Origin of the sequence: Paramagnetospirillum caucaseum (genome assembly GCF_000342045.1) — a bacterium.
GTDB lineage: Bacteria > Pseudomonadota > Alphaproteobacteria > Rhodospirillales > Magnetospirillaceae > Phaeospirillum > Phaeospirillum caucaseum.
Genome location: NZ_AONQ01000012.1, coordinates 1 through 86,420 on the forward strand (window position 1 = coordinate 1; position 86,420 = coordinate 86,420).

Consider the following 86,420-nt stretch of genomic DNA (forward strand, 5'->3'; position numbering starts at 1 on the left):
TTATCTACAGGACAAGGTCGCTTCGGCGGAAAAACTGTATCACTTTGCTATGATTGCGTATTGACCCCGGCCCGCGAAGGGACCACCCTTACCTCATAAATGAATGACCGTTCGTATAGGACGGCATGAGGGACGGCTTCCAAGGAGGGGCGCATGGCAAACGGTGATGATGCCGTGTCGAAAAACCGCGACCGGCTCAGGTTCCTGCGCCTGGACGATAAGGCCGTGTCGGCCATCAAGGGAGTCCGCCCCCTGGTCGAGGGCAGCCTGCCGGCCATCGCCGAAGGTTTCTACGCCCACCTGATGGCCTGGCCGCACCTGCAGGCGCTGCTGGGCGGCGGGGCCAAGGTCGGCCAGCTGAAGCAGGCCCAGCAGGCCCATTGGGCCGCCCTGTTCTCGGGACGGTTCGACGACGACTACTTCACCCGCGCCGTGGCCATCGGCGCCACCCACGAACGCATCGGCCTGGACGTCAACTGGTACCTGGGCGGCTATTGCTTCGTGCTGGAGAAACTGATCGCCGAACTGCACGGCAAGTGCGACAATGCGCGCTTTCCCGAGGTGGCCGGCGCGGTGCTGCGTGCCGCCTTCCTGGACATGGACCTGGCCATCTCGACCTATATCGAGCATGGCGAGGCGGGCAAGATGAAGCGCGAGATGCTGGCGCTGTCCGACACCGTCGACCGCGAGGTGGCGCTGACCGTCGGCGATATCGAGAAACAGGTCCAGCGCCTGATCGAAGGTGCCCGCGAGCTGACCGGGGTGGCCACCGAACTGAAATCCATGGCCGAGGCTGTGGCCGGGGCGGTATCGGTGACCAGCGACAACGTCCAGTCGGTGGCCGGCGCCACCGAGGCGCTGGAGGAGACCTCGCGGCAGATTTCCGCCAAGGTGCACGGCACGTCGCGCCTGACCGACGCCGCCCAGCAGAAGATGGAGACCGCCGCCGCCACCGTGGACGGCCTGAAGGAAGCCACCGGCCGCATCCGCGACGTGGTGCGCCTGATCCAGTCCATCGCCGGCCAGACCCGCATGCTGGCGCTGAACGCCACCATCGAGGCGGCGCGGGCCGGCGAGATGGGCAAGGGCTTCGCCGTGGTCGCCGACGAGGTCAAGCGCCTGGCCAAGCTGACCGAGGACGGCATCAGGGGCGTCAACGCCCAGGCCCAGGCCATCGGCCAGGCTACCGACGAGACGGTGGCCATGGTCGAGGAGGTGACGTTGTCCATCCAGGACATCAACACCATCGCCCAGGAAGTGAACCACGCCAGCGAGATGCAGCTGTCGGCCACCGCCGACATCAAGGGCAATGCCGGACAGGCGGCCAGCCATACCGGCACCGTGCACGGCCATGCCCAATCGGTGCTGAGCCAGGCGGAGCGTACCGGCATCACCGCCCAGCGGGTCAACGAATTATCCATGGTGGTCAACCGCGACGTCAGCGACCTGCAGCGCCGGCTCGGCATCATCCTGCGCTCGTCGGCGGCGGGCGACCGCCGCGCCGTGCCGCGCGTCGCGGTGGGACTGGCCTTCTCGGGGCGGATCGGCGCCAGGGACATCAAGGGCCATACCGGCGATCTGGCCAGCAAGGGCGTGGTGCTGGCCGGGCTCAACGATCCGTCGCTGGTGGGTCAAAGCGGCAGCCTGGAGCTGGACGGCATCGGCTCGCTGCCCTGCGAGGCGGTGGGGGCCAGCGTGCTGGGGCTGCATGTGCGGTTCCGCGAGGTGCCGCCCGCCGCCCTTTCGGCCATCGCCGGCGCCCAGGACAAGGCCCGGGCCGAGGAACGCCTGTACATCGATCTGGTGCAAGGCGTGGCGCGGGGGGTGATCGGGGCCTTCGAACAGGCGCTGAAGGCGGGGGAAATCACCGAAACCGACCTGTTCGACACCCATTACGAACCGATTCCCGACACCGATCCCCAGCAGTTCATGGCCCGGCACACCGGCCTGACCGACCGGGTGGTGCACCAGTTCACCGAGAGCGTGCTGGACAAGGACCCGCGCATCGTCATCTGCTGCGTCGCCGACCGCAACGGCTACATCGCCACCCACAACAAGAAGTATTCCCAGCCGCAAAGGCCGGGCGAGAAGATGTGGAACATGGGCAATTCCCGTAACCGCCGCATCTTCGACGACCGCGCCGGGCTGGTGGCGGCGCGCAATGTCCAGCCCTATTTCGTCCAGACCTATCCCCGCGACATGGGGGGCGGCAATTTCGTGGTGCTGAAGGAGTTCGACAGCCCCATCACCCTCAAGGACAAGCATTGGGGCGCGGTGCGGCTGGCCATCAAGCCGTAATCCGTTTCTGCCGTCATGCCCGGCCTTGTGCCGGGCATCCACGCTGTTCCGCCGCATCGCGCAGATACGCGGGTCAAGCCCCGCGCATGACGGGCAAAAGAGTCCCTACAGGCTCTTCCCCAGCCGTCCGGCCAGGTCCTGGATGAACTGCCAGGCGACGCGGCCCGAGCGCGAGCCGCGGGTCACCGACCATTCGTTGGCCTCGCGTTGCAATTCCTCGGTGGAGATGGGCAGGCCGTAATGGGCGACATAGCCCTCGACGATGGCGAAGAAGGTATCCTGCGCCACATGATGGAAGCCCAGCCACAGGCCGAAGCGGTCGGACAGCGACACCTTTTCCTCCACCGCCTCGCCGGGATTGATGGCCGTCGAGCGTTCGTTGTCGATCATGTCCCGCGCCATCAGGTGGCGGCGGTTGGAGGTGGCGTAGAACACCACGTTCTCCGGCCGTCCCTCGATGCCGCCCTCCAGCACCGCCTTCAGCGACTTGTAGGCGTCGTCCTGCTGGTCGAAGGACAGGTCGTCGCAGAACAGCACGGCGCGCCGCCCGCTTTCCTTCAGCAGGCGCAGGCAGCGGGGCAGGGAGGGGATGTCCTCGCGGTGAATCTCCACCAGCAGCAGGGTGCCGGGCTTCTCGACGTTGATGGTGGCGTGCACCGCCTTGACCAGCGAGCTCTTGCCGGTGCCGCGCGCTCCCCACAGCAGGGCGTTGTTGGCGGGAAATCCGGCGGCGAAGCGCCGCGTGTTGTCCAGCAACTGCTCGCGCTGGCGCTCGATCCCCTGCAGCAGGCCGATGTCCACCCGGTTGACGCTGGTCACCGGCTCCAGGCGGTCGGGGTCGGCGTGCCAGACATAGGCGTCGGCGGCCGACAGATCCTGGGCGAGGGAAGGCGGCGGCGACAGGCGCTCCAGGGCCTCGGCGATGCGCTTCAGGGTCTCGATGGATTCGGCGTTGAACATGGCGGCCTTCCGTGGGATTGCGGGGGGCGGATGGTAGCATGGCGGGGCCGGAATCGCAGCGTCTACCACTTGGCGTTTGCATCCAGGCGATTGGCCGCTATATTCCCGCTGCATTCTGTGAAGCGCGACTTTCCAAGGAGACAGTGATGTTCGTGTCGCCCGCTTACGCCCAGGCCGCCGCCGGTGGTGGTTCCATGGGAGCCCTGGAACAGTTCCTGCCTCTGATCCTGATCTTCGTGGTGTTCTACTTCCTGCTGATCCGTCCGCAGCAGAAGAAGATGAAGCAGCACAAGGAGATGCTGGGCCAGCTTCGCCGTGGCGACCGCGTGGTCACCGCCGGCGGCATCATCGGCACCGTGAACAAGATGCTCAACGACGCCGAAGTGTCGGTGGAGATCGCCGAGGGCGTGCGCGTGCGCGTCCTGCGCACCACCATCACCGAGGTGCTGTCCAAGACCGAGCCGGTGGCCGGCGCCAAGGACGAGACTGCCGAGCCCGAGAAGGCCGACAAGTAATCCTTCGGAACCCCTCCCTTTCCCCCCCCAACCAGCACAGGCCGGGACATGCTCTATTATCCCCGCTGGAAGATCGCGATGGTGGCGGTGATCGCCACTCTGGGCGTGATCTTCGTCTTTCCCAACCTGCTGACGCGCGAGCAGGCTGACCGGCTGCCCCATTGGCTGCAGCCGATCAGCCTCGGCCTCGACCTGCAGGGTGGTTCCTACCTGCTGCTGGAAGTGGACACCGGCTACGTGGTCCGTGAACAGCTGACCTCCCTGGTCGAGACGGTGCGCACCACGCTGCGCAAGGAAAAGGTCAAGTATTCCGACCTGGGGGTCAGGGGGGATATGGTCAACGTGCGGGTCATCGAGGCCGATGACCGCGCCAAGGCCCGCGACCTGCTGCGCAAGCTGGATCCCGACGCGGCGCTCGACGCCAGGGACGACGGCTTCATGACGCTGAAATACTCGGAGCAGGCGGTCAAGACGCGCAAGACGGCGGCGGTGGACCAGTCGCTGGAGATCGTGCGCCGCCGCATCGACGAGGTCGGCACCCGCGAACCTTCCATCCAGCGCCAGGGCGAGGACCGCATCGTCGTCCAGCTGCCCGGCGTCAAGGATCCCGACCGCATCAAGTCCCTGCTGGGCAAGACCGCCAAGCTGACCTTCCACCTGCTCGACGACACCACCACCGCCGAGGAGGCGGGCCGGGGCCGGGTGCCGCCGGGCTCCATGCTGCTGCCGTCCGCCGAGAAGGAGCGGGGCATGCCCGAATCCTACGTGGTCCGGAAGCGCGTCGAGGTGGGCGGCGACATGCTGACCGATTCCAAGGCCACCTATTCCGAAGGCCGTCCGGTGGTCAGCTTCCGCTTCAATGCCGGCGGCGGCAAGAAGTTCGGCGACGCGACGCGCGAGAATGCCGGCAAGTTCCTGGCTATCGTGCTGGACGACAAGGTGATCAGCGCGCCGCGCATCAACGAGCCCATCCTGGGCGGTTCGGGCATCATCTCGGGCAGCTTCTCCGTGCAGCAGGCCCAGGATCTGGCGCTGCTGTTGCGGGCCGGCGCCCTGCCGGCGCCGCTGCAGGTGCTGGAAGAGCGCACCGTCGGTCCCGACTTGGGCGCCGATTCCATCCAGGCCGGCACCATCGCCAGTGCCGTGGGCCTGCTGGCGGTGGTGGTGTTCATGGTGGTCATCTACGGCGTCCTGGGCATCCTGGCCAACGTGGCGCTGGTGTTCAACCTGATCCTGCTGATGGCGCTGCTGTCGGCCCTGGGGGCCACGCTGACCCTGCCCGGCATCGCCGGCATCGTGCTGACCATGGGCATGGCGGTGGACGCCAACGTGCTGATCTACGAGCGCGTGCGCGAAGAGCAGCGCCGTGGCCGCTCCATCCTGTCGGCGGTGCAGCACGGCTTCGACCGCGCCCACGCCACCATCTTCGACGCCAACTTCACCCACATGATCGCGGCCCTGCTGCTCTATGTCTTCGGTACCGGTCCCATTCGCGGCTTCGCCGTGACGCTTGGCATCGGCATCATGACGTCGCAGTTCACCGCCGTGAACATCACCCGGCTGATGGTCGCCATCTGGATCGCCGTCCGGCGGCCCAAGACCCTGCCGCTGTGAGGAATTGAGGATATCGAGCGATGAACTTCTATTCCCGCTGGGTTGCCACCAAGAAGCCGAACTACGACTTCATCCGCCTGCGCTATTTTGCGTTCGGAATCACCGCGCTGCTGATCCTGGGGTCGTTCGCCTCCATCGCCATCAAGGGCTTCAATTACGGCATCGACTTCGCCGGCGGCATCCTGATCGAGGCCCACACCACCGGGGGCGAGGCCGATCTGCATCACATGCGCGTGACGCTGGAGGCGCTGAAGCTGGGTGAGGTGTCGCTGCAGGGCTTCGGCAATACCGGCCGCGACGTGATGATCCGCGTGCAGAAGCAGGCGGGTGACGAGAAAGCCCAGATGGCGGCGCTCGGCAAGGTCAAGGAGGCGCTCGGCGCCGGCTACGAGTACAAGCGGGTCGAGATCGTCGGCCCCAAGGTCGGCGAGGAACTGAAGCGTGACGGCGTGCTGGCCGTGGCCCTGGCGGTGCTGGCCATCGCCGCCTATGTCTGGTTCCGCTTCGAGTGGCAGTTCGGCATCGGCGCGCTGATCGCCATCTTCCACGACGTCATCACCACCTTCGGCCTGTTCTCCATCACCGGGCTGGAGTTCAACCTGACCTCGGTGGCGGCGATCCTGACCATCGCGGGCTATTCCATCAACGAGACGGTGGTGGAATACGACCGCGTACGCGAAAATCTGCGCAAGTACAAGACCATGCGGCTCTACGACCTGCTGAACCTGTCGGTCAATGAGACGCTGGCCCGGACCATCCTGACGGTCTCGACCGTCTCCATCAGCGTGCTGGCGCTGCTGGTTCTGGGCGGCGAGGTGCTGCGCGGCTTCTCCATCGCCATGATCTGGGGTCTGATCATCGGCACCTTCTCCTCCATCTACGTGTCGATGCCGGTGCTGGTCTACTTCAATCTGCGTACCGGCAAGATGGCCGACGACGAGGAGCAGGCCGCCGCCTCCGAGGGCGGGCCGGCCGCTCCCTGACGCCATGGACATCTCCCCGCTGATCCCGGCCGGAAGGCAGATCGTCAAGGGATACGGCGATGGTGGCTTCACCATCGCCGGCATCCGCTGGGAGGGATCGGTGCTGGTCCTGCCCGATCGCACCCAGCCTTGGGCGCCCACCGAACTGGCCCAGGTCACCGAGGAAAGCTTCGCCCCGTTGCTGACCCTGGCGGAAAGGCCCCGGATTCTGCTGCTGGGCTGCGGCCTTCGCATGGCCCCGGTCCCGGCCGCCCTGCGCGCCGCCCTGCGGGCCGCCGGCATCACCGTGGAGCCGATGGATACCGGCGGGGCCTGCCGCACCTTCAACGTCCTGGTCTCCGAGGACCGTTCCGTGGCGGCGGCGCTGATCGCCGTCTGAGCAAAAAGAAAAGCCCCCGCCCCGTGAGGGAAGGGGGCTTTCCTTTGGTTTCGCGGTGTCAGCCCAGATTGGCTTCCACGAACTCCCAGTTGACCAGATTGTCCAGGAAGCACTGGACGAAATCGGGGCGGCGGTTCTGCCAGTCCAGGTAATAGGCGTGCTCCCACACGTCGACGGTGAGCAGCGCCGTCTGGCCGTGGGCCATGGGCAGGTCGGCGTTGGCGGTCTTGGTGATCTTCAGCTTGCCGTTCTCCAGCACCAGCCAGGCCCAGCCCGAGCCGAACTGGGTCACGGCGGCGTTCTTGAAGTCCTCCTTGAACTTGTCGAAGCCGCCCAGATCGGATTCGATCCTGGCCAGCAGTTTGGCGCCCGGCTTGCCGCCGCCACCCTTCTTCAGACAGTTCCAGAAGAAGGTGTGGTTCCACACCTGGGCGGCGTTGTTGAAGATGCCCTGCTTGGCCGGCAGATCGGCGGCGGCCGTCTTGATCACCTCTTCCAGGGACTTGGACGCCAGATCGGTATCCTTGGTCAGGTTGTTGAGGTTGGTCACATAGGCGGCGTGGTGCTTGCCGTGATGGAATTCGAAGGTGCGGGCGGAAATATGCGGCTCCAGCGCGTCGAGGGCGAAGGGGAGCGGCGGAAGCTCAAAAGCCATAATTCACCTCTATGTCGTCAAAGGGTTCCGAACCGGATTGGAAATCGTCTAAACGATGAGCCAAAGATAGGAACTCCGGGTGCGCTTGTGAAGCTCCTTTGTCGGCTATTCGCCGAACTAGAAGGTCAGGCCCGGCCGGGCCAGCGCCAGCCGCGCCGCGGCCAGCCCGCTGGAGATGGCCGCTTCGATGGTACAGGGCCAGGGCGACGCAATCCAGTCGCCTGCGAGATAGACCCGGTCGCGGCCGCTGGAAGCCCCGGGACGCCTGACCACCGTGTGGTTGTCGTGGGCCAGGGTGGCCCGCTTTTCCTTCATGATGCGATAGGGCGGCGGCGGGATGGGAGGCATTCCCAGGGTCCGGCGGATTTCGTCCCACAGGCGGTCGGCGATGGATTCATTGTCCAGATCGACCAGCGCCCCGGCGGCCGATACCGTCACCGACAGCACGTCGCCCCGGACGAACAGCCAGTGGCCCGAGGCGTTGACCATGCCGAGGAAATGGCTGCCATGGGGCAGTTCCACCGGCTGGGCGCAGCGGAAATGGGCGTTGACGATGGGCCGGGTCGCCAGGTCGGGCACCAGACCGGGCAGCAGCGCGGCCGCCACCCAGGGCGGCAGGGCCAGGATCACCCGGTCGTCGGGGCCCAGGGGGATTTCGGCCTCGTCGAACACCAGGGCGCGCGGCGTCACCGTCTTGAGGCGTCGGCGGAAGCGGATTTCTCCGCCGAACAGCGACAGGGTCGCCTCGGCCGGCGCCACCAGGGCGGCGGACAATCCGCCGGGAAAGATCCACGGCGTCAGCGCGTCCGCCCCGCCCAGCAGGGCCTTGCGCATGGTCCAGGCGAACATGCGGGCCGACGCCTCGTCGGGCGCGGTGTTCATGATCGCCTCGCACATGGGCTGCCACAGGCGGGCGAAGGACGGCGTGCCGCCCAGCCGGCCGGCCACCGTCTCGGCCTTGCCGGTCCAGGGCAGGCCCAGGGCCTTGAGGATTTCCCCGATGCCGGCGGGCAGGCGCTTCGGCGTCACCGTCCACGACTTGCCGGTCACCAGATCCTTGAAGGGGAAGGCGGCGGGGGCCGCCACCATGGCCTCGATGCCGCCGGTAGCCCGCGCATAGGCCAAGGTGGTGCGGTTGGCGCCCAGCACCAGATGGCTGCCGTTGTCGATGACCCGGCCCAGGCGCTCGTCGAGGAACGAGCGGCAGCGCCCGCCGGCATGGCCGGCCGCCTCGTGGACCACGACGCGGGCACCGGCCTTGGCGGCGGCGATGCCGGCGGCGAGGCCGGCAAGGCCGGCGCCCACCACATGCAGGGTTCCCGGGAGCGTCACGCCATCAATCCGCGCCACACGCCGACGGCGAACACCCCGGCATAGTCGAGCTTGCCGAGCTTGACCCGCTCGGCCAGGGGATCGCCGGCGCGCAGGCGCGCCGACAGCCGTTCCGCCACCCGCAAGGTGACGGCGCATTGCAGCCGCATGCGGACATCCCTGACCAGGCCGGGCAGGGGGCGGGCCAGTTCGATCAGCCCGTCGGTGGCGTCGAGCATCTGGTCGATGACCCGGCGCAGGGTGGCCGGACTGTGGCCGCCCTCCAGAATCCGGGCGGTCAGCCTCTGGGCCAGCAGCCAGTCGCGGGGAACGTAGACCCGCTTCAGCTCGTGGTAGTCCTTGCCGCAATCCTGCAGGTGGTTCAGCACCTGCAGCGCGGCGCACAGGGCGTCCGACGGCGCGAAGGTGTCGTGGGACTCGCCGTGCAGGTCCAGCAGAAAGCGCCCCACCGGCGCGGCGGAATAGCGGCAATAGGCCATGAGGTCGGCCCAGTCCTCGCAATAATCGCGCACGGCGTCGCGGCGGAAGGCGTGCAGCAGTTGCGAGGCGTGCTCGACCATCGTCGCGTCGCCGTTCACCGCCCGGCGGTATTCCGCGGCCAGCACCAGGGCCGGGCCGCTTTCCTCGCCGCGCAGGCCGCGGTCCAGGGCGTCGAGCCCGGCGACCTTCTCCTCGGGCGACAGGCTGGGCGAGTCCGCGACGTCGTCGGCGTGCCGGGCGAAGTGGTAATAGGCCATGATGGTGGCGCGCTTGGACTTCGGCAGCAGCAGGGAGGCCACCGGGAAGTTCTCCTGGGAGGCGGTCTTGCTGGCGGCGGGGAGGGAGGCGGCGGCGGCGCGGGACAAGGAGTTCGGCCTTCCAATTGGAGCGGGGGGCGGGAAGGGCTATATATGCCACGCCCCTCCGCCGGGCTCCAGTCGAAACGAGGTTCCATGTCCGCCCCGACCGTACCGTCCACCGCCCTGTCCCATGCCGCCGCCCTGGTGTCGCGGTTCGATCGCGACCGCTTCGTCACCGCCCTGTTCGCGCCGCCGGAAAAGCGCGAGGCGCTGATGCTGCTCTACGCCTTCAACGTGGAGATCGCCAAGGTGCAGGAAAGCGTGCGCGAGCCCATGGCCGGCCAGATCCGCCTGCAATGGTGGCGCGACGCCCTGATCGCCGGGGCCGGGGGCGGAGTCTGCGACAACCATCCGGTGGCCCGGCCGCTGGGCGAGCTGATCCGTGACCGCGCCCTGCCGCTGGAGCCCTTCGACGATCTGATTTCGGCGCGCCAGGACGACCTGGACGGCGTATCCCCCGCCGATCTGGCCGAGGCCGAGCGCTATGCCGAGCGCAGTTCCGCCGCGCTCACCCATCTGGCCCTGGCGGCGCTGGGGGCGGAAGACGGGGAATCCCGCCGGGCCGGCCGCCATGTGGGTACCGCCTGGGGGCTGGTCGGCAGCCTCCGCGCCCTCGGCCATCATCTGTCAATTGGCAAGTTGACATTACCGGAAGCCCTGCTGCGGGCCGCCGGGACGTCCGGCGACGCGGTCCGGGCGGGACGGGCGTCAACCGATGCATTGACGCAGGTGGCGCGGATCATGGCTGAGCAGGCCCGCCATCATCTGGCCGAGGCCCGCCGCGCGCGGCCCGGACGCGGCGGACTGGCGGCGCTGCTGCCGGCCGTCCTGGCCGACGGCGACCTGCAAGTACTTGAAAAGTCAGGGTGGAATCCGCTGGACAGCCGGGTGTTGCGGCCACGTTCCCGGCCGGTCCGTCTGGTGATCGCCCACCTGACGGGGCGATTCTGACGGATGTTGCTGAATCGCAATGAAAATATTTCGAAGATGCAACTTTAAAATTGCCTTAACGCAATGAAATTACCGGTTGGCCGAGGCTTGGCTTGATCAAGGCAAATATAGTGCGGGTTGGTTATCGCATCTACTCTATTTTGTCTTGTCCCGTTGCGGCCCGGCCATCAGCGCCGCATCGCCCCCGGCGGCGGCGGTATTGACCGACAGGCAGCGTTCCACCCCGTAGCGGATCAGGGTATTGGGGCCGCCGGCCTTGGCGCCGGTGCCCGACAGGCCGAGGCCGCCAAAGGGCTGCGAGCCCACCACCGCGCCGATCATGGTGCGGTTGACGTAGATGTTGCCGATGCGGGCGCGGGCCACCACCTGGGCGATGGTGGCGTCGATGCGCGAATGGATGCCGAGCGTCAGGCCGTAGGCGGTGGCCGCCACCGCGTCGAGGACCTTGTCCAGGTGCCCGGCCTCCCACGGGACCACGTGCAGGATGGGGCCGAACACCTCGGAGCGCAGCAGGTCGAGGTTCTCCAACTGGTAGGCCATGGGGGCGAAGAAGGTTCCGACCCGGCATGCGGCCGGCATGGGCGCCTGGGCGATGGCCCGTCCGGCGTGGCGCAGCCTGCCGCCATGGGCCAGCAGCCGCTGGCGGGCGCCCTCGTCGATGACCGGCCCGACATCGGTGGACAGCAGGGCGGGATCGCCCAGGGACAGCTCGGCCATGGCGCCCTTCAGCAGCGGCTCGATGCGGCTCCAGGCCTCGCGCTGGATGAAGGCGATGCGCAGCGCCGAACAGCGCTGTCCGGCGGAGCGGAAGGCGCTTTCCAGGCAATCGCCCACCACCTGCTCGGGCAGGGCCGAGGAATCGACGATCATGGCGTTGAGGCCGCCGGTCTCGGCGATCAGCGGGCCCAAGGGGCCGTCCATGGCGGCCCGCAGGCGGTTGATGTGCCGGGCCGTGGCGGTGGAGCCGGTGAAGGCGATGCCGTCCACCAGGGGGCTGGAGGCCAGCGCCTCGCCGACGAACGGCCCGCCGGGCAGCAGGTGCAGCGCCTGGGGCGGCACCCCGGCGGCATGCAGCAGCCGGACCGCTGCCGCCGCCATCAACGGGGTCTGGGGCGCCGGCTTGGCCACCACGGTATTGCCGGCCGCCAGGGCGGCGGCCACCTGGCCCATGAAGATGGCCAGGGGGAAATTCCATGGCGAGATACAGGCGAAGACGCCGCGCCCGCCCAGCATCAGTTCGTTGCTTTCCCCCACCGGGCCGGGCAGGCGCACCGGTCCGGCGAAGCGCGAGCGGGCCTCGGCGGCGTAGAAGCGCAGGAAATCGATGGCCTCGCGCACTTCGGCCAGGGCGTCGGGGATGGTCTTGCCCGCCTCGCGGATGGCCAGGGCCATGAAGCGGGCCCGCTCGGCCTCCAGCCGGCCGGCGGCCTCGTCCAGGATTTCCGCCCGCTTCTCGCCGCCCAGATCGTCCCAGGGGGGAAAGGCGGCGCCGGCGGCGGTCAGGGCCGCCTCGACCTCGGCGGGGCTGGCCTCAACCACTTCGCCCACCACCCGCCGGTGATCGGCGGGGTCGAGTACCGGCGACGCCGTCCCGTCGCCCTTCTCCTCGCCGCCGATGACCGGCACCGCCCGCTCGAATGTCGAGGCGGCGGCCAGGGCAAGGTCGAGATCGGCGAGAACCAAGGCCGACGTCAGGTCGAGGCCGCCGGAATTGCGCCGCCCGGGCCCGAACAGGGCGGCGGGCTCCACCACGCCCTGCGGCGCGATGCGCCCCAGGGCGGCCAGGGGGTCGGCGGCGACCACGTGGGCGGGAATCTCCTCGTCGGCCAGCCGGCTGACGAAGGATGAATTGGCGCCGTTCTCCAGCAGGCGGCGGACCAGATAGGGCAGCAATTCCTGGTACGAACCCACCGGCGCGTAGGTGCGGCAGGCGAATTCCGGCACCACCTGGGCATAGAGGGCCTCGCCCATGCCGTGCAGCCGCTGGAACTCCCAATCCCCCGGCCCGCCGGTCATCTCGGCGATGGCGGCGGCGGTATGGGCGTTGTGGGTGGCGAACTGGGGATGGAACAGCTCGGGCCGGGCCAGCAGGTCGGCGGCGCAGGCCAGATAGGAGACGTCGGTGGCCTCCTTGGCGGTGAACACCGGAAAGCCATCCAGGCCGCGCTCCTGGGCGCGCTTGACCTCGCCGTCCCAATAGGCGCCCTTGACCAGCCGGATCATCAGCCGTTGCCGCCGCCGCGCCGCCAGGGCGCCGGCCCAGGCGATCACCGGCCGCGCCCGCTTCTGATAGGCCTGGACCGCCATGCCGAAGCCGTTCCAGCCGTCCAGGGCGGGGTCGGCCAGCACCGCCTCGATGACGTCCAGCGAGATTTCCAGGCGGTCGGCCTCTTCCGCGTCGACGGTCAGGCCGATGCCGGCATCGCGCGCCCGGCGGCAGAGGTCGCCCAGGCGGGGGACCAGTTCGGCCATGACCCGGCGGCGCTGCGCCATCTCGAAGCGGGGGTGGAGCGCCGACAGCTTGACCGAGATTCCCGGCCCGGCGATGGGGCCGACGCCCTTGGCGGCGCGGCCCAGGGCCTCGATGGCCCCGGCATAGGCGCGGACGTAGTCCTGCGCGGTTTCCTCGCAGCGCGCCGCCTCGCCCAGCATGTCGAAGGAATGGCGATAGCCCTTGGCCTCCCACGGGCGGGCGTGGTCCAGAGCCTCGGCGATGGTGCGGCCCATGACGAACTGGCGGCCCATCAGCCCCATGGCGCGGCGGAGCGCCTGACGCACCACCGCCTCGCCCAGGCGTCCCGCCAGCCGGCTCAGGGTGGCGAAGCCGTCCTCGTCCAGGTGCAGCAGCCGGTCGCCCAGCATCAGCGCCCAGGTCGAGGCGTTGACGAACATGGAGGGAGAATGGCCGAGATGGCCGTCCCAGTCGGCCGAGCCGATCTTGTCCTTGATCAGCAGGTCGGCGGTGCGGTCGTCGGGAATGCGCAGCAGCGCTTCGGCCAGACACATCAGCACCACGCCTTCCCGGGTGGAGAGCCGATACTCGTTGAGCAGGCCGTCGAGCCCCAGGGAATGGCGGTTGCGCCGCGCCCCGTCAACCAGTCTGACAGCATGGTTGACGACGCGGCGACGGGCTTCCTCCTCCAGGGGAATGGCGGCGGCCAGCCCGGCGACCAACTCGGCCTCGCCCCGTCCGGCGGCCAGGTGGATGGCCTGGCGCTCGGCATCGGGGGCGGGAAGGGGCTGGTCGAGGATCATGGTCAGTGTTCCCGGGTGGACAGGCCGGCCGCCATGTATATGGGGCACCAGCCCAGCGCCGCCGAGACCAGCGGCACGATGCCGATCCAGCCCCACGGGCCGATGATGTCGGCCATGGCCAGCCCGATCATGGCGACGCCGACCAGGGCGCGGATCAGCCGGTCCCTGCCGCCCATGTTGACGTCCATCACACCGCCTCGACGGCGCAGGCCAGGTTCATTTCCCCGGCGATGTTGGCGACGGTGGTCAGGCAGGCCTCGGCGCGGGCCGGAATGGAGACCGAGAAGCGGGTGACGTAGATTCCCTGCTCGGGCAGCCGCTGGGCATCCATGCGCACGATGTTGGCCTGGAACTCGCCGAACACCTCGGACAGGCGGGCCACCAGACCGGGGCGGTCGCCGCCCGACACCACCACCCGGTGGGTGATGGTCCCGGCCGGGCCGTGAGCGGCGTCCATCTCGAAGGGGCGGACGGCGATGCGCGCCCCGGCCAGGACGGGCAGGCCGCCCAGGTCGGCCTCGACCTCCCCGGCCGAGACGGAAGCCGGCAATTCGCAGACCGAGGTGAACTCGGCGCCGCTGCCCAGCATGGCGAAGCTGGTGTCGCCGAGATCGGCGCCCAGGTCGAACAGCCGCCCGGTGATGGCCGCCACCAATCCGGTGCGGTCGGGGCAGAATACGGAAACGAGCACGGTGGACATGGGGCACTCCCGCATGGGTCGCAAACACTTGAATTCCCCATCATGCGTCAGGTTCAGGTGTTTGTTAACCCCGAGACATGGAGATATAATCGCCTGGCAATTTGCGAGGAACTCATGCGCGCTTGGGTCCTGGTCTTGGTGGTGGGGGCGGTGACCGGCGTGGCCGCCTGGGTCTGGTGGCCGCGCGGCTACGGCATCAATCCGCAGGACGCCCGGCAGGTGGCCCAGGGCTACGACCTCTACAACCAGCATTGCGCCGCCTGCCACGGCCACGACCTCAAGGGCGAGCCCGACTGGCAGACCCGCAAGGCCGGCGGCGAACTGCCGGCTCCGCCCCACGATTCCACGGGCCATACCTGGCACCATCCCGAAGAGCAGTTGTTCGCCATCATCAAGCACGGGATAGCCCGCTTCGCGCCGCCGGGATATAAGACGGCCATGCCCGCCTTCGTCGGCACATTGACCGATGCCGAGATCAAGGCGGTGCTGTCCTATATCGAATCCACATGGCCCGCCGACGTCCAGGAACGCCGCGCCGCCATGCTGAGGCGCTGACGGGGAAGGGATGCGAGGTTGACCGCCAGGATCAAGATCGGCAATTACGGCTACACCTGCCAGCCGCGCTGGGGCTTCGGCCAGCCGACCCATCCCCGTCTCACCGAGATCATCGGGCGCCAGCGGGTTGAATATGGCCGCCGCATCGAGTCCCTGCTGGGGCTGGCCGACCACTTCGCCGCCATTCCGCTGGAAGCGCCCGACGAGGCCCCCGGCCCCCGCTGGATCAACCCGTGGTTCAGCGCCCTGGACGCCATCATGCTGACCGGCATGCTGGTGCGGCACGATCCCCGCCTGCTGATCGAGATCGGCTCGGGCAATTCCACTAAATTCGCCCGCCACGCCATCACCGCGCGCAAACTGCGGACCAGGATCGTCTCCATCGATCCGCAGCCGCGCGCCGAGGTCGATGCCCTATGCGACGAGGTGATCCGGGCGCCGGCCGAATTCGTCGATCCTTCCGTGTTCTCGCGCCTGAAGTCCGGCGACATCCTGTTCATCGATTCGTCGCACCGTTCGTTCGAGAATTCCGATGTCACCGCCCTGTTCCTCGAGGTGCTGCCGGAACTGCCGCCCGGCGTCATCGTCCACGTCCACGACGTCTACCTGCCCTACGACTACCCCCCGGCCGCCGAGGGGCTGATGTACAACGAGCAATACCTGCTGGCCGCCCTGCTGCTGGGCGAGGCCAAGTGGCTGGAACCGGCCTTTCCCAATTACGCCGTGACGCAGGACCCGCAATTGTCGCCAAGGCTGGCGCCGCTGTGGCAGGCCATCGGCACCAATACCTTTCCGGCACCCAGCACGTCGTTCTGGCTGAACATCAAGAAGCGACGTTAAACACTTATATCGGCAGGTTTTTTTCCAGCAGTATGGCGTGCCCAGGCGGCCTCGTAGGCGGCTTCCAGTCCACGGGCGAAGCGGGACGGATCGAAGGCTGGTGAGGAGGGCAGCAACTCCGCCAGCCGCGCCCGGAGCGCCGCCAGCCGGTCGCGGTCACGCCCCAGGCCCACCGCCAGCTCCTTCAAGGCGGCGGCGTCGGTCACCGCCAGTTCGGGCAAGCCCACCGCGTGCAGCAGCGAGGCGGCGACCCGAGAGCCCAGGCGCGGGCCGGCCGCCGTGACCAGCGGCACCCCCATGCGCAAGGAATCGGCGGCGGTGGTATGGGCGCCGCAGACCAGGGCGTCGACGAACAGGTCGGCGGCGGGCAGGCGGGCCAGATGCTCGGGCCTGGGCAGGGCCGGCGCCCAGATCAGGCGGGCGGGATCGATGCCGGCGTTTCGCGCGGCCTCCTCCAGCCGTTTGCGGGCGGTGTCCGGCGGGGCCAGCTGCCACAGCACCGCATCGGGCAACTCCGCCAGAATCTCCAGCCACAGGGTAAAACTGGCGCGGTCCAGCTTGCGGTGGCCGTTGAACGAGCACAGCACCAGCCGGTCCTCCGGCAGGCCCAGGGCGGCGCGGGAGGGCAATGGCCCGGGCGGCGTCCAGGCGAGGTTGGCCTGGTAGGTGTCGGGCAGCCGGATCAGCTTCTCGGTGAAATGGCCGGCATGGGCGGGCGGCACCAGCACGGGATCGACGATGGCGTAGTCTGCCCAAGGGGCGGCAGAACTGGCGGCGAGACCCAGCCACACCGCCTGGAGCGGGGCGGGGCGTAACGCGGCGATGCCGGGACGGGCATGGCGGGTGAACACCGAGAGATCCACCAGGATGTGTACCCCGTCGGCAGCGATGCGCTCGGCGGCGGCGCGATCGCCCAGGGCGGACAGGTCGACAAAGCCCTCGCAGCCGCCGGCCACCCGCCTGCGCCAACCCGAGCCATCGTCGGGGCCGACGGAATAGGCCATGGGGCGCACCCGGCCGCGGTCATGGGCGGCGAAGACGTCGCCGGCCAGATGCATGGTGGCGTGCTCGCGGTAATCGGGGGACAGGTAGCCCACCACCAAGGGCGGCGGGGCCTTGGGCGTCGGGCGGACCACTGGCCGGGGCTGGCCCGGTACCCGGAAGGCGGCCTCCAGCCCGGCGATGCGGCGCATCTCCTCGCCGCTGAACGGGTAGAACAGGGCATCCTGGGTGGACAGGGGCAGCTGTCCCTTGACCTCGCCGCGGGCGATGGCGGCGCGGATCTCGGCGAACAGCCGTTCCTCCCCGTCCCAGTCGGCGGTCTCGCGGCAGGCGCGCAGCAGGTGGCCCTTGGCCGGGGCAAGGGCGGGATTGATCGCCAGGGCCTTGCCAAGCGCGGCGATAGCGTCTTGGTGCCGGCCGAGGCGCAGCAGCGCCTGTCCCCGCATGGCCTGCAGTTCGGCGATGCCGGGATGCAGGCGCACCGCCTCGTCCAGGGCGTCCAGCGCCGCCGCGTTGTCGGCCGAGGACACCAGCAGGATGGCGAGGTTGATATGGCCGCCGGCGAAGGCGGGGGCCACCCGGGTCAGGCGGCGGAAGGCCTGGGCCGCCTCGCCCATGCGGTTCAGCGAACGGAGCGCGTTGCCGAGCGCCAGCAGGCTTTCCGGGTCGTTGCCGGCGGCGAGGCGTTCCAGGATGGGCAGGGCCTCGGCGGCGCGGTCCAGCGCCAGCAGCCCCTTGGCCTTGCTGAACAGCGAGGGCGGATGGCCCGGCTGGGCCGCCAGGATGCGGTCGAGATGGGGCAGCGCCTCGGCGTGGCGGCCGGCCATCAGCAGGAACAGGGCCAGATTGTAGCGCACCGGAACCGATGACGGCGCCGCCTTGACCAGACCGTCCAGGATGGCGATTGCCGGCTTCAGCTTGCCCGCCTGGGCCAGCTTGACCGCCTTCGCCATTTCTTGATCGATGCTCATGGTCTTTCCATGCTCTCAAATGCCGGGCGCATCAAGCCGGAAAGACGTGATGGGGATGGGGGATCGTGCGCCATGTCCCCGCCCGCTTCTCGAACCAGTGGTGGCGGACGGTGTGAAAGGCCTCGCCGCTCCACCCCCGGATGGCCACCTCCATGTGGCCGGCATCGAAGCGCAGCAGGCAATAGCCGTTGGCATCCTCGCGCAGCCGGGTGGAACAGGCGGTGCTGGCCTGGACCAGCACCAGGGAATGGCCGTGCACGCCGTTGATCAGTTCGACGCGGGCGTGATGGACGTGTCCGGTCAGCACGGCATCGACGCCGTGCTCGACCAGCGCCTCGTAGGGATGGCCGCCCGAGGCGGTGGAGGGCGGATGGTGGAGGAACACCAGCCGCGTGGCCTCGGCGGGCGCGCCGTCCAGGGTGGCTTCCAGATGGTCGAGATGAGCCCCCTTCAGGGCGCCCGACTTCCAGCGCAGGGACCGGGTGCTGTCCAGCCCGATGGCCACCAGGGTTTCGTCGCGCCAAGCCGGGAAGGAATCGTGGCCGGGCAGGTGCTTGTGGAACTTGGCGCGCGGCCGGAACATGCGCTTCCACGGGCGATAGAGCGGCTCCAGGTCGTGATTGCCCGGCACCACCAGGGCGGGGGCGGGGCAGTGGGAGAGGAAGGCCCTGGCCTCGGCGAACTGGTGCGAGCGGGCCCGCTGGGTCAGATCGCCCGAGACGATGACCAGATCGGGGCGCTGGTGCTGCAGGTCGTGGAGCAGGGCCGTCACCACCCGGGCGTCGGTGCGGCCGAAATGCAGGTCGGAGAGGTGGGCGACGGTCCTCACCGTTCCTCCTCCCCCGCCGGCATCAGCACCCGCAGCGCCTTGGGACGGGCGCGGAACACCAGGGGGGCGCTCATCACCGTCACTTCGCCGTCCAGGGACACCATCATGCGGCGCTTGCGGCTGGTGACCCGCACCTGCTCGGTGGTGTAGGTGCGAAGGCGCGGGCTGGCCCGCCAATGGCCGATCACCGCCTCGAAGAACAGCCACAGCAGCGACAGCCGGCCGGAACAGGCCGCCACATGGATCACCAGCTTGCCGGTGTCCAGCGCCTCGCGCGACAGGGGCAGCGGCTCCTCGCGCCACGGATTGTTGGCGATGAACAGCATGGGGGTGGAGACGGTGACGTTGCCCTCGGGCAGGCTGAGCGTTACGTCGATCAGGGGAAAGCGGCGGAAGGCCTTCAGCGCCGCCAGCAGCATGGCGCGGCCCTTGGCCATGCCGCCGCGCTGCATGTGGTCGCGGCGCCGCACCACCCAGGGATGCATGCCCATGGAAGCCCAGATGGCGAAGGGCAGGCCGTTGACCTCGGCCAGGTCGATGTCGCGGACGCTGGCGGTGGCCAGGATGCCGGCGGCCTCCACCGGGTCCTGGGGCAGGCCCAGGTCGCGGGCGAACAGGTTGAGCGTGCCCAGCGGCAGGATGCCCAGCGGCTTGTCCCGCCCCAGCCCGGCCAGGATGGCGGTGAGGATGGTGCCGTCGCCGCCGCCCACCACCACGGCGTCGACATCCCGGCTCTCGGCCATGAGCGACAGGGTGCGGGCCAGTTCGCGCCGGCCGACGGTCTCGGTGCGTACCACGTGCCCGGCCCCGGCCAGGGCGACGACGATGGCCGCCACCGTGGAATCCAGCGGCAGGCGCCGGAAGGTTCCGGCGGAACGGTTGATGACGAGGGCCAGTTTCATCCTGTGACTGCACGCCACTCGGCCAAGGCTGTCAAGGCTCGATGAGTCGGGCCTTGACTAGGCCCAAAGGGCCGCGCGGGCGCCGGCTTCGCCGGCAAAGCTTATGGCAGCACGCTTTCGCGTGCGGTGCCGCGGAAAGCCAAGCGAAGCGCCCGGCGATTGAGGGCTTGCGAGGGCTCAATTCATTGAGCCCTCAGAAGATCGGCTTGTCGCCGAACACCAGGGTCTGGCCCTCGGGCAGCACGGCACGGTCGCGTCCAGCCCGCTTGGCCTCGTACATGCGCTGGTCGGCCAGCTCGATCAGGCGCGGCCAATCGGCGGCGCCGTCGGCCAGACGCTCGGCCACGCCGATGGAGGCGGTCATGGGGGCGCCGTCGGGGCGTGGGCCGAAGCCGGTGGCGCGCAGGCGCTCCATCAGGATGCGGGCGCCGTCGGTATTGGTGTCGGTCAGGATGGCGACGAATTCCTCGCCGCCCCAGCGCACCAGGACGTCGCCGCGCCGCAGGCCCTGGCGCAGGTTGTCGGCCAGGGCTCTCAGCGCCTTGTCGCCTTCCTCGTGGCCATAGGTGTCGTTGATGGACTTGAACTTGTCGAGATCGAAGAAGGCGATGGCCAGCGGGGTGTTGCGCATGGCCGACAGACGGAACTGCAGGTCCAGCGCCTCGCCGCCCGACCGCCGGGTATAGGCGCCGGTCAGGGGGTCGATCATGGCGCGGTTGACCAGGGCAGTGATGTAGTGCAGCTGGCTCATGCCCGAGAACATGGCCACGCCCATCACCAGCACCATCAGCCAGAACATGGGGCCGTGAATATCCATGGACAGGGTCTGGCCGCCCATCAGCAGGCCGAGCACCGCGAAGACGAAGGCCGGCGCCGAGAACAGCGCCACCTCGAAGGCGGTCAGCGGAAAGATCGCCAGACCGGCCAGCACGATATTGGGCATCAGGGCATAGAGCTTGGTGACCAGCAGGGCCACCCCGGTGACCTGCAGATCCTCGGTCACCCTGATGGAGATCAGGTAGAACACCGGCGGCACCAGCAGCAGGGCCATCAGCATGGAATCGGCCTGCAGCCGGGTCTTGGTGATGTCCCACGGCCAGGCCAGCAGCAGGAAGACGATTCCCGAGCCCAGGCGCAGCGCGGTCATCATCGCCCATTGCGGCCAGGGGAAGACGAACCAGTCGATGACCGACCACAGCGGCACCATCACCGCGAAGATGGCGGCCACCAGCTGGATGCGCGAAATGATCACCGACGCCGCGTGGCGGCGGATGTGGGCGGAGTGGCGCATGGGGACCAGCAGATCGAAGAACTGGCCCCAGGTGATCTTGATGGGGGCGAACAGGTGGGCGGCGAAGGAACGCCAGCCCTTGGGGCCCGAATTGTTGGCGTCGATCAGATCGGATTGCATGTGCCCAGAACCATCCACAGCCACAACTCCCGCCCAGTGAGCCCCGTATGCGCACCGGGCCGGAGGGTATTGGAAAAACCACATTTTGACAATGGTCAAGCATGGCAAATCCCGGTTGAAAAGCATCCGCTCCAGCCGCATGCTCCAGGGACAACAACGGGCCGGAAAGGCCGTATCCGGGCAATTACGGGAGACGCAGATGTCCGCCTACAACACCCATCTCGACAAGAATCCGGCCAATTACGTGCCGCTGACGCCGCTGGGTTTTCTCGAGCGCTCGGCTTCCGTGTATCCCGACCGCGTTTCGGTGATCCACGGCGAACTGCGCTTCACCTGGAAGCAGACCTACGAGCGTTGCCGGCGGCTGGGTTCGGCCCTGGCGGCCCGGGGGGTGGGGGTGGGCGACACCGTGGCGGTGATGGCCGCCAACACCCCGGCCGCCTACGAGGCCGCCTTCGGCGTGCCCATGACCGGCGGCGTGCTGTGCGCGCTGAACATCCGCCTCGACGCCGAGGCCATCGCCTTCATGCTGGACCATGGCGAGGCCAAGGTGCTGCTCACCGACCGGGAATTCGCGCCGACCATCAGGAAGGCCCTGTCCCTGGTGGCGAAAAAGCCCATTGTCATCGACATCGACGACGCGGCGGTGACCAGCGGCGAGATGCTGGGCGAGATGGAATACGAGGCGTTCATCGCCGGCGGCGATCCCGACTATGCCTGGGTCTGGCCGGCCGACGAGTGGGACGCCATCGCGCTCAACTACACCTCGGGCACCACCGGCAATCCCAAGGGCGTGGTCTATCACCATCGCGGCGCCTACATCAACGCCCTGGGCAACGTCGTCAACTGGGGGATGACGGGGCACCCGGTCTATCTGTGGACCCTGCCCATGTTTCACTGCAACGGCTGGTGCTTCCCCTGGACCCTGGCGGCGCTGGCCGGCACCAATGTCTGCCTGCGCCGGGTGGATGGCGGCCACATGTTCGCCGCCATCGAGACGCACAAGGTCACCCATATGTGCGGCGCGCCCATCGTCATGGGCATGCTGATCAACGCCCCGGAAAAGGACCGCCGGCCGCTGCCCCATCCGGTGGAGTTCATGACCGCCGCCGCGCCGCCGCCGGCGGCGGTGATCGGCCGGCTGGAATCCCAGGGCTTCAAGATCACCCACGTCTACGGCCTGACCGAGGTCTACGGCCCGGCCACCGTCTGCGCCTGGCACGAGGAATGGGACGAGTTGCCGCTGGACGAACGGGCCAGGATGAAGTCGCGCCAGGGCGTACGCTACGTCAACGAGGAGGCGATGATGGTCGCCGACCCGGTGACCCTGGTGCCGGTGCCCCAGGACGGCGTGACCATGGGCGAGGTGTTCTATCGCGGCAACGTGGTGATGAAGGGCTACCTGAAGAATCCCGCCGCCACCCAGGAGGCGTTCTCCGGCGGCTGGTTCCACACCGGCGATCTGGGCGTCTGGCACGCCGACGGTTATATCGAGCTGAAGGACCGCTCCAAGGACATCATCATCTCGGGCGGTGAGAACATCTCGACCATCGAGGTGGAAGGGGTGCTCTACCAGCATCCGGCGGTGGGCGAGGCCGCCGTGGTGGCCCGTCCCGACGAGAAATGGGGCGAGACGCCCTGCGCCTTCATCGGCCTGAAGGAGGGCGCCACCGCCACCGCCGACGAGATCATCGCCTTCTGCCGCCAGCGTCTGGCCCACTACAAATGTCCGCGCACCGTGGTCTTCACCTCGCTGCCCAAGACCTCCACCGGCAAGGTGCAGAAGTTCGTGTTGCGGGAAATGGCCAAGAAGATCAACGATTGATCTGCCGGGCGTGCGGCCGGGGATTCCGTTCCGGGCCGCATACCTTCCGGTGCAAGCAAATGGCGAGAACATCTTTCGGTGTATGGCCTCCGATGATTTGACTGGTCCGACCACTCGCGGCTATAGTTCCGCCGTGATGAACATCAAGGTCAGCGACGATCAGGCAAAGACAGTGAAGCACAATGTCGGGGTGCCCATGCCCACGACGGCGGCCCATCGTGGATTGGCCGAACGGCTGATCTGTCTTCATGACGAGATCAAGGGCGACGATTCTCTCGGCGGCCTGAACCGTATCGCCATCGCCCTTTACGACGAGTCGTCGGATATCCTCAAGACTTTCATTCATTCAAGCGACGGCGATAATCCGCTCGAGCACTCGACCGCCAAGCTGTCCGAGATGCCGGGTCTCAAGTTGCTGGCCCGCATGGGTGGGCGGCGGACGCTCAACGATCTGGAGAAGGTGGCGTTGGCCGGACGGGATCATGCCATACGGCTGGTGGCATCGGGATACCGCTCCAGCTACACGGTGCCCATCCAGTCCAAGGGCATGTTCTACGGCTTCCTGTTCCTCAACTCGTTCGAGACCGGGTTCTTCACGGCCCCGGTCCTCCACCGCCTGCGCCCTTATGCCGAGCTGATCGCGCAGATCGTCATGCGCGAACTGGACACCGTGCGGATGATGCAGGCGGCGGTGAAGGTGATCCGCCAGGTCTCGACCGTGCGGGACGAGGAAACCGGCGCCCATCTGGCCCGCATGGCCCGCTATACCCGGGCCATCGCCCTGAAGCTGGCGCCGCGTTACGGCCTCAACGACGAGTTCGTGGAATACCTGTTCCAGTTCGCGCCGCTGCACGATCTCGGCAAGATCTCGGTGCCCGACCACATCCTGCTCAAGCCGGCTCGCCTCACGCCCCAGGAATTCAACATCATGAAGGGGCATGTGGCCCGGGGCGTCGAGATCGTCGACCTGATGGTCGGCGACATGGGGCTGCAATCCCTGCCGCATTTCCCCATGCTGCGCAACGTCATCGCCTATCATCACGAGGCCATGGACGGCAGCGGCTATCCCTATGGCCTGAGCGGCGAGGCGATCCCGCTGGAGGCGCGCATCGCCGCCGTGGCCGACGTGTTCGACGCCCTGACCTCGGCGCGGCCCTACAAGGAGCCGTGGACCAACGACAAGGCCTTCGATCTGTTGCGCAGCCAGTCCGGGACGAAGTTCGATCCCGATTGCGTCGCCGCCCTTGTCGACAGCGTCGCCACGATCGGCGATATTCAGGCTCGGTTCGACGAGACGGTCTACGATTGATGCATCCCTTGCCCCGCCTGCTGATACTGTCCGCCCTGCTGCTGGGGACGGGGGCGATGGCCGCCGAGCCCGGTTCTCCGGAATGGTCCAGGGTGGGCGATCCCGCCCACGGTCCGGCCTCGGTGATCGGCTCGCCCGCCGCCGGCTGCCTCAAGGGGGCGGTGGCGCTGGCCGAGGACGAGCATGCGTTCCAGGTGCTGCGCCCGTCGCGCAACCGCAACTGGGGCCACCCGGCCACCATCCGCTTCGTCGGCGACCTGGCCCGGGCGGCGAAAGGCGAGGGGATCGCCGGCCCGCTGCTGATCGGCGATCTGGCCCAGCCCCGGGGCGGCCCCATGTCGTTCGGCCACGGCAGCCACCAGAACGGCCTGGACGTGGACATCTGGTTCCGGCTGCCCGCCAGGCCGCTGAGCCGCGCCGAGATCGAGACGCCCCGGCCGGTTTCCATGGTCCACGGTACCGAGATCGACGGAAGCACCTGGACCCCGGCTCAGGCCCGCCTGCTGGAACTGGCCGCCCGCGCTCCCCAGGTCGACCGCATCTTCGTCAATCCGGCCATCAAGAAGGCCATGTGCCGCGCCGCTCCCGCCGATGGCGATCGCGACTGGCTGCGCAAGCTGCGCCCCTGGTGGGGCCATGACGAACATTTCCACGTGCGGCTGACCTGCCCCGCGGACAGCCCCGGCTGCGAGCGGCAAAAGCCCATGCCCGAGGGCGACGGCTGCGGCGCCGAACTGGAATCATGGTCGGTCAAGCCCACTTGGCCGGCACCGCCCTCCCGGCCGCACCGCCAGTCCCGCCCGCTGCCCGAAGCCTGCGCCGGGTTGTTCCCCAAGGGCTGATACACAGCCCCTCAAACGCCGGGCGCTTCGCTTGGCTTACGCGGTATAAGCCGCGGCGCGCCTCGCGCTGGCCGGGAACCGGACGAAATATAAGCCATTTCATCTGGTTCTCGGGACCATTCATCAACATCTCTTGCAAATCGGTGGGGAAGGGCGTAGAACCCCGCCACCAATCCGCACGCGGGATCGCGGCGGCGGTGCGTCTGTACCGTCCGTTCGCTCCGGTGCCGGGAGTTTTCCTGGCCACACCCGCGGAGGTTCAACCGGAGAAGCAAAGGACTTATCCAATGGCTCTGCCCTCGTTCACCATGCGCCAGCTCGTCGAAGCCGGCGTGCATTTCGGCCACAATACCCGCCGCTGGAACCCGAAGATGGCGTCGTACCTCTTCGGCATCCGCAACGGCATCCACATCATCGACCTGCAGCAGAGCGTGCCCATGCTGCACCGTGCCATGCAGGCGGTGCGCGACGTGACCGCCGGCGGCGGCCGCGTCCTGTTCGTGGGCACCAAGCACCAGGCCTCCGAGATCGTCGCCGAATCGGCCAAGCGTTGTGGCCAGTACTTCGTCAACCATCGTTGGCTCGGCGGCATGCTGACCAACTGGAAGACCATCTCCAACTCGATCCGCCGCCTGCGCGAGCTGGACGAGCAGCTGGCGTCCGGCGCCCTGTCCGCCCTGACCAAGAAGGAGCAGCTGGTCCTGTCGCGCGAGAAGGAGAAGCTGGACCGCGCCCTGGGTGGCATCAAGGACATGGGCGGTCTGCCCGACATCCTGTTCATCATCGACACCAACAAGGAGGCCCTGGCCGTCCAGGAAGCCAACAAGCTGGGCATCCCGGTGGTGGCGATCATCGACTCCAATTGCGATCCGGCCGGCATCACCTATCCGATCCCCGGCAATGACGACGCCATCCGCGCCATCCAGACCTATTGCGATCTGATGTCGGGCGCCGTGCTGGACGGCATCCAGGCCGAGATCACCCGTGGCGGCGGCGACGTCGGCGCCGCGGCCGAGGCCCCGGTCGAGCAGATTCCGGAAGTGGTCGCCGAGGCGGCCGCCGAGGAAGCCGCCGCTCCGCAGGCCTAGGCTCCGTAAGACTGTTGCGATGGCGGCGACCGGATGTCGCCGCCATTCGCTTGAGAACCAACCAATTCATTCGTCGAGAGGGGAATACCCATGGCCGAGATTACCGCTTCGCTGGTCAAGGAACTGCGCGAGAAGACCGGCGCCGGCATGATGGACTGCAAGAAGGCGCTGGGCGAGACCGCCGGCGACGTCGAGGCCGCCATCGACTGGCTGCGCAAGAAGGGCCTGGCCGCCGCCGCCAAGAAGGCCGGCCGCGTCGCCGCCGAGGGCCTGGTCGGCATCAATGCTGCCGGCAACAAGGGCGTCGCCGTCGAGGTCAATGCCGAGACCGACTTTGTCGCCCGCAACGACCAGTTCCAGGGCTTCGTGGCCTCCGTCGCCGCGGTGGCGCTGGATAAGGGCGCCGACGTGGAGGCCATCAAGGCCGCCGCCTGCCCCGGCACCGACAAGAACGTCGCCGAGCAGCTGACCCACCTGATCGCCACCATCGGCGAGAACATGTCGCTGCGCCGCGCCGTGCGCCTGGAAGTGTCGGCCGGCGTGGTCGCCTCCTACGTCCACACCGCCATCGCTCCCGGCCTGGGCAAGATCGGCTGCCTGGTGGCGCTGGAGTCCACCGGCAATGCCGACCGCCTGAACGAAGTGGGCAAGCAGATCGCCATGCATGTGGCGGCCGCCAACCCGCTGTTCCTGGACCCGTCGGTGGTCGACACCAGTGCCCTGGACCGCGAGCGCAACGTGCTGACCGAGCAGGCCCAGGCTTCGGGCAAGCCCGCCGCCGTCATCGAGAAGATGGTGGAAGGTCGCATCCGCAAGTACTACGAGGAAGTCTGCCTGTCCGAGCAGATTTTCGTCATCGACCAGGAGAACAAGATCTCCAAGGTTCTCGAAAACCTGGGCAAGGAGATCGGCGCGCCGGTCAAGCTGGCCGGTTTCGCCCGCTTCGCCCTGGGCGAGGGCATCGAGAAGGAAGAGAAGGACTTCGCCGCCGAAGTGGCCGCCCAGCTGGGCGGCTGATCGAAGGCCAAGCGTTCGGGCCGCCCGCTTCCATCCAGGGGCGGGCGGCCTTTTTTCTCCCCATAAGGGGGGGAGACAGGCAGGTGGAATGGTGTATGATCGCCGCCGCCCGCGCCAAGCAGATTGGCAAGACTTTCCAGCCCGAGGATTCCATGGCCAGCGACGCCAAATTCCGCCGCGTTCTCCTCAAGATTTCGGGCGAAGGCCTGATGGGAACCCGGGAGTACGGCCTTGATCCCGAGACCGTCGACCGTATCGCCCGTGAAGTGAAATCCGTCCGCGACCTTGGCGTCGAGGTCTGCGTGGTGATCGGCGGCGGCAACATCTTCCGCGGCGTGTCCGGCGCCTCGTCCGGCATGGAGCGGGCGGCGGCCGACAACATGGGCATGCTGGCCACCGTCATCAACGCGCTGTCGGTGCAGAACGCCCTGGAGAAGGTCGGCGTCGAGACCCGCGTCCAGTCGGCCATCGTCATGCCCACCGTGTGCGAGGCCTTCATCCGCCGCCGCGCCATCCGCCATCTGGAAAAGGGCCGGGTGGTGATTTTCGCCGCCGGTACCGGCAACCCGTTCTTCACCACCGACACCGCCGCCGCGCTGCGTGCCGTCGAGATGGGCTGCGACGCCCTGCTGAAGGCCACCCAGGTGGACGGGGTCTATTCCGCCGATCCCAAGAAGGTCAAGGACGCGGTCCGCTACGACCGCCTGACCTTCAACGACGTGTTGGCCCGCGACTTGGCCGTGATGGATACCTCCGCCATCGCGCTGTGCCGTGAAAACAAGGTTCCCATCGTGGTGTTCGACCTGCACCGGCCCGGCGCCTTCGCCGAAACGGTCTCGGGACGCGGTCTGTTCACCATCATCGCCAACGATTAACAAGCCTCAGGGGAGTCGATCGTGTCCGCTCCGACCAACTGGAACGACCTCAAGAAGGATATCACCCGGCGCATGGACAGTGCCGTCGAGGTGCTGAAGAAGGAATTCTCCGGCCTGCGTTCGGGCCGCGCCTCCGTCAACCTGCTGGACCCGGTGGTGGTCGAGGCCTATGGCCAGACCATGCCGCTGTCGCAGTGCGGCACGGTGGGGGTGCCCGAGCCCCGCATGCTGACCGTTCAGGTGTGGGACAAGTCCCAGGTGAAGGCCGTCGAGAAGGCCATCGCCAATGCCGGCCTCGGCCTCAATCCCCAGGCCGACGGCCAGACGATCCGCGTGCCGATTCCCGCCCTGAACGAGGAGCGCCGCAAGGAGTTGCAGAAGGTCGCCGGCAAGTATTCCGAGCAGGCCCGCATCTCGGTGCGCAACGTGCGCCGCGACGGCATGGACACGCTGAAGAAGATGGAAAAGGACGGCCACATCTCCGAGGACGAGATCAAGAAGCACGAGAAAGAGATCCAGAGCATCACCGACGAGACGATCAAGAAGATCGATGAGGCCCTGGGCCATAAGGAAAAGGAAATCATGCAGGTTTGAGGAGGCGAGGACCCGGTATGGAGCCCATGCTTTCCCCCGCCGACCAGTCACCGCCGCCGGTGCACGTCGCCATCATCATGGATGGCAACGGGCGCTGGGCCAAGGCGCGCGGTCTGCCGCGCACCGCCGGCCATAAGCGCGGCGCCGAGGCGGTCCGCCGCACGGTGGAGGCAGCGCGGGAACTGGGCGTCTCCTACCTGACCCTTTACGCCTTCTCGTCCGAGAACTGGAAGCGCCCGGCCGGCGAGATCACCGATCTCATGGGCTTGCTGCGTCTCTACCTGCGCAACGAGGTCAACAACCTCCACAAGAACGGCATCCGCCTCAAGGTGATCGGCGATCGCGCCCGCCTGGGAGCGGACATCGTCCGCCTGATCGAGGATTCCGAGGCCAAGACCGCCGGCAACACGGCGCTGACCCTGCTGTTGGCGCTGTCCTACGGCGGCCGGCAGGAGATCGTCGAGGCGGCCAGGACCCTGGCCCGCGACGTGGCCGAGGGGCGGATCGCCGCCGACGCGGTGGACGAGGATGCCATCACCGCCCGGCTGTCCACGTCCGGCATTCCCGATCCCGACCTGATCATCCGCACCAGCGGCGAGCAGCGCATCAGCAACTTCCTGCTGTGGCAGGGCGCCTATGCCGAACTGGTGTTCATGGATACCCTGTGGCCCGATTTCGGGCGGGACGAGCTGGAGGCCGCCATCCGCGTCTTCCATGGCCGTGACCGTCGTTTCGGAACGGCCAGGTAATGCCTCGGTGCTGAAAACCCGCGCCCTATCCGCCCTGGTGATGGCTCCGCCCGCGTTGCTGGCCGCCTGGGCCGGTGGCTATGCCTTCGCCGCCCTGATCGCCCTGGCCGCCGCCCTGATGTGTTGGGAATGGCACCGCATGCTGAACGGCGGTTTCCCCCTGTCGGGACGGGTGGCCTCGGTGGGGTGCGCCGTCGCCTCGCTGCTGGCGGTGGCCCGGCCCGATATCGGCCTGGGCTTCGTGGCGCTGGCCGCCCTGGCTTCCGCCGGGCTGGCGGGCGACGACCGCTCGGGGCGGAGTTGGGCGGGATTCGGCGCGGTCTATGCCGGCCTGCCGTCGGTGATCCTGGTCTGGCTGCGCGCCGACCCGGTCGCCGGCAACGCGGTGATCTGGTGGCTGCTGCTGGTGGTGTGGTCCACCGATATCGGTGCCTATGCCTTCGGCCGGTTGATCGGCGGGCCCAAGCTGCTGCCCATGGTCAGCCCCAAGAAGACCTGGGCCGGCCTGATCGGCGGCATGATCTCGGCGGGACTGGCGGCATTCCTGGTCGCTCTGGCGGTGGGCGCCGTCGCCGGGGCGGGCGTGTTCGGAGTCGGCGCGGCGGTGGCCGTGGTCGCCCAGGCGGGCGACCTGTTCGAGTCGTGGATCAAGCGGCGTTGCAACGTCAAGGATTCAAGCAATATCATCCCAGGCCATGGCGGCGTGCTCGATCGCGTCGATGGCCTGCTGACCGCGGCCCTGGCGGTGGCGGCACTCTCCCTGGCGACCGGTCGGACGGTCCTGGACTGGCAATGAAGGAAATGCGATGAGCGGGCGCAAGGGTGTCACCATTCTGGGCTCGACGGGGTCCATCGGCTGCAACACGGTGGATCTGGTCGAGCGGCGTCCCGACCTCTACCGGGTCGAGGCCCTGGTCGCCAACTCGCGGGTCGATATCCTGGCCGAGCAGGCCAGGAAACTGAAGGCCCGGCTGGCCGTGGTGGCCGATGAAGGCGCCTATGGCGCGCTGAAGGCCGCCCTGACCGGAACCGGTATCGAGGTGGCCGCCGGCCCCGGGGCGGTGGTTGCCGCCGCCGAACGGCCCGCCGAGTGGGTGATGGCCGCCATCGTCGGCGCCGCCGGCCTGGCGCCCACCCTGGCGGCGGTGCGCCGCGGCGCGGTGGTCGGTCTCGCCAACAAGGAATGCCTGGTCTGCGCCGGCCAGCTGATGATGGCCGAGGTGGAAAAGCACGGCGCCACCCTGCTGCCGGTGGATTCCGAGCATTCGGCCATCTTCCAGGTGTTCGAGGCCGACCAGCACGACAAGATCGAGAAGATCATCCTGACCGCCTCGGGCGGGCCGTTCCGCACCAAGAGCCGCGAGTTCATGGCCGACGTCACGCCGGAACAGGCTGTGGCCCATCCCAACTGGTCCATGGGCGCCAAGATTTCGGTGGATTCCGCCTCCATGTTCAACAAGGGTCTGGAGCTGATCGAGGCCCACCACCTGTTCAACATGCCCGAGGACAGGATCGACATCGTGGTGCATCCCCAGTCGGTGATCCATTCGCTGGTGGCCTATGTGGACGGTTCGGTGCTGGCCCAACTGGGCTCGCCCGACATGCGCACCCCCATCGCCTACGCCCTGGGCTGGCCCAACCGCATCGAGGCGCCGGCGCCCAAGCTCGATCTGGCCGCTATCGCCACCCTGACCTTTGAGGCCCCCGATCCGGTCCGCTTCCCGTCGCTGCGGCTGGCGCGCGAGGCGCTCCGGGCCGGCGGATCGGCGGCGGCGGTGCTCAACGCCGCCAACGAGGTGGCGGTGGCCGCCTTCCTGGGGCGGCGCATCGGCTTCCTCGACATCGCCAGCATCGTCGAACGCACCGTGGCCGGCGTGGCCCACTGCGCGCTGACCTGCATCGACGACGTCATGGCGCAGGATGCCGAGGCGCGGCGCTTCGCCTCCACGATCATCGACGGCGGCCGCTAGGCCATGGACCTCACCAGCCTGCTCAACAGCGTCCTGCACGGCGTCTGGTATTATCTGGTCATCTTCCTGGTCATCCTGACCGTCGTGGTGTTCGTCCACGAATTGGGGCATTTCCTGGTGGCCCGCTGGAACGGGGTCAAGGTGGAGGTGTTCTCCATCGGCTTCGGGCCGGAGGTCTGGGCCCGCGTCGCCGCCGACGGTACCCGCTGGCGCATCGGCCTGCTGCCGCTGGGCGGCTACGTCAAGATGTTCGGCGACGCCGACGCGGCGTCCGCCACCGCCAGCGGCGAACCCATGACCGAGGCGGAGAAGGCCCAGGCCTTCAGCCACAAGCGGGTGGGCCAGCGCGCCGCCATCGTGGTGGCGGGGCCGGCCGCCAACTTCCTGTTCGCCATCCTCGGCCTGATGGGCATGTTCATGGTGCTGGGCCAGCCGGTGACCCAGCCGGTGATCGGCACCGTCCATCCCGGCACCGCCGCCGAGGCGGCCGGGCTGAAGGCCGGCGACCGCGTCACCGCCATCAACGGCCGCGCCGTCGAGCGTTTCCAGGACATCCAGCGCATGGTCCGCCTGGAGATCGAGCAGGACCTGTCCCTGTCGGTCCGGCGTGCCGATGCGCAATTCGAGGTAACCGCCCGGCCGCGCATCATCCAGCGCAAGGGCGTGTTCGGCGACATGGAGAAGGTGCCGGTCCTGGGCATCTCCGCCGACCCCTCCAGCACCATGGTGGTCAAGCATGGTCCCATCTCGGCCCTGGGCGAGGCCCTGGCCGAGACCGAGAGCATGGTGCGCTCCACCTTCATCGGCATCGGCCAGATGATCAATGGCACCCGCGACACCGATGAACTGGGCGGGCCGATCCGGATCGCCAAGGGGGCAGGGGAGGCGGCACAGATCGGGCTGGCCAGCGTAGTCTTCTACACGATTTTGCTGTCGCTCAATCTTGGCCTGATCAATCTCTTTCCTATCCCGATTCTCGACGGCGGCCATCTAATGTTTTACGCCTTCGAGGCCATTCTTGGCCGTCCCCTGGGGGAGAAGGCCCAAGAATATGGTTTCCGAATCGGGTTGTTTCTGGTATTGGCCTTGATGGTCTTTGCCACCCGCAACGACCTTGTGTCGCTGCCGATTTGGGATATGGTGAAGCGGCTGTTTTCGTGAGCCGGGTCCAAGGGAACGGTATTGCGGACGTAAGGGGGGCCTGGATGCGTTTCGTGCTGTGGACCGCTGTGATGCTGGGAGTTCTTGCCGGTGCAATGCCGGCATCGGCCCAGAACGGCGGACGGATTCGCTCCATCTCCATCCTGGGAACCCAGCGTATCGAACTCGAGACGGTCAAGTCCTACATGACCATCGCCGAGGGCGACCTCTACGATGCCGATCGCGTCAACCGCTCGCTGAAGGCGCTGTTCAACACCGGGCTGTTCCAGGACGTGGCCATCCGCCGCGAAGGCGACCAGCTGGTGGTGCGCGTGGTGGAAAACCCCATCATCAACCGCATCGCCTTCGAGGGTAACAACCGTATCAAGGAGGAGCAGCTGAACAGCGAGGTGCAGCTGCGCCCGCGTACCGTCTATACCCGCTCCAAGGTCCAGTCCGACGTCAAGCGCATGCTGGAGCTCTACCGCCGCAGCGGCCGCTTCGCCGCCACGGTCGAACCCAAGATCATCCAGCTGGAGCAGAACCGCGTCGACCTGGTCTATGAGATCACCGAGGGTCAGCCCACCTATGTGCGGCGCATCGCCTTCGTCGGCAACAAGCGCTACGACCAGGACAGGCTGCGCGAGGTGCTGCAGACCAAGGAAGAGCGCTGGTACCGCTTCCTCTCCAGCGACGACACCTATGATCCCGACCGGGTCACCTATGACCGCGAATTGCTGCGCCGCTTCTACCTGAAGCACGGCTTCGCCGATTTCCGGGTCGGTTCGGCCATCGCCGAACTGACGCCGTCGCGCGAAGGGTTCTTCATCACCTATACCATTGATGAGGGCGAGCGCTACAAGTTCGGCAGCTCGACCATCAACGCCAATCTGCGCGACCTGAAACCCGAGGATCTGCAGCCGCTGTTGGTCAGCGAGCCGGGCGAGTGGTACAACGCCGATCAGGTCGAAGACATCGTCCAGAAGCTGGTCGACGCGGTCGGCACCAAGGGCTACGCCTTCGTGGACGTGAAGCCCCAGGTGCAGCGCAACCGCGAAACCCAGACCATCGACATCACCTACGAGATTCAGGAAGGTCCGCGCGTCTTCGTCGAGCGCATCGATATTTCCGGCAATGTCCGCACCCTGGACAAGGTAATCCGCCGCGAGTTCCAACTGGTTGAGGGCGATGCCTTCAACTCGGCCAAGATGCGCCGTTCACGCCAGCGTCTGCGGGATCTCAACTTCTTCGAGAAGGCGGAGATCACCAACGTTCCCTCGGATTCCGCCCCGGACCGCACCATCGTCAAGGTGGATGTGCAGGAAAAATCCACCGGCGAACTGATGTTCGGCGTCGGCTGGGCGTCCTCGGCCGGGCCGATCGTCGAGGCCAGCTTGCGCGAACGCAACCTGCTGGGCCGCGGCCAGGACCTGCGCCTGGGGGCCGGCCTCGGCACCAAGCGGAGCAGCCTCGACCTGTCGTTCACCGAGCCCTATTTCATGGACCGTGAGGTGTCGGCCGGCTTTGACGCCTTCGTCATCGACCGCAAGATGCAGCGTGAAAGCTCGTACGACGCCTCGTCCCTGGGCGGTGACGTCCGGATGGGCTACCGCATGTCCGAGAACCTGCGCCAGGACTGGATGTACACCCTGAAGCAGGACACGGTGAAGGGGGTCAACAGTTCCTCCATTTACGTGCAGGAACAGATCGGTTCGAAGGTCAGCTCGATCGTCGGGCAGACCCTGCTGTATGACCGGCGCGATTCCCGCATCGATCCGACCGAGGGCTATTTCATCCGGCTGGGAACCGATGCGGCGGGCTTCGGCGGCGACGTCCGCTACGTGCGCGGCATCCTCAGCGGCGGGCAGTACTTCACCCTGACCGACAAGGTCATTCTCGGCCTCAGCAGCACGGTCGGCTATGTCTACGGCCTGGACCAGAGAGTCCGCATCACCGACCGCTTCTATGTCGGCGGCGACAACCTGCGCGGCTTCGCCAATGGCGGCATCAGCCCCCGCGACAGCGGGACCGGCGACGCCCTGGGCAGCCTGTGGCAGGCGGTGGGCTCGGCACAGGTCAAGTTCCCGCTGGGCCTGCCGGAGGAGTTCGGCATTGCCGGCGTGGCTTTCACCGACGTGGGTACCGCCGGCGAGACCGACACCCGGGATACCACCGCGGTGCAGCAGTCCAGTTCGATCCGTGTCGCCCCCGGTGTCGGCCTTGCCTGGAAGTCGCCCATGGGACCGGTTTCCGTTGATCTCGGATATCCGGTCGTGCGGGAGAAGTTCGACAAGAAGGAATACTTCCGGTTCAACTTCGGAACCAAGTTCTGACCGTGCTCGCGGGCGAGTTGCGGCTGCAAGTGGAAGAGATGTCGTGAAGAACAGCGTGTCACGCCGCCTTGCCCTGGCCGCCCGTCTGGTGTCGCTGTTGCCGCTGGTGGTGTCGGCGTTGCTCCTGGCCGGCGGCTCCGCCGCGGCCCAGCGAGCTTCGGGCGGGCCCATGAGCCTGATCATCGTCGATATCCAGCAGGCCCAGCGGGAATCCCTGCCGGGCAAGGCCCTGGCGGCCCAGCGCGACAAGTACCAGCAGAACTTCCAGGCCGAGTTCAATTCCGCCCGCCAGGCCCTGCAGCGCAGCGACCAGGATCTGGCCAAGCAGAAGGGGACCATGCCGCAGGAAGCCTACGACCAGAAGGTCAAGGCCCTGGAACTGCAGGTGGTGGCCTTCCAGAACCGGACCCAGATGGCGGTGCGGGCACTGGAGAAATCGACGGATTCCGCCATGGCGGAACTGATGAACGCCATCCTGACCATTACCGGGGAAATTGCCGCGGAGATGGGCGCCAATCTGGTTCTGCCCAAGCAGCAGGTGGTCCTGCACGAGCCGCGCATGGACGTCACCGTCCAGGTGATCGAGCGGCTGAACCGCAAGCTGCCGACCGTCAACTTCCCCACCCCTCAGGTTGACGAGCCTTCGTCATCCGAAGCCCTACCCTCCAAGTCCGGCAAGAAGTGACATCATGGCCGATTCCCGTTTCTTTACCAAAGCCGGTCCTTTCACCCTCGCCCAACTGGCGGAGCTGTCCGGCGCCGCCTTGGCCGAGGGCTGCGACCCGTCGGCCATCTTCGTGGATGTGGCGCCGCTCGAGCAGGCCGGGGGGGATGCCGTCTCCTTCCTTGACAACCGCAAATACGTCGCCGCCTTCCAGGCCAGCAAGGCCGGGCTGTGCGTGGTGGCGCCCGAGATGGCCGACAAGGCCCCTTCCGGCATGGCCCTGCTGCTGTCGCCCGATCCCTATCGCGCCTATGCCCGCATCGCCCAGGCGTTCTATCCCGTTCCGGTCCCCGAGCCGTGGGTGGCGCCCACCGCCTGGGTCGATCCCAGCGCCTCGGTGGGCGAGGGCTGCCGGATCGAACCCGGCGCGGTGATCGGCGCCAACGCCCGTATCGGCGCCCGCTGCCGCATCGGCGCCAACGTGGTGATCGGGCAAGGCGTGGAACTGGGCGACGACTGTATCGTCGGCGCCAACGCGACCCTTTCCCACGCCCTGGCCGGCAACCGGGTCAACATCTATCCCGGCGCCCGCATCGGCCAGGACGGCTTCGGCTTCGCCATGGGGCCGCAGGGCCACCTGAAGGTGCCGCAGCTGGGCCGCGTGGTGATCGGCAACAATGTCGAGATCGGCGCCAACACCACCATCGACCGGGGTGCCGGGCCGGATACGGTGATCGGCGACGGCTGCATGATAGACAACCTCGTCCAGATTGGGCACAACGTGCAGCTGGGATGCGGCTGCGTCATCGTGGCGCAGGTGGGTATCTCGGGCTCGACCCGCATGGGCGACTTCGTCGCGGCGGGCGGCCAGGCCGGCATCACCGGCCATCTGAAGATCGGATCGGGCGCGCGCATCGCCGCCCAGGCCGGCGTCATGCGCGACATCGCGCCGGGAGAGACCGTCGGCGGCGCGCCCGCCGTGCCCATGGCGGACTGGCTGCGCCAGTCCGCCATCCTGGGCAAGATGGCGCGGAAAAAAGGTTAAGGTCAAAGCAGGACGCGAGTCATGGATACCGTCAACACCGACCAGGGCAAGGTCATCGACATCAGCCGGATCATCCAGATGATCCCGCACCGCTATCCCTTTCTGATGGTGGACAGGGTGGTGCAGGTGGTGGCCAACGAAAGTGCCGTAGGCATCAAGAACGTCACCATCAACGAGCCGTTCTTCCAGGGCCACTTTCCGTCGCGCCCGGTTTTCCCCGGCGTGCTGATCATCGAATCCATGGCCCAGACGGCGGCCGTGCTGGTGGTTGAGACCCTGGGCGAATCGGCCGAGGGCAAGTTGGTCTACTTCATGAGCGTCGAGAACTGCCGGTTCAGGAAGCCGGTCGGTCCCGGCGACCAGCTGATGATCCACGTCTTCAAGGAACGCTCGCGCGGCACCGTGTGGAAGTTCCGGGGTGAAGCCAAGGTCGATGGCGTTCTTGTCGCCGAAGCCACCTATGCCGCCATGATCCTGGACGAGAAATGACAAACATCCATCCTTCTTCCGTCGTCGATCCCAAGGCGGAGGTCGCCGACTCGGCGGTCATCGGCCCGTTCTGCGTGGTCGGCCCCGACGTCACCCTGGGTGAATCCGTGGAACTGGTCTCCCATGTGGCGGTGGCCGGGCGCACCACCATCGGGGCCGGCACCCGCATCTTCCCCTTCGCCTCCATCGGCCACCGCCCCCAGGATCTCAAGTACAAGGGCGAGCCCTCGACCCTGGAGATCGGAGCCAACAACCAGATCCGCGAGCACGTCACCATGAATCCCGGCACCGAGGGTGGCGGCATGGTGACCAAGGTGGGCGACAACTGCCTGTTCATGGCCAGCGCCCACGTCGCCCACGACTGCATCCTGGGCGATCACGTCATCATGGCCAACAACGCCACCCTGGCCGGCCATGTGATCGTCGGTGAATACGCCTTCCTGGGCGGCCTGTCGGCGGTGCACCAGTTCGTGCGCATCGGCCGCCACGCCATGATCGGCGGCATGTCGGGGGTCGAGGCCGACGTGATCCCCTTCGGCATGGTGATCGGCAACCGCGCCTATCTCAACGGCCTGAACATCGTGGGGCTGAAGCGCCGCGGCTTCTCGCGCGACGACATCCACACGCTGAGGAACGCCTACCGCCTGATGTTCGCGCCGGAAGGCACGCTGCAGGAGCGGCTGTCGGACGTGGAGGAGCAGTTCAAGGACCATCCGGTGGTGATGGAGATCGTCGCCTTCATCCGTTCGGATTCGTCGCGCTCGCTCAGCACGCCGAATGGCTCCTAAGCTCGGCATCATTGCCGGGGGCGGCGACCTGCCGGGACTGGTCGCCGCCGCCTGCCGCGCCCAGGGGCGGCCCTTTCACATCCTTGCCCTTTCGGGCCATGCCGACCCCCGGGTGATCGGCGACGAGGCGCCCCAGGACTGGGTCCGCCTGGGCGAGGCCGGCACCGGCTTCGAGCGTCTGCGCCGGGCCGGCGTCGCCGAGGTGGTGATGATCGGCCCGGTCCGCCGCCCGAGCATCCTGGAACTGGCCCCCGACTTCCGCACCGCCCGCTTCTTCGCCCGCGTCGGGCTCAAGGCCCTGGGGGACGACGGGTTACTGCGCGCCGTGGCCGCCGAACTGGAAGGCGAGGGCTTCAAGGTGGTCGGGGTCGACGAGGTCCTCTCCGGCTGCCTGGCGATTCCCGGCCCCTATGGCAACCTTTCCCCCGACGAGCAGGCCGGCGCCGACATCGCGCGCGGCGTCCAGGTGGCGCGCGGCCTGGGCGCCCTCGACGTCGGACAGGCGGTGGTGGTGCAGCAGGGCATCGTGCTCGGAATCGAGGCCGTCGAGGGCACCGACAACCTGCTCCGCCGTTGCGCTCCCCTGGCCCGCGAAGGCCTGGGCGGCGTGCTGGTCAAGATGAGGAAGCCGGGCCAGGATCGCCGTATCGACCTGCCCACTATCGGCCTCGCCACCCTGCGCGAGGCGTCCGCCGCCGGCTTGCGCGGCATCGCGGTGGAAGCGGGGGGTGCCCTGGTGCTGGACCGCGATTCCATGGCGGCCGAGGCCGACCGCCTCGGCCTGTTCGTGGTCGGCGTCGAGTCGCCTCAATGCTGATCTACCTCATCGCCGGCGAGCCGTCGGGCGACCTGCTGGGCGGACGGCTGATGGCGGCCTTGAAGGAACGCCTGGGCGACGGCGTCGCCTTCGCCGGCATCGGCGGCGAGAACATGCGGGCCGAAGGGCTGGCCTCGCTGTTTCCCATGACCGAATTGTCGGTGATGGGCCTCGTCGAGGTGCTGCCGCGCATCCCCCGCATCCTGCGCCGGGTGGGCGAGACCATTTCCGATATCGAAATGAAACGGCCGGATGCCCTGATCACCATCGATTCCTGGGGATTCAACGGCCGTATCCACGCGGGCCTGAAGAAGCGGGGCTCGAAGACCCCGCGCATCCACTACGTGGCGCCCATGGTGTGGGCCTGGAAGTCGGGACGCACCAGGACGCTCGCCCGCGTGCTGGACCTGCTGCTCACCCTGCTGCCCAACGAGCCGGCATGGTTCGAGAAGGAGGGGCTCAAGACCCTGCATGTGGGCCATCCGGTGATCGAGGGACCGGCGGCCAAGGGCGACGGCGCCGCCTTCCGGGCCCGCCACGGCATCGCCCCCGGCGCCAGACTGCTCTGCGTGCTGCCCGGCAGCCGCCATTCCGAGACGGCCCGGCTGCTGGAACCGTTCGGCCAGACCATGGAAATCCTCGCCCGGCGTTTCCCCGGTCTGGCGGTGGTGGTGCCCACCGTCGAGACGGTGGCCGACGAGGTGTCCCAGGCGGTCAAGTCCTGGCCGCTGCCCACTCTCGTGGTTCGCGGGCCGGAGAAATACGACGCCTTTGCCGCCTGCGACGCCGCTTTGGCGGCCTCGGGGACGGTGGCCCTGGAACTGGCCATGGCCCGGCTGCCGGCGGTGATCACCTACAAGGTGTCGCCGCTGTCGGCCTTCATCGCCACCCGCTTCCTGGGGCTCAGCCTCAAATTCGTCACCCTCGTCAACATCCTGGTCGACGAGGCGGTGATGCCGGAATTGCTCCAGGACGATTGCCGCCCTGACAGGCTGGCGGCGGCGGTGGAGCATCTGCTGACCGACGAGGCGGCCCGCGCCCTGCAGGCGGCCGGCGCCCGCCGCGCCCTGGAAAAGCTCGGCCTGGGCGGTGAAAGTCCGGGCCGGCGGGCCGCCGACGCGGTGATCGATTTCATCAGGCAACATAGGGAGCCGGACAATGACCGCTGACTGGCGCTTTCTCCACACCATGATCCGGGTGGGCAACCTGGACCGCTCCATCGCCTTCTACACCAGCCTGCTGGGCATGAAGCTGCTGCGGCGCACCGATTACCCCGAGGGACGCTTCACCCTGGCCTTCGTCGGCTATGGCGACGAGGCCTCCGGCACGGTGATCGAACTGACCCACAACTGGGACACAGAATCCTACGAGCTGGGCGGCGGTTTCGGCCATCTGGCGCTCGGCGTGCCCGACGCCTACAAGGCCTGCGCCGATCTGGAAGCGGCCGGCGCCAGGATCGTCCGCGCCCCCGGCCCCATGAAGCACGGCTCGACCGTCATCGCCTTCGTCGAGGACCCGGACGGCTACAAGATCGAGCTGATCCAGGCGAAGTGACCGCTACGCGAGCGGGCCACAGGCCCGTACCCGTCCGGGGCGATGCCACGAACCCACTTATTTTTATGAATCAAAGGGCGGTCTGGAGGCATTGCCTCCAGCCGGGAACCGGGGCTGAAGCCCCGGAGCAGGTCTATTTCCGAATCGAATCGATCCAGGGAGTCAGCGCTTCGCGCGCCCGGTCGGCATAGAGCTTCTTGCGATCGCGGCCCTTGACGCGGCGGCCGCGGTCGTCGCGCTCGGGCGGCGGCGGGAACAGGCCGAAATTGATGTTCATGGGCTGATAGGTCTCGGCCTCGGCCCCGCCGGTGACGTGGTTGAGCAGGGCACCCAGCGCGGTGACGGCGGGCGGGCGGAACATCTCCTCGCCGCGCGCCTCGGCGGCGGCGAACAGGCCGGCCAGCAGGCCGATGGCCGAGCTTTCCACATACCCCTCGCAGCCGGTGACCTGCCCGGCCAGACGCAGCCGGGGCTGGGCCTTGAGACGCAGGGTGCGGTCGAGGACACGCGGACCGTTGACGAAGGTGTTGCGGTGCAGGCCGCCCAGGCGGGCGAACTCGGCGTTCTCCAGGCCGGGAATGGCGCGGAAGACGCGGGCCTGCTCGCCATGGCGCAGCTTGGTCTGGAAGCCCACCAGATTGTACAGCGTGCCCAGCGCGTTGTCCTGGCGCAACTGCACCACGGCAAAGGGCTTGGGACCATTGGGATTGGTCAGGCCCACCGGCTTCATGGGACCGAAGGCCAGGGTATCCTTGCCGCGTTCGGCCATCACCTCGATGGGCAGGCAGCCCTCGAAATAGGGAGTGTCCTTCTCCCATTCGTGGAACGGCACCTTCTCGCCCTCGATCAGGGCGTCGATGAAGGCGTAGTACTGCTCCTTGTCCAGCGGGCAGTTGATGTAGTCCGAGCCGGTGCCCTTGTCGTAGCGCGACTGGAACCACGCCTTGGTGAAGTTGATGCTGTCCTTGGTGACGATGGGGGCGATGGCGTCGAAGAAGGCGAGCGAATCCTCGCCGGTCACGCCCTTCAGCGCCTCGGCCATGGCCGGCGAGGTCAGGGGGCCGGTGGCGATGACCACCTGTTCCCACTCCTCGGGCGGCAGGCCGGCCACCTCCTCGCGGAGGATGGTGATGCGCGGGTGGGAGGAAAGCGCCGCCTGGACGCCCTGGGAAAAACCGTCGCGGTCCACCGCCAGGGCACCGCCGGCCGGAACCTTGTGGATATCGGCCTGGGCGAGGATCAGGGAGCCGGCGCGGCGCATCTCTTCGTGCAGCAGGCCGACGGCGTTGTAATCCGCATCGTCCGAGCGCAGCGAGTTGGAGCACACCAGCTCGGCCAGGCCATCGGTCTGATGGGCCGGGGTGGTGCGCACCGGGCGCATTTCATGGAGGATGACGGGGATGTCGGCCTGAGCGAGCTGCCAGGCGGCTTCCGACCCGGCAAGCCCGCCGCCGATCACATGGACGGTGCGGGTCATGCCGACGGAGATAGAGGCTCGAAGGCCTCTTGTCCAGAAGCTTTACCGGATGGGATTCATGGACGCCACCATGTGGGCCAGGAACTGGGCGCCGCCGCCGCCGGAAACCGCCGCGATGGAGGAGGTGCCCGATACCGGTTTGGCGCCGCTGCCGTCGGCGGTGGTCTCCTTTTCCGCATCGGGAAGATCCAGGGGGCCGTAGCCGTAGGTGGACAGGGCCGAGGACGAACCCGATTTCTCGATGGAATGGCTGCCGGCCTCGTCCTTCTTGTTGAGCAGGATGTGGGAGGCGGCGGAATTCAGGCTGATCATGGTGGTTCTCCGGGCAGAGAGTTCGCCATTCCCGATGCACCCGCCATGCCAAATTCAGATCCGAGGATTTCCGCCATTTTTCTCGTCGGCAGGGCGGCAAAATCTGCCGGGGCGCCATGCCACGAAGGACATTCCTTCCGGGCCGGGGATGGGGTATAAGCGTGCGCGAAGCCACCCCTTCGAGTGGGAAGAGAGACACCCATGGCCAAGACCTATTACGTCGTCGGCGGCGAGTATGCCGATACCTCCTTTACCGTCATCGCCCCCGGCCATACCGAGGAGCGCTTCGGCCCCTTCGAGGAGCAGGAGGCTCATATCTGCTGGCGGGCGCTGACCGGCAAGTCGGTGGACAACGCCATGGTCCGCTACTTCATCCGCAGCACCGAGGACAGCGCCGCCGACCAGTGGTACGTGATGGGCGGCGAATACGCCGACACCACCTTCCAGGAGGTCACCGAGGGCCGCGTCCTGGAGGTGCACGGGCCGTTCTCCCGCAAGGAAGCCCTGGAGAAATGGCGCGAACTGACCGGCAAATCGGTGGATTCCTGCCTGACCCGCTACGACCTGTTCACCGGCGAGGAACTGAAGCGCCGCAGCGTCAGGCCCTGAGACGCATTAGCCTCTGGTCATCGGCCGGAGAAAGCGGTATTTCCTTACCGAATTCAGACGCCAGGGAGGTCGCACGTGTCCCATTTCCCCAACAAGTATCATGCCTTCATCTGCACCCAGCGCCGCCCCGACGGCCATCCGCGCGGCTGCTGCACCAGCAAAGGCGGCGGCCAGCCGCTGTTCAACCGCCTGGCGGAGAAGGTGACCGAGATGAACCTGTGGGAGAAGGGCGTCAGCGTCGCGTCGTCCAGCTGCCTGGGCTTCTGCAAGTTCGGCCCGCTGATGGTGGTCTACCCCGAAGGCATCTGGTACAAGGCCGAAACGGTGGAGGACATCGACGAAATCGTGTCGTCCCACTTCGCCAACGACACGCCGGTCGAGCGCCTGATCGTCACGCCCAGCAAGGCGTAGGCGGTTCAACGGCCTGTCCAAAGCCCCTGGTCCCCCGGATCAGGGGCTTTTCGCTTCGATGAGGTCGGCGATCTTGCCCAGGCCGCCAGACAGCAGGCGGTGATCGGCGGATTCCACCAACACCCCCAGCAGCACCAGGGCGTCGTCGCTGAACAGGCCGAGGGCAGCCATGGCGGCGGTGAATCCGTCGGCCGCCAGGGAATCCACCCCGGCGCGGAAGGCGCGGCGGCGTCCGCCCTTGGATTCCTGTTCCAGCAACTCGCCCAGCGCCTCCTCGGCGGGGCGCTTGCGATGGATTTGGAAGGCCAGGGCGCGCAGCAGGCGGACCTTGTCCTCGTCGTCGATGGTGTCTTGGCGGGCCATGGGCCGCACCTTGGCCCGCCGCCGGGACCGAGTCAACGCTCAGCACGCCTCGACGCCCACATGCCGGTCATGCTACACCGCCCGCCATGAACGATTCCAAGATCATCGACGCCCTGCTGCTGCCCTTCGAGCGCGACCTGCTGCCGCTGCCCGGCCGCGCCTTCCTGATGCGCGCCGAGCCCCACGAATCCCTGCGGGGCGAGTGGCGGAAGCGGCTGGTCTGCGAGCAGGGCTTCAAGCCCGTCTTCGACCGCCTGGCCGAGGCCGGGTTCGACACCGTTCCCCGCCTGGAGGGCCGCTTCGCCGCCGGCCTGGTGTTGCTGACCAAGCACAAGGCGGAAAACCGGGCCAACATGGCGCGGGCCTGGGACCTGCTGGAACCGGGCGGCGTGCTGGTCTGCTGCGGCGCCAACGCCCTGGGAGCGGCCAGCCACGAGCGCGAGGCGGAACGGGTGTTCGGCCTGGGCGGTTCGCTCGCCAAGCATCAGGCCCGCTGCTTCTGGATGGTGCGAGACGCCGGGGCGGCCCCCGCCGAATGCGCCGGATGGCTGTCCGCCGCGGCGCCCGGGCCGGTGGAGGGCTGCGATCTGGTGGCCCGCGCCGGCTGTTTCAGCGCCGACCATGTGGACAGGGGCTCGCGCCTGCTGATGGAATGCCTGCCCGACGGGCTGGCCGGGCGGGGGGCCGATTTGGGGGCGGGGTGGGGCTACCTGTCCGCCGGAATCCTGCGGCGCTACCCCGAGGTGACGGGCATCGACCTGTTCGAGGCGGAAGCCCTGGCGCTCGAGGATGCCCGAGCCAATCTGGCCGGTGAGATGCGCGCCGACTTTCACTGGGCCGACGTGGGGGCCGGATTGCCCAAATGCGAGCCTTACGACTGGATCGTCAGCAATCCGCCCTTCCACGAGGGGCGCAAGGCCGATCCCGCCATCGGCCAGGGCTTCATCACCGCCGCCTGGAAGGCCATCCGCCGGCGCGGCAAGTTCCTGCTGGTGGCCAACCGCAGCCTACCCTACGAGGCGGAACTGCGCCGCCGCTTCCGCGAGGTGACCCTGCTGCGCGAGGCCGAGGGCTTCAAGGTCTATCTGGCCAGCAACCGCCATGACAAGTAAGGACGGGCGGGCAGGATGCCCGCGCTCCGATGGATTTGGGGCGCGGCCGTCCCGGCCGTATTTCAGGAGTGTGAAATGCGACTGATCCGCCTCATCGCCAATCTGGGCTACGGCAGCCAGCGCGACGTCAAGGCCATGATCAAGGCCGGGCGCGTCACCCTGGCCGACGGCACGGTGCTGGACGATGGCGCCAGGGCGGCGCATCACGAGATCCAGGTGGACGGCGAGCCGCTGGACCCGGCGCCCGGCCTGGTGCTGATGCTCCACAAGCCCGAGGATTACACCTGCTCCACCTCGGATCCCGGGCGGATCGTCTACGAGTTGCTGCCCGAGCGCTTCATGCGCCGCAATCCCGTCGTCGCGCCGGTGGGGCGGCTGGACCGCGACAGCTCCGGCCTGCTGCTGCTGACCGACGACGGGCCGCTGTCGCACCGCATCACCTCGCCCAAGCGCCACGTGCCCAAGACCTACGAGGTCACCCTGGCCCGGCCGCTGAACGGGGAGGAGGGGGCCATCTTCGCCGCCGGCACCCTGATGCTGCGCTCGGAGACCACCCCTTTGGCCCCGGCCGAACTGGTGGTCACCGGCCCCCAGACGGCGCGCATCACCATCACCGAGGGCCGCTACCATCAGGTCAAGCGCATGTTCGCCGCCGTGGGCAACCATGTGGAGCGCCTGCACCGCGCCGCCATCGGCGGGTTGTCCCTGGGTGACCTGCCGGAAGGGCGGTGGCGGTGTCTTACCCCGGACGAGATCGCCCTGGTGCTTGGGTCGTCAGGCTGTCCCTGATCAGGCCGAAGAAGATGCGGGGCTGGTCGGGACCTTCGTAGCGCCAGCCCAGGTGCAGGTCGCAGGCCCGGCAGGAGCACAGCCGCCAGAGATAGCCCCGGAACCAGGTGAACTGGCCGCTGGCGGCGCCCAGCGCGATGGCGCCCGGCGCTTCCTTGAAGCATTGCACGCGGAAGACCATGCCGGCGGGGTTGAAGAAGACGTGCTCGAACCCGCCGTTGATGGCCATTTCCCAGCGCCCCCTGGTCACCGGGGCGCCGCAGCGGGCGCAAAAATACTCGATATCCCGTTCCCATGCCGCCGCTTCGGAATGGAGCGACGGCACGTCACGGGGCATGGAGGCCCCGCATGGGCTCAGTGATGGGATTTGGGGCCTTCAACGATGCGGTCCATCAGGGCGAGCAGCACGCCGGACACCACGAACACCATGTGGATGCCGACCATCCAGGCCAGATTCTCCTTGTTCTGTCCCTCGACGTTCATGAACGCCTTGAGCAGATGGATGCCGGAAATGGCGACGATGGAGGCGATCAGCTTGAGTTTCAGCCCGCTGAAATCCACCTTGCCCATCCAGTCGGGGCGGTCCTCGCTATCGCCGGTGTCGATCTTGGACACGAAATTCTCGTAACCGGCGAAGATCACCATCAGCAGCAGGTTGCCGGCCAGCGACATGTCGATCAGGGAGAGGACCAGCAGGATCATCTGGTTCTCGTTCATATCGAGAACGAGGGGCGCCATGTGGATCAGTTCCTGGCAGAACTTGACCAGCAGCATGACCAGCGACAGCACCAGCCCCAGATAGAACGGGGCCATCACCCAGCGGCTGCGGAAAATCAGCTTTTCGAGAAAATGTTCCATGGGCTCTGTCTCGACCTCGACGGGGTTGCCGGAGCAACATGGTTGCCCCGGACCCGGCTGTCAAATGCTGCGGCGCAAAAAGACGGCTTACGGGGTCAGGGTCGCGCCCAGGATATGCTCGCTCTTGTGCACCACATGGGCGCCCTTGCCGACGATCAGCGGATCGGGGAGGTGAACCAGGCCGCGGTCCTTGCCGGGATAGTCCAGCGAGTTGAGGAAATGGAGCATGCAGTTGAGCCGCGCCCGCTTCTTGTCGTCCGACTTGACGATGGTCCACGGCGCATCGGCGGTGTCGGTGTAGAAGAACATGGCCTCCTTGGCCTCGGTGTAATCGGCCCACTTGCCCAGTGACGCCTTGTCGATGGGCGACAGCTTCCACTGCTTCAGCGGGTCCCGTTCCCGCGACCTGAAGCGGCGCAGCTGCTCGTCCTGGGTCACCGAGAACCAGTACTTGTAGAGCTTGATCCCCGAGCGGACCAGCATGCGCTCCACCTCAGGCGTCTGGCGCATGAATTCCAGGTATTCGGCGGGACTGCAAAAGCCCATCACCCGCTCGACGCCGGCCCGGTTGTACCAGGAGCGGTCGAAGAACACCATTTCGCCCGAGGTGGGCAGGTGCTGGACGTAGCGCTGGAAGAACCACTGGCCGCGCTCGATCTCGCTGGGCTTTTCCAGGGCGACCACCCGGGCGGCGCGGGGGTTGAGATGCTCCATGAAGCGCTTGATGGTACCGCCCTTGCCGGCGGCGTCGCGGCCTTCGAACAGCAGCACGAATTTCTGGCCGGTGTCGCGGGCCCAGTGCTGGACCTTGAGAAGCTCGGCCTGGAGGGCGGCTTTCTTGGTTTCGTACTCGGCGCGACCCATGCGGCTCTTGTAGGGATATTCCCCGGTCTCGAAGGCATGGCGCACCGCCTCGGGGTCGTGGCGCATTTCCGCCAGTTCGTGGCGGGCCTGGGCGGCGGGGTTGGCCGGCTTCGGGGTTTTCTTCCGGCTGGAAACGGTGGGAGACGCCGTCTCGGCCGGAGCAACCGGAACCGTTGTGGTGTCGGTCTTGATGGTGTTCCCGTCGTCGGCCATGCCGTCCCCCTCTGATTTTCGGTCCATCCGGGGAAATCCTAGGCGCTTTATGGTTGTCGTGTCCATGCCGCCAAGAAAATACGGTCACGGCCGACGCGGGAGGCTTTCCTCAGTCGGTGCGCTGGATCAGGTGGAAGCCGAACGGGGTTTCCACCACGTCGCTGACCTCGCCGGATTTCAGCGCGAAGGCCGCCACCTCGAATTCCGGCACCATGGCGCCCTGGGGGAACTCGCCCAGGTCGCCGCCGTCCTCGCCCGAGGGGCAGTCGGAATACTGGCGGGCCATCTGGCCGAAATCGGCGCCCTGATTGATCTCTTCCTTGATGCTGTTGATCTCGGTCAGGGCCTCGTCCTTGGAACGGGTGGCCTGGGAGCGGGACGAGCCCTTGTACATCAGCAGGATGTGGGAGGCGCGGACGGTGGAAGACATGGAACTCTCCAATATAGGGAAGACGGTAATGTAGTATCAGCGGCGCGGCTTCGCCAGTTCGTGAATGAGGATGGCGGCGGTGGCCGCCACGTTGAGCGACTGGATGCGGCCCGAGCCGGGCAGGGTGACGATATCGTCGCAGGCGGCCAGGGTGGCGGGCGGCAGGCCGTCCTCCTCGTTGCCGAGGATCAGCGCCACCGGCTTGCCCGGGCGGTTGAGCACCTCGGCCATCGGCTTGCCCGAGCCCAGGGCGGTGCCGACAATACGGTGGGAATCCCTGAGACGTTTCAGGGCCGCAACGAATTTCTTGGCCTGAATCACCTCGACCCATTCCAGGCCGCCCTCGGAAACCCGCAGGGATGCCTCGGACGGGCCGGCCTGTCCCGGGTGGTCGGAGAGCAGCAGGCGCTCCAGGCCGAAGAAGGCCATGGTCCGGGCGATGGCCCCCAGGTTGTGGGGATTGCCGACGCCGTCCAGCACCAGCAGCGACTTGCCCTCCTTGGCCCACAGGTGGGCGTCGGCGGGGTCGAAGACACGGATGGGTTTGGGGCGGCTCACCGCCAGGATGCCGCCGTGCAGCGGCGAGCCGAGGATTCTGGTCAGTTCCTCGGCAGGCGCCATGCGATAGGGCTTGTGCGCCGCCGCCATGGCCTTGCACATCTCGGTGACCGCCTCCTTCATGCGTTCGTCGTAGAACAGCCGCTCGATGCGGGCCGGATCGTGGGCGAACAGGGCCTTGACCGCCGGCCAGCCCGCCACCTTGTCGCTGTCGGGCCGGATCGGGTCGGGGCGCTTCGGCGGCTGCTTCTTGTGCGGAAACGGCGCTCGTGCCATTGCTGGGCCTTTCGGGCAAGGGTGGAATGGGTGTTGTGACTCGGCTGATCGTCTTCAACAAGCCCTATGACGTGCTGACTCAGTTCACCGACCGCGAGGGCGGGCGGGCGACGCTCAAGGATTTCATCACGGTGCCGGGCGTCTACGCCGCCGGACGGCTGGACCGCGATTCGGAAGGGCTGCTGGTGCTGACCGATTCCGGCCCCCTGGCGGCGCGGATCAGCGACCCGAAACACAAGCTGGCCAAGACCTATTGGGCCCAGGTGGAGGGAATTCCGTCCGAGGCCGACCTGGACAGGCTGCGGCGCGGCGTGGTGCTGAGCGACGGCCCGACCTTGCCGGCCGGGGCGCGGGCCATGGCCGAGCCGGAAAACCTGTGGCCGCGCATGCCCCCCATCCGCTACCGCGCCGCCATTCCCACCTCGTGGGTGGAGCTGACGCTGAAGGAGGGCCGCAACCGCCAGGTCCGCCGCATGACGGCTTCCATCGGCTTTCCCACCCTGCGGCTGATCCGCTGGGCGGTGGGGGAGTGGAGCCTGGACGGTCTGGCGCCGGGGGAATGGCGCGAGGTCAAGCTTCCGCCAGCACCGCGCCCAGGCACCCCACGGCCTCGTCCAAAAGCTCGCGGCTGATCACCAGGGGCGGCGCGAAGCGGATGGTGTTGCGGTGGGTGTCCTTGGTCAGGATGCCCTTGGCCGCCAGCCGGTCGCAGACGTCGCGCGCCTGGATGCGCCCGGCGTCGAACTCGATGCCGATGAACAGGCCGCGCCCCCGGATATCCCTGACCAGCGGGCTCTGGATGGCCCGCAGCCGGCCCATCAGCCAGTCGCCCAGTTGGGCGGCCCGCTCGATCAGCCCTTCGTCCAGCAGCACCTGCAGGGCCTCGCGCCCTACCGCCGCCGCCAAGGGATTGCCGCCGAAGGTGGAGCCGTGGTCGCCGGGCTGGAAGACGTCCATCAACTCGGCCTTGCCCAGCAACAGCGAGACCGGCAGCATGCCGCCGCCCAACGCCTTGCCCAGAGTCACCGCATCGGGCTTGACGCCCTCGTGCTCGCAGGCCAGCAGGCGGCCGGTGCGGCCCAGCCCGGTCTGGATCTCGTCGGCGATCAGCAGCACCCGGCGGCGGTCGCATAGCTCGCGGCAGCGGGCGAGATAGCCATCGGGCGGCACGATGATGCCGCCCTCGCCCTGGATGGGCTCCACCAGGAAGGCGGCGGTATCGGGGGTGATGGCGCGCTCCAGGGCTGGCGCATCGCCGAACGGCACCAGGTCGAAGCCGCCGGGGAAGGGGCCGAAGCCGTGGCGGTACTGCTCCACCGTGGACATCCCGACGATGGCGATGGTGCGGCCGTGGAAATTTCCCCGGCAGGCGATGATGCGGGCCTGGCCTTCCGGCACGCCCTTCACGGTATAGGCCCATTTGCGTGCCGCCTTCAGCGCCGTTTCCACCGCCTCGGCGCCGGTGTTCATGGGCAGGGCCCGGTCCATGCCGGTCAGGCGGCAGGCCAGTTCGGCGAAGGGGCCGAGCGGAGCGGTGTGGAAGGCCCGCGAGATCACCGCCAGCTTGCCCGCCTGTTCGGTCAGGGCGCGCACCATGCGGGGATGGCAATGGCCGTGGCTGACGGCGGAATAGGCCCCCATCATGTCGATGTAGCGCCGCCCGGTCTCGTCCCAGACCAGGGCGCCTTCGCCCCTGACCAGCACCACCGGCAGCGGATGGTAGTTGTGGGCGCACCATGTGTCCTCGAGATCGATGGTGGCGGTCATGGCGGTTCTCCCGGTTGCACCGCCGCCCGCAGGAGGGCTTCCATCAGGGCGGCGGTCCTGCCCGCCACGTCGTGGGGCGGACTGTATTCGGCGATTTCCAGGGCGAGGCAGCGGGGCGAGGCCAGCAATGGCCGCAAGGCGTCCAGCAACTCGGCGGCGCGGATGCCGCCCGGCTCGGGCGTGCCCACCGCCGGGGCGTCCCCGGGGTCGACGGCGTCGAGGTCGAGGGTGATGCCGAACGGCCCGGCGGGCAGCGGCATCACCGCGGCGAGGCCCTGGGCGGCGATCTCCTCCATGTGGACGACGCGCAAGCCCGTCCGGCGGGCGAAGGCGGTCTCTTCCGGCTCGAAGCTGCGCACGCCGATCAGGGTGACCCGCCCGGGTGTCAGCGGCGGGCCGGGACAGGCCACGCCGGCCAAGTCCGGGTGGCAGCGCCCCAGCAGGCAGGCCAGCGGCATGCCGTGCAGCGCTCCCGACGGGCTGGTGGAGGGATCGTGGCAATCCATATGGGCGTCGATCCACAGCAGGTCGAACAGGCCCGGCGGCGCCAGGGCGCGGCGCAGGCCGCTCCAGGTGCCCATGGCGATGGAATGGTCGCCGCCGATGACGATGGGAAAACGGCCCTCGGCCGTGATTCCGGCTACCGCCCCGGCCAGGGCGTCGCAGGCCTGGGCGACCACCAGAGCCGGCGAGGACAGGGAGACGGCGACCGGAACGTCGTGCCAGATCAGCGAGGGGCTGCCGGCGGCCAGCCGTTCGAACACGCCCGATTCCTTGAGAACTCTCGGCCCTTCGGCGCATCCCGGGTCGCGGGCGCCTTGTCCAACTCCGACGGCGATGATCGCTGAACGACGATCCATGGCGCCCCTCCTGGGCCTGTCATGGATTCATGTGTGGGCGCAAGAGAGGCTTGGTAAGGGCTGCCTTGAAAATGCCTGAATTCCGTCCCGTTTGCCGCCACGATTGGGCGGCATTGTCCTTCCTCGAAGGCAACCGGCCTTCCAACCCCCAGGATGGACCCGCCATGAAGATCACCCCGAAGACCGCCGAGACGCAGAATGCCGCCGCCCAGCCGGCGATCAAGGCCGAGGATGCCGAGACCCTGCGGCGCCGACGGGCTCAGGTTGCCGCGTATATCTAGGAAATGACCGCCGGAGGACCGGTCGCCCCGTTGGTTCCGGCCCAATCCGGGGCCAGGGGCGACCCGGAATCCGGTGCAAATCCGGCGTAGGACACCGCTTCGGCCGCCGGCGCGGCCGGAGCGGCGCCGGCGATGTCGGCGGCGCCCAGGTCGGGCGCATCGGCCAGGGAGGTCACGCCATCGGGCGAAACCGGGGCGGTGGCGGAAGTCTTGGCCGGAACGGCCGGCTCCCAGCTGATCTCGACGCGCCGCGCGCCCTGATCCTTGGCGCCCTTCTGGCCGCCCTTGACGATGCCCTGACCCACCACCTCGATCCGGGCGGTGACGCCCAGCTTGCGCAGCTGGTCGGCGACCGCCTGAGCCCGATTCTCGGACAAGGTCTTGTTGTAGGAGGCCTTCCCCGAGGCGTCGGTGAAGCCCTGGATGCGGATCACGCCGGGCTCGGCCGCCTTGAGAGCGGGAGCCAGGCCCCACAGCACCTGCATGGTCGAGCCGGTGATGTCGGCCTTGGCGTGATTGAAGTGAACCACCACCGGCGAAGGCGGCAGGGCCACGTCGTCCATCACCACGGGGGCGGTGGGCGGAGGGGGCACTGCGACGATCGGGGTTGAGGTAGTGGTGGACCGCTCCATGGGTTCCATCTCGGCACAGGCCGACACCGCCGCGAGGGCGGTCAGGGCAGCGATGAGGTGAAGGAACTTCATGGGACGACTCTTCTTGCGATCCAGGTGATCAATGTTGCAAGAAAAGAATCGGCTGTCCAGCGCTTTCGAAGTAATGGACTCGTCGGACTCCAGTCCAGGATTCGTTGCGGCCGTGAACTGAACGGATAAACGGGTCTTTCTCTTAAAGTATCGTCTTTACGACGCCGGATTCAGAGGGGGCGGAAAATCCGCCCCCGCCAATGGGTTAGAGTTACTTCCTCGGCTTTCGCCCCAGAATGGGGCCGAGGTAATGGCCGGTATAACTTGCCTTGCACGCCGCCACGTCTTCGGGAGTCCCCGCCGCCACGATGTGGCCACCACCATCACCGCCTTCCGGTCCCAGATCGACGATCCAGTCGGCGGTCTTGATGACTTCCAGGTTGTGTTCGATGACCAGGACCGTATTTCCGGCCTCGACCAGGGCCTGGATCACCTCCAGCAGCTTGCGCACGTCCTCGAAATGCAGGCCGGTGGTGGGTTCGTCCAGGATGTAGAGGGTGCGGCCGGTGGAGCGCTTGGACAGTTCCTTGGCCAGCTTGACCCGCTGGGCCTCGCCGCCCGAGAGCGTGGTGGCCTGTTGGCCCAGATGGATGTAGTCCAGGCCCACCCGTTGCAAGGTGACCATCTTGTCGCGGATGGCGGGAACCGCCTTGAAGAAGTCGGCCGCCTCCTCGACGGTCATGTCGAGAACGTCGGCTATGCTCTTGCCGCGAAAGGTGATTTCCAGGGTTTCGCGGTTGTAACGCTTGCCCTTGCAGACGTCGCACTGGACGTAGACGTCGGGCAGGAAATGCATCTCGATCTTGATGACGCCGTCGCCCTGGCAGGCCTCGCAGCGGCCGCCCTTGACGTTGAACGAGAAGCGGCCGGGCTTGTAGCCCCGCACCTTGGACTCGGGCAGTTCGGTGAACCAGTCGCGGATGGGCGAGAAGGCGCCGGTATAGGTGGCCGGATTGGAGCGCGGCGTGCGGCCGATGGGGCTCTGGTCGATGTCGATGATCTTGTCCAGATGCTCGATGCCGTCGATGCGGTCATAGGGCGAGGGCTGCTCGCGCGCCCCCATCAGGCGCCGGGCCAAGGCCTTGTACAGGGTCTCGATCACCAGGGTGGACTTGCCGCCGCCCGACACGCCGGTGACGCAGGTCAACGTGCCCAGCGGCAGATGGACGTCCACGTCCTTGAGATTGTTGCCGCGCGCCCCGATCAGCTTGAGAAGCCTGCCGTTGCCCGGGCGGCGGATGGCGGGCAGGGGAATATGATCCATGCCGGTGAGATAGCGGCCGGTCATGCTGTTGGGATCGGCCATCACCTGCTCCGGGGTGCCTTCCGATACCACCTGCCCCCCATGGATGCCGGCACCGGGTCCCATGTCGACCAGGTAATCGGCGCAACGGATGGCATCCTCGTCATGCTCGACGACGATCACCGTGTTGCCGATGTCGCGCAGGCGCTTGAGCGTCGCCAGCAGGCGGTCGTTGTCCCTCTGGTGCAGGCCGATAGAGGGCTCGTCCAGCACGTAGAGCACGCCGGTGAGGCCCGAGCCGATCTGACTCGCCAGACGGATACGCTGGCTCTCACCACCCGACAGCGAGCCCGAGCCGCGCCCCATGGTCAGGTATTCCAGCCCCACATCCACCAGGAAGCCCAGGCGGTCGTTGATCTCGCGCAGGATGCGCCGGGCGATCTCCTGGTCCTTTGGCCGCAGGTGATTGTGCAGGTCGGCGAACCAGTCCCGCGCGTTGAGGATGGAGAACTCGGTGGCTTCCGAGATGTGCAGGCCGCGCACCTTGACCGCCAGGGCCTCGGGCTTGAGGCGCGCCCCGCCGCAGGTCTCGCACGGGGCGGTGCCCTGGAAGCGCGACAGGTCTTCCCGCACATAGGACGAATCCGTCTCGCGGTAGCGGCGCGCCATGTTGGGGATGACGCCTTCGAACGACTTCTCGGTATGATAGCCCCTGAAGCCGTCCTCGTAGGCGATGCGGATTTCCTCGTTGCCCGAGCCGTGCAGGATCACCTCGCGGACCCGCTCGGGGAGCTTTTCCCACGGCGTTTCCAGCTTGAAGCGGTAATGCTCGGCCAGACCTTGCAGGGTCTGGAGGTAGTATTGCGAGGTGGAGCCGGCCCAGGGCGCGATGGCGCCGTCACGCAGGGAAAGCCCAGGATTCGGAATGACCAGTTCGGGATCGAAATAAAGCTTCACGCCCAGGCCGTCGCAGGATGGGCAGGCGCCGAACGGGTTGTTGAAGGAGAACAGCCGCGGTTCGATCTCCTCGATGGTGAAGCCCGACACCGGGCAGGCGAACTTGGCGGAGAACACGGTGCGCTCGCCGGTCTCGGCATTCTCGGCGATGGCCAGGCCGTCGGCCAGGGACAGGGCGGTCTCCATGGAATCGGCTAGCCGGTTGCCGAGGCCCGGCTTGACCACCAGGCGGTCGACCACCACCTCGATATCGTGCTTCTTCTTCTTGTCCAGGGTGGGGACGTCGTCGATCTCGTACAGCGTGCCGTCCACCTTGACCCGCTGGAAGCCCTTCTTCTGCAACTCGATCAGGTCCTTGCGGTACTCGCCCTTGCGGCCGCGCACAAAGGGGGCCAGCAGGTAGAGGCGGGTGCCCTCTTCCATGGATTCGACCCGGTCGACCATCTGGCTGACCGTCTGGCTTTCGATGGGCAGGCCGGTGGCGGGCGAGTGGGGCACGCCGACGCGGGCCCACAGCAGGCGCATGTAGTCGTAGATCTCGGTGACGGTGCCCACGGTGGATCGCGGATTCTTCGACGTGGTCTTCTGTTCGATGGAGATGGCCGGGCTCAAGCCCTCGATGCTCTCCACGTCGGGCTTTTGCATCAGTTCCAGGAACTGGCGGGCATAGGCCGACAGGGATTCCACATAGCGGCGCTGCCCCTCGGCATAGATGGTGTCGAAGGCCAGGGACGACTTGCCCGAACCCGACAGGCCGGTGATCACCACCAGCTTGTCGCGCGGCAGGTCCACATCGATATTCTTGAGATTATGCTCGCGGGCGCCACGCACCCGGATGAAGCCGCTCATATCAGGCCAATCCACTTCCACCTCGACAGGGGCGGGATGTTAGAGAGATTCGAGCGGCGGATAAAGGGCTTGCCCGGCATGGCTGGCATGGGTATGGTCCGCCCCGTCATTGGGGAGTAGCCGCCTTCGACTATCAGAAGGGGGCGCGTCAACAGACTTGGGCCTTGGCCCATGGCGCGTCCGGCTCAAAAGCCTGGCGAGACCTTTGGCTTCGGAATTCCAGCATCCAGGGATTGGGCGGGGTTCCGGGCCATCGGTCATGCGTCGCCCAATCCCCCGTCTGGTGCTTCATGGACTCCCTGCTGGTATCCCTTGCCGTGGTCACCGCCGCCGAGATCGGCGATAAGACCCAGCTCCTCGCCCTGTTGCTCGCCGCCAAGTTCAGGAAGCCCTGGGCGGTGGTGGCCGGCATCCTGGTGGCGACCGTCGCCAATCACGGCCTGGCGGCGTGGCTGGGAGTCGAGGTTGCCCGCTGGATCGGCCCCGAAACGATGCGCTGGATCGTTGGCCTTTCCTTCATCAGCATGGCCGCCTGGACCCTGGTCCCCGACAAGATGGACGAGGATGACCAGCCGAAGATGTGGGAAAAGGCCGGCCCCTTCGTCGCCACCACCATCGCCTTCTTCCTGGTGGAGATCGGCGACAAGACCCAGATCGCCACTTTGGCCCTGGGGGCGCGCTTCGGCGACCTGTTGTTCGTCACCATGGGCACCACGCTGGGCATGCTGATCGCCGACGTGCCCGCCGTGTTCGTGGGCAACGCCATGGCCGAGAAGCTGCCGCTCAAGCTGGTGCGCATGGTCGCCGCCGCGTTGTTCGCCATCCTGGGCGTGCTGGCGCTGACCGATGTGGGGAAAAGCCTAGCCGGAGCGTAGCGTTCGTACCGCCGCGTCCCGCTCGAACAGATAGAGCAGGACGCGGAGCGCCTCGCCGCGCGGGGTGGACAGCTCCGGGTCGCGCTCCAGGATCAGGCGGGCATCATCGCGGGCGGCGGCCAGCAATTCGCCGTGGATGGCCAGATCGGCCAGGCGGAATTCCGGCAGGCCGCTCTGGCGGGTGCCCAGCATCTCGCCGCCGCCCCTGAGGCGCAGATCCTCCTCGGCGATGCGGAACCCGTCCTCGGTGGCGCGCATGATCTCGAGCCGTGCCTTGGCGATTTCGCCCAAGGGATGGCCGTAGAGCAGCAGGCAGCGGGATTCCCTGGTGCCGCGCCCCACCCGGCCGCGCAACTGGTGCAACTGGGCGAGGCCGAAGCGCTCGGCATGCTCGATGACCATGATGTTGGCGTCGGGCACGTCGACGCCCACCTCGATCACTGTGGTGGCCACCAGGATGTCCAGGCTTCCGGCGGCGAACTCGGTCATCACCTTGTCCTTGGCGGGGCCCTTCATGCGGCCGTGGATGAGGCCGACCCGGTCGCCGAACACCGCCGACAGGTGCCGGTGGCGCTCCTCGGCGGCGGCGAGGTCCGAGGTTTCCGATTCCTCCACCAGGGGGCAGACCCAATAGGCCCGCGCCCCCGAGGCGATGGCCCGGCCGATGCCCGCCACCATCTCGTCCAGGCGGGCCAGGGGCACCACACGGGTGTCGATGGGCTTCCTGCCCGGCGGCTTCTCGTCCAGGCGGGACGCATCCATGTCGCCATAGGCGGTGAGCAGCAGGGTGCGGGGAATGGGGGTGGCGGTCATCACCAGCATGTCCACGGCGAGGCCCTTGGCCGCCAACTCCAGGCGCTGGTGCACGCCGAAGCGGTGCTGCTCGTCGATCACCGCCAAGGCGAGATCCTTGAAGGCCACATCCTCCTGGAACAAAGCGTGGGTGCCCAGCAGGATGTGGATGTCGCCGGAGGCCAGCCCGTCCAGCACCGCCTGACGCGCTTTCCCCTTGTCGCGGCCGGTGAGCAGGGCGACCCTGAGGCCCGCCGCCTCGGCCAGCGGCGCGATGCCGGCGTAATGCTGGCGGGCGAGGATTTCGGTGGGCGCCATCATGGCGGCCTGACAGCCGGCTTCGACGGCGGTGAGCATGGCCAACAAGGCCACCACCGTCTTGCCGCTGCCCACGTCGCCCTGGAGCAGGCGGAGCATACGCAGCGGCAGGGCCATATCGGCATCGATCTCGGCCAGCGAGCGGCTCTGGGCACCGGTGAGGGTATAGGGGAGCGCAGCCATCACCCTGGCCCGCAAGCTGCCGTCGCCCGCCAGGGGGCGGCCCTTGAGCTTGCGCATCTGGGCGCGGACCATGGCCAGCGCCAGCTGATTGGCCAGCAATTCGTCAAAGGCGAGGCGGCGGCGCGCCGGGGTGTCGCCGGTGGCGGCATGCTCGTCGGCGGGATGGTGGACGGCGGTCAGCGCCTCGCGCCAACCGGGCCAGTCCTGGCGGGCCAGCCAATGGGGCTCCTGCCATTCCGGCAATTCCGGGGCCTTGGCCACGGCGGCCGCCACCGTCTTGGCCACCGCGCGGCCGGTCAGCCCGGCGGTCAGGCCGTAGACCGGCTCCACCGCCATCACCTGGGCCAGTTCGTCCAGGGGCACGATATGGTCGGGGTGGCTGATCTGGATTTCGTTGGCGAAATGCTCGACCACACCGCTGACCACCCGGACCTCGCCCTCGGGCAATTGCTTTCTCAGCCAGTCCTCGCGCCCGTGGAAGAACACCAGGTGCAGGAAGCCGGTCTCGTCGGCCATGCGCACCCGGTAGGGGCGCTTCGGCGAGGACGAGGAGAAGTGGGCGTCGACCCTGAGCGCCAGGGTGGCGACCTTGCCGTGGGGGGCTTCCGCCACCTTGGGGGCGAAGCGGCGGTCGATCACCCCGGTGGGCAGGTGCCACAGCAGATCCAGCACCTTTTCCCCCACCAGCCGCTGGTACAGCGGCGCGAGGCGCGGACCGATGCCGGGCAGGCTGGTCACCGGGGCGAAGAGGGGAAACAGAACCTGGGGGCGCATGGCGGGCTGACATTCCGGTCTCGAGGGGCTATATCCTAGTCGGCTCCGAAACCGACGCAATGCCGGATGCAATGGATCAAGATCGACTGAAGCGCCTGATGTTCCGTGCCCACCACATGGGCTCCAACGAGAACGACATCCTGTTCGGCGGATTCGCCGCCAAGTATCTGGAAACGCTGTCGTCCGAGCAGGCCGAGCGGTTCGAATCCCTGATCGCCGAGAACGATACCGACCTGTTCAACTGGGCCACCGGCAAGGAAGAGGTGCCGGCGCATCTCGACCATGACGTGATGGCGATGATCAAGACATTCGTTCAGAGCGAAGCCGCACCGATTTGAAAAATATGGATAATCTTATCGCGGAGCCGGGGCGCCACAAGGTCGCCGGCGCGCCGGAAGGGCGCGACGCCCTGCTGCTGGCCGAACTGGCGGCGGGGACGGAAGGCGGTATCCTGCACGTCGCCCGCGACGAGGGCCGCATGGCGCGGGTGGCCGAGGCGCTGGCCTTCTTCGCCCCCGAGCTCACCGTGCTGGAGTTTCCCGGCTGGGATTGCGTGCCCTATGACCGGGTCTCGCCCCATGTGGACATGGTGGCGCGGCGTATCGACACCCTGGCAAGGCTAGCCGACGGGGTGAAGGGCGCCTTCGTGGTGCTGACCACCGTTCCCGCTTTGGCGCAACGGGTGCCGCCGCGCGAGGCCCTGGCCTCGGCGACGCTGGACGCCCGCAAGGGCTCGGCGCTGTCCATGGACAAGCTGATCGGCTTTTTGGCCAAGAACGGCTATGTACGCGCCGACACGGTAATGGAGCCGGGCGAGTACGCGGTCAGGGGCGGCATCGTCGACCTGTTCCCGCCGGGCTCGGGCGAGCCGCTGCGCCTGGATTTCTTCGGCGACGAGATCGAGTCCGTGCGCTCCTTCGACCCCATGAGCCAACGAACCACGGGGGTCGTTGAGGGGTTCGTCTGCCGCCCGGTCAGCGAGGTGGGGCTGGACGAGGCCTCCATCGCCCGCTTCCGCGCCCATTACCGCGAGATGTTCGGGGTGGTGCAGGGGCCGGACCCGCTGTACGAGGCCATTTCCGAGGGCATCAAGTTCAACGGCATGGAGCATTGGTTGCCGCTGTTCCATGACGGCCTCGACACCCTGTTCGCCTATGTGCCCGAGGCGGCGGTAGTGCTCGATCACCAGTCGGACGAGGCGCTGTCCGCCCGTCACGCCCTGGTACTGGAATATTTCGACGCCCGCGCCGGCCTGTCCGGCTCGGGCCTGACCGAATCCGGCATGGTCTACCACCCCATTCCGCCCGAACGGCTCTATCTCGAGCGCCAGGAATGGGACCGGCTGCTGGGCATGTGCCCCGTCCTCCACCTGTCGCCCTTCGACCCGGCGGAAGACGGCTCGCTGGATGCCGGCGGGCGTCTGGGCCGCGACTTCGCCGATATGCGGGCGCGGCCGGGCATCAACGTCTATGACTGCGTGCGCGAGCACGCCGAGGAACAGGCCAAGGCCGGGCGCCGCATGGTGATCGCCGCCTGGACCCAAGGCTCCCGCGACCGTCTGGCCGGGGTGCTGAAGGACCACGGCATCAAGGGCATCGAGACGGTGGACAGCTGGGCCGAGGCCCAGGCCCTGGACAAGGGAAGGGTGGCGGTGGCCATCCTCGGCCTCGACCACGGCTTCACCACCTCCCAATTGGCCCTGGTCACCGAGCAGGACATCCTGGGCGACCGTCTGGCGCGGCCCGCCCGCAAGAAGAAGAAGGGCGCCCAGTTCATCGCCGAGGCCTCCGCCCTGTCCGAGGGCGACCTGGTGGTGCATGTGGAGCACGGCATCGGCCGCTATGACGGCCTGGTTGCTCTGGAAGTGTCGGGCGCTCCCCACGACTGCCTGCGGGTGATCTATGACGGTGGCGACAAGCTGTTCGTGCCGGTGGAAAACATCGACGTCCTGACCCGCTTCGGTTCGGAGCAGGCGGGTGTGTCGCTGGATAAGCTGGGCGGCACGGCGTGGCAGGCCCGCAAGGCCAAGCTCAAGAAGCGCATCCGCGACATCGCCGACCAGCTGATCGGCATCGCCGCCCAGCGCCAGATGCGCCGGGGCGAGGCGCTGGTGCCGGCGGAGGGGCTGTACGACGAGTTCTGCGCCCGCTTCCCCTTCGCCGAGACCGACGACCAACTGCGCGCCATCGAGGATTGCATCGCCGATCTGGCTTCTGGCCGCCCCATGGACCGCCTGATCTGCGGCGATGTGGGCTTCGGCAAGACCGAGGTGGCCATGCGCGTCGCCTTCGTGGCGGCGTTGCAGGGCCTTCAGGTGGCGGTGGTGGTGCCCACCACGCTCCTGGCCCGCCAGCATTACCGCACCTTCAAGGAACGCTTCGCCGGTCTGCCGGTGCGGGTCGAGCAATTGTCGCGCTTGGTGACCGCCAAGACGGCGTCGGAGGTCAAGGCCGGGGTGACCGACGGTTCGGTGGACATCGTGATCGGTACCCATGCGCTTCTCGCCAAGGGCATCGGCTTCAAGCGCCTGGGCCTGCTGATCATCGACGAGGAGCAGCATTTCGGCGTCGCCCACAAGGAACGCCTGAAGCAGCTGAAATCCGACGTTCACGTCCTGACGCTGACCGCCACGCCCATTCCCCGCACCCTCCAGATGGCGCTGTCGGGGGTGAAGGAAATGAGCGTCATCGCCACCCCGCCGGTGGACCGCCTCGCCGTGCGCACCTTCGTGCTGCCCTACGATCCGGTGGTGCTGCGCGAATCCATCCTGCGCGAGCGCTATCGCGGCGGACAGGTGTTCTATGTCTGCCCGCGTCTGGCCGATATCGACCGGGTGGCCGAGCGCCTGGCCAAGCTGGTGCCCGAGGTCAAGACCGCCGTGGCCCATGGCCGTCTGGCGCCTGCCGACCTGGAAGAGGTGATGGTGGCCTTCGGCGACAAGCAGTACGACGTGCTGCTGTCCACCAACATCATCGAATCCGGCATCGATATGCCCAGCGTCAACACCCTGATCATCCACCGCGCCGACATGTTCGGCCTGGGCCAGCTCTACCAGCTGCGCGGCCGGGTGGGGCGTGGCAAGACGCGGGGCTATGCCTACTTCACCCTGCCCAACGACAAGGTGCTGTCCAAGGCGGCGGAAAAGCGATTGCAGGTGATGCAGGCGCTCGACACGCTGGGGGCCGGCTTCCAGCTGGCCAGCCACGATTTGGACATCCGGGGCGCCGGCAACCTGCTGGGCGAGGAGCAGTCGGGCCATATCCGCGAGGTGGGCATCGAGCTTTACCAGCAATTGCTGGAGGAGGCGGTGGCCGCCGCCAAGGGCGGGCAGGGGGGCGAGGCCGCCGAGGAATGGTCGCCGCAGATCGCCGTCGGCACCCCGGTGCTGATCCCCGAGACCTATGTGGCCGACCTGTCGGTGCGCCTGTCGCTCTATCGCCGCATCGGCTCGCTGGCCGATCAGGCGGAGATCGAGGCCCTGGCCGCCGAGCTGATCGACCGCTTCGGCAAGCTGCCGCCCGAGGTGGAGAACCTGCTGGAGGTGGTGGCCATCAAGGCGCTGTGCAAGCTGGCCGGCATCGACAAGGTGGATTCCGGGCCAAAGGGCGCCGTGGTCTCCTTGCGCGGCAACGTCTTCACCAATCCGGCCGCCCTGGTGCAATTCATCGCGCGGTCGGCCGGTTCTTGCAAGATCAGGCCCGACCACAAGATCGTCTTCCTGCGCGCCTGGGAAGACCCGAAGCAGCGGATCACCGGGCTGCGCAACGTCATCGGCAAACTGGCGGAATTGGCTTCGGCCTGAAAATGGAGTATAGGCGAATCCCGCCTTTAGGAACCGACATGAAATATCCCACGCCCCCCACCGTCATCCCCCTGGAAAACATCCTTCCCGACGAGCCCCTGCTGATGATGGGCGCCGGACCGGTGCCGATTCCGGTCAAGGTGGCCATGGCCAACTCGCTGATCATCAACCACCTGGGCGACACCATGAACGCGGTGATCGAACAGGTGAAGACCATGGGCCGCTACGTCTTCCAGACCGCTTCGCCCCATGTGATGGGCGTGGCCGGCCCGGCCTCGGCCGCCATGGAGATGGCTATCGCCAATCTGGTGGAGCCGGGGACCCGGGTGCTGTCCATCTGCAACGGCCTGTTCTCCCGCCGTCTGGCCGAGATGGCCGACCGCGTCGGCGGCGACGTCACCCGTCTGGACGCCCCCGACAAGCGGGCCATTTTCGCCGAGGACGTGGAAAAGGCGCTGAAGACCGGCAACTTCCAGATCCTGACCGTGGTGCAGGGCGAGACCTCCAACACGGTGTGGAACCGCGATCTGGTGGAAATCTGCCGCCTGGGCAAGCAATACGGCTGCCTCAACATCGTCGACGCCGTCTGCACCCTGTCGACCATGCCCATGGAAATGGACGAGTGGATGGTGGACGCCATCATCACCGGCGGTCAGAAGGGCCTGTCCTCCATTCCCGGCGTGTCGCTGATCGCCTTCTCGGAAGAGGCCTTCGCCCGCATCGAGAAGCGCAACGCCCCCATGGCCCATTGGTGCCTGGACGCCCGCCTCGCGCACCAGTTCTGGCACAACCACTCCTACCACTATACCGCCCCGGTGTCGGGCATCCTGGCCCTGCACGAGGCGCTGCGCCTGATCGGCGACGAGACCCTGCCGGGCCGCTTCCGCCGCCACGCCCAGTGCTCGACGGCGCTGCAGCGGGGTATCGAGGCCATGGGCCTCAAGCTGCTGATCGCCCCGGATTCGCGCCTCAACTCGGTGGTGGGAATCGAACTGCCCGGCCACGTCTCGGCCGATCAGGTCCGCCACATCATGAGCCAGGTCCACAAGGTGGAAATCTCCGGCGCCTTCGGCCTGCCCATCGTCCGCATCGGCCAGATGGGCGAGCAGTCCCGTGCCCCCAACCTGTTCCGCACCCTGCACGCCCTGGGCTCCGCCATGCGCGCCGCCGGCGGCACGGTGGACATGCCCGGCGGCATGGCCGAACTGGAACGCAGCCTGGCGTCCGAGGTAAGGGCGTAGGGGAAAGCCCTGTAAATTCACCACATAAGGCACGAAGGGCACGAAGAAGAGGAAATCTCTTTTCCTTCGTGATCCTTCGTTCCCCTGCGCCTTCGTGGTGAATATCCGAGGCTCTTCCTTATCCCCGATGCACGCTCAGCCCGCCCGGGGCCTGGCAGACCGGCATCATCTCGATGCGGTTGATGTTGACGTGGGCGGGAAGCGATGCCGCCCAGTAGACCGCCTCGGCGATGTCGTCCGAGGTCAGCGGCTGGGTACCCTCGTAGACCTTGGCGGCCTTCTCGGCATCGCCGTGGAAGCGCACCTGGGAGAACTCGCTGCCGCCGCACAGGCCGGGTTCGATATTGGTCACCCGTACCCGGGTCTTGGCCAGATCGGTGATCAGGTTGAGCGAGAACTGGGCCACGGCGGCCTTGGTGGCGCCATACATGTTGCCGCCACCATAAGGATAGGTGCCGGCCACCGAGCCGAGATTGACCACGTGGCCGCGGTCGCGCTCCACCATGCCGGGCAGGATGGCCCGGGTCATGTACATCAGACCCTTGAGGTTGGTGTCGATCATGGTTTCCCAATCGTCGAGGTCGGCGTTCTGGGCCGGCTCGAGGCCCAGGGCGAGCCCGGCGTTGTTGACCAGGACGTCGACGGGCCGGGGCAGGGCGGCGGCGAAGGCGGCCACCGCCGCCCGGTCGCGCACGTCCAGGGCGGCGGCATGCACCGGAACGGCGCTCAGTTCGGCCTTCAGCGCCTCCAGCCGGTCGGTGCGGCGGCCGCAGATCACCAGAGCGGCGCCGTCGGCGGCGAAGCGCCGGGCGATGGCGGCGCCGAAGCCGGCGGTGGCGCCGGTGACCAGGACCGTACGGTTCGTCCACATGCTACTTGTTGACCTCCGAGGCGCGGGGGGCGAGGGGGCGGTTGGGGTCGATATCGCGGATCATCACCAAATGCGGCATGGGCGCCAGGGGGTTCTCGATCTTCCAGATATAGACCTTGGAGGTACCGAACGGCTTGACCACGGTGGCGTTGTGCTCGACCACATTGCCATCGGTGGTGATGCGGAACTCGCCTTCCATGTTGAGTCCCAGTTCGGCCAGGATCTGGGCGTCCGAGGGCTTCATGGCGTTGGCCCGGATGACGATGGCGCCGTTCTCCATGGAACGCAGCGACAGCATCCGGGCATCGCGGCGGATCAGCGAGGTCAGCTGGACCTTTTCCAGGCGGCCGACCCGCTCGTATTCCACCGAGAAGCGCCCCTTGCCCTTGGACTCGATCTTGCGGAAGGCGATGTCGCGCGACAGGTCGCGGCGGATGTTCTCCTGCCGCTCTGCCTCGTTCTCGGGCTTGATCTTGTTCTTGCGGTAATCGTCCAGGATGGGGGCGAACATCAGGTCGCCCTTGAAGCTCAGCGAATAATCGCCGTACTTGGACAGGCGCAGCTCGCCCCTGAACTTGTCGGGGATATAGCACGACGACAGCAGCAGCAGGGCCGCCAGCACGCCGATCCGCTTCAGCCAGTCACCCGCCACCATGCCCTCCGGCCTTCTCCAAGGTCTTGGCAGCCTGCCACAGAGCCTCCATCTCGTCGAGGGTGGCGGCTTCCGCCGAGCGTCCCGCCGCCTTCAATTCCGTCTCGATATGACGGAAGCGGCGCTCGAACTTGGTGTTGGCGCGCTTCAGGGCGCGCTCGGGATCGACGTTCAGCTTGCGGGCCAGGTTGACGCAGACGAACAGCACGTCGCCCATCTCGTCCTCCAGCCGGTCGAAGGGGGCCTGGCTACGGATTTCCTCGGCGATTTCATGGGCTTCCTCGGCCAGCTTGTCGAGGATGGTTTCCGGCCGGTCCCAGTCGAAACCCACCCGGGCGGCGCGATTCTGCAGCTTCAGCGCCCGCGTCATGGGGGGCAGGGTGCGGGCCACCCCGTCCAGGATGCCCGGCTCGGCGCCGTCGGCCTTGGCGGCGCGTTCGCGGGCCTTGGTTTCCTCCCAGGCCTCCACCTGTCCGGCGGAATCGCGGCCGTCATTCTCGACGAAAACGTGGGGATGGCGGCGGACCATCTTGTCGGCGATGGAGGATGCGATGGCGTCGAAGTCGAAATCGCCGTTCTCCTTGGCCATCTGGGCGTAGAACACCACCTGGAACAGCAGGTCGCCCAACTCGTCCTTCAACTGGGCCATGTCGCCGTGCTCGATGGCCTCGGCCACCTCGTAGGCTTCCTCGATGGTGTAGGGCGCAATGGTGGCGAAACTCTGCTCCAGGTCCCAGGGGCAGCCGCACTCGGGGGCGCGCAGCCGCGCCATGATGGCCAGCAGGCGCTCGATGGGCGTCTCGCCGCCCATCACTGAGCCTTGGCCTCGGCGGCGAAATCGGCGCCGGTTCCCCAGGGATCGTCGACCATCATCAGCGGGCAGCGTTCGCGATAGGTGGCGGCGATCTCCTCGTAGGGCACGTCGTAATAGCTTCCACGCTCCTGGACATATTCCATATGGCGGCGGTCCTGCTTGTCGAACGGGTGGAAGACCGAGTCGGTTTTTCCATCCCATTCAAGGGGATGGACGCCGAACTTCTCGCACAGCGCCAGGTTGAAGGCGGGGGTGGCCTTGACCCATTGGTCCTCGGCCATGATCTCGGCGAAGGAGTGCCAGCAGAACACGTCGCTGCCGTTCTTTTCGATCAGCTTGGGGGTGGCGAGGTGGTTGCGGACATCGGCGAAACCCAGGCGGGCGGGAATGCCGATGGCCCGTGCGCAGGCGGCCAGCAAGGCCGCCTTGGGGATGCAAAAGCCGTTGCCGGCGGCCAGGATGTCGCTGGCCGAATAGGTTTCCGGCTGGTTGAACCGCACATAGGGATTGTAGATCACCTTGTCGCGCACGGCGTAATACAGGCGGATGGCGGCGTCCAGGCGGTCGGCGGCGCCGGCGGCGGCGTCCGTGGCGAAGGCGACGATGGCCGGGTCGTCGCTCTGGACGAATTTGGCGGGCTGCAGGGCGCGGGGATCGACGGTCATGATGCTTCCGGATGGCTTCGGGCCGGCCAGCATAGTGCTAATCCTTGCCGGGGGGAACGCTGCAACACCGGTGGACGATGGCGGCCTGGTCGCGGCGGTTGTCGTCCTTGAAGGCCAGCCAGCGGCGGCGCAGACGGGCGGCCATGGAAGCGGAGAGCTTCAGGCGGTTGGCGGCGGCCCAGCGCTCGATGGCGGGAAGCGTGACGTGGCGCAGATCGTAGGTAACGGCCACACGGCCGTTGCCGGCGGTCTGCAGGTCAAGAATTCCCTCGGGCAAGGCAAGCCCGGCGATGACGGCGCCGTCGGCGTCCGGGGCGAGGGAGAGGGTCACGGTACGGATCAGCCGCTGCGGGTCGTTCATGTCTGCCTCCCAACGTTCCCATATCTATTTGTCGCATAATGTATATTATGACGACGAATAGATATGGGTCAGGAAACCTCGATCACCAGCCCGTCATGGGCCGGAATCACATGAGGCGGAACGGCGCGGCGCACCGCCTCGTAATCGAGCCGCGAGCCCATATGGGTGATGTAGGCCCGGCGCGGCCCGACGCGCTCGATCCATTCCACCGCCTTGGCCACATGGGCGTGGGTCTGGTGGGGATAATCCACCAGACAGCCGATGATCCAGGTGTCGATGCCGTCCAGGGCCCTGAACGAATCGTCCGGCAGGTCGACCACGTCGGTGCTGTAGGCAACCGATCCGAACCGCAGGCCCAGCGTCCGGCAATAGCCATGGTCCTGGTCGAAGGGCATCACCCCGATGCCGCCGACCCGGAACGGCCCGGTGATCTCGTGGGCCTCCAGCAGCGGGCGGTAGATGAATTCGCCCATCTCCTCCAGCGGCTCGAAGGCATAGGCGAAGCGGGTCCGCGCCGTCTTCAGCGTCCCGGCATCGCCCCATACCGGCAGCCATTTGCGGGTGGCGCGGTTGATCTCGCGCAGGTCGTCGATGCCGTGCAGATGGTCGGCGTGGTCGTGGGTGTAGATCACCGCATCGACACTCTTCACCCCGGCCGCCAGCATCTGGTCGCGCAGGTCGGGCGAGGTGTCCACCAGGATGCGGGTCTCCCCCTCCTCCACCAGGATGGAGGAGCGCCGGCGGCGGTTGCGCGGATCGGCGGGATCGCAGGCCCCCCATCCCCCGGAGATGGTCGGAACGCCGGCGGCGCCGCCACAGCCGAGGAAGGTGACCTTCATGGCCGCGTCACTTTGGTGAACAGGCGGTGGAAGTTGTCGGTGGTGGCGGCTTCCATCTCGGCCATGGTCACGCCCTTGACCTCGGCCAGCCGGGCGGCGGTATGGGCGACGTAGGCGGGTTCGTTGCGCTTGCCGCGATAGGGAACCGGGGCCAGATAGGGCGCGTCGGTCTCCACCAGCAGGCGGTCGAGCGGCACGCCGGCCAGGGTATCGCGCAAGGCTTCGGCGGTCTTGAAGGTCATGATGCCTGACGCCGAGACGAACAGGCCTAAGTTCACGGCCTTTTCAGCGAAGTCTGGGCCGGAGCTGAAGCAATGGACCAGCCCGGTGAAGGCCCCCTTCCCCATCTCCTCGGCCAGGATCGCCCCGGTATCGTCGTCGGCGTCGCGGGTATGGACGATCACCGGCAGATTGGTGCGCCGCGCGGCCTCGATATGGATGCGGAACGATTCCCGCTGCCGCTCGCGCGGGCTCTTGTCGTAGAAATAGTCCAGGCCGGTCTCGCCCAACGCCACCACCTTGGGATGCTCGGCGAGGCGCAGCAGGGTATCGAGGTCGGCGAAGGGCGCCACGCCCGCTTCGTGCGGGTGGACACCGACGCTGGCCCAGACGTTGTCGAAACGCTCGGCCACCTTGACCACCTGGTCGTAGCGGCTGATATGGGTGCCGATGGTCAGCAGCACCCCTACTCCCGCCGCCTGGGCACGGCCGACCACGCCGTCGAGATCGTCGGCGAAGTCGGGAAAGTCCAGATGGCAATGGCTGTCGACCAGCATTTAGGCGGAGGCCTCTTCCACATGGCGCGGGAACACGCCCTGGGGCGCCGGCAGGGCGATTCCTTCCTTCAGCGGATGGTCGGGGCCGAAGAAGGCGAAGCCGCGTTCCCCTTCCGCCACGGCCAGCTGGTCGAGGATGCGGGACGAGGCCGCCGGTATGAACGGCTGGGTCAGCAGGGCCAGGCAGCGGATGGTCTCGGCCAGCACCCACAGCACCGTGCCCATGCGGGCGGGGTCGGTCTTCTTCAGCGCCCAGGGCGCCTGCTTGTCAACATAGGCATTGGCGGCGCGGATCACCACCCAGACGGTCTCGATGGCCTCGTGATAGAGCTGGCGGTCCATGGACTCCCTGACCTTGGCCAGCATGGCGTAGGCGGCGCCCAGCATGGCCTTGTCGTCGTCGCTGTCGGGAGAATGGGCGGGCAGCGCACCGCCGCAATTCTTGCCGATCATGGACAGCGAACGCTGGACCAGATTGCCGTAATCGTTGGCCAGCTCGCTGTTCATGCGGCCGATCATGGCGCGGTGGCTGAAATCGCCGTCATTGCCGAACGGCACCTCGCGCAGCAGGAAGTAGCGCACCTGGTCCAGACCGTAGGTCTCGATCAGCGACAGCGGATCGATGACGTTGCCCACCGACTTGGAGATCTTCTGGCCCTCGTTGGTCCACCAGCCGTGGGCGAAGACGCGCTTGGGGGGAGCCAGGTCGGCGGCCATCAGGAAGGCCGGCCAGTAGACGGCGTGGAAGCGGACGATATCCTTGCCCACCATGTGGATGGTATTGGGCCAGTAGCGGGCGAAATCGCCCGCAGTGTCGGGATAGCCCAGGGCAGTGATGTAGTTGGTCAGCGCGTCCAGCCAGACATACATGATGTGGGAATCGTCACCGGGCACCGGAATGCCCCATTTGAAGCTGGTGCGCGACACCGACAGGTCCTGAAGCCCGCCCTTGACGAAGCTCATCACCTCGTTGCGGCGCGAGTTGGGCGCCACGCAATCGGGGTTGTCCTCGTACCACTGGAGCAGGCGGTCCTGGAACGCCGACAGGCGGAAGAAATAGCTGGGTTCCTTCACCCATTCGACGGGGGCGCCGGTGGGGGCCAGCTTGGCGCCGCCCTCGCCCTTGACCAGTTCGTCCTCGGCGTAGAACGCCTCGTCGCGCACCGAGTACCAGCCCTCATAGGCGCCGAGATAGATGTCACCCTTGGCCACCAGCTTGTCCCACAAGGCCTGGCAGGCGACCTTGTGGCGCGCCTCGGTGGTGCGGATGAAATCGTCGTTGGTACAGCCCAGGATTTGGGCCAGCTCGCGGAAATTGGCCGAATTCTGGTCGGCCAGGGCCTGGGGGCTGACGCCGAAGGCCTCCGCCGACTTCTCCACCTTCTGGCCGTGCTCGTCGGTGCCGGTCAGGAACTTGACGTCGAAGCCATCCAGGCGCTTGAAGCGCGCCAGCACATCGCAGGCCAGCGTGGTGTAGGCGTGGCCGATATGGGGCTTGTCGTTGACGTAGTAGATCGGCGTGGTGACGTAGAAGGTCCCGGCCCCATTCATGGGAATGCTCCGCTAAATCAAGTTGTTGCCCGTTATCGTGAACCCTGGCGGGCGAGGCGTTCCACCGCCATGAAGGCGCCGAGAACGGCCTGCTTGCGGTCGAGATGGACCGCTTCGGTGCGGGCGAACAGGGTGGTGATCTTTTCCCATACCTCCAGCCAATGTTCAAGGCTGGCCGCCGCCAGCAGGCGCTCCATCAGGGCGCCCTCGCCCGCCACCACCTCGGCCATGCCGGCCCCCTTGCGGCCGCCGGCACGGATCAGGCGGGCCAGCCACCAGCCCAGCAATTCGGTGACGGTACGGAACGATCCGTCGTTCTCGGGCCGTGCCACCTTGTCGCCGAAGGCATGCAGCGCCGGCACGTCCAGGCGTGGCAGACCGTGCAGCAGGTCGAGCAGTTCGCGGTAGAGGTCCAGTCCGCCCTCGTCGGCCAGCCCTAAGGCCTTGCCGATGCTGCCCTCGCCCAGCTTGGCCAGGGCGGCCACCTCGCTCGGCCCCAATTCGGGGCGCTGGCGGGTCAGCAGATCGGCCACCACGCCGTCCTCCAGCGGCTGGAGCATCAGGCGGCGGCAGCGCGAACGGATGGTGGGAAGCAACCGGCCGGGAGAATGGGAAACAAGCAACATCAAGGCGTTGCGCGGTGGTTCCTCCAGAACCTTCAGCACCGCGTTGGCGGCGTTGCGGTTCATTTCGTCGGCGGAATCGATGATCACCACCCGCCAGCCGCCCTCGGCCGGCGTCAGCGACATGAAGTGGCCGATGCCGCGCACGTCCTCGACCACGATCTCGGAGCGCAGCTTGCTCTTCTTGTCGTCGGTCCAGCCGCGCTCCACGGTTTGCAGATCGGCATGGCCCTGGGCGGCGATGCGGCGGAACACCGGATGATCCGGGCGAATCTCCAGGTTGGACGGCGCGTCGCCGAACAGCCCGCCGCCCTCCCCGCCTCCCGCCAGCACGAAGCGGGCGAAGCGATAGGCGAGCGTCGCCTTGCCGATGCCCTTGGGGCCGCACAGCAGCCAGGCATGGGCCAGCCGCCCCGAATTCCAGGCGTCGAGCAGCGCCGTCTCGGCCGCCGCATGGCCGAACAACTCGGAGGTTTCGCGCGGATGGGGGGACTCGGTCATGGGGTATGCGGGCGGGACGCCCGCGCTCCGAAATGGCGCTTTTCCCGGGAGCGCGGGCATCCCGCCCGCATGAATAAGAATCCGCTCATGGCACCGGCAGCCGGGCCCGCACGGTGGCCATGATGTCGCCGTGCACCTCGTCCGGGCCGTGGCTGGCGTCGATCACGGCGCAGCGTATGGGGTTGGCGGCGGCGATGCCGAGGAAACCCTGGCGCAGGCGCTGGTGAAACCCCAGGCCCATGCGCTCGTAGCGGTCTTCCGCCCCGCCCCTCGCCCCGGCCCGCTCGAGGCCCTTCTCCACCGGCAGATCGAGCACCAGGGTGAGGTCGGGGGCGAAATGCCCCACGGCGACGCGGTACAGGCTGGCGATGACCTCCGGATCAAGGCCGTGGCCGAAACCCTGATAGGCCAGGGTCGAATCGGCGAAGCGGTCCGAGATCACCCAGGCGCCGCGCTCCAGGGCCGGCCATACGGTCTTGACCAGATGGTCGCGCCGCGCCGCGAAGTGGAGCAGCGCCTCGGTCACCCCGTCCCAGCGATTGGTGTCGCCTTCGACCAGCAGGGCGCGGATGACCTCGGCCCCGGTCGAGCCGCCGGGCTCGCGGGTGGTGACCACCATCAGGCCCTCGTCGCGCAGGCTATCCGCCAGCAGGCGCACCTGGGTGGACTTGCCGGCCCCCTCGCCGCCCTCGAAGGTGATGAAGCGTCCGCGGGCCGGTGCGTCCATCGGCGTCTAGCCCTTCTTGCCCCAGAGGATGCGCTTGAAGGCGGTGGACATGCGGCCGCCAAAGCCCAGCTTCTCCACGTCGGCGGCGGCCACCATGGGCACCTCCACCGGAACCATGCCCGGGGCGGTGACCACGATCTTGCCCACTTCCTGGCCGGCCTTGACCGGGGCGGCGATGGGGCCGTTATAGATGGTGGTGACCTTCATCTCGGGACGGTTGCGCCGCTGCATGGTGACCTCCAGGCCGCCCTTGGCGAGCAGCGGCACGGTCCCGGCCTGGCCCAGCCAGACCTCGGCGTCGGGGATCACCTCCTCGCCGGCCTTGAACAGGGCGTAGGTCTCCCATTCGCGGAAGGCCCATTCGGTCAGGCGGCGCGATTCCTCGGCCCGCTCCTTCATGGAGCCCATGCCGTTCAGCACCATGATGATGCGGCGGTTGCCCCGCTTGATGGAGGCGGCCAGGCCATAGCCGGCGGCGGCGGTGTGGCCGGTCTTCAGGCCGTCGGCGCCCGGCGTACTGTAGAGCAGCGGATTGCGGTTGCCCTGCTTGATGCCGTTGAACACGAACTCCATCTGGCTGAACAGCGGATAGTATTCGGGGAAATCGGCGATCAGGCGGCGCGACAGCACCGACAGGTCGCGCGCCGTCATCAGGTGGCCGGGCTCGGGCCAGCCGCTGGCGTTCTTGAAGATGGAATGGGTCAGGCCGATCTGGCGGGACTTGCGGGTCTCCTCCTCGGCGAAGGCCTCCTCCGAGCCGGAATAGGCCTCGGCCAGCACCGAACAGGCGTCGTTGCCCGACTGGATCACCACGCCCTTCAGCAATTCCTCGACGGTGGCCGTGGAATTCACCGGCAGGAACATCAGCGAGCCTTCGGACTTGTAGTGCCGCTTCCAGGCGGTCTCGCTGACCGGCAGGCGGTCGCCCGGCTTCCAGGCGCCGCTCTTCAGCTTGTCGAAGACCATGTAGACGGTCATCAGCTTGCTCATGGAGCTGGGGACCATCATCTCGTCGGCATTCTTCTCCATCAGCACCTGGCCGCTGGCGTGATCGACGATGATGGCCTGCCGGGCGGCGGTCTCGATGGACTGGGCCCGGACCGGAAGCGACAGGGCCGGAAGCAACAGGGCCGCGACCAGCGAGCGGCGGAGGAAAGCGAGCATCACGACGGCCTATCTGTTGTTAATCGACGACGACGCGGGCGTCCTGCGCCCCCTTGGCGACCACGGCGTCGAGGACCCGGTCGGCTTCCTCGACGTTGGACATCGGCCCCAGCCGGACCCGGAACAGGGTCTTGCCCTGGACACTGACCTGCTGCAGCTGGGCCTTGCCCACCGGCGACAGGCGGGCAACCATGCGGTGGGCGTTGTCGTGACGGCCGAACGACCCGGCCTGGACGTAGATGGAGGTGGGGCGTACCGCCACGGATTTCACCTCCTGGGTGGCGATTTCCCGTTCCACCGCCTCGGGGGTCATGCCGCGCTGCTGCGGCTGGGCCGACGAGGCGACGGTGAGATTGCCGTTGCCGTTGTTCTTGACGCCGGGAGGCGGCGGCAGGGATTCCGCCGAGACCGAGCCGCGCGGCGCGGCGCTCGCCACCTTGGGCTCGTTGCCGGCGGTGTCGGGCTTGAGCTTGCCGGCCAGGACGCGGCTTTCCTCGCTCAGCACCTGGACGCGCACCTTGGCGGTGCCCTTGCCCTCCATGCCCAGCAGCTGCGCCGATTTGCGCGACAGGTCGATGATGCGGCCGTTGACGAAGGGGCCGCGGTCGTTGACGCGCACGATGATCGAGCGCCCGTTCTCCAGGTTGGTCACCCGGGCGATGGACGGCATCTGCAGCGTCTTGTGGGCGGCGGTGACGGCGTTCTGGTCGAAGGTCTCGCCGTTGGCGGTCAGCTTGGCGTGGAAGTCGGGACCGTACCAGGAGGCGATGCCGGTCTCATCATAGGCGAAGTCTTCCTGGGGATAGTACCAGACCCCCGCCACCTGATAGGGCTTGCCCACCTTGTAGTTGGTGGCGGCCGAGGCCGAGGGCGGCGGCGGCGCGTCGCCGCCCACCGCCGTCTTGGCCATGTGGCCGAACAGGTTCATCTCGGCGCAGCCGGACAGGACGGTTGCGGAGAGCAGCAGCAGCGCCAAGCGCGTCTTTCGCGACATCTAGTCCCCTCCCCACGGGCCCGGCCAAAGATGTGGTAGTCTACTTGGCACCGATGCGGTCCGCAAGATGCCCCGCCGCCAGGGCGAAGAAGGTGGAGCGGTTCCACTTCATGGTGGTGCGGAAATTGTCGTAGACCAGGAAAGCCGGGCCCTTGGTGCCCTCGGCCAGAACGATCGAGGCGGAAAGCTCGCGGGCGGGCAGCGCCTTGCCGTCAGCGGCCTTGACCCCCAGGGCCGCCCATTCCCTGACGCTCTTGCGGGTGTCGGCGCCCAGCAGGGCGCGGGGGAAATCGGCGGGCAGCCTGACGGCGCGGCCCCAGGTCTGGTCACCCTTCCAGCCTTCCTGCGACAGGTAGTTGGCCGCCGAGGCTAGGGCGTCGGAACGGTTGGTCCAGATGTTGCGCTTGCCGTCGCCGTCCCAGTCCACCGCAAACTTGAGGAAGGTCGACGGCATGAACTGGCACTGGCCCATGGCCCCGGCCCACGAGCCGATCATGTTGGCCGGCGCGATATGGCCCTGGTCGAGGATGGCGAGCGCGCTCATCAACTCGGTGCGGAAATACTTGGAGCGCCGCCCGTCATAGGCCAGGGTGGCCAGGGACGACACCACCGACATGCCGCCGGTATTCTTGCCGAAATTGGTCTCGATCCCCCACAGGGCCACCACGAAGCGCGGCTGTACGCCGTAGCGACGCTCGATCTCGGTGAGCAGCGCCTTGTTCTCGGCCAGCTTGCGCCGCCCCTCCTCCACCCGGGACGGCGTGACGATGCGGCCCAGATATTCGTTGAAGGACAGGGTGAATTCCGGCTGCTTGCGATCCAGCTCGATCACCCGGTCGATATGGGTGACGTTGGCCAACGCCGTGTCGAGGGTCTGGGGCCGCAGCCCCTTTTCCAGGGCTTCGGTGCGAATTCCGGCCAGGAAGGCGGAAAAGCCGCTGTCGGCCGTCACCGTCGCCGCCTTGGGCTGTTCGGCCTGGACAGCCGGTTCCTCGGCCGAGGCGGCGCAACCGCCCAGTGCGAGGGAAGCCACGGCCATTCCGGCCATCATCCAAGATTTCGTCGCCCAAGCCATGCGCCAAACCCCAAATCTGGTAAGCATCCGGGTGTTGTGCCACACTTTGGCCAATGACTGCAATCTCAAGGCTGCGGCAACAGCGCGTCGGTCCAGCCCATCAGGCGGTAGATCACCAGCCCCAGCCCTTCGTGGATCAGCGGTCCCAACCCGGAAATCCCCTTCTGGGGGCTGAAACGCAATTCGCTCCACCACGGCCCCGGCCGCCCGGTGGTGTTGTAATCGACCGGAATGGGGATGACCGGCCAGTCCACGGCGCGGAAACAACCCACGGCCCTCGGCATATGTCCGGCCGAGGTGATCAGCAGCCAGGTCTCGCCCGGCTTGGGCTGCATGATCTCCTTGGCGCGGGTGGCGTTCTCGCGGGTATTGCGCGAGTCCCGCTCGAAGACGATGCGGCCGGTGTCGAAGCCCAGGTCGCGGTAGAAGATCTCGGCGTAATCGGCCTCGCGCAGCGTCTGGTCGAAGGCGTTCCCCGAGCCGCCGCTGAACATCAGCCGGGCCTCGGGATAGCGCCGCGCCAGGGGAAACAGCGCGGTCATGCGGGTGACGGCGCTGCCCACCGCCACCTGCCCCCGCGCCGCGCTCAAGGCCGGGCTGATGGCCCCGCCCAGCACGATGATGCCGTCCACCCTGTCGGGCAGGGGATCGGGGGCGGAGAAACGTCCCTCCAGCCGGGTCATGGCCCATCGCTCCACCGGCACGACGGAAAGGACGACGACCGTCAGCAGGGTGACGCCGAGCACGGTGCGCCCGGCGCGCAGCCAGCGCCGCGACAGAGTCAGCAGCCAGCCGGCAATGACCAGCAGCAGGAACACCGTGGCCGGATCGGTGACGTAGCCGAGAAGTTTGGACAGCACGAACATGGGACCGCATGTTGCCGCCGCCCCGCCCCGATGTCACCGCCTTTCGTCCCCCCTTGCACTTGGGCCATAGGGACGATATCAAACGGGGCAGCGGAAGGGTGGCAGAGTGGTCTATTGCAGCGGTCTTGAAAACCGCAGGGGTGCAAGCCTCCGGGGGTTCGAATCCCTCCCCTTCCGCCATCCTGCCTCGCGCTCAGTTCAGTAAGGCCCCCATAGCCTCGCACTCCTCGTCCGCCAGCGCGAAATCGGCGATTTCCAGGTCTTCCCGCATGTGCCCGGCCGAGCTTGTCCCGGTGAGCGGGATGATTTCCATCTGGCTGAGAAAGCGGAAGAAAATCTGCGCGGCGGTCCGCCGGTACTTGGCCATCAGTGCCTTGACCGTGTCATGGGCCAGGATGTCCGGGTTGGCGGTCAGAGTCCAGAAGCTCTGGTAGAGGATACCGTGCTGGCGGCAATAGGCGCGCAGGACGCGGTCGAAGCCGGTGGCGGCGTGGAAGCGGTTCTGGACCAATGCCGGTTTGATGCGGGAGGTCTCGCAGAGGTGGCGCAGAACCTCGGGGTCGTAGCAATTGCTGATCCCCAGTTGCCGCACGCCGCCGGCATCGAAGAGGGTCTCCATGGCGCCCCACACTTCGCGGAAGCCGGAGGGATCGGCCAGGGGCGAATGCAGGACGAGGCCGTCCAGGACGTCCGTTCCCAGGTTGATGCGGGAGCGCTCGAACGACTGCGCCACCTGTCGGGCCAAACTGGCCGAGGGATCATAGGGGATGCGTTGGGGGTCCTGGCCCGGCAGCGGCGTGAACTTGGTCTGGATGTAAAGATCCTGGCGGCGCAGGCCCTTGGCCAGGGCGGCGGCCAGTCCGGCCCCCACGCCGGCCTCGTCGTAATGCTTGGGCTGGCAGGCGGTATCGATGCCGCGGAACCCCTGGGCCAGGGCCAGTTCGACCAGGCCGGCCGTCCGCTCCTTCTTCCAGGCGGTGCCGTAGAGGATGCGGGGCATGGCGACGCCCTGATTGGACGTCCAGGCCTGATCGGCGGCAATCATCCCATCCCCCTGCCGTTGCGCCTTGAACCAGATCGGGCCTGCGTCACCCGGATTCAAGGCTACAGCCCGAGATAGGCGGCCCTGACCCGGTCGTCGCCCAGCAGGTCGGAGCCCCGCCCCTCCATGACCACATGACCGTTCTCCAGCACGCAGGCGTGGTCGGCCATGTGCAGCGACACCGCCACGTTCTGCTCGACCAGCACGATGGTCATGCCCTCTTCGTGCAGGCGGCGGATGATGGCGAACACCTCGTGGACCATGGCGGGCGACAGGCCCAGCGACGGCTCGTCGAACATGATCATGCGGGGTTGGCCCATCAGGCAGCGGCCGATGGCCAGCATCTGCTGCTCGCCGCCCGACAGCGTCCCGGCCATCTGCCTGCGGCGTTCCAGCAGGCGGGGGAACATCTGCCACACCCGCTCCAGGCTGGCGGCGGCATCCTTGCGGGCGCGCGGCACCATGGCGCCCAGTTCCAGGTTGTCCTCGACGCTCATGGTGGGGAACACCTGGCGGCCCTCGGCCACCTGCCCCAGGCCGAGGTCGCAGATCTCGAAGCTTTCCCGTCCCGTGATGTCGTGGCCGTCGAAACGGACGGTGCCGGCGCGCGGCGTCTCCATGCCGGCGATGGCGCGGATCAGCGAAGTCTTGCCCGCCCCGTTGGCGCCGACGATGGCGGTGATGGAGCCGAGGGGCACGCCGAAGCTCACCCCGGCCAGGGCCTGGGCGTCGCCGTAGAACAGGTCGAGGTCCCGCACGTCGAGCATCACGGCGTCTCCTGTCCCAGATAGCAGTCCAGCACCCTTGGGTCGCGCACCACCTCGTCCGGCGTACCCTCGCAGACCGGCTTGCCGGTGTTGATCACCACCACCCGCTGGGACAGGGCCATCACGGCGCGCATGACATGTTCGATCAGCACGATGGTCAGGCCGGTCTCGCGGTTGAGCGTGCGGAAGGTCTCGACCATGCGGTCGGTCTCGGCGGGACGCAGGCCGGCCATCACCTCGTCCAGCAGCAGCAGCTTGGGACCGGTGGCCAGCGCCCGGGCCACCTCCAGGCATTTGCGGTCGGGCAGCGTCAGGCCGCGGGCCATCTGGCGGCGTTTGTCGGCCAGCCCCAGCAGGTCCAGCACCTCGCGGGCCCGGCGGCGCGCCTGTCCCACGTCGTGGGTCCAGCGCAGGGCGCCGATCAGCACATTCTCCTCCACCGAGATGTTGCCGAACGGCTTGACCAGTTGGAAGGTGCGCCCCACCCCGGCCCGGCAGACCTGATCGGGACGCAGGCCGACCAGGGAGGCGCCTTCCAGCTCGACCCGTCCGCCGTCTGGTTGAAAGACCCCGGCGATCATATTGAAAACAGTGGTTTTTCCCGCGCCGTTGGGGCCGATCAGCGCCACCACCTCGCCGGCCCCGACGCTGAACGATACGCCGTCCACGGCGCGCAGGCCGCGGAAATTCTTGACCAGACCCTCGACGAGGAGCAGCGGCGCGGCGCTCACCTGTCGTCCTCCCCGTCCCCATCCCCCGGTTCCAGGCCCAGGCGGGCGCGCGCCCAAGGCCAGACGCCGTCGGGCAGGAACTTGACGATGGCCAGCAGCGCCAGGCCGTAGCACAGCTGCTTGATGCCCGCCGCCTTGAATCCCATGGCCTCGGTGGCCATGGTGATCCCCTCGCCCAGGGGGGTAAGGATCAGCGCCCCCAGGATCGGCCCGAACAGGGTGCCCAGCCCGCCGACGATGGGGGCCAGGATGATCTCGATGGACCGGTTCATGCCGAAGGCCTGATTGGGGAACAGATTGTTGTAGTAGAAGGCGAAAAATACTCCGCCCAGCGCGGTCAGACCGGCCGACAGCATCACGGCGGCGAGCTTGGCGCGGAACACGTTGATGCCCAGCGCGGCGGCCGCCTCCTGATCTTCCCGCACCGCCAGCCAGGTATAGCCGAGGCGCGAGCGCACCAGCCGGCGGCACAGCAGGAAGATGCCGGCCGTCATGGCGAGGATCAGGTAGTAGAACATCAGCGGATGGCCGCGCAGATGGACCAGGTCGATGCCGCTGCGGTCGCCCACCGGCAGGAACAGCCCGCCCGGGCCGCCCAGGCCGGGGATGTGCTCGAACAGGATGCGGGTGAACTCGGCGAAGGCGATGGTCAGCAGGGCGAAATAGACGCCCTTGACCCCGAAGCGGAAGCCCAGCGACCCGACGACGCCGCCGGCCAGCGCCGCCACCGCCACCGAGGCGAACAGGCCGAACACCGCCGGCACCCCCAGATGGACGAACAGCGCCGCCGCGGTATAGGCCCCCAGGCCGACATAAAGGGTATGGCCGAGGGACAGTTGCCCGGCGAAGCCCATCATGATGTTCCACGCCTGCCCCACATAGGCGAAGTACATCACCACCACCAGCACCGACAGCAGATAGGGCCCGGCCACCAGGGGGGCCAGGGCGAAGGCGGCCAGCAACAGGCCGAGCAGGATAGCCTGGCGGCTCATTTGCGCGCCCCCATCAGCCCTTGCGGCCGCAGGATCAGGATCAGGATCAGGATGGCGAAGCTGAACATGCCCTTCATGGAGGGCATCAGGAAATAGCCGGCCAGCACCTCGGAAACGCCGATCAGGATGCCGCCCAGCAGGGCGCCGCCCATGCTGCCCAGGCCTCCGACGATGACGATGATGAAGGCCAGCATGGTCAGTTCCGGCCCGCTGGAGGGCATCACGTCGATCAGCATGGACAGCAGCGCCCCCGCCGCCCCGACGCAGGCCGCCCCGATGCCGAAGGTGACGGCGTAGAGCCGCTTGACGTTCAGCCCGATCACCCTGGCGCCCACCAGATTGTCGGCGCAGGCGCGGATGGCCTTGCCGGTCATGGTGCGGCGGAAGAACAGCATCAGCAGGCCCGAGATGCAAAGCGCCGCCGTGGCGGCCAGGAGGCGGACCTTGTCCACCAGCAGCGGCCCCACCTCGTAGGTGTCGAAGCCATAGGGCACCTGGATGCCGTGGGCGTCGGGGCCGAAGACCAGCAGCGAGCCGTTGACCATGATGATGGCCACCGCCACCAGCAGGATGAACTGCATGTGCTCGGGCTTGGCGACGAAGGCGTCGATCAGGCCGCGCTGCATGACGTAGCCCAGCACGAACAGCAGCAGGGCGATCAGCGGCAGGCCGAGCAGCGGATCAAGCTCTGCCCAAGTAAACAGCGCCCAGGCGGCGTACATGGCCAGCGCCGTCATCTCGCCATGGGCGAAGTTGACGACGCGGACGACGCCGAAGATCACCGACAGGCCGAGGGCCATCAGGCTGTAGACCAGCCCGGTCAGCAGGCCGGTGACGATCTGGTTGGCGAGATCGATGGTCATGGGGCGGGGTGTTCCGGCAGCCGCCCCGATTGGCGGCCGCCGGCTTTTACAACATCAGCCACGCTGTTGCCAACCCGGAGCCGGGAAGACCGGTTTCGCCTCAGCCACCTCGCTGGGCAGCACCACCAGCGGCTTGCCGCCGAAATTCTGGATGGTGGCCGAACGGGTGTTGGTGTTCTGCCCCTTGGCGTCGAACACGATGGGGCCGCCGATCATCACGTGCTCGGCGATGCTGGTGACGGGCAGCGCCGCCAGGACCGCCTTGGGATCGGTGCTGCCGGCCCGCTTGGCGGCGTCGGCGGCGATCAGGATGGCCTCGAAGGTGTAGCCGATGTTCATCTCGAACAGGGCATCGGGATAGGCCTTGGTGAAGGCCTTGAGCAGGGCTTGGCTCATGGCGGTCTTGGGGTTGATCCACGGCAGGTTGGTCATGCAGTAATCCGAGTACTTGCCGAGCGTCTTGTAGAACTGGGCCTCGTACATGCCGGGGCTGCCGGGCGAGATCACCGCCTTGGGCTCGAAGCGCTGCTTGACCATCTCGCGGATGACGCGGATGCAGTCGTCGCCATGGGGAACCAGCAGCACCAGGTCGGCGCCGGTGGCCTTGGCCTTGCCCACTTCCACCGCCAGATCGCGGGCGGCGCCGTCATAGGCGATGGTCTCCACCAGCGGGAACGGCATGTCCAGCGTCGGGAACAGCTTGTTGACCGCGCCGGCCATGGCGGTGCCGAAGGTGTCGTTGTTGTGCAGGAACACCGCCTTGGTCGGCGTGGTGCCGGTGGTCTTGAACACGTCCTTCATCAGGGCGAGGCCCTCGGTCACCAGCTTGGGCGCCGTGGGGAAGTTGCGGAACACCGTCTTGAAGCCCTGCTCGGTGATGTTGGGCGCGGCGGCGATGTTGATCACCAGCGGCACCCCGCGCTGCTCGCAGACCTGGGCCACCGCCAGGGTATGGGCGGAATCGAAGGCGCCGACCAGCACCTGGGCGCCGTCGGCGATCAGCTTCTCGGCCCGCGTCCGGGCGGTGTCGATATTGGTCTCGGTGTCGGCGATCATCAGCTGCACCGGCATGCCCATGTCGGCCAGCAGGGCCGGCGTGACGTCGGCGCCGCGCTTGCAGCTCTGCCCTTCGCGGGCGAGGCTGCCGGACAGCGGCAGCAGCAGGCCGACCTTCAGCGGTTCGGCGGCATGCAGCGGACGAGCCCGTCCGCCCAGACCCAGGACGGCGGCACCGGCCGCGCCGGCGGCGAGAAAGCCGCGGCGGTTGACCATCGGCGAGGAATGCCCGGACATGACTTGCTCCTTGCTGGAAATGAAGGCCGCAAGACTAACCGTTCGACGGCGTGGCGGCAATGAGGTCATACCCCCTTATGGCGGACGGCGATCCGTATTATGCTGAGAGCTTGTTCTGCAATCGAAGGTCATCCTCCATGATCCGCCTGGCCAACGTCATCGTAGCCCACGCCGACACGGGCGCCGCCGAAGCGCTTCTCGCCCGCCTGTCGCACAACGGCTATCACGCCATGCATGCGACCAGTCGCGACCAGGTCCTGCAACTGGCCAGATACGAGCATCCCGACCTGATCCTGGTGGGCGACGTGGGCGAGGATTCCATCGGCCTGGGCGCCCTGCTCAAGCAGGAGCCGCTGCTGGCCGACATTCCCATGGTCCTGCTGGTGGACAGGGTGACCGCCGATTCGGCGGAAAAGGCCTGCGCCGCCGGTCTCGACGACACCATTTCCATGCATGACGACGACGTGGAGCTGCTGTCCCGGCTGCGGCCGCTGGTCCGGCTGGCCACCATGCACGCCGAGCTGCGCCACCGCGCCTGCGCCGCCCAGCCCTTCGGGGTGGCCGCCCGCGAGCGGGCCTCGGTGCCCGAAGGCACCCGCCCCTGCATCCTGGTGGTCGGCCATGACCGCGACGGGGTGGGCGCCATCCTCGGCGCCGCCGCCGAGGTGATCAGCAGCGCCAACCTCTACGACGCGGAAAGCCTGCTGGAGCACCGCAATTTCGACGCCGCCGTGGTCACCACCGACGGCGACCTGGAAGGCTATCTCGCCTTCACCTCCCAGGTCCGCAACAATCCGCGCCTGTTCAACCTGCCCATGGTGCTGGTGGTGGACAAGGGGGTGCCGGCGGTGGACGTCTACCGCCGCGGCGCCAGCCGGGTGCTGCCGCGCCCCCTGGATCTTGGCATCCTGCGGGCCTCGGTGCTGGGCATGGTGCGCCGCCAGCAATTGCGCTGGTCCATCCGGGGCGCCCTGTTCGAAAGCCTGACGGAGCAGACCCGCGATCCGCTGACCGGGGTCTACGGCCGCGCCTATCTCGATGCCTATCTGGCCGAGCGCCTGGAGATCGCCAAGACCCACGACCGCCATCTGGCCGTGGTGTTCTTCTACGTCCCCAACATCGAAGGGGTGCGCAGCCATTTCGGCGACGACGCCGCCGAGCATCTGGCCCAGCAATTGGGGCAATGGATCACCGGCCTGCTGCGGGCCGAGGATCTGACGGCGCTCTACGCCAAGAACCAGTTCTGCGTGGTGCTGCCCGACACCCCCACCGTCGAGGCCGAGGTGGTGATGCACCGCATCGCCGGCGTGCTGGCCTATACGGATTTCGCGGTGCGCGAGGTCTACCAGCCAGTCAAGGTCTGGGTTCAGGTGGCTTGCACCGACGCCAAGACAACCGATACGCTGGAAACGCTGCTGGCCCGGGTGCAGGCCAAGCTGGATTGACACCCGGTTCCGCGATGAGCGGGACTCATCGGAATCGGGTTAGGCCCAAGGGGCCGCGCGCCTTACGGCGCGGGAGGCAAGGGCGCTCGCGCCCGCCCGCCGATTGAGGGCGATCCCGGGGATCGCTTGCGGTCATAGGGGTATGGATTGACGCCGAGGTAAGGAACGCCGGTGAGGATCGAGTACGTCTTCGACACCGTCTGCCCCTGGTGCTACGTGGGCAAGCGCCGCCTGGAGCGCGCGCTGGCCCTGCGCCCGGAAACCCGCGCCCGCATCGTCTGGCGCCCGTTCCTGCTCAATCCCGACCTGCCGCCCGAGGGCATCGACCGCAAGACCTATCTCGACCGCAAGTTCGGCGGGACGGCCCGCGTCCAGCGGGTCCACGCCGCCGTGGCCGCCGCCGGCAAGAGCGAGGGCATCGTCTTCGACTTCGAGTCCATCACCCGCATGCCCAATTCCCTCGGCTCCCACCGGCTGATCCGCTATGCCGGGGCCAGCGGCCGCGAGGCCGAGGTGGTCGAGGCCCTCTACGCCGCCTATTTTTCCCAGGGGCTGGATATCGGCAATGTGGAGGTCCTGGCCGATATCGGCGCGGCCTCCGGCCTGGAGCGGGACATCCTGGCCGCCTATCTGGCGTCCGACGCCGACGCGGCCAGTGTGCTCAACGACAACGCCCGCGCCCATCGCCTGGGGGTCAACGGCGTTCCCTGCCTGATCCTCGACGGTTCCTATGCCCTGGCCGGGGCGCAGGAGCCCGACATCCTGCTCCGCCTCATCGACATCGTGCGCGAAGGCCAGCCGGAAGCGGCGTTCAGCTGAGAGGACGCTACTTCCGCACCACCAGCGCCACCCCCACCGCCGTGGCCGCCATGCCGGCCAGGGCCAGCGGGGTCAGCATCTCGTCGAACAGCAGCCAGGCCAGCAGGGCGGTGACCGGCGGCACCAGATAGAAGAAGCTGGCCACCTTGGCCGCCTCGCCCAGGCGGATCAGGGTCATCAGCAGGCTGATGGCGCCCAGCGACAGCACCAGCACCAGCCAGCCCAGCGCCAGGACGAAGGGCGGCGTCCACTGGATAACCATGGTCTCGGTCGCCATGGCCACCGGCAGCAGGGCCGCCAGGGCGGCCATATACTGGATCAGGGTTCCGGTGCGCAGGTCCATGCCGGTGCAGAAGCGCTTCTGGTACAGCGTGCCGCCGGTGATGGCCAGCAGCGCCGCGATGGCGAAGGCCATGCCGTCCCAGCCGAAGCCATCGAAATTCACCCCCGTCAACCGGGTGGACAACACCATGGCGACGCCAGCCAGGCCGAGGGCGAGGCCGCCCCACTGGCGGGCTCCCACGATCTCGCCCAGCAACGGCCCGACCACGGCGGCGGTCAGCAGCGGCTGCAGCCCGGCCACCAGGGCGACCAGACCGGAGGGAACGCCGTGGCGAATGGCCCCGAATACCCCGCCGAGATAGATGGCGTGGACCAGCAGCCCGGATATTCCCAGATGGAGCCACAGCCGGGGATCGCCGGGGAATTTGGCGCGGCTGGCCGCCACCAGGACCCCCAGCAGGACGATGACGATGGCGAAGCGCAGCACCAGGAAGGTGAAGGGCTCGGCATAGGGCAATCCGTACTTGGCCCCGATGAAGCCGGTGCTCCACAACACCACGAAGACGCCCGGCATGGCTCTGGTCCAGGCGTGCTCCCCCATGGTGTCAGCCCCCGTTCTCGGGCGGCCGCGGCGCGAGGCCGGAGGATTCCGTCCGCTTGGGCGGCGCCTCGCCGCCGGTCCAGAACACCCAGGTGGAGGCCAGCCAGACCATCATGCTGATGAATCCGGCCAGCTTGGGCGGCACGCCGAATTTCTGCGGCAGGACCAGCAGCAGGGTGATGCCGCCGACAAAGCCGCACAGTGTCCAGATGGCGCCGACCACGTGGCGCGGCAGCTTCTTCTTGGGGGATTCAGTCATGTCTCAAGGCCTGACATCGATATAGTTGACCACTTTCTTGACGCCCTCGCCTTCCTTCAGGCGGGCGAGGGCCTTGTTGGCCTCCTCCTGCGAGCGGGCGCGGCCGATGACGTAGACCGTGCCGAAGGAATCGACGGTGGTGCGGAAATTGACGTCGGCCACCCCCCTGGTGCCGATCAGCCGTCCCTGGGCCTTGACGCCCATTTCCACCGTGTCGGCCCAGCCGGGCAGCGCCTTGCGCTTGGCATCGTCCTTGGCCAGATAGGTGACGTGCCAGTAGAGCTTCCTGACCCCCTCGACGCCGCGCACATCCTTCTGGAACTGGTCGTAGGTGGCCTTGTCGTCGAACAGGCCGGTGATCAGCAGCCGCTGCTCGTAGATCTCGGTCGAGGCCTTGATGGTGGCGTGCTTGCCCATGTAGCCGTTGACCTTGGCGACGATGACGTTGTCCTTGGCGATGTCCGAGGCCGAGCGCGCCTCGATGGCCCGGTCGATCAGGGTCTTGGGGGCGGTCAGCACGTCCATCAGCTGGGCCTGGGCCGGGACGGCCAGGACCAGGGTGATAACGGTAAGGGCAAGGCGGCGCAGCATGTGGCGGTCCCGTGACATTGGTCTGACCGCCAACCATACAGGCCAAGACCAACGCCGCCAATCGGCTATTTGGCGCTTCCCTTGAGGTGCTTGTGCACCGCCTGGCGCGAGATGCCCAGTTCCTTGCCGATGCGGGCCAGGGACCACTCGGGATTGGCCGTCTTCAAGGCGCGGGCGCGGTCCTTGGTGGAGGGGCCCTGCGCACGGGAGGCCAGGCCGTTCCGGGCCAGGGCCGCGAAATCGGCGGCGAGGATGGCGTAGCCGCTGCCATCCTCGCCCCTGCGCCCGGCCCAGTATTCCAGGCGGGCGGAGAAATCGGCGACGGTGGCGGCGGGCAGGCCCTGGCGCCACCCCGCCTCCACCAGCCGGCGACGGACGGCGCAAGCCGGCGGCAAGACGGGCGGCGGCGAATCGGAGGCGCCGACCAGTTCCATGTGGCGCAGCCGACCCTCCCAGCGCAAGGTTTCGGCCCGCGCCGCCTCGACGCTTGCCGGCATGGGATGGGCGACGGCCACCGCCGCCTCCACGTCCGGAGCGGTCTGGCATCGGGCGGCGGCCTCGATGAAGAGAGTCTCGAATTCCGTGGGGCGCAGGACGGCGTCCTCGCCGCCATAGCGCAGGATCACCGCCGCCCGCTCGTCGATACGGGTCAACTCGCGCAGGCGGCGCAGGCGGACCGCCCGGACGATGCTGCCCGGCTTGGCGCCCTCCTCCTGCAGGTGCAGGGCCTGCATGGCGGCCTCGGCCCCGTCGCCCTTGCGCGCCGCGCCGCGTCGCGCCAGCGCCTCGAGGCCGGCGGGATAACTGCCCCATTCCAGGTCGCAGAAGGCCCGGGCGCGTTCCAGCGCCTCGTCCTGCTCGGCCTCGTTCTCGGATTCGTAAAGCGCCAGCATGCCTTCCAGGCGGTCGAGAGCCTTATCCTCCCGCCCCTGGCTCATCAGATCGAAAAGATCCATCGCCCCCTCGTCAACGCATGGGTTGACGGTGCTACGGTCCGGGCCGCCTGTCAAGGCGGCGTCGCGTTCAATTTCCCTGGGAATCCCGGCTTTGCCGCTCGGCCGCGACCTTGTCCACCACCGCCTTGATCAGGCTGGGGGGCGCCGTCAGCACAGAATAGCCCTCGCCGGCGAGGCGGGCAGTCACTGCGGCAAGAAGCAGACGCGGAATCATCACAACCTCCGTCAAGATGACGGCAATGGAGGACTATGAGAAATTATATTGGCTACGCATAAATAACTGGTTAATTCC

At 67.6% G+C, this 86,420-nt stretch carries 87 protein-coding genes, 1 tRNA gene and 1 riboswitch; of the genes, 39 read left to right on the plus strand and 49 right to left on the minus strand.

The features are described 5' to 3' along the window. The first annotated feature begins 153 nt into the window (after positions 1-153). Entirely contained in the window at positions 154-2,298 is a 2,145-nt protein-coding gene (locus H261_RS06025) for a globin-coupled sensor protein (RefSeq protein ID WP_008615468.1), read from the plus strand. A 105-nt stretch (positions 2,299-2,403) separates the two neighbouring features. On the opposite strand, the gene H261_RS06030 is transcribed toward H261_RS06025, so the two are convergent. Next, on the minus strand, positions 2,404-3,258 hold the full coding sequence (locus H261_RS06030) for an ATP-binding protein (protein WP_008615469.1): 855 nt from the start codon (positions 3,256-3,258) through the stop codon (positions 2,404-2,406). 146 nt (positions 3,259-3,404) lie between these two features. Here H261_RS06030 and yajC point away from each other — a divergent pair, with 146 nt between their 5' ends. From yajC to H261_RS06050, 4 genes are read left to right on the plus strand one after another with little or no spacing between them, the layout of a single operon-like run. After that, positions 3,405-3,773: a preprotein translocase subunit YajC gene (gene yajC / locus H261_RS06035; RefSeq protein WP_008615470.1), complete on the plus strand. Its 369-nt coding sequence runs from the start codon at positions 3,405-3,407 to the stop codon at positions 3,771-3,773. Positions 3,774-3,821: 48 nt separating this feature from the next. Further along, the gene (gene secD, locus H261_RS06040; protein ID WP_008615471.1) at positions 3,822-5,387 is read left to right on the plus strand and encodes a protein translocase subunit SecD; all 1,566 of its coding nucleotides are present in this window, start codon (positions 3,822-3,824) and stop codon (positions 5,385-5,387) included. Positions 5,388-5,407: 20 nt separating this feature from the next. Further along, the gene (gene secF, locus H261_RS06045) at positions 5,408-6,370 is read left to right on the plus strand and encodes a protein translocase subunit SecF (RefSeq protein ID WP_008615472.1); all 963 of its coding nucleotides are present in this window, start codon (positions 5,408-5,410) and stop codon (positions 6,368-6,370) included. Between the two features lie 4 nt (positions 6,371-6,374). Then, positions 6,375-6,749 (plus strand): Mth938-like domain-containing protein, encoded by a 375-nt coding sequence (locus tag H261_RS06050; protein ID WP_008615473.1) that lies wholly within the window; start codon positions 6,375-6,377, stop codon positions 6,747-6,749. 58 nt (positions 6,750-6,807) lie between these two features. Here H261_RS06050 and H261_RS06055 read toward each other — a convergent pair whose 3' ends face one another. The 3 genes from H261_RS06055 to hpnC all read right to left on the minus strand — a co-directional run bounded on the left by H261_RS06055 (position 6,808) and on the right by hpnC (position 9,581). Continuing rightward, positions 6,808-7,404 carry a superoxide dismutase gene (locus H261_RS06055; RefSeq protein ID WP_008615474.1) on the minus strand — a complete coding sequence of 199 codons (597 nt, stop codon included), beginning with the start codon at positions 7,402-7,404 and terminating at the stop codon, positions 6,808-6,810. A 117-nt stretch (positions 7,405-7,521) separates the two neighbouring features. Next, positions 7,522-8,736, minus strand: a complete 1,215-nt coding sequence (locus H261_RS06060; protein ID WP_008615475.1) for a hydroxysqualene dehydroxylase — start codon at positions 8,734-8,736, stop codon at positions 7,522-7,524. Then, positions 8,733-9,581 (minus strand): squalene synthase HpnC, encoded by an 849-nt coding sequence (hpnC, locus tag H261_RS06065; RefSeq protein WP_008615477.1) that lies wholly within the window; start codon positions 9,579-9,581, stop codon positions 8,733-8,735. Before hpnC ends, H261_RS06060 begins: the two co-directional genes overlap by 4 nt. Positions 9,582-9,668: 87 nt before the next feature. Here hpnC and H261_RS06070 point away from each other — a divergent pair, with 87 nt between their 5' ends. Further along, a complete protein-coding gene (locus H261_RS06070; protein WP_008615479.1) occupies positions 9,669-10,526 on the plus strand; it encodes a phytoene/squalene synthase family protein in 858 nt (285 codons plus the stop codon). 135 nt (positions 10,527-10,661) lie between these two features. Here the strand turns inward: H261_RS06070 and putA are convergent, their stop codons facing one another. From putA to H261_RS06085, 3 genes are read right to left on the minus strand one after another with little or no spacing between them, the layout of a single operon-like run. Further along, positions 10,662-13,781, minus strand: a complete 3,120-nt coding sequence (gene putA, locus H261_RS06075) for a bifunctional proline dehydrogenase/L-glutamate gamma-semialdehyde dehydrogenase PutA (protein ID WP_008615480.1) — start codon at positions 13,779-13,781, stop codon at positions 10,662-10,664. A 2-nt stretch (positions 13,782-13,783) separates the two neighbouring features. Then, positions 13,784-13,969 carry a YgaP family membrane protein gene (locus H261_RS06080; RefSeq protein WP_008615481.1) on the minus strand — a complete coding sequence of 62 codons (186 nt, stop codon included), beginning with the start codon at positions 13,967-13,969 and terminating at the stop codon, positions 13,784-13,786. Then, positions 13,969-14,481 carry a glycine cleavage system protein R gene (locus H261_RS06085; RefSeq protein ID WP_008615482.1) on the minus strand — a complete coding sequence of 171 codons (513 nt, stop codon included), beginning with the start codon at positions 14,479-14,481 and terminating at the stop codon, positions 13,969-13,971. The genes H261_RS06080 and H261_RS06085 overlap by 1 nt, the downstream gene beginning before the upstream one ends. 114 nt (positions 14,482-14,595) lie before the next feature. On the opposite strand from H261_RS06085, the gene H261_RS06090 reads away from it, so the two are divergent. Next, entirely contained in the window at positions 14,596-15,036 is a 441-nt protein-coding gene (locus H261_RS06090) for a c-type cytochrome (RefSeq protein ID WP_008615483.1), read from the plus strand. A gap of 18 nt (positions 15,037-15,054) precedes the next feature. Continuing rightward, entirely contained in the window at positions 15,055-15,876 is an 822-nt protein-coding gene (locus H261_RS06095) for a class I SAM-dependent methyltransferase (RefSeq protein ID WP_008615484.1), read from the plus strand. Here H261_RS06095 and H261_RS06100 read toward each other — a convergent pair. From H261_RS06100 to H261_RS06115, 4 genes are all read right to left on the minus strand, one after another. Next, positions 15,873-17,849: an O-linked N-acetylglucosamine transferase, SPINDLY family protein gene (locus H261_RS06100; RefSeq protein ID WP_008615487.1), complete on the minus strand. Its 1,977-nt coding sequence runs from the start codon at positions 17,847-17,849 to the stop codon at positions 15,873-15,875. The two genes, H261_RS06095 and H261_RS06100, sit on opposite strands and share 4 nt — an antisense overlap. Positions 17,850-17,880: 31 nt before the next feature. After that, positions 17,881-18,678, minus strand: a complete 798-nt coding sequence (locus tag H261_RS06105) for a metallophosphoesterase family protein (RefSeq protein ID WP_008615496.1) — start codon at positions 18,676-18,678, stop codon at positions 17,881-17,883. Next, on the minus strand, positions 18,675-19,580 hold the full coding sequence (gene mamU, locus H261_RS06110; RefSeq protein ID WP_008615497.1) for a lipid kinase MamU: 906 nt from the start codon (positions 19,578-19,580) through the stop codon (positions 18,675-18,677). The genes H261_RS06105 and mamU overlap by 4 nt, the downstream gene beginning before the upstream one ends. A 193-nt stretch (positions 19,581-19,773) precedes the next feature. Then, entirely contained in the window at positions 19,774-20,991 is a 1,218-nt protein-coding gene (locus H261_RS06115) for a GGDEF domain-containing protein (protein ID WP_008615498.1), read from the minus strand. Between the two features lie 199 nt (positions 20,992-21,190). Between H261_RS06115 and H261_RS06120 the strand changes: the two genes are divergently transcribed. The 19 genes from H261_RS06120 (at position 21,191) to gloA (ending at position 40,090) form a co-directional block, all read left to right on the plus strand. After that, complete coding sequence (locus H261_RS06120; protein WP_008615499.1) at positions 21,191-22,816, plus strand: acyl-CoA synthetase; 1,626 nt, start codon at positions 21,191-21,193, stop codon at positions 22,814-22,816. Positions 22,817-22,952: 136 nt separating this feature from the next. Then, entirely contained in the window at positions 22,953-24,125 is a 1,173-nt protein-coding gene (locus H261_RS06125; RefSeq protein WP_008615502.1) for an HD-GYP domain-containing protein, read from the plus strand. Beyond that, a complete protein-coding gene (gene mepA, locus H261_RS06130; protein WP_008615503.1) occupies positions 24,125-24,967 on the plus strand; it encodes a penicillin-insensitive murein endopeptidase in 843 nt (280 codons plus the stop codon). Before H261_RS06125 ends, mepA begins: the two co-directional genes overlap by 1 nt. 287 nt (positions 24,968-25,254) lie before the next feature. Continuing rightward, entirely contained in the window at positions 25,255-26,055 is an 801-nt protein-coding gene (rpsB, locus tag H261_RS06135) for a 30S ribosomal protein S2 (protein ID WP_008615505.1), read from the plus strand. A gap of 90 nt (positions 26,056-26,145) precedes the next feature. Next, complete coding sequence (gene tsf / locus H261_RS06140) at positions 26,146-27,072, plus strand: translation elongation factor Ts (RefSeq protein ID WP_008615507.1); 927 nt, start codon at positions 26,146-26,148, stop codon at positions 27,070-27,072. Between the two features lie 152 nt (positions 27,073-27,224). Then, positions 27,225-27,947, plus strand: coding sequence for a UMP kinase (gene pyrH, locus H261_RS06145; RefSeq protein WP_008615508.1), 723 nt, complete (start codon positions 27,225-27,227; stop codon positions 27,945-27,947). 21 nt (positions 27,948-27,968) lie between these two features. Then, positions 27,969-28,541 (plus strand): ribosome recycling factor, encoded by a 573-nt coding sequence (gene frr, locus H261_RS06150; protein ID WP_008615509.1) that lies wholly within the window; start codon positions 27,969-27,971, stop codon positions 28,539-28,541. A gap of 17 nt (positions 28,542-28,558) precedes the next feature. Beyond that, entirely contained in the window at positions 28,559-29,290 is a 732-nt protein-coding gene (locus H261_RS06155; RefSeq protein WP_008615510.1) for an isoprenyl transferase, read from the plus strand. Positions 29,291-29,297: 7 nt separating this feature from the next. Then, on the plus strand, positions 29,298-30,086 hold the full coding sequence (locus tag H261_RS06160; protein WP_008615511.1) for a phosphatidate cytidylyltransferase: 789 nt from the start codon (positions 29,298-29,300) through the stop codon (positions 30,084-30,086). Between the two features lie 10 nt (positions 30,087-30,096). After that, complete coding sequence (locus H261_RS06165) at positions 30,097-31,260, plus strand: 1-deoxy-D-xylulose-5-phosphate reductoisomerase (RefSeq protein WP_008615515.1); 1,164 nt, start codon at positions 30,097-30,099, stop codon at positions 31,258-31,260. Between the two features lie 3 nt (positions 31,261-31,263). After that, positions 31,264-32,421 (plus strand): RIP metalloprotease RseP, encoded by a 1,158-nt coding sequence (gene rseP, locus H261_RS06170; protein ID WP_008615516.1) that lies wholly within the window; start codon positions 31,264-31,266, stop codon positions 32,419-32,421. A 44-nt stretch (positions 32,422-32,465) separates the two neighbouring features. Continuing rightward, entirely contained in the window at positions 32,466-34,733 is a 2,268-nt protein-coding gene (gene bamA, locus H261_RS06175) for an outer membrane protein assembly factor BamA (protein ID WP_040475830.1), read from the plus strand. Positions 34,734-34,776: 43 nt separating this feature from the next. Then, positions 34,777-35,418 carry an OmpH family outer membrane protein gene (locus H261_RS06180; protein ID WP_008615519.1) on the plus strand — a complete coding sequence of 214 codons (642 nt, stop codon included), beginning with the start codon at positions 34,777-34,779 and terminating at the stop codon, positions 35,416-35,418. Between the two features lie 4 nt (positions 35,419-35,422). Next, positions 35,423-36,442 (plus strand): UDP-3-O-(3-hydroxymyristoyl)glucosamine N-acyltransferase, encoded by a 1,020-nt coding sequence (gene lpxD / locus H261_RS06185; protein ID WP_008615520.1) that lies wholly within the window; start codon positions 35,423-35,425, stop codon positions 36,440-36,442. Between the two features lie 21 nt (positions 36,443-36,463). After that, complete coding sequence (fabZ, locus tag H261_RS06190; RefSeq protein WP_008615522.1) at positions 36,464-36,931, plus strand: 3-hydroxyacyl-ACP dehydratase FabZ; 468 nt, start codon at positions 36,464-36,466, stop codon at positions 36,929-36,931. Then, positions 36,928-37,719: an acyl-ACP--UDP-N-acetylglucosamine O-acyltransferase gene (lpxA, locus tag H261_RS06195; protein ID WP_008615523.1), complete on the plus strand. Its 792-nt coding sequence runs from the start codon at positions 36,928-36,930 to the stop codon at positions 37,717-37,719. Before fabZ ends, lpxA begins: the two co-directional genes overlap by 4 nt. Beyond that, a complete protein-coding gene (locus H261_RS06200; RefSeq protein WP_008615524.1) occupies positions 37,709-38,536 on the plus strand; it encodes an LpxI family protein in 828 nt (275 codons plus the stop codon). The genes lpxA and H261_RS06200 overlap by 11 nt, the downstream gene beginning before the upstream one ends. Continuing rightward, complete coding sequence (gene lpxB / locus H261_RS06205) at positions 38,530-39,705, plus strand: lipid-A-disaccharide synthase (protein WP_008615526.1); 1,176 nt, start codon at positions 38,530-38,532, stop codon at positions 39,703-39,705. Before H261_RS06200 ends, lpxB begins: the two co-directional genes overlap by 7 nt. After that, the gene (gene gloA / locus H261_RS06210; protein WP_008615528.1) at positions 39,695-40,090 is read left to right on the plus strand and encodes a lactoylglutathione lyase; all 396 of its coding nucleotides are present in this window, start codon (positions 39,695-39,697) and stop codon (positions 40,088-40,090) included. The genes lpxB and gloA overlap by 11 nt, the downstream gene beginning before the upstream one ends. 133 nt (positions 40,091-40,223) lie before the next feature. On the opposite strand, the gene trmFO is transcribed toward gloA, so the two are convergent. Both trmFO and H261_RS06220 read right to left on the minus strand, forming a co-directional pair. Further along, positions 40,224-41,567: a methylenetetrahydrofolate--tRNA-(uracil(54)-C(5))-methyltransferase (FADH(2)-oxidizing) TrmFO gene (gene trmFO, locus H261_RS06215; RefSeq protein WP_008615530.1), complete on the minus strand. Its 1,344-nt coding sequence runs from the start codon at positions 41,565-41,567 to the stop codon at positions 40,224-40,226. Between the two features lie 42 nt (positions 41,568-41,609). Then, complete coding sequence (locus H261_RS06220; protein ID WP_008615533.1) at positions 41,610-41,879, minus strand: hypothetical protein; 270 nt, start codon at positions 41,877-41,879, stop codon at positions 41,610-41,612. Between the two features lie 201 nt (positions 41,880-42,080). Between H261_RS06220 and H261_RS06225 the strand changes: the two genes are divergently transcribed. Both H261_RS06225 and H261_RS06230 read left to right on the plus strand, forming a co-directional pair. Further along, positions 42,081-42,488 carry a DUF4170 domain-containing protein gene (locus tag H261_RS06225; RefSeq protein ID WP_008615539.1) on the plus strand — a complete coding sequence of 136 codons (408 nt, stop codon included), beginning with the start codon at positions 42,081-42,083 and terminating at the stop codon, positions 42,486-42,488. Positions 42,489-42,563: 75 nt separating this feature from the next. After that, a complete protein-coding gene (locus H261_RS06230) occupies positions 42,564-42,899 on the plus strand; it encodes a (2Fe-2S) ferredoxin domain-containing protein (RefSeq protein WP_008615541.1) in 336 nt (111 codons plus the stop codon). Positions 42,900-42,938: 39 nt separating this feature from the next. Here H261_RS06230 and H261_RS06235 read toward each other — a convergent pair whose 3' ends face one another. Further along, on the minus strand, positions 42,939-43,262 hold the full coding sequence (locus tag H261_RS06235; RefSeq protein WP_008615544.1) for a hypothetical protein: 324 nt from the start codon (positions 43,260-43,262) through the stop codon (positions 42,939-42,941). Positions 43,263-43,348: 86 nt separating this feature from the next. Between H261_RS06235 and H261_RS06240 the strand changes: the two genes are divergently transcribed. Both H261_RS06240 and H261_RS06245 read left to right on the plus strand, forming a co-directional pair. Continuing rightward, a complete protein-coding gene (locus tag H261_RS06240; protein ID WP_008615546.1) occupies positions 43,349-44,374 on the plus strand; it encodes a class I SAM-dependent methyltransferase in 1,026 nt (341 codons plus the stop codon). A 75-nt stretch (positions 44,375-44,449) separates the two neighbouring features. After that, positions 44,450-45,163, plus strand: a complete 714-nt coding sequence (locus H261_RS06245; RefSeq protein WP_008615547.1) for a pseudouridine synthase — start codon at positions 44,450-44,452, stop codon at positions 45,161-45,163. On the opposite strand, the gene H261_RS06250 is transcribed toward H261_RS06245, so the two are convergent. The 5 genes from H261_RS06250 to H261_RS06270 form a co-directional block, all read right to left on the minus strand. Then, positions 45,114-45,500 (minus strand): cereblon family protein, encoded by a 387-nt coding sequence (locus tag H261_RS06250; RefSeq protein WP_008615550.1) that lies wholly within the window; start codon positions 45,498-45,500, stop codon positions 45,114-45,116. The two genes, H261_RS06245 and H261_RS06250, sit on opposite strands and share 50 nt — an antisense overlap. Before the next feature lie 17 nt (positions 45,501-45,517). Continuing rightward, complete coding sequence (locus H261_RS06255; protein WP_008615552.1) at positions 45,518-46,021, minus strand: TIGR00645 family protein; 504 nt, start codon at positions 46,019-46,021, stop codon at positions 45,518-45,520. 87 nt (positions 46,022-46,108) lie between these two features. Continuing rightward, complete coding sequence (gene ppk2 / locus H261_RS06260) at positions 46,109-47,098, minus strand: polyphosphate kinase 2 (protein ID WP_008615554.1); 990 nt, start codon at positions 47,096-47,098, stop codon at positions 46,109-46,111. Between the two features lie 109 nt (positions 47,099-47,207). After that, entirely contained in the window at positions 47,208-47,528 is a 321-nt protein-coding gene (locus tag H261_RS06265; RefSeq protein ID WP_008615556.1) for a peptidylprolyl isomerase, read from the minus strand. A gap of 36 nt (positions 47,529-47,564) precedes the next feature. Beyond that, positions 47,565-48,362: a TrmH family RNA methyltransferase gene (locus tag H261_RS06270; RefSeq protein WP_008615559.1), complete on the minus strand. Its 798-nt coding sequence runs from the start codon at positions 48,360-48,362 to the stop codon at positions 47,565-47,567. A 35-nt stretch (positions 48,363-48,397) separates the two neighbouring features. Between H261_RS06270 and H261_RS06275 the strand changes: the two genes are divergently transcribed. Then, on the plus strand, positions 48,398-48,994 hold the full coding sequence (locus H261_RS06275; protein ID WP_008615561.1) for a pseudouridine synthase: 597 nt from the start codon (positions 48,398-48,400) through the stop codon (positions 48,992-48,994). On the opposite strand, the gene rocD is transcribed toward H261_RS06275, so the two are convergent. From rocD to uvrA, 4 genes are all read right to left on the minus strand, one after another. Continuing rightward, the gene (rocD, locus tag H261_RS06280; protein ID WP_008615569.1) at positions 48,933-50,129 is read right to left on the minus strand and encodes an ornithine--oxo-acid transaminase; all 1,197 of its coding nucleotides are present in this window, start codon (positions 50,127-50,129) and stop codon (positions 48,933-48,935) included. The genes H261_RS06275 and rocD overlap by 62 nt on opposite strands. Beyond that, positions 50,126-50,989 (minus strand): arginase, encoded by an 864-nt coding sequence (locus tag H261_RS06285; protein ID WP_040475832.1) that lies wholly within the window; start codon positions 50,987-50,989, stop codon positions 50,126-50,128. Before H261_RS06285 ends, rocD begins: the two co-directional genes overlap by 4 nt. 277 nt (positions 50,990-51,266) lie before the next feature. Continuing rightward, entirely contained in the window at positions 51,267-51,974 is a 708-nt protein-coding gene (locus H261_RS06290; protein ID WP_008615573.1) for an OmpA family protein, read from the minus strand. A gap of 211 nt (positions 51,975-52,185) precedes the next feature. Further along, a complete protein-coding gene (gene uvrA, locus H261_RS06295) occupies positions 52,186-55,023 on the minus strand; it encodes an excinuclease ABC subunit UvrA (RefSeq protein WP_008615574.1) in 2,838 nt (945 codons plus the stop codon). 99 nt (positions 55,024-55,122) lie between these two features. Beyond that, a riboswitch (yybP-ykoY riboswitch) is annotated at positions 55,123-55,297 on the plus strand. A gap of 16 nt (positions 55,298-55,313) precedes the next feature. Here uvrA and H261_RS06300 point away from each other — a divergent pair. Next, entirely contained in the window at positions 55,314-55,898 is a 585-nt protein-coding gene (locus tag H261_RS06300) for a TMEM165/GDT1 family protein (protein WP_008615576.1), read from the plus strand. On the opposite strand, the gene recG is transcribed toward H261_RS06300, so the two are convergent. Next, complete coding sequence (gene recG / locus H261_RS06305) at positions 55,884-57,965, minus strand: ATP-dependent DNA helicase RecG (RefSeq protein ID WP_008615585.1); 2,082 nt, start codon at positions 57,963-57,965, stop codon at positions 55,884-55,886. The two genes, H261_RS06300 and recG, sit on opposite strands and share 15 nt — an antisense overlap. Before the next feature lie 71 nt (positions 57,966-58,036). Between recG and H261_RS06310 the strand changes: the two genes are divergently transcribed. The 3 genes from H261_RS06310 to H261_RS06320 are packed head-to-tail and all read left to right on the plus strand — an operon-like array spanning position 58,037 to position 63,008. Continuing rightward, positions 58,037-58,303, plus strand: a complete 267-nt coding sequence (locus tag H261_RS06310) for an FAD assembly factor SdhE (RefSeq protein WP_235062879.1) — start codon at positions 58,037-58,039, stop codon at positions 58,301-58,303. A 5-nt stretch (positions 58,304-58,308) separates the two neighbouring features. Next, positions 58,309-61,767 (plus strand): transcription-repair coupling factor, encoded by a 3,459-nt coding sequence (gene mfd, locus H261_RS06315; RefSeq protein WP_008615587.1) that lies wholly within the window; start codon positions 58,309-58,311, stop codon positions 61,765-61,767. A 38-nt stretch (positions 61,768-61,805) separates the two neighbouring features. After that, complete coding sequence (locus H261_RS06320) at positions 61,806-63,008, plus strand: pyridoxal-phosphate-dependent aminotransferase family protein (RefSeq protein WP_008615588.1); 1,203 nt, start codon at positions 61,806-61,808, stop codon at positions 63,006-63,008. A gap of 118 nt (positions 63,009-63,126) precedes the next feature. On the opposite strand, the gene H261_RS06325 is transcribed toward H261_RS06320, so the two are convergent. The 14 genes from H261_RS06325 to H261_RS06390 all read right to left on the minus strand — a co-directional run bounded on the left by H261_RS06325 (position 63,127) and on the right by H261_RS06390 (position 75,487). After that, positions 63,127-63,879 carry an SDR family oxidoreductase gene (locus H261_RS06325; protein WP_008615589.1) on the minus strand — a complete coding sequence of 251 codons (753 nt, stop codon included), beginning with the start codon at positions 63,877-63,879 and terminating at the stop codon, positions 63,127-63,129. 1 nt (position 63,880) lies between these two features. Continuing rightward, on the minus strand, positions 63,881-64,534 hold the full coding sequence (locus H261_RS06330) for a hypothetical protein (RefSeq protein ID WP_008615590.1): 654 nt from the start codon (positions 64,532-64,534) through the stop codon (positions 63,881-63,883). Further along, positions 64,521-65,342, minus strand: coding sequence for a nucleoside triphosphate pyrophosphohydrolase (gene mazG / locus H261_RS06335; protein ID WP_008615591.1), 822 nt, complete (start codon positions 65,340-65,342; stop codon positions 64,521-64,523). Before mazG ends, H261_RS06330 begins: the two co-directional genes overlap by 14 nt. Continuing rightward, on the minus strand, positions 65,342-66,010 hold the full coding sequence (locus H261_RS06340) for a transglutaminase-like domain-containing protein (protein WP_040475846.1): 669 nt from the start codon (positions 66,008-66,010) through the stop codon (positions 65,342-65,344). The genes mazG and H261_RS06340 overlap by 1 nt, the downstream gene beginning before the upstream one ends. Before the next feature lie 37 nt (positions 66,011-66,047). Then, positions 66,048-66,371 (minus strand): hypothetical protein, encoded by a 324-nt coding sequence (locus H261_RS06345; protein ID WP_008615600.1) that lies wholly within the window; start codon positions 66,369-66,371, stop codon positions 66,048-66,050. 68 nt (positions 66,372-66,439) lie between these two features. Beyond that, a complete protein-coding gene (locus H261_RS06350; RefSeq protein ID WP_008615601.1) occupies positions 66,440-67,210 on the minus strand; it encodes an MBL fold metallo-hydrolase in 771 nt (256 codons plus the stop codon). Continuing rightward, positions 67,207-67,986, minus strand: a complete 780-nt coding sequence (locus tag H261_RS06355) for a TatD family hydrolase (RefSeq protein ID WP_008615602.1) — start codon at positions 67,984-67,986, stop codon at positions 67,207-67,209. Before H261_RS06355 ends, H261_RS06350 begins: the two co-directional genes overlap by 4 nt. After that, complete coding sequence (metG, locus tag H261_RS06360; RefSeq protein ID WP_008615603.1) at positions 67,987-69,537, minus strand: methionine--tRNA ligase; 1,551 nt, start codon at positions 69,535-69,537, stop codon at positions 67,987-67,989. It abuts the gene before it with no gap. A gap of 32 nt (positions 69,538-69,569) precedes the next feature. Next, entirely contained in the window at positions 69,570-70,661 is a 1,092-nt protein-coding gene (locus H261_RS06365) for a DNA polymerase III subunit delta' (RefSeq protein WP_008615604.1), read from the minus strand. 85 nt (positions 70,662-70,746) lie between these two features. Further along, positions 70,747-71,388, minus strand: a complete 642-nt coding sequence (tmk, locus tag H261_RS06370) for a dTMP kinase (RefSeq protein WP_008615605.1) — start codon at positions 71,386-71,388, stop codon at positions 70,747-70,749. 6 nt (positions 71,389-71,394) lie between these two features. Then, positions 71,395-72,552, minus strand: a complete 1,158-nt coding sequence (locus tag H261_RS06375) for a D-alanyl-D-alanine carboxypeptidase family protein (RefSeq protein ID WP_008615615.1) — start codon at positions 72,550-72,552, stop codon at positions 71,395-71,397. A 19-nt stretch (positions 72,553-72,571) separates the two neighbouring features. Then, the gene (locus H261_RS06380) at positions 72,572-73,546 is read right to left on the minus strand and encodes a septal ring lytic transglycosylase RlpA family protein (protein WP_008615620.1); all 975 of its coding nucleotides are present in this window, start codon (positions 73,544-73,546) and stop codon (positions 72,572-72,574) included. A 40-nt stretch (positions 73,547-73,586) separates the two neighbouring features. Further along, positions 73,587-74,585, minus strand: a complete 999-nt coding sequence (locus H261_RS06385) for a lytic murein transglycosylase (RefSeq protein ID WP_235062880.1) — start codon at positions 74,583-74,585, stop codon at positions 73,587-73,589. Positions 74,586-74,686: 101 nt separating this feature from the next. Further along, complete coding sequence (locus H261_RS06390; RefSeq protein WP_008615622.1) at positions 74,687-75,487, minus strand: YdcF family protein; 801 nt, start codon at positions 75,485-75,487, stop codon at positions 74,687-74,689. Between the two features lie 92 nt (positions 75,488-75,579). On the opposite strand from H261_RS06390, the gene H261_RS06395 reads away from it, so the two are divergent. Continuing rightward, positions 75,580-75,667 (plus strand) — tRNA-Ser (locus H261_RS06395). Positions 75,668-75,680: 13 nt separating this feature from the next. On the opposite strand, the gene H261_RS06400 is transcribed toward H261_RS06395, so the two are convergent. The 6 genes from H261_RS06400 to H261_RS06425 are packed head-to-tail and all read right to left on the minus strand — an operon-like array spanning position 75,681 to position 81,175. Continuing rightward, complete coding sequence (locus tag H261_RS06400) at positions 75,681-76,532, minus strand: aldo/keto reductase family protein (RefSeq protein WP_008615623.1); 852 nt, start codon at positions 76,530-76,532, stop codon at positions 75,681-75,683. A 59-nt stretch (positions 76,533-76,591) separates the two neighbouring features. After that, entirely contained in the window at positions 76,592-77,296 is a 705-nt protein-coding gene (locus tag H261_RS06405) for an ABC transporter ATP-binding protein (protein ID WP_008615624.1), read from the minus strand. Next, on the minus strand, positions 77,296-78,027 hold the full coding sequence (locus H261_RS06410; RefSeq protein ID WP_008615625.1) for an ABC transporter ATP-binding protein: 732 nt from the start codon (positions 78,025-78,027) through the stop codon (positions 77,296-77,298). Before H261_RS06410 ends, H261_RS06405 begins: the two co-directional genes overlap by 1 nt. Next, on the minus strand, positions 78,024-79,019 hold the full coding sequence (locus H261_RS06415; RefSeq protein WP_008615626.1) for a branched-chain amino acid ABC transporter permease: 996 nt from the start codon (positions 79,017-79,019) through the stop codon (positions 78,024-78,026). Before H261_RS06415 ends, H261_RS06410 begins: the two co-directional genes overlap by 4 nt. Further along, positions 79,016-79,882: a branched-chain amino acid ABC transporter permease gene (locus H261_RS06420; protein WP_008615627.1), complete on the minus strand. Its 867-nt coding sequence runs from the start codon at positions 79,880-79,882 to the stop codon at positions 79,016-79,018. Before H261_RS06420 ends, H261_RS06415 begins: the two co-directional genes overlap by 4 nt. Before the next feature lie 54 nt (positions 79,883-79,936). Then, positions 79,937-81,175 carry an ABC transporter substrate-binding protein gene (locus H261_RS06425; RefSeq protein WP_008615628.1) on the minus strand — a complete coding sequence of 413 codons (1,239 nt, stop codon included), beginning with the start codon at positions 81,173-81,175 and terminating at the stop codon, positions 79,937-79,939. A 137-nt stretch (positions 81,176-81,312) separates the two neighbouring features. Between H261_RS06425 and H261_RS06430 the strand changes: the two genes are divergently transcribed. Together H261_RS06430 and H261_RS06435 are read left to right on the plus strand one after the other, a co-directional pair. Next, entirely contained in the window at positions 81,313-82,620 is a 1,308-nt protein-coding gene (locus tag H261_RS06430) for a diguanylate cyclase domain-containing protein (protein WP_008615629.1), read from the plus strand. Positions 82,621-82,791: 171 nt separating this feature from the next. Then, positions 82,792-83,439, plus strand: coding sequence for a DsbA family oxidoreductase (locus H261_RS06435; protein WP_008615630.1), 648 nt, complete (start codon positions 82,792-82,794; stop codon positions 83,437-83,439). A gap of 7 nt (positions 83,440-83,446) precedes the next feature. On the opposite strand, the gene H261_RS06440 is transcribed toward H261_RS06435, so the two are convergent. From H261_RS06440 to H261_RS25360, 5 genes are all read right to left on the minus strand, one after another. Beyond that, on the minus strand, positions 83,447-84,322 hold the full coding sequence (locus H261_RS06440) for a DMT family transporter (RefSeq protein ID WP_040475839.1): 876 nt from the start codon (positions 84,320-84,322) through the stop codon (positions 83,447-83,449). 4 nt (positions 84,323-84,326) lie between these two features. Beyond that, complete coding sequence (locus tag H261_RS06445; RefSeq protein WP_008615632.1) at positions 84,327-84,581, minus strand: hypothetical protein; 255 nt, start codon at positions 84,579-84,581, stop codon at positions 84,327-84,329. Positions 84,582-84,584: 3 nt separating this feature from the next. After that, complete coding sequence (locus tag H261_RS06450) at positions 84,585-85,172, minus strand: BON domain-containing protein (RefSeq protein ID WP_008615633.1); 588 nt, start codon at positions 85,170-85,172, stop codon at positions 84,585-84,587. Between the two features lie 65 nt (positions 85,173-85,237). Beyond that, a complete protein-coding gene (locus H261_RS06455) occupies positions 85,238-86,128 on the minus strand; it encodes a hypothetical protein (RefSeq protein ID WP_008615634.1) in 891 nt (296 codons plus the stop codon). 67 nt (positions 86,129-86,195) lie between these two features. Then, entirely contained in the window at positions 86,196-86,342 is a 147-nt protein-coding gene (locus H261_RS25360) for a hypothetical protein (RefSeq protein ID WP_161625008.1), read from the minus strand. Positions 86,343-86,420: the final 78 nt, after the last annotated feature.

Coding starts and splice junctions, on each gene's coding strand:
- H261_RS06025 (WP_008615468.1), top strand. CDS start 154: ATGGCAAACGGTGATGATGCCGTGTCGAAAAACCGCGACCGGCTCAGG.
- H261_RS06030 (WP_008615469.1), bottom strand. CDS start 3,258: ATGTTCAACGCCGAATCCATCGAGACCCTGAAGCGCATCGCCGAGGCC.
- yajC (WP_008615470.1), top strand. CDS start 3,405: ATGTTCGTGTCGCCCGCTTACGCCCAGGCCGCCGCCGGTGGTGGTTCC.
- secD (WP_008615471.1), top strand. CDS start 3,822: ATGCTCTATTATCCCCGCTGGAAGATCGCGATGGTGGCGGTGATCGCC.
- secF (WP_008615472.1), top strand. CDS start 5,408: ATGAACTTCTATTCCCGCTGGGTTGCCACCAAGAAGCCGAACTACGAC.
- H261_RS06050 (WP_008615473.1), top strand. CDS start 6,375: ATGGACATCTCCCCGCTGATCCCGGCCGGAAGGCAGATCGTCAAGGGA.
- H261_RS06055 (WP_008615474.1), bottom strand. CDS start 7,404: ATGGCTTTTGAGCTTCCGCCGCTCCCCTTCGCCCTCGACGCGCTGGAG.
- H261_RS06070 (WP_008615479.1), top strand. CDS start 9,669: ATGTCCGCCCCGACCGTACCGTCCACCGCCCTGTCCCATGCCGCCGCC.
- putA (WP_008615480.1), bottom strand. CDS start 13,781: ATGATCCTCGACCAGCCCCTTCCCGCCCCCGATGCCGAGCGCCAGGCC.
- H261_RS06080 (WP_008615481.1), bottom strand. CDS start 13,969: ATGGACGTCAACATGGGCGGCAGGGACCGGCTGATCCGCGCCCTGGTC.
- H261_RS06085 (WP_008615482.1), bottom strand. CDS start 14,481: ATGTCCACCGTGCTCGTTTCCGTATTCTGCCCCGACCGCACCGGATTG.
- H261_RS06090 (WP_008615483.1), top strand. CDS start 14,596: ATGCGCGCTTGGGTCCTGGTCTTGGTGGTGGGGGCGGTGACCGGCGTG.
- H261_RS06100 (WP_008615487.1), bottom strand. CDS start 17,849: ATGAGCATCGATCAAGAAATGGCGAAGGCGGTCAAGCTGGCCCAGGCG.
- mamU (WP_008615497.1), bottom strand. CDS start 19,580: ATGAAACTGGCCCTCGTCATCAACCGTTCCGCCGGAACCTTCCGGCGC.
- H261_RS06115 (WP_008615498.1), bottom strand. CDS start 20,991: ATGCAATCCGATCTGATCGACGCCAACAATTCGGGCCCCAAGGGCTGG.
- H261_RS06120 (WP_008615499.1), top strand. CDS start 21,191: ATGTCCGCCTACAACACCCATCTCGACAAGAATCCGGCCAATTACGTG.
- H261_RS06125 (WP_008615502.1), top strand. CDS start 22,953: ATGAACATCAAGGTCAGCGACGATCAGGCAAAGACAGTGAAGCACAAT.
- mepA (WP_008615503.1), top strand. CDS start 24,125: ATGCATCCCTTGCCCCGCCTGCTGATACTGTCCGCCCTGCTGCTGGGG.
- rpsB (WP_008615505.1), top strand. CDS start 25,255: ATGGCTCTGCCCTCGTTCACCATGCGCCAGCTCGTCGAAGCCGGCGTG.
- tsf (WP_008615507.1), top strand. CDS start 26,146: ATGGCCGAGATTACCGCTTCGCTGGTCAAGGAACTGCGCGAGAAGACC.
- pyrH (WP_008615508.1), top strand. CDS start 27,225: ATGGCCAGCGACGCCAAATTCCGCCGCGTTCTCCTCAAGATTTCGGGC.
- H261_RS06155 (WP_008615510.1), top strand. CDS start 28,559: ATGGAGCCCATGCTTTCCCCCGCCGACCAGTCACCGCCGCCGGTGCAC.
- H261_RS06165 (WP_008615515.1), top strand. CDS start 30,097: ATGAGCGGGCGCAAGGGTGTCACCATTCTGGGCTCGACGGGGTCCATC.
- rseP (WP_008615516.1), top strand. CDS start 31,264: ATGGACCTCACCAGCCTGCTCAACAGCGTCCTGCACGGCGTCTGGTAT.
- bamA (WP_040475830.1), top strand. CDS start 32,466: ATGCGTTTCGTGCTGTGGACCGCTGTGATGCTGGGAGTTCTTGCCGGT.
- lpxD (WP_008615520.1), top strand. CDS start 35,423: ATGGCCGATTCCCGTTTCTTTACCAAAGCCGGTCCTTTCACCCTCGCC.
- fabZ (WP_008615522.1), top strand. CDS start 36,464: ATGGATACCGTCAACACCGACCAGGGCAAGGTCATCGACATCAGCCGG.
- lpxA (WP_008615523.1), top strand. CDS start 36,928: ATGACAAACATCCATCCTTCTTCCGTCGTCGATCCCAAGGCGGAGGTC.
- H261_RS06200 (WP_008615524.1), top strand. CDS start 37,709: ATGGCTCCTAAGCTCGGCATCATTGCCGGGGGCGGCGACCTGCCGGGA.
- lpxB (WP_008615526.1), top strand. CDS start 38,530: ATGCTGATCTACCTCATCGCCGGCGAGCCGTCGGGCGACCTGCTGGGC.
- gloA (WP_008615528.1), top strand. CDS start 39,695: ATGACCGCTGACTGGCGCTTTCTCCACACCATGATCCGGGTGGGCAAC.
- trmFO (WP_008615530.1), bottom strand. CDS start 41,567: ATGACCCGCACCGTCCATGTGATCGGCGGCGGGCTTGCCGGGTCGGAA.
- H261_RS06220 (WP_008615533.1), bottom strand. CDS start 41,879: ATGATCAGCCTGAATTCCGCCGCCTCCCACATCCTGCTCAACAAGAAG.
- H261_RS06225 (WP_008615539.1), top strand. CDS start 42,081: ATGGCCAAGACCTATTACGTCGTCGGCGGCGAGTATGCCGATACCTCC.
- H261_RS06235 (WP_008615544.1), bottom strand. CDS start 43,262: ATGGCCCGCCAAGACACCATCGACGACGAGGACAAGGTCCGCCTGCTG.
- H261_RS06240 (WP_008615546.1), top strand. CDS start 43,349: ATGAACGATTCCAAGATCATCGACGCCCTGCTGCTGCCCTTCGAGCGC.
- H261_RS06245 (WP_008615547.1), top strand. CDS start 44,450: ATGCGACTGATCCGCCTCATCGCCAATCTGGGCTACGGCAGCCAGCGC.
- H261_RS06250 (WP_008615550.1), bottom strand. CDS start 45,500: ATGCCCCGTGACGTGCCGTCGCTCCATTCCGAAGCGGCGGCATGGGAA.
- H261_RS06255 (WP_008615552.1), bottom strand. CDS start 46,021: ATGGAACATTTTCTCGAAAAGCTGATTTTCCGCAGCCGCTGGGTGATG.
- ppk2 (WP_008615554.1), bottom strand. CDS start 47,098: ATGGCCGACGACGGGAACACCATCAAGACCGACACCACAACGGTTCCG.
- H261_RS06265 (WP_008615556.1), bottom strand. CDS start 47,528: ATGTCTTCCACCGTCCGCGCCTCCCACATCCTGCTGATGTACAAGGGC.
- H261_RS06270 (WP_008615559.1), bottom strand. CDS start 48,362: ATGGCACGAGCGCCGTTTCCGCACAAGAAGCAGCCGCCGAAGCGCCCC.
- rocD (WP_008615569.1), bottom strand. CDS start 50,129: ATGACCGCCACCATCGATCTCGAGGACACATGGTGCGCCCACAACTAC.
- H261_RS06285 (WP_040475832.1), bottom strand. CDS start 50,989: ATGGATCGTCGTTCAGCGATCATCGCCGTCGGAGTTGGACAAGGCGCC.
- H261_RS06290 (WP_008615573.1), bottom strand. CDS start 51,974: ATGAAGTTCCTTCACCTCATCGCTGCCCTGACCGCCCTCGCGGCGGTG.
- uvrA (WP_008615574.1), bottom strand. CDS start 55,023: ATGAGCGGCTTCATCCGGGTGCGTGGCGCCCGCGAGCATAATCTCAAG.
- H261_RS06300 (WP_008615576.1), top strand. CDS start 55,314: ATGGACTCCCTGCTGGTATCCCTTGCCGTGGTCACCGCCGCCGAGATC.
- recG (WP_008615585.1), bottom strand. CDS start 57,965: ATGCGCCCCCAGGTTCTGTTTCCCCTCTTCGCCCCGGTGACCAGCCTG.
- H261_RS06310 (WP_235062879.1), top strand. CDS start 58,037: ATGGATCAAGATCGACTGAAGCGCCTGATGTTCCGTGCCCACCACATG.
- mfd (WP_008615587.1), top strand. CDS start 58,309: ATGGATAATCTTATCGCGGAGCCGGGGCGCCACAAGGTCGCCGGCGCG.
- H261_RS06320 (WP_008615588.1), top strand. CDS start 61,806: ATGAAATATCCCACGCCCCCCACCGTCATCCCCCTGGAAAACATCCTT.
- H261_RS06325 (WP_008615589.1), bottom strand. CDS start 63,879: ATGTGGACGAACCGTACGGTCCTGGTCACCGGCGCCACCGCCGGCTTC.
- H261_RS06330 (WP_008615590.1), bottom strand. CDS start 64,534: ATGGTGGCGGGTGACTGGCTGAAGCGGATCGGCGTGCTGGCGGCCCTG.
- mazG (WP_008615591.1), bottom strand. CDS start 65,342: ATGGGCGGCGAGACGCCCATCGAGCGCCTGCTGGCCATCATGGCGCGG.
- H261_RS06340 (WP_040475846.1), bottom strand. CDS start 66,010: ATGACCGTCGATCCCCGCGCCCTGCAGCCCGCCAAATTCGTCCAGAGC.
- H261_RS06345 (WP_008615600.1), bottom strand. CDS start 66,371: ATGAACGACCCGCAGCGGCTGATCCGTACCGTGACCCTCTCCCTCGCC.
- H261_RS06350 (WP_008615601.1), bottom strand. CDS start 67,210: ATGAAGGTCACCTTCCTCGGCTGTGGCGGCGCCGCCGGCGTTCCGACC.
- H261_RS06355 (WP_008615602.1), bottom strand. CDS start 67,986: ATGCTGGTCGACAGCCATTGCCATCTGGACTTTCCCGACTTCGCCGAC.
- metG (WP_008615603.1), bottom strand. CDS start 69,537: ATGAATGGGGCCGGGACCTTCTACGTCACCACGCCGATCTACTACGTC.
- H261_RS06365 (WP_008615604.1), bottom strand. CDS start 70,661: ATGACCGAGTCCCCCCATCCGCGCGAAACCTCCGAGTTGTTCGGCCAT.
- tmk (WP_008615605.1), bottom strand. CDS start 71,388: ATGGACGCACCGGCCCGCGGACGCTTCATCACCTTCGAGGGCGGCGAG.
- H261_RS06375 (WP_008615615.1), bottom strand. CDS start 72,552: ATGCTCGCTTTCCTCCGCCGCTCGCTGGTCGCGGCCCTGTTGCTTCCG.
- H261_RS06380 (WP_008615620.1), bottom strand. CDS start 73,546: ATGTCGCGAAAGACGCGCTTGGCGCTGCTGCTGCTCTCCGCAACCGTC.
- H261_RS06385 (WP_235062880.1), bottom strand. CDS start 74,585: ATGGCCGTGGCTTCCCTCGCACTGGGCGGTTGCGCCGCCTCGGCCGAG.
- H261_RS06390 (WP_008615622.1), bottom strand. CDS start 75,487: ATGTTCGTGCTGTCCAAACTTCTCGGCTACGTCACCGATCCGGCCACG.
- H261_RS06400 (WP_008615623.1), bottom strand. CDS start 76,532: ATGATTGCCGCCGATCAGGCCTGGACGTCCAATCAGGGCGTCGCCATG.
- H261_RS06405 (WP_008615624.1), bottom strand. CDS start 77,296: ATGCTCGACGTGCGGGACCTCGACCTGTTCTACGGCGACGCCCAGGCC.
- H261_RS06415 (WP_008615626.1), bottom strand. CDS start 79,019: ATGAGCCGCCAGGCTATCCTGCTCGGCCTGTTGCTGGCCGCCTTCGCC.
- H261_RS06420 (WP_008615627.1), bottom strand. CDS start 79,882: ATGACCATCGATCTCGCCAACCAGATCGTCACCGGCCTGCTGACCGGG.
- H261_RS06425 (WP_008615628.1), bottom strand. CDS start 81,175: ATGTCCGGGCATTCCTCGCCGATGGTCAACCGCCGCGGCTTTCTCGCC.
- H261_RS06430 (WP_008615629.1), top strand. CDS start 81,313: ATGATCCGCCTGGCCAACGTCATCGTAGCCCACGCCGACACGGGCGCC.
- H261_RS06440 (WP_040475839.1), bottom strand. CDS start 84,322: ATGGGGGAGCACGCCTGGACCAGAGCCATGCCGGGCGTCTTCGTGGTG.
- H261_RS06445 (WP_008615632.1), bottom strand. CDS start 84,581: ATGACTGAATCCCCCAAGAAGAAGCTGCCGCGCCACGTGGTCGGCGCC.
- H261_RS06450 (WP_008615633.1), bottom strand. CDS start 85,172: ATGCTGCGCCGCCTTGCCCTTACCGTTATCACCCTGGTCCTGGCCGTC.
- H261_RS06455 (WP_008615634.1), bottom strand. CDS start 86,128: ATGGATCTTTTCGATCTGATGAGCCAGGGGCGGGAGGATAAGGCTCTC.
- H261_RS25360 (WP_161625008.1), bottom strand. CDS start 86,342: ATGATTCCGCGTCTGCTTCTTGCCGCAGTGACTGCCCGCCTCGCCGGC.